Raw genomic sequence first — 112,382 nt, forward strand, 5'->3', positions numbered from 1 at the left:
CCGTGGCCGTTAACGGGGCGTGTTGTGTCATCGGCGGGCGGGTTGCGGCGTTACGCGGTGCCTCGTCCCGCGCGCTGCGGGTCCGGCGAGGGCGTGGCGGCTGGGGCGTGCGTCGGGGCGTTCCGCCGCGGGGGGTTGCCGTGCCGCGGCTGCGCGATCCGGCGAGGGCTTGGCCGCTCGGCCGCGCGGGTCCCGGCGCCCCGCCGCGGGTGGTTCCGCGCGGCTGCGCGGTCCGGCGAGGGCTTGGCCGCTCGGCCCCGGGTCCCGGCGCCCCGCCGCGGGTGGTTCCGCGTGGCGGCGCGATCCGGCGAGGGCCTGGCCGCTGCGCCCCGGGTCCCGGCGCCCCGCCGCCGCCTTCGTTTCGCGCGGCTGCGCGGTCCGGCGAGCGCCTGGCCGCTCGGCCGCGGGTCCCGGCGCCCCGCCGCGGGTGGTTCCGCGTGGCGGCGCGATCCGGCGAGGGCCTGGCCGCTCGGCCCCGGGTCCCGGCGCCCGCCGCGCCTTCGTTCCGCCCGGCTGCGCGATCCGGCGAGGGCCTGGCCGCTCGGCCGCGGGTCCTGTCCTCGCGGGTCCCGGGTCGGCGCTGAACTGACACCCGCGCTTGAGCGCCCTGCCACGGGAGCTCGACATCGCGCGTCGGCGCTGCTGCCACGTCAGCCCGGCTTCGCGCGCCAGGCGCCCTGCCACGCCATTCAGCCGCCGACCCCCAAACGCCCACGAGGCCACCCGCGGGTGGAGCGGTTACGGCGCAGCGACGAGGCCGTCGCTCGCTCCGCCGGCGCTCGCGCGGCCCCGCAGGCACCCGGATCGAGCGTCTAGGTGCCATAACGATCATCGCGAAAGGGGGTGCGTCACCTTTGTAGGGCTATAGGTCGGCAAACCTGACACACCCCCGCGCGCCGAGCGCGTTCTTGATCGCATACGATCGTTTTCCCGCCTGACGCGCTCGAATACGGTCGCCAGCGCCGATCGCGCATGATCCGCGGGACCCTCCGCGCGCGACCCTGCGCCAGAGTCGACACGCACGCCCGTACCACGCGGTTCCGATCCCCGATCACCGCCGGCACGAGATCCGCGCACGACCCTGCACCAAAGACGACACGCACCCCTTACCAGCGCAGTTCCGATCCCCGATCACGGCCGGCACCAGATCCGCGCGCGTCCCTGCGCACGAGTCGACACGCATCCCTCGTCAAGTCCGCGATCACGGGCCGAGCGCGAGCGCGCGCGACCCTGCGCGGCAGCCGATACGCATCTCTCACCAGATCCGCGCTCGCGGGTAGCGAATCCCGCGCGACCCTGCACGCGCGCCACGCCCGAAGCACCGCCGGCACCTCTCCCGGCGCACACGTCGCGGCCGCGCGAACGACCGCACAAGCGCATCTCACGCCCGAGGCGTGACCAGGTGCGACAGCACGACCTGCGACCGCGTCCGCACCACGCTGCCGTCCTTCTGCAGCTCCATGATCAACCGCTCGAGGTCCTTGTTGTCGGTCGTGTGGACGCGCACGATCGCGTCGGCGTCGCCCGTGACGCTCCACGCCTCCACGATCTCGGGGTGGTGCGCGATGCGCTCGGCGACCTCGTCGAGCAGCGTGCCCGGCGCGTAGAAGAGCTCGATCAGCGCCTCCGTCGCCTGCCCCAGCGCGCCGTGGTCGAGCACCGCGGTGAAGCCCTCGATCGCGCCGCGCGCGCGCAATGCGTCGACCCGGCGCTTGACGGAGGGGGCGGAGAGCGAGACGTGCCGGCCGATGTCGCCATATGAACGCCGCGCATCCTCGACCAAGAGCGCAACGATCTGCTGGTCAACCGCGTCCATATGTTCGATCTTTGCACAGATTCGACACATTCCGGGGTGGAAACGTCACAACTCCCCGGGCAACCTGTATGCATGCCCGCTCGCCCGTCCTCCGCTCGCATCCTGTTCGACGAAGCGCACAGCCAGGCCTGGACCATCCGGCCCGACGTCGCGCGCGCCATCCAGCCTTCGCATCCTGAGGACTCCTCGTACGCGCTGGCGGCCGATGCCCTCCGGCGGCATGACCTCGAGGTCGCGGTGCACGAGGCCGGGGCCCTCGACGAGGGTGCACTGCAAGGCGCCGACGTCCTGGTGCTCGCGCATCCATCCGATCCCGCGTGGGAGCGCACCGTGCCCGGCGGGATACCGCGCCTCTCGGCTGATGAGCTGGACACGATCGAGGCCTTCGTCGCCGCGGGCGGGGGGCTGATCGTCCTCGGCGAGAGCGAGCAGGCGAAGTACGGCGACAACCTCAACGAGCTCGTCGGCCGGTTCGGCATCCGGATCGCCAACGACACGATCTCCGACTACGCGCGACACCGCTCCGCGCCGCATTGGATCCTCGCCGACCTGGAGCGTCCGGAGCGCGGCGTGGACCTGCTCGCACGCGTGCACGAGGCGTGCTTCTACCGCGCGGGCGCGCTGGAGCTCGGCGGAGACGATGACGTGCGCGTTCTCGCGCGTGCCTCGGCCACCGCGTCGACGCCGCACGCCGCGCTGCTGGCGGTGACCGAGCATGGCGCGGGCCGGGTCGTCGTCGCGGCCGACTCGGACGTGTTCGGCGACGACTGCGTGGGCGACCTGGATCACCAGGATCTGTGGCTGAGCCTCGTCCATTGGGCCGCCGGCGGCGCCTTCCGCCGGGCCGCGCCGCCCGTCGTCTCGCCCGCCAAGGACGATCCCCACTGGGCGACGCTCAAGGCCGAGGTCGACAGCCTTCGACTCAAGCAGCGCCCCGACGGCAGCGTGGACCTCGCCGAGCACGATGCGCTGGAGCTGCGCGTGCAGGTCGACACGATCATCGGCGCGGTCAACGGGCTCGCGCCGCACTTCCCGCACCAGGCCGACTACCTCGAGGCGGTCGCGGGCGACCTGCGCACGTGGGCCGATGGCGGCTACGAGAAGCCCGATTTCACCGCCGCGCTGGAGCGCTTCCGCCCCGACCGCCGGCGCGAGGACGGGATCCAGCACCTCGTCGTGTTCCCGATGTACAAGCAGAACGGCTCGCGCGACAAGGTCTTCGAGGCGCTGATCGTCAGCGTGCCGTGGCCGGAGTGGCTCGCGGAGCTCGAGCGCACGCGCTACGACAACCCCAAGTTCGTGCCGGTGACGCTGGTCGACTACACGGCCGGCTACGACAGCGAGTGCGCCGTGCTCTTCCCCGAGACGGTGAGCGTGGCCGGCAAGCCGGTGAACCACTTCGGCGGCATCTTCTGCGACCGCGAGGCCGCGCGCTTCCGCGCGACGTCCGCGCGCGCCGTGGAGACGCTGCGCCTCAATCTCCCGCCCGATGCCGCCGCGCTGCTCGAGAGCGAGCAGCTCTCGCGCGACGCGTACGAGCTGTGGGACCTCATCCACGACCGCGCGCACAGCCACGGCGACCTGCCGTTCGACCCGTTCATGATCCGCCAGCGGATGCCGTATTGGATGTACTCGCTGGAGGAGCTGCGCTGCGACCTGACCGCGTTCTCGGAGGCCGTGAAGCTCGAGGCGGAGGGCTTCGCGTTCGCCCGCCACGTCCAGTACGCGATCCTGTTCGACCGCCTGTTCCGGTTCCCGATCACCGGCCCGCGCGTGCGCAACTACGACGGCCTGGGCGGCCAGCTGCTGTTCGCCTACCTGCACGAGACGCGCCGGCTGCACTGGACCGACAACCGGCTCAGCATCGAATGGGAGGACGTCGCGGCGGGCGTGCTGGACCTGCGCGAGCGCGTCGAGGCGCTCTACCGCTCGGGCATCCAGCGCACCAAGCTGCAGCACTGGGCGGCAGCGCACGACCTGGTGGCGGAGTTCGTGCCGCCGGCGACGGGGTCGCGCTGGGTCAAGGGCGTCCGCGCCTTCGCGGACGTCGCCGAGCCGAAGCCGTACATTGACGAGGTGCTCGACGACGAGTTCCCGCTCTCGCTGTTCTACGTCTCGCTGCAGCAGAAGCTGTCCGCGGACGCCGCGCTGGTGAGCGCGTGAGTGGGGGCGCCGCGCAGGAGAGATCGCTGGACGGGCGCGTCGTGGTGATCGCGGGCGCGGGCGGCTCGCTCGGTCCGCACGTGGCCCGTGCGCTCGCCGCGGCCGGCGCGACGCTGGCGCTGGCGGACCGCGAGCCCGAGCGCCTGGAGGGGCTCGAGGCCGCGGACAGCCGTGCGGTCGACCTGCTCGACCCGGGCGCCGCCGAGGCATGGGCACGTGAGCTCGAGGAGAAGCTCGGGCGCGTCGACGCGGTCGTGCACCTCGTCGGCGGCTGGCGGGGCGGCACGCCGCTCGCCGAGGCGCCGCTCGAGGACTGGGACTTCCTCAACGACCTGCTCGTGCGCACGGTCCAGCACACGTCCTGCGCCTTCTTCGGCGCGCTGACGCGCTCCGGCCGCGGCCGCTTCGTGCTGATGTCGGCCAAGCAGGCCGTCGCGCCGTCGAACGACAACGCGGCGTACGCCGCCGCGAAGGCGGCCGCCGAGGCGTGGGTCTACGCGCTCGCCGACGGGTTCGCCAAGGACGGCGGAGGCGCGACCGCGAACGTGATCGCGATCAACGCGCTCGTCACACCCGAGATGCGCCAGGCCGAGCCGGACAAGGCGTTCAAGACGTTCACCGACGCGGCCGACATCGGGGAGGCGATCCGCTTCCTGATCTCCGACTCGGGCGCGAAGATGAATGGCCAGCGGCTCGCGCTCCACGGCTAGGACGCCGCGGCGCGCTGACGCGCCGTACGATGATCGCGTTCCCACCGACCATGTCGTGCCGCTGACGTGCTGACCGGCGCCGAGCCGCTCGAGCCGGTCCCGCCGGCGCGCCGCCGCACGCCCGCGGAGGAGGCGCGCACGCTCGTCGCGCAGGGCAGGGTCGCGACGCTCGCGACGCTGAGCGAGGACGGCTCGCCGTGGGGCTCGCTCGTGCTCTACGCCGCGCTGGATGACGGCACGCCCGTCGTCTGCGTCTCGACGCTGGCCGAGCACGGCCGCAACCTGCGCCGGGACAAGCGGGCGAGCCTGGTGATCGGCGAAGCCGAGCTGGACGGCGACCCGCTGGACTCCGGCCGCGTGACGCTCGCCGGCCGCGTCGAAGAGCCGGCGGGAGGGGAGCTCGAGGCCGCCGGCTCGGCGTACGGCGCTGCGTCGCCCGCCTCCAACCTCTACGGCGGCTTCGGGGACTTCACGTACTACGTGCTGCGCGTCGAGCGCGTCCGCTGGGTCGGCGGCTACGGCCGCATGGACTCCCCGGACGCGGCGGCCTACCACGCCGCCGAGCCGGACCCCGTCGCGCCGCAGGCCGCCTCCGCGGTCCGCCACCTCAACGAGGACCACGCCGACGCGCTGCTCGCGATGGCGCGGACGCTCGGTGGCTTCCCGGACGCGACCGAGGCGCGCTGCGACGGCGCGGACCGCTACGGGCTGGACCTCACCGTCGGGACGCCGCGCGGCACAGGCTCCACGCGGGTCGGTTTTGCGGAGACGGTCATCGCGCCGGGCGGGCTGCGAGCGGCGACCGTCGAGCTCGCCAGGCGCGCCCGCGGCTGACGACGAGCACCTGCGCGGGGGCGACGAGCGCTCGGGCCCGGCGCGCGCTCGGGAACGGCGAGCCCGTGACGGTCGCGCTCGCGCAGATGGTCCTCGGGTCGACGCGGCGGCTAGATTCGGCTCATGGACGTCCTCTCCGCTCGAGGGCTGAAGGTCGGCCGCGGACGGCGGATCGTGCTGACCGGCGGGGAGCGGCCGCCTCAGGCCGAGATGGCGACGACGGCGGCCGGCGGACCGGGCGGCCGGGCCGTCATCGAGCTCCTGCTCGTCCTGCTCGTGGCGCCCGCGCCGGCGGCGCCGTTCATCGCCTACCCGCCGGCGCTGCACGCGGCGGTCGCGTTCGCCGTCGCCGCGCCGTGGAGCCGCCGCGCCTGATGGACGGCTTCGCCGGCCTGCCCGCGCGGATCGAGGCGCTGACGCGCGCGCACGAGCGCATCGCCGTGATCCTGATCGACGCGTTCGGCTGGGCGTTCGTGCAGCGGCACGCGTCCCACCCGCTGCTCGAGCGGATGCAGATCGAGCCGCTCGCCTCGCAGTTCCCCTCGACCACGACGGCGCACCTGACGACGCTCTACAGCGGCCTGCCCGTGGAGGAGCACGGCCTCTACGAGTGGCGCGTGTACGAGCCGCGGGCGGACGACGTGATCCTCCCACTGCCGTTCGTGCGCGCCGACGGCACGCCGCTGGAGCTCGACCCGCGCGACGTCGTGCCGCGCCCGAGCTTCTTCGAGAAGCTGGATGTCCCCAGCACCGTCCTGCAGCCCGCCCACATCTGGCCGTCCACGTTCAGCTCGGCCGCGCTCGCCGGCGCGACCGTGGTGCCGTTCAAGGACCTCGCCGCCGGCGTCGGCCGGCTCGGCACGCCGGGATTGAGCTACCTGTACTGGGACGCGGTCGACGCCATCGGGCACCAGCACGGCCCGTCGAGCGCCCAGTTCGACGCCGCCGCGCTCGCCGCGCTGGACGCGATCGAGGCCGCGCTGCCGGCCCGCACGCTCGTGCTGATCACCGCCGACCACGGCCAGGTCGACGTCCATCCCGCCCGCCTCGACCACCTCGACGCCCTCTGGCCGGAGCTCTCGCAGCACCTCCTCCATCCCCCCGCCGGCTCCGCGCGCGACTGCTTCCTGCACGTCGACGAGCCCGAGCACGTGATCGCCCAGTTGCAGGACCGGCTCGGGGAACGCGCCAACGTGCACCACGCGAGCGAGTTGTTCGGACCCGCCGGCCCGCGCCTGCAGGCCCGGCTCGCCGACGTGTGCGTCCTCCCCGCGCCCGGCCGGATGGCGTGGCTGGACGCCTTCCCCAGCGTCGAGCGCCGCTTCCGCGGCCACCACGGCGGCCGCACGCCGGCCGAGGCCGAGACCTGGCTCGGCCTGCTCGAGACCTAGCTGCGTCAGGCCCTGCAGCAGCGCGCCCGAGCACGTCATGGCGCGCCACCGCAGGGCCGGCGAGTCCCGCCTACGCCTGGACGCCGGAGCGCAACGGCCCGTCACCGTTCGCCCCGCACATCGAGAGTGGCATCGGCATCCCCGCGGGGGCGCCCGGGCGGGTGGACGCATGTACGTCGATACGCCGGCGACGGTTCAGGGATCGCGCATGCCCGGCCGGCGGTCGCTGAGCCGAACGCCACGCCGTAGGATCGGGCCGATGGAGACCGGATTCGCCCTCGCCTCGCTCGACCCTGACGCCGAGGATCGCTTCGTGTCGCTGCGCCGCCGGCTCGGCGTGACGAGCTTCGGGATCAACCAGGTGCTGCTGCGCCCGGGCCAGCGCGGCCGCATCCACCGCCACGAGCACCAGGAGGAGGTCTACCTCGTCATCTCCGGGACGCTGACGCTCTGGATCGAGGGCGAGCCGCACGAGCTCAACGAGGGCGACCTCGCCCGCGTGGCGCCGGACCTGCGCCGCCAGCTCGCCAACCCGCACCGCGAGGACGTGATCCTGCTCGCGCTCGGCGGCGCCCACGTGCACGTCGGCCGCGACGGCGAGGCGTTCACGAGCTGGAGCGACTCGGACGGCGCGCCGCCGCAGGAGGTCCCGCTGCCGGACGACGAGCCGGTGTGATGGAGCTGATCGAGCTGCCGGGCATGACGGCCGCGGGCCGTGCTGAGCTGGCGGCCGGCGAGGCCCATCCGTTCGGCGTCAACGACCTCCAATGGCGTGAGTCCGAGCGCTACCTCGCGCTGCGCGACGACGGCCGGCTCGTCGCCGCCGCCGGGCTCGTCGTCGCCGGGGTCGAGGCCGGCGGCGACGTCTTCGAGGTCGTCGGCGTCGGCGGCGTCATCGTCGCCCGCCCGCGCCGCGGCGAGGGGCTGATGCGGCGAGTGATGGACGCGGCGCTGACGCGCGCGGAGGAGCTCGGCCCGGCGTTCGCGATGCTCTTCTGCTCGGTCGGCAACTCGGCCCGCTACGCGCGCTTCGGCTTCCGCCGGATCGAGGCGCGCGTGACCGCCGAGCAGCCGGACCGGATCGTCGAGATGGGCGACGCCAGCATGTGGCGCCCGCTGCGCGAAGGCGCCACGTGGCCCGCCGGGCCGGTCAGGGTGCTGGGACTTCCGTTCTGACGGCCTCGAACGCGGCGATCGCGCGCTCGATGTCCGCGCGCGAGTGCGCCGCCGACATCTGCGTGCGGATCCGCGCCTGCCCCTGCGGCACCACCGGATAGGAGAACGCGATCACGTACACGCCGCGCTGCAGCATCGCGTCGGCGGTGCGCGCGGCCAGCCCCGCGTCGCCGTACATCACGGGCACGATCGGGTGGTCGCCGGGCAGCACGTCGAAGCCGAGCTCGGTCATGCGCCCGCGGAACAGGCTCGTGTTGTCCTGCAGCTGCGAGCGCAGCCCGGCGCCGCCCTGCAGCAGCTCGAGCGCCTTCAGCGAGGCGGCCACGATCGGCGGCGCGAGCGTGTTGGAGAACAGGTACGGGCGCGAGCGCTGGCGCAGCAGGTCCACGACCTCCTTGCGTGCGCTCGTGTAGCCGCCCGACGCGCCGCCCAGCGCCTTGCCGAGCGTGCCGGTGAGGATGTCGACGCGGCCCATGACGCCCTTGAGCTCCGGCGTCCCGCGGCCGTGGTCGCCGACGAACCCGACGGCGTGCGAGTCGTCGACCATCACCATCGCGTCGTAGCGCTCCGCGAGGTCGCAGATCTCGTCCAGCTTGGCGACATAGCCGTCCATCGAGAACACGCCGTCGGTCGCGATCAGCCGGCGGCGGGCGCCGCCGGCCTGCTTCAGGCACGCCTCGAGCTCGTCCATGTCGCTGTTCGCGTAGCGGTGGCGCGCGGCCTTGCAGAGCCGGATGCCGTCGATGATCGAGGCGTGGTTGAGCGCGTCGGAGATGACCGCGTCATCCGGGCCCAGCAGCGTCTCGAACAACCCGCCGTTGGCGTCGAAGCAGGAGCCGTAGAGGATCGTGTCCTCCATTCCGAGGAACCGGCTCAGCCGCTCCTCGAGCTCCTTGTGGATCTCCTGCGTGCCGCAGATGAAGCGCACCGAGGCCATGCCGAAGCCCCAGCGCTCGAGCGCCTCGCGCGCCGCCTCGACGAGCGCCGGGTGATCGGCGAGGCCGAGGTAGTTGTTGGCGCAGAGGTTGAGCACCTCGTCGCCACCGACCTTCACCAGCGCGTCCTGTGGCGAGCCGATGACGCGCTCGGACTTGTACAGGCCCGCGGCGCGGATGTCGCCGAGCTCGGCGGCCAGCTGGTCCTTGACGGCGTCGTACACGTTCAGCTCCAGTGCAGGATCACTTTGCCCGCTGCTCCGGAGGCGGCCGTGGCGAACGCCTCCTCATGCTCCTCGTGGGAGAAATGGTGGGTGATGACGGGCGACACGTCGAGTCCTGATTGGACCATGACGGTCATCGCGTACCAGGTCTCGTACATCTCGCGGCCGTAGATCCCGCGGATCGTGAGCATGTTGAAGACGACGCGGTTCCAGTCGATCGCGAACTCCTCGGGCGGGATGCCGAGCAGCGCGATCCGGCCGCCGTGCGCCATGTTCACGAGCACGTCGCGGAGGGCCGCCGCACTTCCGGACATCTCGAGCGCGACGTCGAAGCCCTCCTCCATCGCGAGCTCGGCCTGCACCGAGGCGATGCTCTCTCGGCCGACGTCGACGGCGCGGGTCACGCCCATCGCCTGCGCCAGCTCGAGCCGATGCGGGTTGACGTCGGTGATGACGACGTGGCGCGCGCCGGCGTGGCGCACGACGGCGGCGGCCATGATGCCGATCGGCCCGGCGCCCGTGATCAGCACGTCCTCGCCGAGCACGGGGAACGCGAGCGCGGTGTGGACCGCGTTGCCGAACGGGTCGAAGATCGCCGCCACGTCGCGGTCGATGCCCTTGCCGTGGTGCCAGACGTTGGTCATCGGCAGCGCGAGGTACTCCGCGAACGCGCCCGGGCGGTTGACGCCGACGCCCTGCGTGTGCGCGCACAGGTGGCGGCGGCCGGCCATGCAGTTGCGGCAGCGGCCGCAGACGAGATGGCCCTCGCCGCTGACGACGTCGCCGGGGGCGAAGCCGCTGACGTTGGAGCCGACGGCGACCACGTCGCCGACGAACTCGTGCCCGACCACCATCGGCACGGGGATGGTCTGCTGGGCCCACCTGTCCCATGACCGGATGTGCAGGTCGGTGCCGCAGATGCCGGTGCGATCGACCTTGATCAGCACGTCGTTGATGCCGAGCTCGGGCTCGGGGACGTCCTGGAGCCACAGGCCGGGCTCCGCGTGTGCCTTCACGAGTGCTCGCATGGCGGGGGCGAGCACGATATCCGGTTCGCTAGACGCGCTCTCCGAGATCCCGGAGGCGGCCGCGCTCGAGCACGACGATCCGGTCGGCGCGCTCCATGGTGGCCCGGCGGTGGCGTGCGGTCCTCTCACGTCCAAGCCGCCGGCGTTCTGCTTCGATTCCCGATCGGCATGGATCCGCAGCTGCGTCATGTGCGCTCGTTCGTAGCCGTCGCAGAGGAGCTCCACTTCGGCCGCGCGGCGGCGCGGCCCGGCGTCGCGTTCGTGCCGATCGACGGCTGGCGACTCCCGGTCGTCCTGATCCGCCGCCCGGAGCCGCCGCGCCCCGCCGTCGCGGCGGCGCTCGCCGGGCTGCGAGGCTTGTAGGCGTGCCGATCGATGTTGCGCTGCTGGGCTGCGCGCACCCGCACGTGGCCGACGTGCTGGCGGTGATCGCGTCCGAGCCGGATGTGCGGCTGGCGGCCGTCTGGGATGCCGACCCGTCGGCGATCCCAGGGCCGATCTCGGCCGCGGCGGTCACGACCGCGGACGGCGCGATCACGCGCGCGCATGCCGTCGTGATCTGCGCGCCGACCGACCAGCGGCCGGCGCTGTGCGTGCAGGCGGCGCGCGCCGGGCGGCCCCTGCTGGTGGAGAAGCCGCTGGCGCTGAGCGCGGCGGACGCGCGCGCCGTCGCGCGCGAGGTGGAGCGCAGCCGCACGCCGGGGCTGGCGGCGCTGTTCCTGCGCGAGCTGCCGGCGCTGCAGCGGCTGCGCTCGATCCTGCTCGAGCGCGTGCTCGGGCGGGTGGCGAGCGTGAGCGCCGCGTTCGCGCACTGCGGGGCGCTGGAGGGCTGGTTCGACGGGCCGCGGGCGTGGATGCGCGACCCGCGCCGGGCGGGCGTGGGCGGGTTCGGCGACCTCGCATTGCACCTCGTCGACGCGCTGGCGGTGCTCGCCCCGGACGAGCCGCCGGTGGTGGCGGCGGCGACGCTCGATCGCGACGGGCGCGGCGACGTCGGCGGCGCCGCGGTCGGCTCGCTGGGCGGGGTGCCGCTCACAGTCCGCGCGGGCTGGGCCTCACGGCCGGGCGGGCTGGAGGTCGTCGTGGCCGGGTCGGCGGGCACGGCGGTGCTGACCGAAGGCGTGCTCGAGCTCGGCGGCGAGCGCTGGATCGGCCCGCCGCCGGACGCCGGCGAGGCCGTCCGGGCGTTCGCGACGTGCCTGCGCACCCGCCGCTTCCCGCGCGACGGCCTGACCCGCGCGGTGCAGGCGCAGCAGGTGCTCGAGGCATCCCTGCGGCTATAGGCGCCTGTGACGAGCCCTCCGACGGCCTTGCCGGCGCACACGCGCCCGGAGGTCGGCGGCAGGGAGTTCGGGTTTGCCCCAGCGTGCACCGCCGCGCCTCCTGCCACCCTTCGCTCCATGCACGTTCCCGATGGAACCGTCTGGACCGGCCGCCACCCCGTCGCACCCGGCACCCCGCCGCGCGAGGTGGTCGTGCGGGTGCGCAACCAGGGCTGGACGACGGTGAGCTTCGAGATCGAGCACGCGTACGGCGACACCGTCGGCTACGGCGAGGGCGAGCTGCCGACGCCGGTGTTCTGCCGCCGCTTCAACCGGATCTACTGAGCCGCCTGCGATCATCCCGCCTCGATGCGGCGGGAACTGCCCAGGCGCGTCACGGCTGCTGTGCGCAGGCGGTCGCTGATGCTGCGCCACCGCGGCGACGCGGTCCGCTGCCCGATCTGCGGCCACGGCTTCGATGCCTTCGCGCCCGCGTGGAACCGCGGCGACGCGCTGTGCTGGCGGTGCGGCGCGCACGAGCGCCATCGTGCGCTGTGGCTGCTCCTCCAGGCCCGGCCCGCCATGCTCGCCCAGGCGCGCGCGCTGCTGCACTTCGCGCCGGAGTACTGCCTGCGCGGCGCGCTCGAGCGGGCCGCACGCCGCGAGGGCTTCCGCTACGACACCGCCGACCTCGATCCGGCGGGCGTGGACCTGCAGCTGGACATCACGCGCATGCCGCTGGCCGACGGCGCGTACGACGCCGTCCTCTGCTCGCACGTGCTCGAGCACGTCGCCGACGACGCCGCCGCGATGCGCGAGCTGCGCCGCGTGACCGCCCCCGGCGGCTGGTGCGTGGTGATGGTCCCCGCCGACGTCACACGCGCGACGACCTACGAGGACGCGTCGATCGTCGCCCCTGCGGCGCGCCGGGAGGCGTTCCTGCAGGACGACCACGTCCGCCTCTACGGCCGCGACGTCGAGGATCGCCTACGCGCGGCGGGCTTCACGGTCGAGGTCGTGCGCCCGCGCGAGGCGTTCGGCGAGGACGCGCTGCGCCGCGCCGGCCTGCTCGAGGGCGACTGGATCTATGTCTGCGGCACCCCGTGATCTCGCTCGAACGACCGAGGGCGCCCGGTCGGGCGCCCTCGGGCACTGCTACCACTTGCGACCGTTCATTGCACTACCCCCACTTCAGGCCGGCCCCGAGGCCCTCGAGGAAGACGGCGACGACGCCCGCCACCAGCGCCAGGCGATACATACGGGCCTTCATTGGATTTGACCTCCGTGTCGTTTCCCCGCTCCTCGTGGGAGCGTCGTAGAACCAGGTTTCGGCGCGACACGCACCCTCGATGAGCAATTCGACATTCGTTGGAGTCGCCGCCTGTGCGTCATCGTTGGGGTATGTGCCGGCTGTTCGGGATGACGGGCGGGCCGCAGCGCGTGAGCGCGACGTTCTGGCTGCTCGAGGCGCCGGACAGCCTCGCCCGCCAGAGCCGACGCGACCCTGACGGCACGGGCCTGGGCGTCTACGACGCCGCCGGCGCCCCCACGGTCATCCGCGACCCGATCGCCGCCTACCGCGACCGCCGCTTCGCCGAGCAGGCGCGCGAGGTGCGCTCGAGGACGTTCATCGCCCACGTCCGCTTCGCCTCGACCGGCGCCGTGTCGGTCGAGAACACGCATCCCTTCCTGCTCGAGCGCCGCCTGTTCGCGCACAACGGCGTGATCCAGGGCCTCGACGAGCTCGATGCGCACCTCGGCGACGCGTTGCGGATGGTTCACGGCGAGACGGACTCCGAGCGCTTCTTCGCCCTGGTGACCGCCGAGACCGCGCGCCGGCGCGGGGACGTGACGGCGGGACTGATCGCCGCGGCGCGCTGGGTCGCCGCCGAGCTGCCGCTGTTCGCGCTCAACGTCATCCTCGTCAGCGCGACCGAGCTGTGGGCGCTCCGCTACCCGGAGACGCATGACCTGCAGGTGCTCGAACGGCGGCCGCGCGGGCGCCATCTCGACCACGCGAGCGCCGCCGGCTCGATCCGCGTGCGGTCGGGCGACCTGGCCGACAGGCCCGCCGTGATCGTCGCCAGCGAGCCGATGGACGAGGACCCCGGCTGGTACTCGCTCGCGTCCGGTGAGCTGCTGCACGTCGGACCCGATCTGACCGTTCGGCGCGAGCTGATCCTGCCCGATCCGCCGGCGTATCCACTGACGATCGAGGACCTGCAGGGCCGGGCCGCGGCGTCGCAAACGGCCTGATCGGAATCCGGGAAAAGGTCACCCCGCAAACCAAAGTGCCGTAGGCTGCGGGCCTCTGGACGACTGGGCGTTCACCTCCGCCGCCGAGCAGGCCGCGCTGGTGCGCACCGGCGCCGCTTCCCCGGGCGAGCTCGTGGAAGCGGCGCTGCGGCGCATCGAAGCACTCGATCCGAAGCTGAATGCGTTCATCGAGCTCGACGCCGAGCGCGCGCTCGAGGCGGTCGCGGGGCTCCGGCCCGGCGACGCGCAGCCGTTCGCCGGCGTGCCGATCGCCATCAAGGGCAACGTGCCCGTGGCGGGGATGTGCATGAACTTCGCCTCGAAGTTCCTCGCCGGGCACCGCCCGAGCCACTCGGCCTACCTGGTGCGCCGGCTGCGCGCGGCGGGCTTCGTCGTCGTCGGCACGACGAACCTGCCGGAATTCGGGATCCTGCCGACCTGCGAGCCGCGCCACACGGGCGCCACGCGCAACCCGTGGGACCTCGAGCGCACGCCGGGCGGCTCCTCCGGCGGCGCGGCGGCCGCGGTGGCGAGCGGGATGCTGGCGCTCGCGCACGGCAACGACGGCGGCGGCTCCCTGCGCACGCCCGCGGCCTGTACCGGGCTCGTCGGGCTGAAGGCGAGCCGCGGACGCGTCTCGCGCGGGCCCGACCTCGGCGACTCGTGGTTGCCATCCGACGGCGTGCTGACCCGCACCGTGACCGACACGGCGCTCGCGCTCGACGTGCTCGGCGGCTACGAGGTCGGCGACGCGACGTGGGCGCCGCGCCCGATCGAGCCCTACGCGCTCGCGATGCGCCGCGACCCGGGGCGGCTGCGCGTCGCCGTCACCGCCGCCAACCCGCTCGGCGTCGACGTCGATCCGGAGAGCCTGCGCGGGCTGCGCTTCGCCGCCGAGCTGCTCGCCGCGCTCGGCCACGAGGTGGTCGAGGCGGCGCCGGCGTACCCCGACCCGTCCGTGCTCGAGATCTTCCTGCAGGCGTTCTGCCCGGCGGTCGCGCTCGGCGTCAATCACGGTGTGCTGCTCAACGGGCGCGAGCCGGAGGAGGACGACATCGAGCCGCTGTCGCGCGCGGTCTACGAGCGCGCCAAGGCCACGTCGTCGATCGGCTACCTGGGCGCCGTGGCCCAGCTGCAGGCGCTCGCGCGCGGCATCGTGGCGTTCTTCGCCGACTACGACGTGCTCGTGACGCCGGCGCTCGCGGAGCGCCCGCTGAAGCTCGGCGAGTGCACGGGGATGGGCGAGCGCCCGCTGGAGGACCTGGCCCGCTCGGGCCGCTTCACGCCGTTCACCTCGCTGTTCAACGTCACGGGCCAGCCGGCCGTCAGCCTCCCCGTCGGCTTCGGGCCCGACGGGCTGCCGACCAGCGTGCAGATCGTCGGCAAGCCGCTGGGCGAGGACACGCTGCTCCAGGTCGCCGCCCAGATCGAGGCCGCGCACCCGTGGGTGCACCAGCGGCCGGATCTCTAGCCGCTCCCGAGCACCGCGGCGAGGCGGCGAGGCCGGACGCCGAGCGCCTCGGCATCCGCCGTCCCGCGGGCGGACAGCATGTCGACCGACAGCAGCTGCGCCTCGTCCCAGGTCACGAGCGCGGTCGGGCCGGCGAGCGCCTCCTCACCGCGCAGGCCGGCGCGCAGGGCCGCCAGCGGGACGGGCACGGTGCGCCGGCGGCGGCCCGCCGCGCGCAGGACGAGGCGGACGAACTCGCGCTGCGTGACGATCTCCGGCCCGGCGAGCTCGACCCGGGCGTGCCCGTCCGGCGGCGCGTCGAGCAGCGCGAGCACGCAGTCGGCGGCGTCCTCGGCCCACAGCGGCTGCGTCCGCGCGCCGCCGCGGCCCACGAGCGGCACCGCCGGCAGCAGCCCGAGCCGCTCGAGCCAGCGCAGGTGCCGGTCGCCCGGCGAGTAGAGCAGCGAGTGGGCGACCGTGGTCGTCGGGATCGGCGCGGCCGCCACGGCGGCGCCCGCGAGCGCCTTCGCGCGGTGCAGCCGCATCGGGTGCGTGGGCGCGGCGCCGAGCGGCGTCAGCCAGAGGAAGTGGCGCGCGCCGACGCGCTCAGCGGCGCGCAGCAGCCGCCAGGCCGCGAGGCCGTTGAGCTCCTCGACCGTCGCCCGCGGCTGGTCGCGCGCTCCGCCGGCGAGGTGCACGACGGTGTCGACGCCGCGCAGCGCGTTGCGCCAGCCGGCCGGATCCGCGAGGTCGCCGATCGCGAGCTGGACGCGCACGCGATGGCTCCCCAGCCGCCGCGGATCGCGCACCAGGCAACGCACGGGCACGCCGCGCGCGAGCAGGCGCCGCAGCACCGCCTCGCCCAGCAATCCGCTCGCCCCGGTCAGCAAGAGCACGACGCCCCGCAGCCTATGTCACGATTCCCGACATGGCTTACGTCATTGCCGAGCCCTGCATCGGAACCAAGGACAACTCCTGCGTCGAGGTCTGCCCCGTCGACTGCATCCACCCGACTCCCGACGAGCCCGACTACGACAAGGTCGAGATGCTGTACATCGATCCCGAGGAGTGCATCGACTGCGACGCCTGCGTCGAGGCGTGCCCGGTCGACGCGTGCTTCGCCGAGGACCAGCTCCCGGAGGAGTGGGCGAGCTACGCGCAGCGCAACGCGGACTACTACGCGGGTCGCTAAGGCCCTCGCACTCGCCTGCACGATCGCGTCGCTGATCCAGGCGGCGCCGGCGGCGGCGCTGGACGGCGATCTCGGGTGAGATCGCCGCCGACGTGCCGCCGCACGGCACGGCGCCGTACCGCGTGAGCGGCTAGGCCATCGGGAGCGACATGCCGGCCGGCTTCGGCGGCCCGGCCGGGACCACGTCGAGCACGGGCAGCTCGAACGGCGCCGGCTTCTCGAGCGCGATCAGGCCGCGCGCGGCGTGGCCGATCGCCTGCGCGGCGGCGTCGTCGGGGTCGACCGCCACGAGCGGCACGCCGGCGTCGGCCTGCGCGCGCAGCGGCATCGTGAGCGGCACCTGGGCGAGCAGCGGCACCTCGAGCTCGTCGGCGAGGCGCCGGCCGCCGCCCTCGCCGAAGATCGGGTAGCGCTGGCCGTCGGGCGTCGTGAAGCCGGACATGTTCTCGATCACGCCGCAGATCTCCAGATTGACCTTGTCGGCCATCTGCGCCGAGCGCCGCGCGACCTTCTGCGCGGTGTCCTGCGGGGTCGTGACGATCAGGAACGTCGCCTGCGGCAGCAGCTGCGCGAGCGTCATCGAGACGTCGCCGGTGCCGGGCGGCAGGTCGATCAGCAGGTAGTCCAGGTCGCCCCACGCGACGTCCTCGAGGAACTGCGTGAGCGCCTTGTGCAGCATCGGGCCGCGCCACACGACCGCCTCGTCCTCCTTGAGGAAGAAGCCGATCGAGATCACCTTCAGGCCGTGCGACTCCAGCGGGAGGATCTTGCGCTCGGCCGAGACCTGCGGGCGCTGCCCGCCGAGGCTCAGCATGCGCGGGATCGAGTAGCCCCAGACGTCGGCGTCGAGCACGCCGACCTTCTTGCCCTCCGCCTGCAGCGCGGCGGCCATGTTGACGGTCAGCGAGGACTTGCCCACGCCGCCCTTGCCCGAGCCGATGCAGACGATGTTCTTGACCTGGGCGAGCGCGCCCTCGGGCAGGCCGGTCGGGCGGCCGAGCGTCTTCTTGAGCCCTTCCTTCTCCTGCGCCGACAGCACGTCGAAGCCGATGTTGACTCCCGTGACGCCTTCGACGCCGCGGACGGCGCTGCTCACGCCGGTCTGGAAGTGGCCTTTGATCGGGCAGCCGGGGGTCGTCAGGGAGACCGTGACGTCCACGACTCCCAGCTCGGAGATGTCGATGGAGCGGACCATCCCGAGCTCCACGATGTTGCGGTGCAGCTCCGGATCGATGACGACCTTCAGCGCCTCGAGGATCTGATCTCTCGTGGGCATGCGGTCATTGTCGCAGGCCGCTCACGCGAACACCGCCGCGCTCCGGCGCTCCGCGAGTCTGCTCAGCATCGCCCAGCGCCGCGCCCGCAACCACTCCGGCTCCAGCCCGAGCGTGGCGGCGACCTCCCCCTCCTCCACGCCGTGGGCCAGCATCCCCAGCACGGGGAGGTCATCCGGGTCGAGCGCGCGGCCGGCGTCGCGCAGCCCCCGCGGATCGAGCTCGAGCCGCGCGCGGCCGGCGCCGGCCTGTCTCAGCACCGACACCAGGCTGCGCGGCGCGGTCGCCTTCGCGACAACCGCGCTCGCTCCCGCGATCGCCGCGCGCACGGCCATCGCGTCGTCGGCGAACGCCGAGTAGAGGACCACGCGCGGCGGCACCTCCAGCGCCCGGGTTCGCAGGCACAGCGAGAGTCCGTCGTCGTCGGGCAGGTGGTGGTCGAGCAGAGCGAGCGCGGGGCACAGGTCGGCGATCGCCTCCAAGCCCTCGCGCGCGGTCGCCGCGGTGGCGACGATGCGGAGGTCCTCCTCATCCTCGAGCAGGCCGCGGAGGCCGGCGCGAACGGCGGGATGGTCGTCGACGAGCACGAGGTCCATGCCCGGATCCTCGCGGCTCGTGGCGCGCCGCACCATCCGGGGCGGCCCGCATCTGGCGCCGATGCGGACCCCTAGGAGCCTGTTGGACTTTGAACCGTCGATGCGAGGTGGTGCGCCCGTGGATGCCGGATGCCGGGCCCGTGCCTAGGCATACCGGTGCGTCTTCCTGGGCACGGGCCCGGCCAATCCGGCGCCGCGGGCGTGCCGCATCGCGCGGCGGGGAAAGTTCAACGGGCTCCTAGGGCTCCACGAGCCCGCGCCGGATCGCGTAGCGGACGAGCTCGACGCGGTCGCGCATCCCGAGCTTGGCGAGGATGTTCGTGCGATGGCGCTCGACGGTCTTCTCGCTGAGCACCAGCTCGGCGGCGATCTCGCGCGTCGTCCGCGACTCGGCGACCAGCTTCACGATCTCGGTCTCGCGCGGGGTCAGCGGGTCGTCCGGCGGCGACTCGCCCCGCCGGGCGCGCTCGACGAAGTCCCGCATCAGGGCGCGCACCGCGCCGGGGTAGAGGAACGGCTCGCCGCGCATCGTCGCCCGGCAGGCCTCCACGAGGTCGCGGTCGGCGACGCTCTTGAGCACGTAGCCCGAGGCGCCCGCCCGCAACGCCTCGAACAGGTACTGCTCGTTGTCGTGCATCGAGAGGATCAGCACGCGCAGGTCGCCGCGCCGGCTGGTCAGCTCGCGCGCGGCCTGCAGGCCGGTCATGCGCGGCATCGAGACGTCGAGCACCGCGAGCTCGACGTCGTCGCGCAGCCCGAGCCGGACGGCCTCTGCGCCGTCGCCCGCCTCGGCGACGACCTCCAGGTCGGGCTCGCCTTCGAGCACGAGGCGCAGCCCGCGGCGGACCACGGCGTGGTCGTCGGCGAGCAGGATGCGGGTCATGGCAGCTCCAGGGTGACGCGGGTTCCTCCCAACGGGCTCTGGTCGAGCCGGAGCGTCGCCCCGATCAGCACCGCGCGCTCGCGCATGCCGCGGATTCCGCCGCCCTCCTCGCCGCCGCCGCGCCCGCCGCCGTCGTCGTCGATCTCGAGCGCCCGCCGCGCGAGCCGCACCTGCGCGCGGGCGCCCCCGGCGTGGCGGGCGACGTTCGTCAGCGCCTCCTGGGCGACCCGGTAGATCACGAGCTCCGCCTGCTCGTCGAACTCGAGTCCCGGCTGGACGTGCACGTCGACGACGAGGCCGGACTGCTCGGCGAAGCGCTCGCCGAGCACGCGCAGGGCGCTCGCGAGCCCCAGGTCGTCGAGCGCCTCCGGGCGCAGCCGGCGGGCGATCCGGCGCACCTCCTCGAGGCTCTCGCGCGCGGTCTCCTGCGCCTCGAGGACGCCGTCGCGCGCATCCGCCGGCACGTGGCGGGCCGCGCGCCCCAGCTGCAGCACGACGCCCGTGAGGGTCTGTCCCACGCCGTCGTGCAGCTCCTGGGCCACGCGCAGCCGCTCCCCCTCCTGCGCGGCGAGCGCGCGGCCGACGCTGTCGCGCCGCTCGGCCTCCAGGCGGTCCAGCATCTCGTTGAAGGCGTCGGCGAGCTCGGCGGCCTCGGACGCGCCGCCGCCGACGCGCAGGCGCGGCCCGGGGCTCAGCGGGTCGATCCGGCGCGCTAACGCGGTCAGCTGGCGCAGCGGGGCGAAGGCGCGGCGCAGGAGGAGCAGGTTCAACGCGAGCATCAGCAGCAGCCCGCCGGCGAAGATCGCCAGCTCGCGGACCGCGACGTTCGAGACGCGCGGGGAGAAGATCAGCGCGGTGATGATGCAGGCGGCGGCGAGCACGGCGGCGTTGCCGATCGCGACCCGCCAGAACAGCGCGGGGCGCAGCGCGCGACGCGGAGTCATCACGAGATTGTGAAGCAGGTTCCCACCGGCACGCCGACCGCGAGCCTGCGCGTGGGGGTCTGGCCACGCGCACGCCGCCAGTGATGCGGTCCGCACGTGCCGGTGGGCCCTACGTCCATGTCGCATCGCAGATTATGAGGGCTCGCTGAGCCCGGGCGCAATGCGGGGCACCCCGTATCTGCCCGTGGGGAGACCCTCAATCGCGCGCCGCGGGGGCCCTTAAGCACCGACGCCGCGCCCCGAGGGGCACGGCGACGGTTGAGGGAGGAGAGGGTGCTGCGCCTGCCGGCCAGGTATGAGGGCTGACAGGCCCCGCCGACGGGATATGAGGTCGGCAGGCCTACCCGCGGTGCGCCGCCTCTCCGGCCGGCGCGCGGGGGAAGTCCGTTGTGGCTTACGCCAGCGCGGTGACGCGCTCCTTCGCGATGCTGCCCACTCGCTCGGCCGCCGCAACGCCCGTCTGGACGACGGTCTCGACGCGGCCGGACACGCCGGTCAGCTGCTCGGTCACGACGTTGCGGCGGCGCGACGCGTCACGCTCGACGCTCGTCACCTGGCGCTGCGCGGCGTTGCGCTGACGGCGGACGACGCGCTCCATGCGGGTGCGCGCCTTCTTGACGTCGCGCTCCAGCTGGTTGCGCGCGGTCGTGCCGCGGCGCTCGAAGCGGCCCTCGAGCTGCTTCAGGCGGCGCTCGGCGGCCTTGCGGGTGCCGTAGTTGTCGACCAGCGTCGAGGCGACGTCGAGGACGCGGTCGCGCGCCTCGAGCGTGGCGCCGACGTACACGAGCGCGGCGCGCTCGGCGAGCGACCTGCCCTCGCGCGCGGTCGCGCGGGCGGCGTTGGCGTTCGCGGCGGCGGCACTGCGGGTCTGGCGCTGCGCTGTCGTCCGGGCGCGACGAGCGGCCGTCTTCTTGGCGGCGGCCTTGGTGCTCGCCGGCTTGCGCGCCGTCGTACGACGGGCGGCGGGCTTGCTCCGGGTGGTGGTGGTGGTGGTGGTCTCGGCCATGTGGTTCGCCCCCTATGGAGAGTCTTCGGCTCGTCCGACGGACCGTACCCATCGAACATATGTACGTAAACCCGAGCCTGGACTTCGTTACAGCGGGCTGCAGACTTTGTAGCACGCCATCGCGGAAAACCTCGTGAACACGCGGTAAAGATCCCCGCGACTTTGTGACATTCCGAACGCAGGTTCGAATCAGGCGGACTTCTTGAGGCGCTTCGGCTCGACCCGTGCGAGCCACGCCGCGGGGTCGTCCAGCTCCGGCATCGTGGGCATCGACTCGGGGCTCTCCCAGACGCGGTTGAGGCCCTCGATCCCCACCCGCGCGACGACGCCGTCGCAGAACGCCTTGCCCTGCTCGTACTGACGCATCTTGAGGTCCATCCCGATCAGCCGCTCGAGCACCTTCAGCAGCCCCGACCGGTCGCGCCGGCGGCGCACCAGCGCCGTCCGCAGCGCCGGCAGGTCGTCGAGGATCTGCTCGCCGACAGCGTCCATCACATGCTCGGCGTACCCCTCCAGCACGGCCATGAACGCCTGGACGCGATCGAGCAGCGCGCGCCGCTGCGGGCCGACGACGATCGTCGCCAGGCCGTCCTCGCGCGCCTGCTCGAACAGGCGCCGCAGGTCGGAGATGTCGGGCAGGCGCAGGAGCGCGCGCGGATCCACCTGCAGCGCACCGAGCAGCTCGGTGACCGTCTCGGCGAGATAGGGACGCAGCCAGGGCACGCCCCCGAACTGCAGCGCGTGCGTGGTCTCGTGCAGCGCGACCCAGCGCAGCAGCTGCTCGTTGTCGGCGTCGAGCGCGTTGGCGGCCTGGGCGAGGTTCGGCGCGACGAACAGCAGCCGCGCCGGCGCCTCGGGGTCGAGCACCGGGAAGTCGTATTGCCCGAGCACGCGGCCCGCCAGGAAGCCCGAGACCGCGCCCGCCTCGATCGCCAGCAGGCCGCCGGCGACGACCCCGAGCGGCCCGAGCCCGCCGGAGAGCCGCTGCGCGGCCGGCTCCAGCACGGTCTCGAGCGACTTCAAGTTGGCGTCGATCCACCCTTGGCGGTGGAGCGCCTCAGGCGCGGGGACGGGGTCCGCCGCGGTCAGTCCGGTGTACTCCGAGACGAGCCGCTCGCTCTCCGCGGCCGGCGCTTCGACGGCCTGGAAGGGCTCAGGATCGCCCGCCGGCTGCAGCCCCGCGATGCCGCGGGCGACCGTGCCGGCCAGGTTCCAATCGATCACCCTTCAAGGATGGCAGGACCCCTACTCGGGCCATAAAGGCAGCGTCGCCGCGGCCACGAGCCCTTCCTCGGTGCGGGCGGCGATCACCGGCGAATGCGGCTCGAGGTCCAGCGGCGCCGCGAGCGGGTCGTCGTAGGCGATGAACGACACCAGGCCACCGGCCTCGCGCACGATCAGCTGCGCCGCGGCGGCGTCGACGGCGCGGCAGCGCCGCAGCGAGGCCATCGCGTCGAAGCGGGCGGCCGCGACCTGGCAGAGGGAGACCGCGATCGCGCCGATCGCGCGCATCCGGTGCGCCGTCTCGGCCATCGCGTCGGCCGAGCGCATCACCCAGCGCGGATCGGCGGACTCCACGCCGATCACCTCGAGCTTGCCGTCGCGCGTGCGCCGCTCGCCGAGCGAGGGATCGAGCCGGATTCCGTCCAGCTGCGCGCCGCGCCCGCGCCACGCGACCCACTCCTCGCGCGGCCCGAAGTCCTGCACGAAGCCGAACACGACGTCGGCCATCGTGCCGCCGTGCGCCACCGCGACCGACAGCGCGTAGTGCGGCAGCCCGCGCTTGGCGTTGGTCGAGCCGTCGATCGGATCGATGATCACCTGCACGTCGGTCGAGCCGAAGTCGACCACCCCGCGCTCCTCGCTGACGGCCGTGAAGCGCGCGCCGCCGGCGTAGAGCGCGTCCAGCTCGGCGAACACGACGTCTTCGGCCGCCTCGTCGATCAGCAGCGTGCGATCGCCGCCCTCGCCGCGCGTCCCGGTCTCGCGCACGCGCTCGGCGATCGTCGGGCGGTCGCCGAGCATCCCCCGGATCGCGGTGACCGACCGGCGGCAGGCCCCGAGCCAGTCGGCGGCGTCGGGGTCTGAAGCGGCGGCCATGCGCGGCTTATCTTATGGAGGTGCCTGTTGTGCTGACCTCCGCGCAGCGCGAGGCCGTCGAGCACGCCGGCGGCCCGTTGCTCGTCCTCGGCGGCGCGGGCACCGGGAAGACCACCGCGCTGGTGGAGCGCTTCGCGCACCTCGCGGCGCCGGGCGGGCCGGAGCCCGTGCTCGCGCTCACGTACGAAGGTGGCGCCGACGCGCTGCGCGAGCGCGTCGAGGACCGGCTCGCGGGGCCCTACGAGGAGCTGTCGGTGACGACGTTCAGCGGCCTCTGCGCGCGGCTGCTGCGCGACGAGGCGCTGGAGGCCGGGATCGATCCGTTCGCGACGCCGGTCGCGGCCGCCGACCGGCTGGCGATGCTGCTCGAGCACATCGACTCGCTCCCGCTGCGCCATCACGACCTGCGCGGGAATCCGAGCGCGACGCTCGGAGCGATCGTCCTGCGGATCGACCGCCTCAAGGACGAGCTGATCTCCGCCGCCGACTACGCCGCGTGGGCCGGGACGCTGCCGGAGGACGCCCGCGGCGCGCGCGAGCGCGAGTTCGCGGCGCTCTACGCGCGCCACGACGCGCTGCTCGAGGAGGCGGGCGCGCTCGACACCGGCGACCTCGTGCTGCACGCGTTCCGGCTGCTGCGCGAGAAGCCGCACGTGCGCGCCCGGCTGGCGCGGCGCTACCGGCACGTGCTCGTGGACGAGCTGCAGGACACGAGCTTCGCCCAGGGGCTGCTGCTGCGGTTGCTGGTCAGCGAGCACGGCGGCATCAGCGCGTTCGCCGACGACGACCAGACGATCCACCGCTTCCGCGGCGCGGCGACCAAGAACGTGCGCGACTTCCGCGCCGAGTGGCCGCTGGCGACGGTCGTGCGGCTGGGGATCTCCCTGCGCTCCGGCGCGCGCGTGCTGACCGCCGCCCGCGCCGTCGTCGAGCCGATCGAGGACCGGCTGGAGAAGGAGCTGGAGCCGCTCGACGGCGCTCCGGCGGGCGAGGTCGCGTTCTGGCGCTGTGCGTCCGACCGCGCCCAGGCCCAGGCGGTCGCGACCGACGTGGAGCGGCTGATCGCGCGCCAGGACGTCGCGCCGGAGGACGTCTGCGTGCTCGTGCACTCGGTGCGGGCCGAGGGACAGGCGGTCGCGGTGGCGTTCGAGGAGCGCGCCGTGCCGTACCACCTGTCGGGCGCCGCGGCGTTCTTCCAGCGCGCCGAGGTGCGCGACCTGCTGGCGTGGCTGCGGCTGCTGGTCGACCCGGGCGATGCGGGCGCGGTCGTGCGCGCGCTGGCGCGCCCGCCGGTGGAGCTGCGGGCGATCGACCTCGCGCGCGTGACGCAGATCGCGCGCCGGCGCAAGCTCGACATGGTCGCGGCGCTGTCGGCGGCTCTGGAGTCCCCGCAGATCCCGCCCGAGGCGCGCGAGCGCATCGTCGCGTTCCTGAAGCTCTACCGCGCGGCCGCGGCGGCGCTGGACTCCTCCCGGCCCGACCTCTACGTCCACCGGCTGGTCGAGCGCCTGGGCCTGCGCCGCCAGCTGCTGTTCGCGGCCTCGACCGAGGTCGTCGAGCGGCTGCGCAACCTGGCGCGCTTCGCCGAGCTGGCGGCCGCCTATGTGCGCCGCGCGCCGCAGGCGACGGCACGCGAGTTCGCGACCTCGATCGCCGCCGTCGCCGACGCGGGCCTGCGCGAGGACGAGGCCGAGCGCGCGGAGGGCGCGCGCGGCGTGCGCGTGATGTCGATGCACGACGCCAAGGGACACGAGTTCGACCACGTCTACGTGCTCGGGGCGATGTCGGCGCGGATGCCCGGGCCGCGGCGGCAGGTGCTCGAGCCGATCCCGGACGCGCTGATCAAGGAGACCGTGCCGCCGATGTCGCGCGCCGCGCACGCCGCCGACATGCGACGGCTGCTGCACGTCGCGATGACCCGCGCGCGGCGCCGGCTCGTGGTCGCCTACCCGGAGCGCACCGACCGCGGCGCGGTGCAGCAGCCGTCGCCGTTCGCCGAGGAGGCGCGCGCCGCCGTCGGCGGCGAGTGGGAGGAGCGCGAGGAGGAGCTGTTCGGGCCGGCCGAGACGCTGCAGTCGACGTTCCGGCTGCTGCGCGACGAGCTGCTCACGACCGTCTCGCAGGTCGGCGGCCGGCTCGGCGAGCTGCGCTTCGACACCGACCTCGACGTCTCGCACGCGGTCGTGCGCTACCTCGAGCTGCTCAAGCTCGCGGCCCTGCTGGAGCGCACGCGCGGCAACGAGCAGTCGGTCGCCGACGTGCTCCCGGAGGTCAACGCGCGGCTGCTGGCCAGCGCCACGTCCGAGCAGCGCGAGATCTTCGAGACGTCCGCGCTGGACGACTACCTGCTCGACGCCGAGCGCGACGAGCGGCTGCGCCAGAAGGCGGTCGCGGCGCGCACCGAGCCGTCGCTGGAGACGTTCCTGCCGCGGCGCGGGGACGGCCTGGTGCTGTCGGCCACCGACATCGAGACCTACCGCACGTGCCCGCTGAAGTACAAGTTCGCCCGCGTCTTCAGGATCCCGAGCGAGCCGACGATGAACCAGCGCTTCGGGATCCTCGTGCACCAGGTGCTGGAGCGGTACCACGCGGGTGTGACGTCGCACGGAGGTCAGCGAGGCGATCAGGGAGATGCCGCGGGCGCGGGGTCTCGACGACCGGAGGGCGAAACCTCTCTTCCCGAGCTGCTCGGGCTCCTAGAGGCCGGCTGGCGGCGCGGCGGGTTCGGCGACTCCGAGGAGGAGCGCCAGTTCCGCGCCAAGGCGACGCAGGCGCTCGTCAGGTACCACGACCGCTTCCGCGAGGACGACGGCGAGCCGGTCTGGTTCGAGAAGGGCTTCGCGTTCCGGATGGGCCCGCACCTGCTGCGCGGCCGCGTGGACCGCGTCGACCGGCTGCCAGACGGCGGCTACGAGCTGATCGACTACAAGACCGGGCGCCCGAAGAGCCGCGCCCAGCTGCGCGAGGACGTCCAGCTCTCGCTGTACGCGGTCGGCGCGCGCGAGTCGTGGCAGCTCGACGCCGCCAGCCAGGCCTACTACTACGTGCTCGACGACGAGAAGGTGCCCGTCGAGCGCTCCGACGACGACCGCGACTGGATCACCGAGACCGTCTTCACGGTCGCCGACGGCATCCTCGGCCAGGGCTTCGAGCCGACGCCCTCATGGTCGGCGTGCTCGATGTGCGACTACCGGATCGCCTGCCCCGCCGCTGAGCGGTAGACGTAACGTCGGGGCGCCCCCAGAGACGCGCCCTCGACGGCCATCGGCCCTATCCCTGGCCTCTTTGTCGCAGGAAGCGCTGGAACTCGCGCGCGAGCACGTCGCCCGAGGGCAGTGAGCCCGGGTCGGGCCGGGCGTTCTCCTCGTCGGCGGCGCGCTCGAGGCGCTCGACGAACGCCTGGACGTCGGGGTCGAGCTCCACGGCGCGGGAGACCTGGCGCTCGTAGTCGCCCGCGGCGTCCTCGAGCTCGGTGGCGTCGACGGTCACGCCGACGAGCGACTCGAGCCGCCGCAGCAGCGCCAGCGCGCCCTTCGGGTTCGGCGCGACGGCGACGTAGTGGGGCACCGCCGCCCACAGCGAGGCGGACGGAAGCCCGGCGTCGGCGCAGGCGGCGTGCAGGACGCCGATGATCCCCGTCGGGCCCTCGTAGGTCGGGGCCTGCAGCGAGAGCCGCTGCACGAGCGCGGGATCGGTCGCGTGCGCGGTGACGGAGACCGGGCGCGAGTGCGGCACGTCGGCGAGCAGCGCGCCGAGCAGGACGACCATCTGGACGCCCAGCGCCTCCGCGAGGTCGACGACCGTGCGGGAGAACGTGCGCCAGCGCATCGCCGGCTCGGGGCCGGACAGCAGGACGAGGTCGCGCGGGGCGCGCGGCACGCGCGCGGCGTGCACCTCGAATTCCGGCCACTCGATCATGCGCGAGACGCCGTCGACCAGCCGCACCATCGGCCGCGTCGACTGGAAGTCGACGAACTCCTCCGGGTCGATCACCGCGAACGGCTCCGCACCCAGCGAGCCGGCCACGAAGGTGAGCGCGGACGTCGCGGACTCACCGGCGTCGTTCCAGCCCTTGAAGGCGCAGATGAGCGCCGGGGCGCGAAGCCCGTCGGGACGGCTATCCCAGCGGAGCGGCTGCATGTCCTCCACCGTACCGCGTCCGCTCGGTGCCCCATATTGGACGGCGTGTCCGAGAGTGCACCGACGATCGCCACGCTGCGCGCCGGCGACGAGGTCGACGCCGTCTTCGCCTGCTCGCGCAAGGACCGCCTGCAGGCGCGCTCCGGCACGCCGTATCTGGCGCTCGAGCTGCGCGACCGCACGGGCGCGATGCCCGGCCGCGCGTTCCGCGACGCGGACCTCCTGGCGGGGCGCTTCGAGCGCGGCGACCTCGTGCGGGTGGTGGGCCGCGTCGAGCGCTTCCGCGACGAGTTGCAGATCGACGTCCGCGCCATCGCGCGCGCCCAGCAGGCGGATCCGGCGGCGTTCCTGCCCGTCGCCTACCGCGACGTCGACGAGCTCGAGGGCTTCCTCGAGCACTTGGCGCGCGAGGTGCACGATCCCGGCTACCGCGGGCTGTTGGAGCGCCTGCTGGCCGACGAGGCGCTGCGCGCAGAGTGGCGCCGTGCGCCGTGCACGCGGGCCGGCCACCACGCCTACCTCGGCGGGCTGCTCGAGCACACCGTCGCGGTCGGCACGCTCGCGCTCGAGGTCAAGCAGCTGCACCCCCGTCTGAATCCGGACCTGCTGCTGTGCGCGGCGTTGCTTCATGACATCGGCAAGACGCGCGAGTTCACCTACGGCGCCGAGATCGGCCTGAGCGAGGCCGGCCGGCTCGTCGGGCACGTCCAGCTCGGGATCCAGCTGCTGGCCGAGCACCCGCTGCCGGAGGACCGCCGCCTGCCGCTCGTGCACTGCATCCTCACGCACCACGGGCCCGAGAGCGCGCCGGGGCGGCGGTTCGGCTCACCCGAGGCGCTCGCGCTGTACCGGATCAACGCGCTGGACGCGAGCGTGAAGGGCGCGCTCGAGCACGGCCTGCCGTGACCGCGGGGTGGAGCCGTCAGCGCCGGCGGGCGGGACCGTAGCGGTCCACGACGCGCAACTGCTAGGTTGCGCTTCATGCGGATCCTGATCCTCGGCGGCACGATCTTCCTCGGCCGCCACACGGCCGTCGAGGCGCTCGCCCGCGGGCACGAGCTGACGCTCTACACGCGCGGCCTGCACGGCACGGACCTGTTCCCCGAAGCCGAGCACGTGCGCGGCGACCGCGCCGACCTCACCCCGCTCCAGGGCCGCGCATGGGACGCGATCGTCGACACCTCCGGCTACGAGAGCGCGCACGTCGCCGCGTCCGCGCGGCTCGACGCCGGCCACTACGTCTTCGTGTCCAGCTGCAACGTCTACCCGGAGTGGCCTGATGTGCCGGTCGACGAGGACTCGCCGACGTGGCTCCAGGGCGACGACTACGGCCAGCAGAAGGCGGCGAGCGAGCGAGCGGCAGAGGCGGCGAGGCCCGGGCGCTTCGCGACGGTCCGCGCCGGGCTGATCGTCGGCCCGCACGACAACGTCTTCCGGCTTCCGTGGTGGGTCGAGCGGATCGCCCGCGGCGGCGACGTCCCCGCGCCCACCTCCTGCGGGCTGCAGCTGATCGACGCCCGCGACCTCGCGAGCTTCCTGCTCGACCTCGCCGAGGGCGCCGTCGCGGGCGCGTTCAACGGCACCGCGCCGATCGGGCAGACGACGTTCGCCGAGGTGTTCCAGCTCGCCCGCGCGGCCACCGGCTCGGACGCGCGCCCGAGCTGGATCGAGGATGCGGCGCTCGAGCGCGCGGGCGTCGAGCCGTGGACCGAGCTCCCGCTGTGGCTGCCCGCGCGCTACGAGGGGACGTGGCGGGTCGGGACCGACCGCGCGCGGGCCGCCGGGCTGCGCACGCGTCCCGTGCAGGAGACGATCGCCGACGTCGCCGCCTGGCTGCGAGAGCGACCGGAGCTCCCCGAGTGGCGCGCCGAGCACCGTCCGAAGCCGATGAGCGCCGCGCGGGAGGCCGAGCTGCTGGCGCTGTGATTCTTAGGGCGCCCTAACGCGAGTCGTGCTATGAATTCGGGCACCCTAACTCCACTCATCACGGTCTCCTTAAGCCAGAGAGGTCTTCATGCGCGTCCTGATCACCGCGGCGGCCGCCGCCCTCGCCCTGACCGCGTGCGGCGGAAGCGACGAGCCGAGCAGCAAGCGGACCCCGCCCGCCGCCCAGGGGGCCGGCCTCGGGGCGATCAAGGCGTATCTGCTCGAGCACACCGAGCGCCTGAAGGCCGACACGGCGCGGCTGCGGACCGACGCCGAGGCCTACTACGAGCTCGCGAAGGGCGCCGGGTTCGACTACGCGGGGCTGCTGAAGGACAAGCGCGCCCAGGTCGCCGCCGCGGTCAAGCGGGTCCAGGACGACCACGTCAAGGCCAACCCGTCCTACGAGGAGATGGAGGGCGTCGTCGCCGGCGTGCCCGAGCTGGCCGACTTCGACGTGATCCTCGACGCGGGCGGCGACAAGTCCGACCCCCGGAACGCGGTCCCGTTCTCGCTCGAGACGCCGGCGGGCAGGAAGTTCGAGCAGCCCGGCAACTTCTTCGCGCTGATCGAGACGAGCGCGTTCGGGACCGAGCCGAGGTTCACCGCCAAGGGCGTCGAGCCCGATCTCGACGGCGATGGCAGGGTCACGTTCCCGGAGGCGCTCCCGGACGCCGACTTCCTCGTCGCCGCCGCGCGCGACTTCGCGGACAACGCCGCCGAGCTCGACGCCGCGGCGCGCACGTGGCAGCCGAGCCTGCAGGACGCGTTCACGGCCGTCGTCGTGATGACGCCGACGATGTCGGAGTACTTCGGGGCGTGGAAGAACTCGCGCTTCGTCGCGGGCGAGAACGCCGAGGAGAAGGGCTTCGTCGCGACCTCCCGGCTCGCCGACATCCGCGACATCCTCGGCGGGATCGTCCTGATCTACTCGAACATCGAGCCGAGCATCGCGAAGGCCGATGCGGCGCAGGCGGCCCAGACGGAGACCTCGCTCGAGGACCTGCACGCGTTCGCCGCCCGGCTCTTCGGCGAGGAGCAGGACGGCAAGCGGTTCAACGCGTCAGACGCCGACACGCTCGGCACCGAGGCGCAGCGCAATGCCGAGGCGATCGCCGGCCAGGTCTCGCAGGCCGCGGGCCGGCTCGGCATCGCGCTCGAAGACTGATGCGCGCGCTCCTGCTCGCCGTCGCCGTACTGCTCGCCGCGCCCGCGGCCGCGCGCGCGGCGACGCCGTGGCAGTCGGCCGACCGCGTCGCCGACCGGCTCTTCGACGCCCAGACCGAGCTCGTGCTGTCCGGCCCCCGTGAGGCGTCGGCGGACGTCGCGCGGGCGCGCGCCGCCTATGCGGGCGAGCTGCGTGCCGGAATGGGCGCCTCCGGCGCCGCGGTGCGGGCGGCGCTGGCCGCCGCCGCCCGCGCGGCCCGGACCGGCGACCAGCCGGGACTCGCCGCCGCCCGCGGAGCGGTCCGCGCGGCGCTGTTCCACGGCGCCTACGACAAGACGCTGGCGGCGACCGCCGCCGGCGACGCGGCGACCGCCCGCCGCTGGCTGCTGCTGCGCGAGTACCGCACGGCGACGCGCTTCACGCGCCCCGGGGCCGGCGCGACGCTGGCGCTCGATCAGCTCGCGCGCGGCACGCTCTCCGCCGCCGCGGCCCGCCAAGCGGTCGCCAAGGACCTGCTCGACGCCTACCAGGCGCGGCTGCGCGACCTGCTCGCCGACGCCCGCCGCGGGCTCGAGCAGGGCCTCGCCGTCCGCCGCGCCGAGGCGGGCGCGCAGGCGAACGGCTACTTCGCCATCCTCGCCCGCCGCTACCGCGAGGACCGCGGCGCGGCGGCGGAGCGCTCCGCCTCGGCCGCCTTCGCGGCGCTGCCCCAAGCGGGCGACGGCCTCCCCACCGCGCTCGATCGCGCGACCGCCGTGCTGGAGGGCTTCACCGCTGCGCCGTTCACGCCCGAGGAGGCGGCGCGGCGCGCGCAGCAGCTGCTCCAGTTCCTCGCGCTCGTCCCGGTCGAATACGGCCGCGGCGTGAAGGGCACGCGCGTGACGCGCGACTTCGAGATCCAGGAGGCGGTCGCGTTCCGCTCCGCCGCCGTCGCGGCACTCGGCGACCTGCGCGACCAGCTCGCCAAGCGCGACGATGCCCGCACGAAGGCCGCCGAGACGTCCCTGGCGCAGCTCGGCGCCCTGGTCGAGCACGCGCAGAAGTCCGAGGAGGGCGTCGCGCCGCATCCGCAGGTCGAGGCGGTGACCGCGAGGACCCAGCGGGCGCTGAAGGGCGCGATGCCCCCGGCGTGGACGAAGAAGACCGACGAGTCCGACTACGACCTGATCGCGCTCACGCTCGACCGCTTGGAGGCGGCCGCCGGCGCGGGCCGGTACCGCCAGGCCGAGCAGGCGCGCCTGGAGGCCTACGCGTTCTTCGAGTTCGGCCCGGAGCGCCGGCTGCGCTCGTTCGACCAGGGCCTCGCGCTCGACGTCGAGGGGCTGATCTGGTTCGGCGGTGCCGGCCAGGACGGGCTGGCGACGCAGATCGCCAACCGCGCGCCGCGGCGCGAGATCCGCGAGACGCGGCTCGCGCTCGACCGCAAGCTCGCCGACGCCGCCGCGACGCTGGGTGACTCCGCCGGCAAGGCGACCGTCGTCACCAACTCGGCGATCATCGTGTTCCGCGAGGGCCTCGAAGGCGTGCTGATCCTCGCCGCGATCACCGCGTCGATGGTCGGGGTGCGCGCGCGCCTGCGGCGACCGGTCTTCATCGGCGCGCTCGCCGGCCTGCTCGTGAGCGTGCTCACCTGGGTACTGGCGCAGACGATCCTGCGCTCGCTCGAGCAGTACGGGGAGAAGCTCGAGGCGGTCGTGGGACTGCTCGCGATCGGCGTCCTGCTGCTGATCACGAACTGGTTCTTCCACAAGGTCTACTGGTCGGAGTGGATCGGGAAGTTCCACCGCCGGCGCAAGCGCTTCGAGCGGCTCGGGTCGAGCGGCTTCCTCTCCGGCCAGGTGCTCGGGATGCTCGTCCTGGGCCTGACGTCGGTCTACCGCGAGGGCTTCGAGACCGTGCTGTTCCTGCAGTCGCTGCAGCTGAGCGCCGGCACCGCGACCGTGCTCGAGGGCGCCGGGCTCGGCCTCGCCATGACGCTGGCCGTCGCGGGAGTCACGTTCTACTTCCAGCGCAAGCTGCCCTACAAGAAGATGCTCGTCGTCACGGGCGTGCTGATCGGCTTCGTGCTGGTCGTGATGGTGGGCCAGACCGTGCGGACGATGCAGGGCACGGGCTGGGTCCCGATCACGCCCGTCGACGTCACGCTGCCGTACTGGAGCGGACTCTGGTTCGGCGTCTTCCCGACCCTCGAGACGCTCGGCGCCCAGGTCGCGGCGGCGGCGTTCGTGATCGGCTCCTACTTCCTCGCGCAGGAGCTCAAGGTCAACCGCCCGCGGCGCCGGGTGCGCCGGCGGACGGCGGCAGAGCCCGAGCTGGTCCGCCCTTAGGTCCGTTGCGCCGGCCCGCCTCGGCCGGCGACCTCGGCCGCGCGGCGCGCGAGGCCGCCCGCGCCCCGTAGCCTTCAGGCCGGAGCGGCCCGGGGCTGGTGCCCCAGCCGGTCTTCAAAACCGGTGAGCCGTCGCAGCCCGGCGGTGGGTAGGTTCGATTCCTGCGCCGCTCCGCTCGCTCTGCGAGGCCAATACACCATCCGAGGGTGGCGATGAGCGAGCGCGCCGGTAGGTCGGCGGCAAGCCGGTTCATCGCCTCGCGCCCATCACATCGAGGGCGTCGTGGCGACCGAAGTGCCCGGCGTCGAGCGCCACATCTATGCCGCGACCTACGGCGAGCCGCCCGACCTGCCCGCCACCACGGCCCTCCTGGCAGCCCTCGCCGAGGCCGCCACGACGGTGACCTCGTCTTCGCCAGGACGACTCGAGAAGGGTCTGGCCCCGGAGCACGCGGACGCGCTCCGGGGCTGGTTGGGACCCTACGGGGTGGTCGTTGACAGCGTGAACGTCAGCGTCTTCGCGTAGTTGCCGGTACGGAGGGCGTCCGTACGGCCCACGTGCTGCTTGAACGTGACGGTCACGACATCGTTCGAGACCGGCCTGTTCCACGTGGAGAGCGTGGTGGGAGCGGACGAGCCGCCCACCGCGCCGCCCGCGGCGGCCGTGGTGCCGGCGCTGGCCGCCGAGACGGTCAGCTTGCTCGGCAGCGCGAAGGTGCCGTTCACCAGTTGGCCGGTGTTGGTGGAGCTCGGGTCGGCGATGCTCAGCATCGCGTCACCGGCCGTCGAGACCACGGTGGCGGTCGACGAGGCGGTGTAGTCGTTGTCGATGCCCGCCGTGAACGAGCCGAACGAGGCCGGCCCGCCCAGCGTCAGGGCGAGCGTGGCGGGCACGGTGCCGGCGGTGGAGCCGTTGACGTTGGTGGCGTCCAGGACGCGGTAGTTGACGGTCTTGACGAACACGTTGCCGACGTTGTCGGTCGCGGTGATCGTCAGCACCTGCATGCCGGCAGTGCCGGTCGGCAGGTTGGAGCCGCTCGCGGTCGAGCCGACGCACGAGGCGACGCCCGAGCCACCCTGGTCGTCGGCGCACGAGAACATGAGCTGGACCGGACGGCCCTGCGTGTAGACCGCGCCCTCCGGGATGTTGACCGTGACGGTCGGAGCCGTCTGGTCGAGCAGGAAGGACTTGGACTGGACCGCCTCCTGGTTGCCCTTGATGTCGACCGCGAGCCACTTGACGGTGTTCGCGCCCGGCTTGGTGATCTTCAGGATCTCGCCGATGCTGCGCGCACGCTGGTTGTTGTACGTGGGCGACGCGAGGGTCGGGGTGGAGCCGTCCGTCGTGTAGTGGATGACCGCCGCCTCGTCGTTCCAGATGAAGCGGTAGGGGATCGGGTCCTTGGACTGCGTGACGTTGTCGGCGTCGAGCGAGGTGCTCGGCGCCGTCGTGTCCATCGCGTAGTCGTAGGCGGACTCGACGAGGCCGTAGTTGCCGGCCGCGAACTCCATCGACTCGTCGTGACCCTCGTTGACCAGCGAGCCATCGGCCGGGCATGCGCCCTGGCCGCCGCCGGTCCCGACCGCACCGAAGCACGGCTGGAAGCCGACCTGAGTCGGGACGATGCCCGTGGTCGTGTTCAGCATCCGGTCGGCGCCTGTCTCGAACGAGTAGGCGATGATGCCCTTGCGGTACCAGCCGTCGTCGGCCGAGTTGCCGGCGGCGGAGTAGAGCACGTCGGCGATCGGGCCGGTGCGCTCCGGGAGGATCACGGTGCCGCGGTAGTCCTTGATCCGCTTGAGGATCTTCTCACCGGCCTGGAAGAAGTAGTTCTCGACGCCGATGTTAGGGGCCGGGGACGTGGTGCGGGAGCCGTCGTTCTTGTACGAGCCCGGCGCCCACATGAAGTACCCACCGTAGGAGTGGATGTTGTTCATGAACTTGATGTTCGGGAACGTGTCCGCGACCCACTTCTCGTTGCGGGTCTCGGGCTCCGAGTACTCGAACGGACCCGCGAAGGTCTCGTTCGTGCACGAGGTCGACGCGCCGAAGTAGCCGTCGAACAGCGAGTACTCGCCGCTGTTGCGGTTCATGTCGACGCCCCACGTCGCACGCGCGGCGGGGTCGAAGTTGCCCGTGGTCGGGCAGTAGTTGACCATCGTCTTGCGCTGGACGGACGCGTCGTACATCGAGAAGTGCGCGCCGTCCGGGTTGGAGTTCGGCGAGATGAAGACCTCGACGTTGTCCAACAGCTGCTTGGTCTGCGGGTCGGTCGCGTAGTTCTCGACCAGCTCGTGCGCGGTCTCCTGGCAGGAGAGGCTGGTGGTCCACTCGCGAGCGTGCTGCTGGCAGAAGAGGAACACGCCCACCTTGGAGCCGTCACGGTGCGCGCCGATGCGGTACAGGTGCTGCTGGAACGGACCACGCGTGACGCTCGGGGGAGCGTTGAGGAAGTCCGACAGGTTGGTCTGCGCGCGGACGGGCACGATGCCGCCGCCGGCGCTGCCGCGGAAGGTGGTGGCCGTCAGCAGCGCGGCGGCCTCCGGCTTGGCGTTGATCGCGGCGACGACCTGGGCGGCCGTCGAGCTGAGAGCGCCCGCGGCGTCGGTGCCGATGGAGACCTCGACGAGCTTGCCGTTGACGGCGACGCTGAGCGGCTGGTTGGCGCCGGTCTGGCCGCGGAACTCGGCCGCGACCTGGTTGCCGCCCAACTGGCCCCAGTCCTTCGTGGTGAGCACGACCGCGCGGGTCGCCGCCGTCGCGGCGTTGACCAACACCGGCTGGAGCTTGAACGTGAAGTCGCCGAGATCGCCCTGGAAGCCCGAGATCTCGAAGGTATATGTGCCGGCCGTGGTCAGCACACGGCTGATGGACTCAGGGCTCGTGCCCGTGTCGACCGTCTGCAGGGTGGCGCCGGTGGGGCTCTTCAGGGTCAGGATGAAGTCGGTCTCGCCGGACGGGATCGCGTCCACGACCGCGATGATCTCCTGCCCCGCGGTAGCCGTGAACGGGATCCTGGCGACCGGCTGCGCGGCCGTGATCTCGCCCGTGGTGTCGATCAGCGGGGCGCCCACGGTGGGAGGCGGAGCCGAGCCGATGGCGCCCGTTCCGTACATGATCGCCTGCGACTTGCGCTGGTAGCCCGAGGTCTTCTCGGGCATGTTGATGACGTCCACCAGCTCCGGATACTTCGCGGCCAGCGCGTCGAGGTCGGCGCGGGTCTCGGTCGGATCCTGGTAGTGCGTGAAGAACTCGGTCTTGAAGCCCGCGACGTGCGGCGGGAGGTCATGGCCGAGCCACTCGCTGACCGGGAAGGTCTCCGTGCTCGCGGCGGCGCCGCCGCCGGTCGCCGCGGTGGCGACGCGGATCTGTATGTCCTTGGCCGACAGGTTCGCGTAGCTCCCGGTCAGGCGGACGAGCTGCCGGTGGTACATGTATTCGTCCGGCGTCGGGTCGGTGTCGATGAAGCGACCCATGTTGGTCGCCGTCGAGTAGACGCCGTCCGGGCCGGCGTAGGAGAGCGCCAGCGACGGGCCCGTGAACGCGTTGTTGGAGCCTGCGACGCGCTTGGTGGACTTGTTGTAGGCCTCGACGTAGAGGAAGCGTGCGGTCGTGCGGCCGGTGTTCGGGCCGACGGCGTCCGTGAAGACCACGGCGCGCTGGATGACGGTGTCGCCCTGACCGGGGACGACGGACTTGCCCTCGACCTTGCCGGCGCCCTTGAGGCCGTGCTCGGCGACGTCGGCGGCGACGGCCTCCTGGTCGATGATCTGCTGGCGCTCCTTCATGCGCTGCGGACCGGTGTCGGAGTCCTCGATGACCCGGCCGATCTTGTAGCCCTGGGCGGCCAGCACGGCCTTCTGCTCGGCCGTCACGAAGACGTTGAGCAGGATCGAACCATCGTCCTGCACGGACTTGTACTCGGCGGCGTCGTAGTCGGACACGACGCTGTCGACGGCATCCTGATCCGGCACATACACCTGGACCAGCTGCTCGAACGGGATGCCGTTGTCATCGGCGGCGAACGCCGGCGACTGGCTTGCGACCAACAGCAGCGCCGACGCGGCCAGCGCGACGAGCGGCTTTCTCCCAACCATGGGCAGACCCTCCGTTTGTATACCCTCTCCCCACCTGCGATGAGTGGGTGCTGAGTATCTGAACAGAATCCGGTGGGGCCTGCCGGATCCGGCCGTGGAGATCGCTCCACGACGGGACCTTCGGCTAGGGCTCAGGGCGACTGGGTCGCGCGGCTCAGTTCTCCGCCGTCTCGACCGTCGGAAGCGGCTCCTCGGCACGCTTCAGCAGATTGGTGCGGATGTAGCTCCGGTTCCGCGCCAGGGCCCTGGAGATCCTCACCTTGTGGATCCCATGGAGGTAGCCGATGCACCAGTCGAGTTGTTGAAGCGCATCCTCGGCAGCTCGGCGGAACCTCTCGTCGTCTCGTCGCGATCGATTGGCGTTCTGATCGGCCATCCCGGTGCTCCTTCCCACTTCGCGTCCGCCGCCGTTCGCGCGCGGGCGCACGTCCCTCTGAGGCCGTTTGTCACGCGTGGTACCCCCGGAGCGGGCGCCGCGAACGAGATCTATCGTCGCCCCGAGGCTCTTCCGAGCCGATGGGACGTCAAGCAAGCGTGATCAGCCCGCGGACCGTGAGCAGGACTCCCACGGTCGTTGCGCCGATCACCGCTCCCTTGAGGCCGTTGCGCGCAAACCAATCCTTCAGCCGCTGCACCGCCGTCGGCGTCCAATCGGGGGCGACGGCGAAGCTGATCAGCGGAAGCTCGAGCAGTGCCAGCATGATGATGTTCACCATCACGATCAGCAGCACCGACTGGGCGGCGCCTGCGTCCAGCTTGACGATGCCGATCAGCGCCGCGAGGTAGGAGGCGCCGGGAAGCGTGAGGAGCATCCCGACGACGAAGGCGGCCCACGGCGAGCCCGTGCCGATCGCGCGCCTCCAGCGCGGCGGCTTGGAGTCCCGCTTGGCGGCCGCACGCGCGTGCCGCCATTCGACGACGCGCTCATGACGCCGGGTTCGGAGTACGAAGGCGATCAGGAGCAGCAGCGCTCCGATCACGAGATCGGCCAGCGGGCTGACCGTGTGTCTCACCGTGCTCACCGCCCCCGAATCCTCCAGTTCGAACACGATGAGCGTGCCCAGCGTGAGGCTTGTGATGAGCGCGCCGCACAGGAAGCCCAGCATCAGCTTCTTGGGATCGGGCAGCAGCAGCATCACGGTCGTGGCCGCCAGCAGCGATGGGTTGGCCATCGCCGTGAGCGAGAAGAACAGCACCTGTTTCATCGGCCCGGGCCGACCATCTCAGGTTTCAGACCGCATGGACGCCTTGCGTGGCGCTCTCGAGCAGAGCCGCCGCCGCTCGCGGGGGCCGACCGCGAGCGGCTGCTGCCCCTGCCGGCTTAGCCTTGGCCGACCGGCACGGGCGCGAAGCGCCGGACGAAGTCGAGCGCCGTATCGGCGACCTCGCGCCAGCCGGAGTCGATCGTCAGCGCGTGCCCGCGCCCGGGGATCGTGACGATCTCGGTCACGCCCTCGTTGCGCTCCTCGCGCTTGAACGACGCATTGGCGATCGCGAAGGGCACGGTGTGGTCCCGCTCGCCCGCGATGATCAGCAGCGGCCCGCGCTCCGGGTTCTCGCTGTCGACCTTCGCCTCCGTCCACGGGTTCAGGTTCGCCGTCGCGGCCTGGAACAGCGGCTCCCCGGGCGCCGGCACCGCGAACGCCTCGTAGAGCGCCTGCGCCTCGTCCTCGCGGACCGCGTTGGCGAACGCGTAGCGGAACTGGTCGTAGGTCAGGGGCACGGCGCGGTTGCGGTTGAGCGGGTTGCCGAGCACCGGGGCCGACGAGCGCAGCGCCGAGATCGGCAGCGGCAGCACGCCGCGGAACGGCGCGGGCGAGATCGCCACCGAGACCGCCGCGAGACCGCGGCCGGCGAGGATCTCCGTCAGCAGGCCGCCGAACGAGTGGCCGACGATCGCCGGCTTGGCGTCGAGGCCCTTGATGATCTCCTCGTAGTGGTCGGCGACGTCCTCGATCCCCTTGCCGGCGAACACCTCGGGATGCTCGTTGGCCGCGTCGACGGTCTCCGGGTCGTCGGGCCAGCCCGGCGAGAGCGCCGCGTAGCCCGCCGCCTCGAAGTGCTCCGACCAGCGGTCCCAGCTGCCGCCCAGCAGCCAGAGCCCGTGGATGAAGACGACCGGCGTCCTCCCGGACGCGTTCGCCTCGGCTACCTGCCGCGCCTCGTGCTCAGTGATCGTGCTCACGGGTGTGAGCATGTCACGCCCGTGACCTCCCGGGAGGGCGCCCGAGCGCCCGGGCGCCCATATGATCGATCGATGGACCGGCTGGACGAGCTACAACGCGTCACCGACGCGGCGCTCGCCTACCTGTCCCTCGAGGACCTGCTGAACGAGCTGCTGGACCGGATCGGCGCCGCCCTTGGCACCGACACGGCGGCCTTCCTGCTGCTCGACGAGAGCCGTGGCGAGCTGGTGGCACGCGCCGCCAAGGGCATCGAGGAGGAGGTCGAGCAAGGCGTCCGGATCCCGGTCGGCAAGGGCTTCGCCGGCCGCATCGCCGCCGAGCGCCGCGCCATCACGATCCCCGACGTCGACCACGCCGACATCCTCAACCCGATCCTGCGCCAGAAGGGCATCCGCTCGCTGCTCGGCGTCCCGCTGCTGATCGAAGGCCGAGTCAGCGGCGTGCTGCACGTCGGGACCCTGAGCCCCCGCGTGTTCACCTCGGAGGACACCGAGCTGCTCCAGCTCGCCGCCGACCGTGCCGCGCTGGCCATCGACCACGCGCGCCTGTATCTGCGCGAGCGGGAGGCGCGCGAGGACGCCGAGCGAACGGCGAAGCAGCTCGCCGCCCTGCAGGGGGTCGCCGACGCGGCGCTCGCCTACCTGCCGCTCGAGGAGCTGCTGACCACGCTGCTCGACCGCGTCGCCGTCAGCCTCTCGACCGACACGGCCGCCTTCCTGCTGCTCGACGAGACCCGCGGCGAGCTGGTGGCACGCGCCGCCAAGGGCATCGAGGAGGAGGTCGAGCAGGGCGTCCGGATCCCGGTCGGCAAGGGCTTCGCCGGCCGCATCGCCGCCGAGCGCCGCGCCATCACGATCCCCGACGTCGACCACGCCGACATCCTCAACCCGATCCTGCGCCAGAAGGGCATCCGCTCGCTGCTCGGCGTCCCGCTGCTGATCGAAGGCCGCGTGACCGGCGTGCTGCACGTCGGCTCGCTCACCCCGCGCGAGTTCACCGCGGAGGACACCGAGCTGCTCGGCCTCGCCGCCGACCGCGCCGCGCTCGCGATCGATCGCGCGCGGCTGTACGAGGAGCGCCGCGTCGTCGAGGCGCTCCAGCGCACGCTGCTGCCCGATCCGCTGCCGCAACTTCCCGGCCTGGACGTGGCGGCGAGCTACCAGCCGGCGCGCCACGGCGCCGCCATCGGCGGCGACTGGTACGACGTCTTTCCGCTCACGGGCTCCAAGGTGGGGGTCGTGATCGGCGACGTCATGGGCCACGGCGTCACGGCTGCCGCCCTGATGGCGCAGCTGCGCACCGCCCTGCGCGCGTATGCGCTGGAAGGCCACGAGCCCGCCGCGGTCGCGGAGCGCCTCAACCACCTGCTCGTGCCGCTGCGGCCGACCAGCATGACCACCCTCGCCTACGTGGTGGTCGACCCGGAGCAGGAGACGCTGCGGATGATCAGCGCGGGTCACCTGCCCCCGCTGCTGATCCCGCCGTCCGGGCCCGGGCGCTTCCTGCCGGTCGAGGGCGACCCGCCGCTCGGCGTGACCGCCGGCGCGCGCTACAGCGAGCACGAGTTCGCGCTCCCGGCCGAGAGCATGCTCGTGCTCGTCACCGACGGCGCCGTCGAGGTGCGCGGCGAGCCGCTCGACGCCGGGCTCGAGCGGCTGCGCGAGATCGTCGAGCGGGAGGCGGACGCCGCCGCGGTGTGCCGCGCGGTCGGGGACCGGCCCTCGCACGAGGACGACCTCGCCGCCGTGGCGGTGCGCGTCACCGTGCTGCCGGAGCGCTTCCGCAGCGCCTGGCCCGCAGACGCGAGCGCGCTGCGCGTGCTGCGCCAGCTCTTGCGCCGCTGGCTCGGCAAGTGGGGCGCCGACGACGACGAGATCTACGACATCACCGTGGCGGTCCAGGAGGCGTCCGCCAACGCGGTCGAGCACGCGTACGCGCCCGGCACGGCGGCCTTCGAGGTCGACGCGCGCCACGAGGACGGGATGATCACGGTCGTCATCCAGGACCGCGGTCACTGGCGCGCCGCGCGCGGCGGGGACAAGCGCGGGCGCGGGTTGCCGATCATGCACAGCCTGATGGAGACCGTCGACGTGCACCACGGCGAAGAGGGCACGACCGTCATGCTGCAACGCCGGCTGCGCGGGGCGGAGGGATGAGCCGGCCGCTGGCCGAGGTGCGCGAGGAGTGGCCCGGCGACACACCGGTCGCGCGCGTGGAGGGGGAGATCGACTCGTCCAACGTGGACGAGATCGCCGACCGGCTGCGCGGGCTGCTCGCCAATCGGTCGTTCGGGCTGATCGTCGACCTGACGCCGACCACCTACCTCGACAGCGCCGGCATCAACATGCTGTTCGTGCTCGGCGACGAGTTGCGCGCCCGCCAGCAGCGGCTGCGCCTGGTCGTCGGGCCCGCCACGCCGATCGCCCGCATGGTCGCACTGACCGGCCTCGATCGCACGTATCCGACGTTCGCGACGGTCGACGAGGCGCTGGCGCTGCGGCACCCGTAGGTGGAGCCGCGCTCATCCCTGTGGGTGAGGAGCCGGTGAGGCGCCGCCGGATAGCGTCCGCGCATGAACCGCGCCATCCCGCTCCTGACCTGCCTCGCCGGCCTCCTGCTCGCGGCTCCCGCGCGCGCCGCGCCGAAGAGCTGCATGCGCGGGGGCGGCGCGCTGCTCGCCGCCTCCGGCACCGTCCGCGTCGTGTCCGTGAAGGAGAAGGCGCGCAACGCCGAGACGCGCCGCAGCCGCATCTACGGCTGCCGCATGACCGACGGCCGCCGCTTCACGATGTTCCTCTCGCGCGACTTCGGGCTGGACCTCATCCAGCGCGAAGGCTTCACGATCGTCGACGGGCGCTACGTCGGCGTCATCAGCGACTTCGAGGGCGGCGTGAGCGAGTCGCGCACCGCCGCCGTCTACGACGCGAGGACGCGGAGGCGGATCCATGCGAGCACCGCGTGCGACAGCGTCGACTTCGGCGACTTCTCGGGCGTCCAGGACGCGGTCTTCTTCTCCGGCGGCGGCATGGCCTACGGCTGCGGGTGGCCGACGGCAAGGGCGACCACGAGATCGAACCGGCCGGGACCGTCGTGATGCACCTCGCCGTCTCCGAGAACACGATCGGGTTCCGCACGCGGCTCTACTGGAGCGTCGGCAACCCGGGCGCCGACGTGCTGAAGTCGCTCGACCTCTAGCAACGTACTAAGTTGGCCCGGCGATGCTTCGCGTCGCCGACCCTCAAGGGCGCTACTCCGCCGTCCGCCTCGCCACCGACCTCCCGCTCTCGGAGGCCGAGCGCACCTTCACGCGCGTAAACGGCGCCTGGGTGCTCGACCTGCACCCGTCCGAGGTCCGGCGGCTCGAGTACGAGCTCGAGCTCGTCGGCGCCGACGGCGCCGTCGAGTACGCACTGGACCCGGGCAACCCGCATCGGGCGCCCGGCGCGTTCGGGGAGAAGTCCGTCCTGCTGCTGCCCGGCTACGAGCCGCCCGCATGGCTCGGCGCGCCCGCGGCCGAGGGCCGCTTCGACGAGCTGTCGGTGCGCGGGCGCGGGCTCGGCGCCGAGGTGGCGATGCGCGTGTGGTCGCCGGCCGGCGTGGAGCCCGAGCGCCCCCTGCGCCTGCTGCTCGCGCACGACGGGCCCGAGTACGACGAGCTGGCCTCGCTCACGCGCTTCTGCGCGACGCAGATCGCCGCGGAGGCGCTGCCGCCGTTCCGCGTGGCGCTGCTCGCACCCGGCGACCGCGACCAGTGGTACTCAGCCTCGCAGGTGTACGGGCGCGTGCTGGCCAACGACCTGATCCCCGCGCTGCGCGACGCCTTCCCGACCGTCGGCGCGCCGGCCGGGATGGGCTGCAGCCTCGGCGCACTCGCGATGCTGCACGCGCACCGCAGCTTCCCGCGCAGCCTCGGCGCGCTGTTCCTGCAGTCCGGCAGCTTCTTCACCCCGCAGCTGGACCCGCAGGAGTCGGAGTTCGGCCGCTTCGCCCGGATCGCCCGCTTCGTCCGCGGGATGGACCGCAACGCGCAGTACGCGATCCCGGTGCCGGTGACGATCACCGTCGGCACGGCGGAGGAGAACGCGGCCAACAACCGGCAGATGGCGCATGTCCTGTCGGGACAGGGGTACGAGGTGGACCTGGTGGAGGTCCCCGACATGCACAACTACACCGGCTGGCGGGACGCGCTGGACCCGCACCTCACGCGCCTGCTGCGGCGGGCGTGGCTGCGATGACCCATCACGAGCTCTACTCGCCCGCGATCGGCGCCGCGGGGACGGTGGTCGCCTACGGGCACTACGGCCGTGCCGTGCTGGCGTTCCCGGCCGAGCGGGGCCGGGCGTGGGACTGGCACGACCACGGCATGGTCGACGCCCTCGGCGGCCTGCTGGAGGCGGGCCGGCTGAAGCTCTACTGCGTGGACTCCTTCGACGCCGCGTCGTGGTCGAACGACGAGCTGCCGGTCGAGGAGCGTGCGCGCCGGCACGGGCGCTACGAATCCTGGATCCTCGAGCAGGTCGTGCCGTTCATCCACGCGGACACGGGCGGCGAGATCATCCTCACCGGCATCAGCCTCGGCGCCTACCACGCCGCCAACTTCGCGCTCAAGCGCGCGGACCTGTTCCCGCTCGCGATCTGCATGTCCGGCAACTACGACCCGGCGGCGTGGAACGGCTGGGGCGAGCGCGGCGAGGCCGCGTACTTCAACAACCCGATGGACTACGTCGAGCACCTCGGCGGCGACCACCTGGACTGGCTGCGTGGCCGCCTGAGCCTGCTGATCGTGTGCGGGCAGGGGATGTGGGAGGACTCGACCGGCGCGCTCGAGTCCTCGCGCGCGCTCGCGGGCAAGCTCGCCGTCAAGGGCATCCGCCATGAGCTCGACCTGTGGGGCCACGACGTCCCGCACGACTGGCCGTCGTGGCGCGCCCAGATCGCCCACCATCTCCCGAGGTTCTGCTGATGAAGAATCATCTGATCGGCCTGCTGCTGGGGACCGAGGAGGACTGGCCGCGGGCGTTCGAGACCCTGCTGGAGCGCGTCGGGCCGATCAAGGACGGCTCCGGCGCGACCCACCGGGTGACTTCCGAGCGCATCACGATCGAGCCGTTCGACCTGCGCGACAAGCCGCGCTACGAGCTCGTCGTCGACCGCCTGGCGTGGTGGTACTTCGTCCCGCGCGAGTGGCTGAAGAAGGTCGCGCTGATGGACGACGTGTACCTGCTCAACTCGCCGTTCACGTTCCAGGCGATGGAGAAGCACGCGGCCTACTGCGCGATGCTGCGGCTGGGGCTGAAGGTGCCGGAGACGGTGCTGATCCCGCACAAGAACCCGCCCGACAACGAGCGCTTCGCCTACATGGCGGCCAAGTACAACCAGCCGTTCGACCTCGGCGCGATCGCGGCGAAGATCGGCTACCCGCTGTTCATGAAGCCCTACGACGGCGGCCAGTGGGTGGGCGTGAACCGGGTGCGCGACGAGGCCGAGCTCAAGCGCGCGTACGACGAGTCCGGCCGCCGGCTGATGCACCTGCAGGAGTCGATCGAGGGCTTCGACGTCTTCGCGCGGTCGCTGTCCATCGGCGCCGAGACGATGGTCATGAACTTCCGTCCCGACCGCCCGATGCACGAGCGCTACGCGGTCACGCACGACTTCCTGACGCCCGAGACCGGCGACGAGGTGCTGACGATCTCTCGCCTGATCAACGCGTTCTTCCGCTGGGAGTTCAACTCCTGCGAGACGCTGGTCCGGGGGACCGAGGCGCATCCGATCGACTACGCCAACGCCTCCCCTGACGTCGCCGTGACGAGCCTGCACTACTACTTCCCGTGGGCGATCTCGGCGCTCGTGAAGTGGTGCGTCTTCTGCGTCGTGACCGGACGGCCGCCGCGCGACGTGGACCTCGACACGCGTCGCTACTTCGAGATCGGCGACCGTGAGGATCTCTCCTACCGGGAGAAGCTCGGGGAGTATCGGAAGCTCGCCGACGCCTACTTCGAGGTCGACCGCTACCAGGACTTCTGCGCCTCGCGGCTGGCGCACGTCGACGAGCTCGTGTTCGACTGGATCGGCTCCGCCGAGTTCGACGCGCTGCTGATGGAGACGGTCCGCTCGACCTATCCCGCCCATGAGCGGGAGCGGTTCGCGGCGCACTTCCGCGGGCTGCTCGGACAGTGGCTGAGCGAGCACGGCGGCGTCGCCCCTCTCGGATGAGGCTGGGGCTGTCCGCGCCGGCCCGACGGGGGTCAGCCCCAATGTCCGATCGGCGCGCCGCGCGGTATCTTCGGAGCATGAGCGCGGTGGCCGGACTGCCGGAGTCCAAGCCGAGCCGGCGCAAGCGCGCCGCCAAGACGGTGGACCGCGCGCTGCGCGGGGGGATCCTCGGCGCCGCGGTCGCGACCGTCGGCTGGCTGGTCGCCTCCGCGGTCTTCGGCACCGCGATCGTCGTGCTCGTCGTCGCCACCATCGGAGGCGCCGTCTACACCGTCGCGCGCGGCGACAAGGCGCGCTACGGGATCTGGGGCCTGATCGCGATCGGCTGGGCGATCGTCATGGTGGAGCACTGGGCGGTCAGCGGGCACGGCGGCTTCTGGGTCGGCCTCGCGACGTGGATCGGCGTGATCGTCGGGGCCCGCCGGGCCGGCATCTCGAAGTGGTCGCTGCCGGTCCTCGGCTTCCCGATCGCGTTCGGCGTGATCGTCGCGCTCGCCGGCGAGAGCATCATGAAGCCGTGGGGCGTCTCGTGGCTGTGGGTCGCCGCCGTGCTCGGGCCGGTGATCGGCGTCCGCACGCTGCTGAACCCCTCGCCGCGCGATCATCAGCCCGCGCAGCCGACCAAGCGCGACCCGCTCGCCGGCCTGTAGGTCCTTCAACAGACCCTAGACTCGGCCACTTGGCCCTCGCGGAAGACACGGCGCCCGCCGCGGCGCCCGCTGCCGCGCGCGACCGGCTCCGCCACGCGCCCGCGGCCGCGCTCGCGCTGATCCTGCTCGTCTCGGCGGGGCTGCGGCTGTGGGGGATCCGGCAGGGCCTGCCGTACGCATACAACCTCGACGAGCGCGCGCACTTCGTCCCGCACGCCGTGGCGATGACCAGCGGGGACCTGAACCCCGGCTACTTCATCAACCCGCCCGCGTTCACGTACATGATCGCGGCGTGGCTGAGCGTGCTCCATCTCGGTGGGGACGTCCAGCAGCTGTTCGCCGACGACCCGGCACGCGTGTTCCTCGACGCGCGCGTGCTGACGCTGCTGCTGAGCGTCGGCGCCGTCGCCGCGACCTACGCCGCCGGGCGCGCGTTCTTCGGCCGCGGCGCGGGGCTGCTCGCCGCCGCGGTGCTCGCGCTCGCGTTCCTGCCGGTCTTCTACTCGCGCCAGGCGCTCAACGACGGGCCGGCGGTGCTGCCGTGCGCGCTCGGTCTGTGGGCCGCCGCGGCGATCCTGCACGGCGGCGGGAGGAAGGCCTATGCCGCGGCGGGCGCATGCGTCGGCTTCGCCGCGTCGATGAAGTACTCCGACGGCGTGATCGTGATCGCGCCGGTCGTCGCCGCGCTGGTGGCGCCGGGGCGCGATCTGCGGCGGATCCTGACCGGGCTGGCCGTGGCGGCCGGCGCGGCGATCGCGGTGGTGATCGTCACCAACCCGTACATGTTCACCGACTGGGCGACGTTCACGAACGACCTCGATCGCCAGCGCAAGTTCGCGAGCGGCGACGCGCTGCTCGGCCAGCCGGAGCGCAACGGCTGGGTCTACTACGCGCGCAGCATCGGCTGGGCGCTGGGCGTCGTGCCGGCGCTGGCCGCGGTCGCGGGCGGCGCGATCCTGCTGCTCCGGCGCCGCCGGGAGGCATGGATCTTCGGCGCGCTCGTGATCCTCTTCTGGCTCTACATGGGCAGCCAGCACCGCTTCTACGCGCGCTGGATGCTCCCGCTCTACCCCGCGCTGGCGATCCTCGCCGGCTACGCCGCGATGCAGCTCCGGCGCGTCCCGCTGATCGCGCTCGCCTCCATCGTCCTGCTGGTCCCGATGGCGATCCCGACGATCCGCAACGCCGCCGTCATGAGCCGCGAGGACACGCGCACGCAGACCCGCGACTGGCTCGTCGCCCACGTCCCCGCCGGGACGAAGGTCGTGTTCGAGCCGATCGCGCCCACCGAGTGGTACGGCGTCACGCCGGGCGGCGGGACGAAGGCGGACCCCGCGCGCCAGTGGCAGCGCTACAACCGCAGCCAGGCGGAGATCGCCGAGCTGGCCAAGAGCTACCGCGGCGCGAGACGTACGGCGAACTTCCAGAACTACGAGCGGACGCTGACGCCGAAGCTGATCGACGTCTACCGCCGCGACGGCTTCTGCTGGGTCGTCTCCGGCTCGACGCAGTACGGGCGCGCGGACGCCGAGCCGCAGCGCGCGCCCGAGGCGCTGAAGTACTACCGCGCGCTGAAGCGGCAGGCCGACGTCGTCTTCACCGCGAGCCCACTCCGCGAGGGCCGCTCGCTCCCGCGCTATCAGGTCGACAGGTCATTCAACTTCGCCGATCCGGCGTACGAGCGTCCCGGACCTGTCATGAAGGTGTACCGCCTGCGCAACTGCGGGGCCTAGGCGCTGTTCGGTACCGACGTGCGCCTCCTTCTCACCGCCGCCCTGTTGTTGCTCACCGCCTCGACCGCCGAGGCACGCGTCGTCGTGGTGGCCACGGGAGGCTCGGAGGCCTCGCTGATCGACACCCGCACCAACGCCGTCGTCGCCCAGGTGACCGTGCCCGGCAACACGCGCGCGGTCGCGGCCTCGCCGGACGGGACGCACGCGTTCGTCGCGGCGGGCGCGACCGTCACCTGGCTGGACCTCGGCACCGGGAAGACGGCCGGCTCCGCGGTCCTGACCGGCGTGCCGCTGGCGCTCGCCGCCTCGCCCGACGGCAGCCGCGTGTATGCCGCGCGCAGGAACGCGGTCGACGTGATCGACGGCGCTACGGCGCGCGTACTCGGGCGGCGCAGGATCTCCGGCACGCCGCTGGACATCGCCACCGACGCCGCGCACGCGGTCGTCGTCCTCAAGGGCGGCCGCGTCGCCGTGGTCACGCTGTCGAGCGGGCGCGTGCGCACGCTCAAGCTGCCGAACGCCGGCGGCGTCGCGTTCGACCGCCACGGCCGCGCCTGGGTGAGCGTCGTCGACACGCCCAAGCGGCGCAAGCCCGTGGCGCGCCTGGTCTCGATCGATCCCGTGCGCTCGTCGGTCACGCGGTCGATCCGGCTCGGCGACGGGGGCGGCGGCGGCGTCGCCGTCTCACCCGACGCGACCCGCGCGCTCGTCGCGCCCGGACCGCGGCTCGCGCGCGGGCGCAGCCGGGCGGTGTTCGTGGACCTCGGCCGCCGCAAGGTGCTCAAGCGCATGCCGACCGGGCCAGGCCCCGGCCGCGCCGCCTACTCGCAGGACAACGTGCGCATGTACGTGTCCAGCCCGCCGCGCAAGACCGTCTACGTGCTCTCGGCGCTGTCCGGCGGCATCCTGCACGCGACCAAGCTCGCGGGCGCCGGCTCGCTCGTCGTGCAGCCGGGGCTCGCGCTCGTGACGGGCACCGAGGGCGACGACCTCCTCAGCGGCACGCGCGGAGCCGACCAGCTCGTCGGCCTGGGCGGCAACGACACGCTGCGCGGCGGCCGCGGCGACGACATCCTCGACGGCGGCCCCGGCAACGACACGCTGTCGGCGTCGACGGGCAACGACAAGGTCCTCGGCGGCGACGGCGACGACCGCGCCTTCGGCTCCTCCGGCAACGACGCGATCGACCTGGGCGCGGGCGACGACTACGCCGACGGCGGGCTCAGCAACGACACGATCGACGGCGGGCCGGGCAACGACAGCATCGACGGCGGCGACGCCGACGACACGCTGCGCGGCGGCGATGGCGACGACCGGATCATCGAGCACGGGCTCGGGAACGACGTCCTGCTCGAGGGCGGTCCGGGTAACGACACGCTCGACGGCGGGCGCGGGAACGACCGCCTGATCGACGGCGGCGACGGCGACGACACGCTCTACGGCCAGAGCGGCGCCGACAAGCTCGACGGCGGCGCGGGCAACGACACGATGTTCGGCGGCCGCGCGGGCGACCGGATGCTCGGGCACGACGGCGACGACTTCATCCACGGCGACGCCGGCCGCGACACGATCTACGGGCACGCGGGTGACGACGTGATCGACGGCGGCTCCGACGACGACTACCTCTCCGGCTCCGACGGCGACGACTCGATCACCGGCGGCGGCGGCGCGGACGAGGTCCAGGCCGGCCGCGGCGACGACACGATCCGCGTGGCCGACGACTCGCGCGACTTCGTGTTCTGCGGCCCCGGCGACGACACCGTGTACGTCGAGAGCACGGCGCCGACGCGCGACGAGCTGGACTCGTGCGAGACCGTGATCATGATCCCGCCGGAGGCGTCGGTCGACGACGAGGCGCCGAGCGTGGTGCGCGGCGGCTTCGGCAACGACACGCTGTTCGGCACGCCGGGCGACGACTCGGTCTTCGGCTCCGACGGCAACGACGACCTCTACGGCAACGAGGGCAACGACTACGTCGACGGCGAGAACGGCGACGACACGCTCCACGGCGGTCCGGGAAACGACAAGCTCTACGGCCGCTTCGGCAACGACACGGTGCTCGGCAACGAAGGCGACGACCAGATCGAGGGCGGCTACGGCGACGACCTCGTCGACGGCGGACCCGGGAACGACACGATCGCGGGCACCCAGGGGTCCGACCGCGTGTCCGGCGGCGACGGCGACGACCGCATCGACGCGATCGACGGCGCCGTCGACCGGATCGACTGCGGCCCGGGCAACGACGTCGCGTTCGTCGACCCGCAGGACGTCATCGTCGACGGTTGCGAGGACGTGCGGCGGTGAGGTCGTCCGGCCGCGGGAGCGGCCGCTAGCCTTTCGCCCTTGACCGCCGTCCGCACCTCGCCGCCGGTGGGCGGCTCGCGCGTACGCGGCGCGCTGGGGGGGCTCGTCTCGATCGCCTCGCTCGGCGCGGTCGTCTGGTGGGCCTCCAAGCAGGGCACGCCGAAGCTGCCGTCGGGCGCCGGCGGGCTGGCGATCGTCGCCGGCGCGGTGCTCGTCTACGCCGTCGCGACCGTCGCGCGCGGCTGGCGCTGGCACCGCATCCTGCGCAAGGCCGAGATCCCGCACACGCGCGCCGACGCGTACGCGCTGCTGCCGGTCGGCTACATGGGCAACACCGTGCTGCCCGCGCGCGGCGGCGAGCTGCTGCGTGTCTTCCTGATGGCGGGCCGCGGCGAAGCCAAGCGGCGCGAGGTGCTCGGCTCGATCGTGTGCGAGCGGCTGATCGACGCCGCCACGCTCGTCGTGCTCTTCGCCGCGCTGACCTGGGCCGGCGTGGCCGGGACGCCGCTCGGCGAGCGGCCCGCGCTGCTGGCGGTGATCCTGCTCGCCGCCGGCCTGGCCGGCGTGCGCGTCTATCTCGCGCTGCGCCGCCGCGGCCGCTTGCAGGGCTTCGCCGAGCGCGTGGCGCCGCTCGTGCGCGCGGGGCGGCCGCTGCTCGGCCGCGGCGGCGTCGTGCTCGCCGCCGCGACGATCGGCATCTGGGTGCTCGAGGCGCTCGTGCTGTGGCTGCTCGGGCGCTCGCTCTCGCTCGAAGTGTCGCCCCTCGGCGCATGCTTCGTGCTCGTGCTGAGCGCGTTCCTCTCGCTCGTCCCGGCCGCGCCGGGCTACATCGGCACCTACGACGCGGCGATCGTCTTCGGCCTCAAAGGGCTGGGGATCACCGGCTCGCAGGCGGTCGGCTTCGCACTGCTGACGCGCTTCGTCATCTTCGCCCCGATCACCGTCGCCGGGCTGGCGCTGCTCATGTGGCGCTACGGCGGCCTGCGCCGCATCGCGGCCTCCCGCTAGTGCCCCGGCGCTAGTCCAGCCAGTCGGTCTGGAAGCTCGGGCTCACGTGGATGTCGACCTGCTTGAGCGGGCCGTCGCCCGTGTTCTTGAAGCCGTGCGGGACGCCGGCGGGCACGACCACGAGCTCACCCGCGCCGACCTCGCGCGTTTCGTCGCCGAGCGTGAACGTCCCCGTCCCCTCCTGCACGAGCAGGAGCTCAGGGTACGGGTGGGTGTGCAGCGACGGCCCGCGCCCGGGCGGCGCGTCGACGATGATCACGCAGACGCCGACGTCGCCGTGATCGGCGCCGACGAACTCGTGCGCGATGTTGGAGAGCGGGAGGTCCTCAACCTTCAGAACCGGCATGGCGTGCCACCTCGTAGTGCTCGGACTTCAGGTCGCGCTCGACGAGGTAGCGGTCGTCCTCCGGGTAGAAGACCGCCGTCTCGTAGTCCTCGCCGGCGAACGCCTTGACGGCGTCGAGCGAGTCCCAGAGCGTGAACATCACGAACTCGGTCAGCTCGTCGCGGTCGCGGCGCAGCATCCAGGCCCCGCGGTTGCCCGGGGTCGAGGTGTAGCCCGCCATGCCGGTCTCGACCAGGTAGGCCTCGTACGCGTCGCCGTCCTCGCGCCTGACGGCACCCTTCCACGTGCGTGCGATCATGCGGCCCGCACCGTATCGGCATTGGCGGACCAGCCGCCTTCGAACGCATGCACCTCGCCGTCGGCGACGAGCACGATGCGGTCGGCGATGCGGTCGAGGAAGTAGCGGTCGTGGGAGACGGCGACGACGGTGCCGTCGTAGCGCTCCAGCGCGTCCTCGAGCGCCTCGATCGAGTCGATGTCGAGGTGGTTGGTCGGCTCGTCGAGCACGAGGCAGTTCGGCGCGTCGTGCATCAGGGCGAGGAACGCGAGCCGCGTGCGCTCGCCGCCGGACAGGGTCGCCACAGGCCGGCGGCACTGCTCGTAGTCGAACAGGAAGCCCATCAGCGCGCGCACCGCCGCGTCCTCGGACAGCGACCGGCCGGCGCGCAGCGCGTCGATCACGCTCAGATCGTCGGGCAGCCCGCCGGCCGCCTGCGAGAGGTAGCCGAGCGTGATGCCGTCGCCGGCCCAGCGCGTGCCGGCGGCCGGCTCGAGCTCGCCGGTCAGCACGCGCAGAAGCGTCGTCTTGCCGCCGCCGTTGGGGCCGACCACGCCGACGCGCTCGCCGCGGCCGACGACGAGCTCGACGTCGAGCAGGATCGGCTCCTCACCGAGCGACGCGTCGACGCCCTCGAGCGCGAGCACGCGCTGCCCGCCGCGCGTGCCACTGCGCAGCGCCAGCGCCATGCGGCGCCGCTCCAGCACCGGGCGCTCGACCTTCTCCATGCGGTCGATCTGCATCTGCTTCACGCGCGCCTGGCGCGCCGCGCGCTCATTGACGCGGATGTGAGCCCAGTGGCGGAAGCGCCGCACCGCCTCCTCCAGCCGCGCGATCTCCTTCTGCTGCGTCGCCCAGCGCTGCTGCCGGCGCTCGAGCTCGAGCTGCCGCGCCAGCGCGTAGGCGGAGTAGGCGCCGGGCCAGACGCGGATCACGCCGCCGTCGAGCTCGGCGATCTCCGAGACCGTCTCGTCGAGCAGGTGGCGGTCGTGCGAGATCATCACGACGGCGCCGTCGAAGTCGTTGAGCAGCGCGCCCAGGCGCTCGCGGCGCGTCATGTCCAGATGCGCCTCCGGCTCGTCGAGCAGCAGCACGTCGGGCCGGCGCGCGAGGCAGGCCGCCAGCGCGACGAGCTTGCGCTGACCGCCCGACAGCGCCCGGGTCGGGAGCTCCAGCGCCGCGCCGTCGATGCCGAGCGCGCGCAGGTGCCCGAGCGCCTCGCCCTCCGCACGGTCGCCGCCGGCCTCGCTCCAGCGCGCCAGCACCCGCTCGTGATGGGCGATCGCGCGCGCCATCGCGTCCAGGTCCTCCGTCGCGATCCGCGCCTCCGCGGCGCCCAGCTCGGCCTCCAGCTCGGCGAGCTCCGGCCGGGCTGCGCGCACGGTGGCGAGCGCGTCGCGGTCGTCGCCATCGACGATCTGCGGCAGGTGGGCGAGCACGAGCCCGCGCCGCCGCGTCACCTCGCCGGCGTCGGGTGTCTCGAGCCCGGCGACGATCCGCAGCAGCGTCGACTTGCCGCCGCCGTTGGGGCCGAGCACGCCGATCCGCGAGCCGGCGGCGACGTCGAGCGCGGCGCCGCGCAGGACCGAGCGACCGCCGAAGGACTTCCCGATGCCGCGCGCGGCGAGCTGCGGAATCGCCTCAGAGGCCCGGATGTTCGCGCGGTCGGTCGGCATGCAGGTTCGATACCAATAGATAACGGTCTCTGAGGCAACCCACATTCCGGTGAGGTTCGAATCCTGTATCCAACCGGGTAGGTCATCGCGTTGATGTCTCCCTCGATCCACGTCGGCCCCGGAGAGCAGCCGGAGCTTGCGCACGCCGTCGAGACGGCGGGCGGAACCGTCGTCTCGCTCGCGCAGGCCGACGGCGTGGTCTGGGCCGGCACCAAGCCGGATTCGCTCCCGGAGCTGCCGCGCTCCGTGCGCTGGGTCCAGCTCCCCTCGGCAGGCGTCGAGCCGTGGATGTCGCGCATCGCCGCGACGCCGAACGTCACGTTCACCTCCGCCGCGGGCGCGTACGCGCCGCAGGTGGCCGAGCACGCGCTCGCGCTGCTGCTGGCCGGCCTGCGCGGGATCGCCGCCTCCGCGCGCGAGCGCGCGTGGCGGATCCCGCCGCACCGGACGCTGTCGGGCGCGACCGTCGCGATCGTCGGCGCGGGCGGCATCGGCCGCGCGCTGATCGAGCAGCTCGCGCCGTTCAACGTCGAGGTGATCGCCGTCACGCGTCGCGGCCACGACGTCCCCGGCGCGGCGCGCACGCTCGCCGCCGATGCGATCGGCGACGTCTGGGCCCAGGCCGACCACTTCGTGATCGCCGCGCCCGCGACCGGCGCCACGCGCCACCTCGTCGGCGCGCACGAGCTCGCCGCCATGCGCGAGCACTCCTGGATCGTGAACATCGCCCGCGGCTCGCTGATCGACACCGACGCGCTCGTGGATGCGCTGCGCGAGCGCCGCATCGGCGGCGCGGCACTCGACGTGACCGACCCCGAGCCGCTTCCCGACGGCCACCCGCTGTGGACGCTCCCGAACGCGCTGATCACGCCGCACATCGCGAATCCGGAGGCTGCGCTCACGCGCCAGCTCGCGCGGCGCGTGCGCGAGAACGTCGAGCGGCTGGCCTCCGGCGAGGCGCTGATCGCGCAGGTCGACGCCGAGCGCGGCTACTAGACGCAGGCCTTCCGGGCGACGGCCGACGCCTTCAGGCGCCTGGCTCGCACCTGGTGGTAGCGCTTGGATGCGCTCGCGACCCGCTTGCGGCTCGCGTGCCGCCTGCGCAGCGACCGCAGGCGCTCGCGCGACGCCTTCTCGCTCCGCCTGGCGTTCGCGAGCTTTGCGCGCGCCGCCAGGCAGGCCGCCGACGGCGCGACCGGCGCCGGCGGGACCGGGCCGGAAGGCGCCGGAGCCGGCGCGGCCAGGGGCGTCCCGGCCGGGATCGAAGCGACGGTCGCCTCGATGAAGTCGGTGAACGCCGGCACCCAGGTGAACACGACCGGCGCCTGCAGCGAGCATGGATCCTGACGCAGCGCGGCCTGCGGGCCGTAACTGGTGATGCCCCACAGCACCGGCTCGCGCGTCGCGGCGTCGAACGCGACGAGCGGCCCGCCGCTGTCGCCGTGGCACGCGCCCGCCTTGCCCTCGGTGCCGGCGCACACCTGCGTGGCGGCATCGAAGCCGGCGATCGGCACGCCGCGGCACTCCGCGGCCGTCCACACGCGCAGGTAGGCCTGCTGGAGCGCCGTCGTCGAGAGCGTGCTCCTGGTGTCCGTCCGGCCCCAGCCGGCCGCGTCGGGCTCGTCGACGTAGCTGATGTAGCGGCCCGCGGCGTTCTCGGCGCGCGTGGCGAGCCGGATCGCCGGCGCCGTAGTGGGCCGGCTGAGGTGGAACATCGCGATGTCGCCGACGTCGCTGGCGGGGTCATAGCCGGGATTCACGACGAGCCGATCGACGCCGATCACCTCGCGCGCCGTCGCGTCCGTGTAGTCCTTGGCGCCGAGGATCGCCGTCATCGTGCCGGCGAACCGGCCGGGCTCGCCGTAGGCGCAGTGCGCGGCGGTGACGACCCACTGCGGCGCGACCACCGAGCCCGTGCAGCCGTAGGGCAGGCCGCCGTAGGAGCCGTAGAGGAACACGGTCGACGGCCATGAGCCGGGCGGCGCCGGCGTGCCGCCGACGATCCGCGGGCGCGCGGACGCGAGGCTCGCCGCCGCCAAGCACGCCAGGAGGATCGCGCACGCGCCGAAGGTCCGCCTGCCGGGCACGGCTCGACCCTAATGGAGGCCGCCGAGGCAGGCAACGGCGCGCGCGCGCCGAACGTGCAGGCATGCTCGAGGAGCTCCGCGAGTCCATCCTGCGCGGCGACGTCGTCGATCTCGCGATCGCCGTCGCGTCCCGCGTAGCGGTCTGCGGCGGGCGGGCATACTAGGAGCGTGTCGCCGGATGCCGCCACCCTCGAGCAGCTCCTGGAGCCGCTGCGGGCCGCGCCGAAGCGCTCCGCCGTCCTGCTCGACGTCGACGGCGTGCTGGCGCCGATCGTGCAACAACCCGACGACGCGCACATGCCCGAGACGACGCGCCGGCCGCTGATCGAGGTCGCCAAGCGCTACGGCGTCGTCGCGTGCGTGTCCGGCCGCCGGGCGTCGGATGCGCGCCGGATCGTCGCGCTCGGCTCGATCGCCTATCTCGGCTCCCACGGCTCGGAGGTGCTGCGGCCGGGCGCGATCGCGCCCGAGCTCGACCGCGAGCTGCAGGCCTGGACGCGCCGCGTCCAGGCGTTCGCCCACGAGGCGTTCGGCGAGAAGCTGCGCCGCCTGCGCGTGCGGCTCGAGGACAAGGAGGCGATCGCCGCGTTCCACTGGCGCGGGACGCCTGACGAGGACGACGCGCTGGCCGCGGTCGAGGACGTCGCCGAGGCGGCCGAGAAGGCCGGCTTCGTCCCGCACTGGGGTCGCAAGGTGCTGGAGATCCGGCCGCCCGTCCGGATCGACAAGGGCGCCGGGATCGTGGCCCTCCTGCGCGAGATCGACCTCGCGGCGGCGGTCTACGTCGGCGATGACGTCACCGACCTGGACGCGTTCCGCGGGCTCACGGAGCTGAAGGAGATGGGACAGCTGGATTACGCGCTGCGCGTCGGCGTGCGTTCGGACGAGGGCCCCGCGGCACTGCAGCAGGAGGCGGACGCGATGGTGGACGGCACCGACGGCGTCCGCGACCTGCTGACCGCGCTGCTGCGCTGAGCGTTGCGGTTCGGCGACTTCCTCAGGGCCACCGTCCTGCTCAGCGCCGCGTCGGCGACGCTGCTCGCCGCGCTGACGGTGGTCGGGCTCTCGGGCGACGTGGGCAACCAGACGGCGACGTACGTCTGCGCCGCCTGGTGGGCGCTGTCGGCGCTGATCGGGACCTGGCTCGGCCGGCGCGCGCAGACCTCGCCGCCGATCGCGCGGCTGCTCGCCGAGGCGCGCTCGCAGACGCTGCTGCCCGAGCAGCATCCGGGGCGCACGCTCGTCAATCGCCTGTGGCCGCTGCTGCTCTCGACGATCGCGGCGGCCGTGGCGTCGGTCTTCTGGGCGCAGGTCGCGGGGATCGCGGCCGGGTTCGCCGTCATCTGGGCGCTCGCGTGGCGCCGCCAGGAGCAGGCGGTAGCGGCGATCGAGGAGCGCGACGGCGTCCGCTTCTACGTGGAGCGGACCTCGCCGCTGCGGCCGATCAAGCTGATCCGCACCCCCGGGTTCGGGGGCGACTTCCTGCCCGTGTGACGTCGCACGCAGGCCCTATGCCTGCGCCTCGGCCTCCACCTCGACCGTCCAGCGCGCGTCGAGCAGGGAGTGGACCCGCAGCATCGTCGACGCCGGGCGGATGTCGGCGAAGAGCTCGCCGTGCGCCGTCATCGCCTGCTCGGCGTCGGCTTCCGGCGTGAGCAGCGTCCGGGTGCGGACCACCTGGGCGGCCGACGCGCCGGCCTGCGCGAGCGCGTCGACGACGATCTCCCAGCAGCGCCGCGCCTGCTCGAGCGTCGACTCCGGACAGCTTCCGTCGGGCATCACGGGACCGGTGCCGGAGACGAGCACGCGGTCGCCGGCGCGGACGGCGCGCGAGAAGCCGATACGCGACTCGAACGGGCTGCCCGAGGAGACGCGCCGCCGGCGCGGCGGCGACTCGAGCGCCTCGAGCGCCTGCTCGACGTGCTCGGCCTTCACGAGCACGTAGTCGGTGTCGTAGGTCGAGATCGCGAAGATCGAGATGCCCGCCTGCGCGAGCGGGCCGGCGATCGACTCCAGCACCCCGGTCTGGCCGAACGGGATCGGCCCGGGCACCTTCAGCGCGCGCCAGCCGCCCTCGGCCTGCGTGTCCGGCGGCACCGCCTCCTCCGGGCAGACGATCGACAGCTCGTCCGGCGTGCGGGTGATCGAGCTCAGCGATCCATGCTCCTCCAGCGCCCACGACGGGATGCGCTCGACAGGGCGAAGGCGGCAGATCGCGAGCGGCTCGGGCAGCACGGTCAGCTTCATGGGCGGCAGGATGCCAGGCGGCGGCCCGCCAAGATGTCGGCCGATGACCGACGTCCTGATCGTGTCGCTGGGCGGCACCGCGGGCCTGCGTGAGGCGGACGCCGAGCTGGCGAGCTCGCTGCAGCGCGCGGGCGCGCGCGTCGTGGTCGCGCCGGCGGCGAGGCCGCGCGAGTGGCGCACGCTGGCGGGGATCGAGCTCGCGTGGGCGCTCAACGCCCGCCGGGCGGCGCGCGCCGCGATCGCCGCGCACCGCCCGCGCGCGATCCTGTACTCGTCGACGACGGCGGCGCTGCTGGGCCCGCGCACCGGCGCGATCCGCTTCGACGCCCCCGCCGCCGGCAACCGCCCGGGCCGCCACGGGATCTGGCAGCGGCGCGTCGAGCGCGCCCGCTTCGAGGACGCGACGCTGCTCGTACCGTGGAGCGAGGGCGGGCTCGCGGAGGCGCCGGAGCCGCACGCGGACGCGCTCGTCGTCCCGGTCCCCGTGTCGCCGTCGGGGCTCGTGGCCGAGCGCGACATCGCCGCGATCACCTACGGCGCCCACCCGGAGAAGAAGGGCCTCGACCGCGTGCTCGCGGCGTGGCTGCGCGACGGGCGCACGGGCGAGGAGCTGGTGGTCGCGGGCCTGGACGAGGCGCGCGGCGCGGCGTGGCTGGCGCGCGCGGCGGCGGCCCAGCCGTCCGGTGACGGGAAGCCCGGCCCTGACGGGACGCCCGCTCGCGCCGGATCGCCGGCCGTGCGCTTCACCGGCATGATCGCGCGCGCCGAATACCGCGCGCTCCTGCGGCGCGCCCGCGTCTTCGTCACCGCGCCGCGGCGGGAGGACTACGGCATCGCCCAGCTCGAGGCGCTCGCCGACGGCTGCGTCCTGGTCACGACGCCCTCGCCGGGCCCGTACGCGGCGCTCCCGATCGCGCACGCGCTCGACGCGCGGCTCGTCTCGGACGCCCTCCCCGTCCGGGCCGCGCTCGACGACCCGGCCGACGGCTACGCGGAGCGCGCCGCCGCCGCGCTCGCCGCGTTCAGCCCCGAGGCCGTCGACCTCGTCGTCGCCCGCGACCTGCTGCCGCTACTGCGCGCCCTTTGAGCGCTTCCTCAGCGCGGCGAACTCCGGCCACGGGCGCGTGTTGGCGACCTGCTCCGGCGTCAGCCACGCCCGCCGCGCCGTCGCGATCCCGTAGCGCAGCAGCTCGAAGTTGCGCGCCGAGTGGGCGTCGGAGTCGATCAGCACCTTCACGCCCGCCGCGGCGGCCGCGCGCGCATGGATCTCGTTCATGTCGCGCCGGTCCGGGGCGGCGTTGATCTCGATCATCGTGCCGGTCCGCGCCGCGGCCGCGATCACGCGGGTCATGTCGATCGCGTACGGCGGCCGCGTCTCGATCTTGCGCCCCGTCGGGTGGCCGATCGCGTCGACGTACGGGTGCTCGATCGCGCGGATCATGCGGTCGGTCATCGTCGCCTCGTCCATCCCGAACGACGTGTGGACCGACGCGATCACCCAGTCCAGCCGCGCGAGCAGCTCGTCCGGGTAGTCGAGCGAGCCGTCCGGGAGGATGTTGACCTCGGTCCCGGCGAGCAGCTGGATCGCGTCCAGCGAGGCGTTCAGCGCCGCGATCTCCTCGATCCGCTGCTCGAGCGCCTCGGCCGTCACGTGGTCGCCGAACCCGTGGCTGGCCGAGTGGTCGGTGATCGCGAGGTACTCGTAGCCGCGCGCGAGCGCCGCCTCGGCCATCTGCTCGGCCGTCTGGCGCCCGTCGCTCAGCGTCGTGTGGCAATGCAGGTCGCCGCGGATGTCCGACAGCTCGACCAGCCGCGGGAGCTCACCCTTGAGCGCCGCCTCGAGCTCGCCGCGCCCCTCGCGCAGCTCCGGCGCGATCCACGGCAGCCCGAGCCGCTCGTAGACGCCCTCCTCGGTCGCGCAGCGCGTCGTCTCGCCGGTCTCGTCGTCGAGCACGCCGTACTCGGAGATGTGCAGCCCGCGCCGGACCGCCCACTCGCGCAGCTGCACGTTGTGCGCCTTGCCGCCGGTGAAGTGCTGGAGCACGTTGCCGAACTGGTCCGGCGCGACCACCTTCAGATCGACCTTCATGCCCGAGTGCGTCACCACGCGAGCGCCCGCGTCGCCCGACGCGTGCACCGACTCGACCAGCTCGAGCTCGCGCAGCCGGTCGATCAGCGCCGCCGGGTCGCTCGCGGTGGCGATGATGTCGATGTCCTTGGCGGTGTCGCCGAGCCGCCGCAGCGAGCCGGCGATCTCGACGCGGTCCGCCGCGGGGTGATCGCGCAGCGCGCCCGCGATCTGCTCGGCCACCGGCAGCGCGCGCGAGAGCAGGATGCGCGGCGCCGGGCTGCCGCCCTCGTCGTGGTCGGCGAGCACGCGCAGCAGGTTCTCCTCGACCTTCGCGCCGAAGCCGCGCAGCGTGCGGATCTGCCCCGCCTCGGCCGCCTCGCGCAGCTTCTCGAGCGAGTCGACCTGGAGTTCGTCGTAGAGCAGCCGCGCGCGCTTGGGCCCGAAGCCCGGCAGGTGCATGACGGCGATCAGCCCGGCCGGGAACTTCGCGCGCAGCTTCTGCGCGGCGGGGATGTCGCCGGTCTCGTCGAGCGCGTGCAGCTTCTCCTCGAGCGTCTTGCCGATGCCCGGCAGCTCGGTCACGCGGCCGTCGCGCGTGAGCGCCATCACGGACACGGAGGCGTCGCGCACGGCCTTGGCGGCGGTGCGGTAGGCGATGACGCGGTAGGAGACCGCGCCGTCGAGCTCATACAGGTCGCCCAGCTCATCGAAGGCGGCGGCGATCTCGGCGTTCGTCTTGGTGCTCACGGCTCAAATAGGCTACGCGGCCTTAATGGCCGTCTGGGTGATCCTCCCGACCTACAACGAGGCGCAGAACCTCGAGGCGGTCGTACAGGGCGTGCGGGAAGCGCTCCCGCACGCGCGCGTCCTCGTCGTCGACGACGCGTCGACCGACGGGACGGGAGCGCTCGCGGAGTCGCTCGGGGCCGACGTGCTGCACCGGCCGTGCAAGGCCGGCCTCGGGCGCGCCTACGCGGCGGGCTTCGCGACCGCGCTCGCCGCCGGCGCGGAGCTCGTGATCGAGATGGACGCCGACCTCTCGCACGACCCGGCCGACCTGCCGCGGCTCGTCGCCGCGGCCGAGGCGGGCGCCGACCTGGTGCTCGGCTCGCGCTACGTCGCCGGCGGCGGCGTCGAGGACTGGGACGTCAAGCGGCGTGTGCTGTCGCGCTGGGGCTGCGGCTACGCGCGCCGCGTGCTGGGCGTGCAGGTGCGCGACCTGACCGGCGGCTTCAAGTGCTTCCGCGCCGCGACGCTGCAGGAGATCGACGCCACCGGCGCCGGGGCGCAGGGCTACGCGTTCCAGGTCGAGCTGACCTGGCGCGCCCTCTCGCTCGGCCTGGTCGTCGTCGAGGTGCCGATCCGGTTCCGCGAGCGCCGGCTCGGCGATTCGAAGATGTCCGCCCGCATCGCGCTCGAGGCGGCGTGGCGGGTTCCCGCGTTGCGCTTCGGACCGCGCCGCTGGCGGCCGCTCGGGGATCCGCCCCCGGCTGCCGATGCAGTGATGCATGAAGGCTGAGGAGCTCGCCCTCGTCCAGGGCTGGGACGACACGCGCGCCGCGCTGCGGCGCTGGAGCGGAGCCCCGTGGCCTGTGCTGGGGGGCTGGGCGCGCGGAGCGGCGGCGGTCACCGCGCTGCTGCTGCTTGCGACCTGGGCCGTCGCGTCGCTGAGCACGCCCGACCCGACGTTCTACGTCTATCCCGGCGTCACGGCCCCGGCCCGCGCGAGCGACTTCGGCTTCGTGCTGTTCCGCAACGGCCTCGTGCTCGCCCTGCACGCGCTGGCCTGCGTGGCGGGCTTCATGGCCGGGTCCTCGATGCCGCGGGTCGCGGCGGGCTACTCCGGCGTCTGGCGGCGGATCCACGAGCGCGCGGGACCGCTGGCGATCGGCTTCGTCGCCTGCGCGACGCTGTTCTCGCTCGGCACGCAGGCGTACACGCTCGGGCACTCCGCCGCCGATCTCTCACACCAGCTGGGGATCGACCCCGCGCTGCTGCTGATCGGGCTGCTCCCGCACGCGCTGCCGGAGCTGTTCGGGCTCTTCCTGCCGCTCGCGGCGTGGACGCTCGCGAGCCGCCGCGGCGCGTGGAAGGACCTGCTGGCGGCGACGTTCGTGACCACCGCGATCGCGATTCCGCTGATCGTGCTCGCCGCCGGCCTTGAGGTGTGGGTGTCGCCGCGGCTCGTCCTCGCGCTCGCCGGCTAGGCCGCTATACTTTTTGAAGCGATACGACCCTTCGAGAGGAATCAATGGCTGAGCACATCACCGATGTAACCGACAACAGCTTCCAGGCTGAGGTGCTCGAGTCCGACACGCCCGTGCTCGTCGACTTCTGGGCTCCCTGGTGCGGGCCGTGCCGCGTCGTCGCGCCGGCGCTCGAGGAGATCGCCAGCCAGCGCGAGGATCTTCGCATCGTCAAGCTCAACGTCGACGACAACCAGCAGACGGCTGCCAACTACCAGGTGCTCGCGATCCCGACGATGATCCTGTTCCGCAACGGCCAGGAGGCCAAGCGGATCCAGGGCGCCATGCCCAAGAAGCGCATCGAGTCCGAGCTCGAGCCCGCCCTCGCCTAACGGAGAGCCTTCGAGCGGGCGCCCTCCGGCTGCGGAGGGTGCCCGTTTTCGCGTTTGAGGGGGCCTACGCGCGGCGGACGGCGATCTGCAGCGCGCGGCCTTCGATCATGACCGGCTCAGCGCCGTCGGCGCCGTCGTAGTCGACGGTCAGCGCCAGCGTCTCGCCGGTGAGGTAGTCCTCGTACGCGCGTGCCGCCTCGAGCAGCTCGGCATCGCCGCCGAGGTCGAGCTCGATGCGGTCCTCGACGTCGAGCCCGGCGTTCTTGCGCGCGTTCTGCACCGCGTGCACGATCTCGCGCGCGAGCATCTCGCGGTGCAGCTCGGCGTCGAGCCCGAGCTCCAGGGCGACGGCGTGCGAGCCCTCGCGCTCGAGCTGGTAGCCCTCCAGCGGGCGCATCGCGAGCAGCAGGTCGTCGGCGCCGAGCTCGTGGTCGTGGCCGTCGACGGCGATCCCGACGCGGCCGCCGTTGCGCAGCGCGCCCGCCACATGGCCCGGGTCGAGCGCCGCGACCGCCGCCGCGACCTGCGGCATCTGCTTGCCGAAGCGCGGCCCGAGCGCGCGGTAGTTCGGCTTGACCTCGTAGGAGCCGAGCTCGTCGGCCTGCGTGACGTAGCGCAGCTCCTTCACGTTGAGCTCTTCGAGCACGAGGCTGCTGAGGCGCTCGATCGCCTCGCGCTCGGCACCCGCCGCCACGACCACGGCGGCCCGCAGCGGCTGGCGCACCTTCAGCTTCGACTGGCCGCGCGCCGCCAGGCCGAGGCGGACGGTCTCGCGCACGGTCGCCATGGCGAACTCCAGCGCCTCGTCGCGATCCCCGGCCTGCGGCCAGTCGGTGAGGTGGACGCTCGGCTCGGCGCCGTCGAGGTTGTCGTAGATCTCGTCGGCCATGAACGGGGTGAACGGCGCGAGCAGCTTCGCCACCTTCACGAGCGCCGTGCGCAGCGTGGAGAACGCGGCCGGGTCGCCGTCCCAGAAGCGGCGGCGCGAGCGCCGGATGTACCAGTTCGAGAGGTCGTCGACGAACGCCGCGATCGCGTGGCCGGCGCGCGTGGCGTCGTAGGCCTCCATCCGCTCGGTGACCTCCTCCACCGTGCCCGCGAGCCGCGAGAGCGCCCAGCGGTCGAGGTCGGTCGCCGGCGGCACGTCGCCGCGCCCGACGTCGTTGACGTTCGCATAGAGCACGTAGAAGCCGTACGTGTTCCAGAGCTGCAGCAGGAACTGGCGCAGCGACTCGCCGACGGTCTCGACGCTGAACAGGTAGCCGTCCCAGGGCTGCTTGGACGTCAGGTAGTACCAGCGGAAGGCGTCGGCGCCGTGGCGGTCCAGCACGTCCCACGGCTCCACCGTGTTGCCGAGCGACTTCGACATCTTCTTGCCCTCGGCGTCGGCGATGTGGCCGAGGCAGAGGACCGTCCTGAACGACGACTGGTCGAACAGCAGCGTCGAGATCGCGAGCAGGCTGTAGAACCAGCCGCGCGTCTGGTCGATCGCCTCGCAGATGTAGTCGGCGGGGAACTGCGTCTCGAGCTTGTCCTGGTTCTCGAACGGCGCATGCCACTGCGCGAACGGCATCGAGCCGGAGTCGAACCAGACGTCGATCACCTCGGGGACGCGGCGCAGCGGCTCGCCGCCGGTCGGCGAGGGGATCTCGACGTCGTCGACGTAGGGGCGGTGCGGGTCCTCGAGCGTCACGCCCGAGCGCTCGCGCAGCTCCTCGAAGGAGCCGATGCAGACGCTCTCGCCGGCGTCGTTGCGCCAGACGGGGAGCGGCGTGCCCCAGTAGCGCTCGCGCCCGAGCGCCCAGTCGACGTTGTTCTCCAGCCAGCGCCCGAAGCGCCCGTGCTTGATGTGCTCGGGGTGCCAATCGACCGTCTCGTTGGCCGCGAGCAGGCGGTCGCGCAGCTTCGAGGTGCGGATGTACCAGGTCGGCTTGGAGTAGTAGAGCAGCGGCGTGCCGCAGCGCCAGCAGTGCGGGTAGGCGTGGACGAAGCGCTCGGCGCGGTAGATGCGCCCGCGCGCGCGCAGGTCCTCGATCAGGTCGTCGTCGGCGTCCTTGACCCAGCGTCCCGCATACGGGCCGATCCGCTCGTCGTAGGTGCCGTCGGGCCGCACGGGGTTGATGACCGCGAGGCCGTTCTCCGCGCCGAGGCGGAAGTCGTCCTCGCCGAACGCGATCGCGGTGTGCACGATGCCCGTGCCGTCCTCGGCGGACACGAAGTCGCCGGCGAGGACCGTGTGGCCCTTCGCGCCGTACTCCTCGGCGGTGATGAAGCCGAACGGCGGCTCGTAGCCGGCGCCGAGCATGTCGCGGCCGTGGAAGCGGTCGGTGATCACCGCGCCCTCGCCGAGCACGCGCGCGGCGAGCGCCTCGGCGAGCACCTCGCCGGTCGAGGAGCGGACGTAGGTGAGCTCCGGGTCGACGGCGACCGCGGCGTTGGTGACCAGCGTCCACGGCGTCGTCGTCCACACGAGCAGCGTGTCGGTGTCGCGCAGGACGCCGGCCGGCTTGGTGATCGGGAACCGCACGTAGATGCTCGGGTCCTCGACGTCGCGGTAGCCCTGCGAGACCTCGTGGCTGGACAGGCTCGTGCCGTCGCGCGGGCAGTACGGGACGACCTTGAAGCCCTCGTAGAGCAGGTCCTTCTCCCACAGCTGCTTGAGCGCCCACCACACCGACTCGATGTAGTCGGTGTCGAGCGTGCGGTAGGGATGCTCGAGGTCGACCCAGTAGCCGATCCGCTCGGTCAGCCGGTCCCACTCCTCGAGGAACTCGAACACCGACTCGCGGCAGAGGCGGTTGAACTCGGCGACGCCGAGCTCCTCGATCTGCTGCTTGGACTCGATGCCCAGCTTCTCCTGCACCGCGATCTCGACCGGCAGGCCGTGGCAGTCCCAGCCGCCCTTGCGCTCGACGTAGTAGCCGCGCATCGTGCGGTAGCGGGGGAAGACGTCCTTGAACACCCGCGCGAGGACGTGATGAGAGCCGGGGCGGCCGTTGGCGGTCGGCGGGCCCTCGTAGAACACGAACGGCTCGGCGCCCTCCCGGCGGCGCATCGACTCGCGGAACACGTCGCGCTCGCGCCAGCGCTCGAGCACCTGCTCCTCGAGGCCGGAGAAGGAGACGTCCTTGGGCAGCGGGCGGTGGGGCGGCACGAATCCTGAGTCTAGGTGGGTACGTTCCAGGGATGCGGATGGGACGCGTGCTGGCGCTCGTGGCCACAGCGCTCGCGCTGTTGATCGGCGGGCTCGTGCTCGCCGTCTACCTGACCCGCGACGAGGACAACATCCAGGTCGACAACATCCTGTCGGAGAACTTCTCCAAGGCGGTCGCGCTGGCGGAGGACCCGCAGGAGGGGACCAAGGGGGTCGTCGACCTGCGGCAGGTGGCGAGCTTCTTCGACTGGGACTCGGTCCTCGCCGTGGCGCCGGGCGTCTCGCGCGACAGCATCTCGAACGCGCTCGGGCGCAAGTGGACCGGAATCGTCGGGGTCGACGCCGGCGAGCTGCTGATCTTCCTGCGCGGCGGAGACGTGGTGCGGTTCGCGAACTACCGCGGCACCGGGCATTTCGCGGGGTTGCGGCCGATCCAGGAGATCCAGCGCAACGACGCGGTGTTCCGCGTGCGCTCGCTGGTGGTCACATTGCGCTAGCGCGGCCGGTTGGCCTTGCGGGCGTTGCGCTGCGAGCGCCCCTTGGCGCGCGCCTTGGCCTTCGCCTGGCGCTTGTGCGCGTGCGGACCCTGCTCGCGCAGGCGCCCGAGCGCGGCGACCTCGTCCTCCGGCAGCGAGCGGCGCGCGTCGCGGAGGATGAACCAGCCGATGATCCCGAACCCGATCACGAGCGCGGCGCCGATGATGAACAGCGTCACCCGCCCCGTGTTGCTGTCGCCGGAGCTCGACACGGGCGTCGGTGTGGGCGTCTCCGTCGGCGCGGCCTGCGGCAGCGGGCCGAACGGGCTCTGCTGCGCGGCCGCCGGTGAGACAAGGGCGAGGGCGAGCACGGTGGTGAGGAGGGCGATCCGACGCGTCATGGGCGCGCAAAGGGTAGTGGTTTCGGCCCGCCCTCCGGAACCAGGATCATGCAGGCGCTCCGGTCAACGCCCAGCGCGAGCCGAGGAAGCGTGCGCCGCATGTGACCAATCTGACGGCGATCAGCGCGAGCAGGCCCCACCACACGCCCAGGATGCCCCAGTCCTCCCACAGCGCGAGCAGCGCGATCGGCACGTAGACGGCCGCCGCGGCGAGCATCCCCCACATCAGGTACCGGGTGTCGCCGGCGCCGATGAGGATGCCGTCGAGCGCGAAGACGGCGCCGTTGGCGGGCATCATGAGCGCGAACAGCGGCCAGATCTCATGCGCCTGGTGGATCACGGCGGGGTCGCCGGTGAAGAGCTTGGGGACGATGTCGCCGAGGGCGAGGAAGATCACCGCGAAGAGCGCGCCCACGGCGACCGACCAGCCGATCATCCGCGATGCGGCCGCCCTCGCACCCTGCGCGTCGCCGGCGCCGAGCATCCGGCCGACCATCACCTGCCCGGCGATCGCGATCGCGTCGAGGACGAGCGCGAGGAAGACCCAGAGCTGGAACGCGATCTGGTGCGCTCCGAGGCTGGCGGACCCGACGCGCGCGAGCACCGCCGAGCCCACGAGGAAGGAGCCGGTGAGCGCGGTCGTCCGGACCGCGATCTCCGAGCCGATGCGCGCGAGCGGGCGCATCTTGGCGAGGTGCGGGCGCTCGAAGCCCTTGCGCCGCTGGACCGCGACGAACGCGAGGGCCATGCCGAGCTGCGCGATCACCGTGCCCCACGCGGAGCCCTTCAGGCCCCAGTCGAAGCCGTAGACGAAGATCAGCTCGAGGCCCGCGTTGGTCACGTGCGCCGCGACGAGGATGAGCAGCGGCGTCTTCAGGTCAGACATCCCGCGCAGGAAGCCCTGGCCTGCCGAGGCGAGCATGAACAGCGGCCCGCCGAGCGCGGCGATCCGCAGGTACGTGACCGCGCCGTCATGGACCGCGCCCTCGCCGCCCATCAGGGTGACGGCGAGCGGGGCGGCCGCCTCGATCAGGATCAGCAGGGCGACGCCGATCGCGAGCGCGAGCCAGAGGGCCTGGCTGCCCAGCGCGGCGGCGTCGCGGTCGCGCCCGGCGCCGTGCAGCCGCGCGACCTGGGCGGTGGTCCCATAGGTGAGGAAGTTGAAGATCGTGAACGCCGTCGACATGACCGTCGCCGCGATCGCGAGCGCGGCGAGCTGGGTCGTGCCGAGGTGCCCCACGATCGCGGTGTCGACGAGCACGTACAGCGGCTCCGCCGCGAGCGCGCCGAGCGCCGGCAGCGCCAGGACCAGGATCTCGCGGTCGTAGCGGGAGCGCACGCCGCTAGACGTTAGGACGACGGGACTTCGCTACCGCCCGAACCATCCCCTCGTAGCCCGTGCAGCGGCACAGGTTGCCCGACAGCGCCTCGCGGATCTGCTCGCCGGTCGGGTCGGGCGTGTCGCGCAGGAACGCGTCGAGCGTCATCAGGATGCCCGCGGTGCAGAACCCGCACTGCAGCGCGTGCTCCTCGTGGAAGGTCCGCTGGAGCGGGTGGAGCTCCTCGCCGCCGGCCGCGAGTCCCTCCACGGTCCGCACGGAGGTCCCGTCGGCCTGGACCGCCAGCATCAGGCACGCGCGCACCGGCTCGCCGTCGACCTGCACGGTGCACGCCCCGCACGCGCCCTGCTCGCAGCCGACCTTCGTCCCGGTCAGCCCGCGCTCGCGGATGAAGTCGGCGAGCGAGGTCCGCGGCTCCGCGTCGCCCGCGTGGGGGACGCCGTTGAGGTGGAGCGAGATCCTCACGCGCCGGGCTCCGGGCGGGCGGGGCGCGGGGACGCGCCGGGCGCTCCGTCGGCGGGCCGCGAATCGCCGGAGGCCGGCGCCGCCGCGGCGAGCACTTCGCGGGCGAGCGCGGCGACGAGGGCGCGGCGGTGCGGGTGCTCGAGCGCCGCGGCGGCGAGCTCGGCCGCCTCGCGCTCGTCCGCGCCGTCGCGCAGCGCGGCCTCCGCCGCCGTGGCGCGCAGCGGGTGCGAGCCCGTGCCGAGGATCGCGATCGCCGCGTGACCCCGCGCGCGGACGACGGCGACGCCCGCGTCGGCGAAGCTGCCGTGGGTGCGCGCGTACTCGGCGAACGCGGTGCAGGCGCCGGCCGGAAGCGGCGGGACCTCGATCGCCGTCAGCAGCTCGTCCTCGGCGATCGCCGTCGTGAGCGGGCCGAGGAGCAGCTCGCGGACGACGCGCCCGCCGCGCGCCGAGCGCAGGTGGTAGCGGGCGCCGAGGGCGGTCAGCGCGACCGGGAGCTCTGCCCTCGGGTCGGCGTGCGCGACCGACCCCGCGACCGTCCCGCGCGAGCGCACGGCGGCGTGCCCGACGTGCCGGACCGCCTGCGCGAGCAGCGGCCAGTGGCGAGCGACCACCGGCGAGCGCTCGAGCGCGGCCTGCCGCACCGTCGCGCCGATCCACAGCGAGCCGCCGTCGCGCCGCAGGCGCCCGAGCTCGCGGACCCGGTTGACGTCGACCACCCGCGCGGGGCGCGCGATCCGCAGGTTGAGCATCGGCACGAGGCTCTGCCCGCCGGCGAGCACGCGCGACTCCTCGCCGAGCAGCCCGAGCACCTCCTCGACCGAGTCCGGCGCGGCGTACTCGAAGCGGGCCGGCTTCACCGGCGGCCCCGGATGATGCCGAGCACGGCGAGCCCCGCGGCGGCCGCGACCCCGACCCGCCGCACCCAGCGGCTCCGGTCGTCCTCGGGTCCCGGCGGCGCCTGGCCGGGCTGGAGGACATCCCGCGGCCGCGGCGTGATGACCTCCGAGGGGCCGGCGGGAACGAGCGCGGGCGCCGGCTGCGAGGCGACGGCCGGCGCGGGGATCGCGCTGCGGGCGCCGCCGGCGGTCGCCAGCGCGTAGGCGAGCGTGGTCGCGAGGTGGCCGAGCGCGTCCTCGGCCGTCGCCTCGTCGATCGCCGCGCCGCCGAGCCCGCTCCGGACCACGGCGGTGATCGCGAGCCGCTCCTCGAGCACCGTCACCGCGGCGGTGGCGGCGACCGTCGCCGCGCCCAGCGCGCCGTGCACCCGCAGCGTCGCCGTCCGCGCCTCGTCGTCGGCGTCCTCGAGCACCGCCGTGCCCTCGTACCCCGCCGCGCTCCCGCGCGCCGGAGGCAGGACCGCGAGCGCGCGCCACGCCTGGTCCGCGGGCGCGACCAGCGGCACCTCCCGCTCGAGCCTCACGACCCGCCTCCGGTGGACGGCGGAGCGCCGGCGGCGCGCCAGACCTTCTCCGCCGTGAACGGGGGATCGAGGTGGACGCCGAGGGCGTCGGCGATCGCGTTGGCGATCGCCGGTGGGACGCCGATCGCGCCGCTCTCGCCGATCCCCTTCGCCCCGAGCGGGTTCAGCGGCGACGGGGTCTCCACGTAGGCCGTCTCGATCGGCGGCACGTCGGCGGCCGTCAGCAGCGCGTAGTCGAGCAGCGACGACGAGGTGGGCTGGCCGTCCTCGTCGTGCACGACCTGCTCGGACAGGCTCGCGCCCAACCCCTGGACGGCGCCCCCGAGCACCTGGCCCTCGGCGAGCAGCGGGTTGATGATCCGGCCAGCGTCGTCGACGCCGACGAGCCGCCGGACCTCGACGGCGCCGGTCGCCCGCGAGACCGCGACCACCGCCGCGTACGCGCCCGAGGAGAACGCCTGCTCGGACGCGAAGCGCACCGACGCCGTCAACTCGCCGAGATCGCCCCAGCCGAGCGAGCGGTCCGACGTGAAGAAGCGCCCGTCGCGGAACTCGGCCCGGGCGCCCAGCCGCTCCGACGCGAGCGCGCGCCCCTGCGCCACCAGCTCGTCCACCGCCGACGCGACCGCCGAGCCGCCCATGGCGGTCGAACGGCTCGCGAACGAGCCGACGCCGTCCGGCAGCGCCGCGCTGTCCCCCGTAAGGATGTCGACGGCGTCCAGCTCGACCCCGAGCCGCTCCGCCGCGATCTGGGCGAACAGCGTGTGATGGCCCTGGCCGCTCGGCACCGACCCGGCGCGCACCTCGAAGCGCCCGTCCGCCGCGCGGATCTCCGCGCGCTCCCACAGCCCGCCCGAGCGCTCGACCGCCAGCGCCACCCCGGTCCCGACCGCCACCTCGCCCGCGCGCGACCGCTCCGGCCGCACGAGCGAGACCGCCGTGTCCAGGCAGCGCTCGAAGTCGCCCGAGTCGTACGTCCAGCCCAGCGGCGTGACGTACGGGAACTCTCGCACGAGGTTGCGCCGGCGCAGCTCGACGGGGTCGAAGCCCAGCTCGCGCGCCGCCGCGTCGAGCGCCGTCTCGATCAGGTAGTTGCCCTCCGGCCGGCCCGCGCCGCGGTAGGGCGCCGTCGGCACCTTGTTCGTCCGCGTGCCCGTGAGCATGACGTCGAACGCCGGGATCGCGTAGCAGCCGCTGAGCAGCATCGCCATCGTGTGCGGCGGCATCGGCGTGCTCGGAAGCAGGTACGCGCCGAGGTCGGAGAGCAGCCGCGCGCGCAGCGCCAGCACGCGCCCGTCCGCGTCCAGCGCCAGCTCGACGGAGCCGCGCGCGCCGCGCCCCTGCGGCGCCGAGAGGAAGTTCTCCAGCCGGTCCTCGGCCCACTTCACCGGCCGCGCGAGCTGCAGCGCCGCCAGCGCCACGAGCGGCGTCTCGACCGGGAGCGTCCCCTTGGAGCCGAACCCGCCGCCGACGTCCGGCACCACGACGCGGATCGTCTCCTCGGGGCGGGCGAGGATCTCCGCCAGCTGCGCCCGCGGCCGGTGCGCGCTCTGCGACGAGGAGTAGACGGTGAGCAGCTGCGGATGCGGGTCCACGATCGCGCCGCGCGGCTCCATCGGGACCGCCGCCACGCGCGGGATCACACGATCGGCGCGCGTGACGTGGGCGGCCGCGGCGAACGCGGCCGCGGCATCGCCGGCGACGCGGGAGAAGCGCAGCAGCGGCTCCCCCGCGCGCGGGTCCACGACGGCCTCGAGCGGCTCGTACTCGACCTCGACGCGCTCGGCCGCATCCTCGGCGGCGGCGCGCGACTCGGCCACGACCGCCGCGACCGGCTGGCCGACATAGCGCACGATGCCGTCGGCCAGCAGCGGATGCGGCGCGTCGGCGAGCTCGATGCCCGCCATGCCGTCCACCCGCGGCGGCCGGGCGCAGCCATGCAGATCCTCCGCCGTGATGACGGCGAGCACGCCGGCGGGCCGGCGCACCGCGAGCACCCGCGCGTGCGCATGGGGGCTGCGCACGAACGCCAGGTGGGCCAGCTCGGGCAGCACGATGTCGTCGAGGAACCGCGATCGCCCTCGCAGGATCCGCTCGTCCTCACGCCGGCGGATCGCCTGGCCCACGTACACGCGGGCGAGACTACCGACCGCGTTCGCCCCTCCGAGCCGTGGGAGTCTCGCCCTCTGGGCGATACTCCCTGCGAACCGAGCCCGCAGGGCGAGGATTCGCAAATGAAGCTGCGGCTCTACCACCACCCGGACGGCGCACGGATCGCGTATCGCGAGGCCGGGACCGGCCCGCCGCTCGCGCTGCTGCACTCGCGCGGGCTCTCGCACCGCGAGTGGGAGCCGGTGGTCGACGAGCTGTCGTACCGCTTCCGCGTCGTGCTCCCCGACCTGCCGCTGCACGGCGACTCCGAGGACCGCCCGCGCCACCCCTACACGCCTGAGTGGCTGACGAGCGTGCTCGTGGGCTTCCTGCTCGACGCCTGCGGGCCGCACCCGCTCGTCGCCGGCCATGACGCGGGAGCGCTGCTGGCCATGCGGGCGATCGCCGACGGCTCGCTGCGGCCGTCCAAGCTCGTGCTGATGCCGAGCGCGCTGCACCGGCGCCCGCAGCGCAGCACGTTCGAGCGCGTCGGCCGCGTGGCGGTGCAGGCCGCGGTCGTCCCGGGCTGCGACCGACTGCTCTCCTACGCGGGCGCCCTCGCGGTCCGGCCCAAGCGCGGCGATCGCATGAGCGTCACGGGCGCCCCGGGCGCGCGCGACCTCGTCCGCCACGCCGTCATGGACCTGGGCGGGAACGCCAACCGCGCGCGCTCGTGGGCGAAGGCCGCCAAGCGCTGGCCGCACGGCGCGCAGCGCGACCTGCTCGACGCCTACCCCGCGATGGACTTCCCCGTCCTGCTGCTGTGGGCCGACGACGACGCCGCGCATCCGCTCGCGATCGCCGAGGAGACGCTCGACCTGCTGCCCGACGGGCAGCTGCGCGTGCTGCCCCGCACCGGATTCCTGATCGCCTACGACGATCCGGTCGGGCTGGCACGCGAGCTGGTCGCGTTCTGCGGGTGAGCTACGCTCAACTGCGATGTACGAACTGGAGCGCCCTCCGGTCTGCTCGATCGCCCGCGCGATGGAGATCCTCGGCGAGCGCTGGACCTTCCTGATCCTGCGCGAGGCCTTCTACGGCGTGCGCCGCTTCTCGGACATGCAGCGCAACCTCGGGATCGCGCGCAACATCCTCTCCACGCGGCTGCAGACGCTGGTCAGCGCCGGCATCTTCGAGCGCCGCCTCTACCAGGAGGAGCCGGAGCGCTACGAATACCGGCTGACGCCCGCGGGGCGCGACCTGTATCCCTCGATCGTCACGCTGATGCGCTGGGGTGACGAGCACCTGACCGGCGAGCTCGGCCCGCCCGTCGTGCTGCGCCACAAGTGCGGCCACGAGGCCGACCCGGTGCTCGTCTGCTCGCACTGCCGCGAGGAGCTGCACCCGCACGACGTCACGCCCGAGCGCAGCCCGCTCGTCGACGCGGCCTAGGAGCCCGCTGAACTTTCCCCGCCGCGCGATGCGGCACAGTTCAACCGGCTCCTAGATGTGACGAGAGGCTCGCGGTCGCGAGCCGAAGGACCCCGCGGCGCTAGCGTAATGGCTCAAAGCAAGCCTTTGAACCGGAGGAACCGGATGAGCGTGCAGGAGACCCCGCAGGAGCTGTGGGGCGGGGAGACCACCAAGGCCGTCGCCAACTTCCCGGTGTCCGGCGAACGCGTGCCGCTGCCCGTCGTGCGCTGGCTCGGCCGCATCAAGGGCGCCGCCGCGCGCGCGAACGCGGAGCTCGGGCTGCTCGACGGCGCGCTGGCCGAACGCATCGCCGCTGCCGGCGACGAGATCGCCGAGGGCAAGCACGACGCCCAGTTCCCGATCGACGTCTTCCAGACCGGCTCGGGCACGTCCTCGAACATGAACGCCAACGAGGTCATCGCCAACCTCGCCGGCGGGGGCGCGCACCCCAACGACCACGTGAACATGGGCCAGTCGTCCAACGACGTGTTCCCGAGCGCGGTCCACCTCGCGGCGCTCGACGATGCCACCAATCAACTGCTCCCGGCACTCGAGCGGCTCGAGGCGTCCTTCGCCGCCAAGGCCGAGGAGTTCAAGGACCTCGTCAAGTCCGGCCGCACGCACCTGATGGACGCAGTCCCGGTCACGCTCGGGCAGGAGTTCTCCGGCTACGCCGCGCAGGTTCGCCTCGGGCGGCGGCGCGTCCGCAACGCGCTCCCGCAGGTCGCGCAGATCCCGCTCGGCGGCACGGCGACCGGCACCGGCCTGAACACGCATCCGGAGTTCGCGGCCAAGGTGCGCGAGCGGTTGTCGGCGGACACGGGCCTGACGATCTCCGCGCCCGAGGACCCGTTCGAGGCGCAGGGCAACCGCGACGCGCTGGTGGAGCTGTCCGGCGCGCTGAAGGTGATCGCCGTCTCGCTGACCAAGATCGCCGGCGACCTCGCGCTGATGGGCTCCGGCCCGCGCGCCGGGATCGGCGAGATCTTCCTGCCGGAGCTGCAGAAGGGCTCCTCGATCATGCCCGGCAAGGTCAACCCGGTGATCCCCGAGGTCGTGCTGCAGGTCGGCGCGCAGGTGATCGGCAACGACGCCGCGATCACGGTCGGCGGCCTCCAGGGCCAGTTCGAGCTCAACGTGCGGATCCCGCTGATCGCGCGCAACCTGCTGCAGTCGATCCACCTGCTCTCCAGCGCGAGCACGCTGCTGGCCCAGAAATGCGTCGACGGCATCGAGCCCAACCTCGCGGGCCTCGAGGCCTCGGCCGAGGGCACGCTCGCGGTCGCGACCGCGCTGAACCCGTACATCGGCTACGACCGCGCCGCCGAGATCGTCAAGGACGCGTCGAAGAGCGGCCGCACGCTGCGCGAGGTCGCGCGCGAGCACGGCGTGGACGAGGAGACGCTGGACAAGGCGCTCGATCTGCGGAAGATCGCCGCCGGGTCGGCCGGGTGACTTCGTCCTGCAACGGTCGCCACGCCATGACGCCCCTCGACAGCGACCGTTGCAGGACGCTGATCAATTCGTATTGCGATGCAGCGCCGCGCTCGGCGGCGCGGGCCGAGGAGCTCGGGCCCTTCACGCTGTTCGTCGGCGAGGGGCCGTGGCCGTACTACGCGCGGCCGCGGCTGGGCGGCGACGGCGGCTTCACCCCGGCGGCGCTGGAGGCCGTGCGGGCGCGCCAGCGCGAGCTCGGCGTGCCCGAGGCGTTCGAGTGGGTGCACGACACGACGCCGGAGCTGCTCGCGCTCGCGCGTGACGCCGGGCTCGACGTGCTCGAGGCCCCGCTGATGGTGCTCGACCGCGCGGCGTTCCGCGCGCCGGACGCGCCGCCCGGCGTCGATCTGCGCGTGCTCGGCGCCGACGACCCGCTGCTCGCGCAGGCCGTGGCCGTCGCGACGGTCGGCTTCGCCACGCCCGGCACCTCCGCCGGGCCGCAGGGCGGCATCGAGCGCGACGCCGCGGTCGTGGACGGAAACCTCGACTTCCGCCGCGACCGCCTGCGCCGCCGCATCACCGTGACCGCGATCGCGCAGGGCGAGAGCGGCCCGATCGCCGTCGGCTCGCACAATCCGGTGGGCGACATCACGGAGGTCGTCGGCGTCGCCACGCTGCCGGCCGTGCGCCGCCAGGGGCTGGGCGCGGCCGTGACCGGCGAGCTCGTGGCCGACGCCCTGCGCGGCGGCGCCGACCTCGTGTTCCTCTCCGCGGGCAGCGAGGAGATCGGCAGCGTCTACGCGCGGCTCGGCTTCCGCCGGATCGGCACGGCCTGCATCGTCGGCTGACCAGGCTGTCCGCGAACCCGTCGGCCGCGGGCGTGCTCGGCGCCCTGGTCATCGCGTTCTCGGCCATCCTCGTCGACCTCGCCGACGTCTCGCCCGCCGCCGCGGCGGTCTTCCGCTGCCTCTACGCCCTGCCCGTGCTGGGTGCGATCGCGCTGTGGGAGGACCGCCGCTACGGCCGGCGCACGTGGGCCGAGCGGCGGCTCGCGCTCCCGGCCGGGCTGTTCTTCGCCGTCGACCTGATCGCCTGGCATCACGCCATCCGGGACGTCGGCGCCGGCCTGGCGACCGTGCTCGGCAACCTCCAGGTGGTCGTCGTCCCGTTCCTCGCGCTCGCCGTGCTCGGCGAGCGCGTGCCGCGCCGGATCCTGCTCGCGCTGCCGCTCGTGTGCTTCGGCGTCGTGCTCGTCTCGGGCGCGCTGGAGTCCGGCGCCTACGGCGCCGACCCGTCGCGCGGCGTGCTCTACGGCATCGTCACCGGCCTCACCTACGCGGCGTTCCTGCTCGTCCAGCGCCAGGGCAGCCGCGACCTGCGCCGCCCGGCCGGGCCGCTGTTCGACATGTCGCTGGTCGCGACGGTCGCCGCGGCCGCCTACGCCGCGGCGCTCGGCGACGGCGACCTCGTCCCGGCCTGGCCGAGCGCCGGCTGGCTGCTCGTGCTGGCGCTGACGTCGCAGGTGCTCGGCTGGCTGCTGATCACGGTGTCGCTGCCGCGGCTGCCCGCCGCCATGACGTCGCTGACGCTGACGATCCAGCCGATCGGGTCCGTGCTGCTCGGGGCCATCCTGCTCGGCCAGGATCCGTCGCTGCTGCAATTGGCGGGAGTCGCCTGCATCCTCGCCGGCCTGCTCTCGGCGGCGTTGCGACGGCCGGCACGCTACGCCGCCGCCGCGGCGGAGTAGACGGCGAGCCGCGCGCGGCCGCGGGACAGGCGGCTCATCACGGTGCCGAGCGGGATCCGCAGCGAGGCCGCGGCCTCCTTGTAGCCGAAGCCGGCGACGTCGACGGCGGCGACCACGTTGCGCTGGTCGGCGGGGAGCGAGGCGATCGCGCCGATCACCTCGCGCGTCGCGACGACCGAGGACGGCTCGCGGCCCGGCGGCGCGACGAGCCGGAAGTCCTCACTCTCGAGCGGCGCGGTGCGCGGGCGGCGATCGCGCCGGCGCAGAGAGGAGACGTACTGGTTGCGCAGCGCCTGGTGCAGGTACGCGCCGGCGGCCTCGGCGTCGACGGCGCGCTCGCGGGCGAGCACGCGCAGGAAGGTGTCCTGGACGAGGTCGTCGGCGTCCTCGCGGGAGCCGGTCATGGCGCGGGCGGCGCGGGTCAGGGAGTCGATGTGGGCGGGGAGCGTCTCGGGAGTGAGCGTCTGGGGCACACGGCGAGACTCCTCGACGCCGCGCCGCCCTCATATCAGGGGGTTCCCCCCAATCGATGACTTCTCGGGGGTGGCGGAGTCCCTAGGGACATGCGATTCGACACGCGCTTCAGCGATCCGGCGGCCCGGCCGACGCCGTGGGAGGACGCGGCCGGCATCCTCGAGCGGGCCGAGCTGTACTGGCTGACGACCGTGCGCCGCGACGGCCGCCCGCACGTGACGCCGCTGATCGGCGTCTGGCACGACGGGGCGATGCACTTCTGCACCGGCCTCGGCGAGCAGAAGGCGCGCAACCTCCAGGCGAACGCGAACGTCGCGCTGACGACCGGCACCAACGCGTGGGCCGAGGGCACGGACGTCGTGGTCGAGGGGACCGCCGAGCGGGTCACCGGCCGTGACGCGCTACAGGCGCTGGCGGACGCGTTCGAGGCCAAGTACGGCAGCGCGTGGCGCTTCGACGTCGCTGACGAGGCGTTCGTCCACAGCGGCGGCGAGGCGGCGGTCTTCCGGATCGCCGCGAGCAAGGTGCTCGCGTTCGCGAAGGATCCGCACGGGCAGACGGCGTACTAGCTAGGGCGAGAGGCGGCGCGAGCGCCATGCCCCGTCCGCGCGGCGGAACTCCTCGCGGTCGTGGAGCCGGTCGGGCCGGCCCTCCCAGAACTCGATCACGTCCGGGCGCAGCATGAACCCGCCCCAGTACCCCGGCCGCGGCACATCGCCCGGGTAGCGCGCGCTCGCCTCCGCGAGCCGCTCGTCGAGCACCGAGCGATCGGGGATCTCGGTGCTCTGCGCGGACGCCCATGCGCCCAGCCGCGACCCGCGCCCGCGGGTCGAGAAGTACGCGTCGGACTCCTCCTGCGAGAGCCGCTCGACCGCGCCTTCGAGCCGCACCTGCAACTGCAGCGGCTTCCACAGCACCGCGACGGCCGCGCGCGGGTTGGCGTCCAGCTCGCGGCCCTTGCGGCTCTCGTAGTTGGTGTAGAAGGCGACGCCGCGCGCGTCGATCCCCTTGAGCAGCACGAAGCGCACCGACGGCGCGCCGTCCGGCGTGGACGTGGCGAGCGCCATGGCCTCGGGCTCCAGCACGCCTGAGGCCACGGCCCGCTCATACCACTCGCGGAATCGCTCGAGCGGATCCAAATCGGGGTGGGGAGAGGGGATGTCCCGCCTGATCTCACATCGCCATCGCGACGTACTTGATCGACAGGTACTCGTCGATGCCCTCGCGCCCGCCTTCGCGGCCGAAGCCGGAGTGCTTGACGCCGCCGAACGGCGCCGCCGCGTTGGAGACGAGTCCCTGGTTGAGCCCGACCATGCCGGTCTGAAGCTTCTCGCAAACGCGGAACGCGCGCTTGACGTCGGACGTGTAGACGTAGGCGACGAGCCCGAACTCGGTGTCGTTGGCGGCCGCGATCGCCGCGTCCTCGTCGTCGAAGCCGACGACCGGCGCGACCGGGCCGAAGATCTCCTCCTTCAGCAGCCGCGAGTCCGGCTTGACATCGGTCAAGACGGTCGGATCGAAGAAGTAGCCGGCGCCGTCGCGCTTGGTGCCGCCCAGCAGCACCTCGGCGCCGCGGCCCGCCGCGTCCTCGACCAGCTCGGCGACCTTGTCGCGCTGCGAGGCGTCGATCAGCGGCCCGACCTGCACGCCGTCCTCGGTCCCGCGCCCGACCTTCATGTCGGCGAGCTTCTTCGCGAGCTTCTCGGCGAACTCGTCCGCGACCTTCCCGGACACATGGAAGCGGTTGGCCGCCGTGCAGGCCTCGCCGATGTTGCGCATCTTGGCGATCACGGCGCCCTCGACCGCCGCGTCGACGTCGGCATCGGGGAAGACGAGGAACGGCGCGTTGCCGCCGAGCTCCATCGACGTCCGCAGCAGCCCGGGCGCCGACTGCTCGACGAGCAGCTGGCCGACCTCGGTGGAGCCGGTGAAGGTGAGCTTGCGCAGCCGCGGGTCGTTGATGATCGGCTTGGAGACCGAGCTGGACGAGCTCGAGGTCAGCACGTTCAGCACGCCGTCCGGCAGCCCCGCCTCCTGGAGGATCTTCGCCAGCGCGAGCATCGACAGCGGCGTCTGCTGCGCCGGCTTGATCACCATCGTGCAGCCGGCGGCGATCGCCGGGCCGATCTTGCGCGTGCCCATCGCGGCCGGGAAGTTCCACGGCGTGATCGCGTAGCAGGGCCCGACGGGCTGCTTCATCGTGATCAGCCGGCCCTGGCCGTTGGGCGCGGTGCCGAAGCGGCCTTCGATCCGCACCGCCTCCTCCGAGAACCAGCGCAGGAACTCCGCGGCGTAGGTGATCTCGGCCTTGGACTCCGCCACCGGCTTGCCCATCTCGAGCGTCATCACGAGCGCGAGCTCGTCCGCCCGCGCCGTCATCGCCTCGAACGCGCGGCGCAGGATCTCGCCGCGCTCGCGCGGCGGGTGCGTCGCCCACTCCTCCTGCACCGCGCAGCAGGCGTCGAGCGCCGCCTTCGCGTCGTCAGGGGTCGCGTCGGCGACCGACGCGACCGCCTCGCCGGTCGACGGATCCTCGACATCGAGGGTCTCGCCGCCCGAGGCGTCCCGCCACTCGCCGCCGATGAACAGCTGCGTGGGGACCGCATCGACCGCGGTCCGCTCCTGGGTTGCGCTCATGCCGCCACCGTCTCCGTTCCGAGCTCCTCAGATATGGATACATCGAGCGAGTAGTCGATCGGGACCACGATCAGGCTCGGGAGCTCGAGCGACAGCGCGTGTCGCAGATGCCTGCCGAGATCCTCGACCGCCTCGCAGCGCCAGGCCGGCATGCCGAAGGCGTCCGCCAGCTTGACGAAATCCGGGTTGGTGAAGTCCGTTCCGAAGTGGCGGCCGAACTTCTTGTCCTGCTTCCACACGATCGAGCCGAACTGGGCGTTCTCCCAGATCACGTTGACGACCGGCGTGCGCAGCCGCATCGCCGTCTCCAGCTCCTGGACGTTCATGAGAAAGCCGCCGTCGCCGTTGACCGTCACAACGTTGCAGTCCGGATGCACGAGCTTGGCCGCGATCGCGGTCGGCAGCGCGATGCCCATGCCGGCCAGCCCGTTGGCGATCAGCACCGTGTTCGGCTCGTGCGCGGGGAACATCCGCGCGATCCACAGCTTGTGCAGCCCGACGTCGGAGATCAGCATGTCCTCGCGCCCGAGCGCCTGGCGGATCTCCCACAGCGCGCGCGGCGGCTGCATCGGGAAGGAGTCGTCGTCCTTGGCGGCCTCGAAGCGGCCGAGCACGATGTCATCCAGGCGCGAGCTGCGGACCTTGTGCGGCGCGTGCCGCAGCTCCTCCGTGAGGCGGCTGAGGATGTGGTAGAGGTCGCCGACGAGGTCGACCTCGGTGATGAAGTGCTCGTCGACCTCCGACGCGACGCTGTCGATGCCGACGATCGTCTTGTCGCGGTTCGGGTTCCAGTTCGACGGCGCGTGCTCGACGAGGTCGTAGCCGACGGTGATCACGACGTCGGCCTCCTCGAACCCGGCCAGCGCGTAGTCGCGCGACTGCAGCCCGACGGTCCCGAGCGCGTGCGGGTCGCGGTAGTCGAGCGAGCCCTTGCCCATGAACGTCTCGGCGACGCCGATCCCGGTCGCGCGCGCGAACTCGCGCAGTGCTGGGGACGCGCCGGCGCGGGCGACGCCGTTGCCCGCGAGCACGATCGGATTGATCGCGCCGCGGATGATGTCGGCCGCGGCGAGCAGCTCGCCCGCGCTCGGCTCCAGCCGCCGCGACGTCGTGCGCGCGGGCAGCGGCTGCGCGTCGACCGGCGCGCTCATCACGTCCTCGGGCAGCTCGATGTGCGTCGGGCCGGGCTTGGGCTCCTGCGCGACCTTGAACGCCTTGCGCACCACCTCGGGGATGACCGCCGCGGCGTTGATCCGCGTGTTCCACTTCGTCACCGGCTTGAACATCGAGACGACGTCGATGTGCTGGTGGGACTCCTTGTGCATCCGGTGCAGGTCCGCCTGGCCGGTCAGCGCGACCAGCGGCGAGCGGTCCAGGAACGCGTCGGCGACGGCCGTGATCAGGTTCGTCGCGCCGGGGCCGAGGGTTCCCAGGCAGACACCTGCGCGCTGCGTGAGCCGGCCGTACATGTCGGCCATGTAGGCGCCGCCCTGTTCGTGGCGCACCGGGATGAAGGAGATCGAGGAGTCCTGCAGCGACTCGTTCAGATCGAGGGTCTCTTCGCCGGGGATGCCGAATACATACCTGACGCCCTCTGCCTCGAGGCATTCGACGAAAAGGTCCGATGCCTTGCGGGAACTCAAGGTGCGCAACTCCTCCCCGGCCGGTGTGTCGGGCTAACGTAGACCCGCTCAGTCCTCCCCTGATCCTATGACCCGCACACTTCCCACATTGGTGGCGGCACTCCTTGCCGGCGTGCTCGCGACCGCGCCGTGCGCCTCGGCGGCCAAGCCGAAGTCGACGTTCACGATCAAGGGCGCCGGCTTCGGCCATGGCGTCGGCATGAGCCAGTATGGCGCGCTCGGCTACGCCGAGCACGGCGCGACCGCGTCGCAGATCCTCTCGCACTACTACACGGACACCTCGCTCGGGATGACCGATCCCGGCAGGACCGTGCGGGTACAGCTGATCGAGAAGACCAACTCGGCGCGCATCAGCGGCGCGCGCCAGGCCGGCGGCCGCGACCTCGATCCGACCGTGACGTACACGGTCAAGCGGCACGCGATCTCGGAGATCGACCTCGTCGCGCACGGAAAGCGGCTCGCGAGGTTCACGGCGCCGCTGCAGATCGCCGGCGAGGGCGGCATCACGGCGCTCAACGGCAAGGGCTACCGCGGCGTGCTCGAGCTCTCGCCCGGGCTGTTCGGTGGGCTGCGGGTGATCGACGCCGTTGCGCTCGACGACTACGTGCAGGGGGTCGTCCCCGCCGAGTCGCCGGCCTCGTGGCCGGCGGCGGCGCTGCAGGCGCAGGCGATCGCCGCGCGCACCTACGCGATCACGACCAGCCGCGGCGGCGACTTCGACCAGTACCCCGACACGCGCTCGCAGGTCTACGGCGGCGTCTCGGTGGAGACGACGGCGACCAACCAGGCGGTCGCGTCGACGCGCGGGCAGATCGTGACCTACCAGGACCAGCCGGTCACCACCTACTTCTTCTCGACCTCCGGCGGACGGACCGAGAACGTCGAGAACACCTCGCTCGGGACCGAGCCGAAGCCGTGGCTGAAGTCGGTCGACGATCCCTACGACGACGTCTCGCCGCGTCACCGCTGGACGCCCGCGACCACGACGCTGGCCAAGGCCGGCAAGAAGCTGCGCGGCCTCTACAAGGGCTCGTTCCGCGGCATCAAGGTGCTCCAGCGCGGCGCCTCGCCGCGGATCATGAGCGCCCAGGTGCTCGGGACCAAGGGGTCGACGACCGCCGACGGCGCGACGCTGCGCGCCAAGCTCGGCCTGTTCGACACGTGGGCGTACTTCACGACCGTGACGACCAAGCGCTCGGGCGATCCGCCGCCCGACACGCAGGCCGCCGACGCCTCGGGCGGAGCCCCGGCGCGGCTCTCGCGCTCCGCCCGCCCGGCGCTGTCGGGCACGATCGTCCCTGGCCGCCGCGGCGCGACGGCCACCGTGCAGGCACTGCACGGCGGGCGCTGGGTGGACGCCGGAGCCGTCACGCTCGGGCGCGGCGGCGGCTACCGCTGGACGGTCTCGCGCGCGGGGACCTATCGCGTCGTGTTCGACGGCGCGCCCGGGCCCGCCGTCCGCGCGGGCTAGTGCCCCGACGCTAGCGAATCCCGGTCAGCAGCCCGGACGGGCTCATGATCCAGAGCCGGGCGTGCGTGGTGGCCATGCCCGCCACGCCGAAGTCGGGCAGCGCCAGCGCGGCGAGCAGGCGGCCCGTGCGCGGGTCGAGCTTCCACAGCTGGTCGCGGCCGCTGACGGGCGTGCCCTGGACCCAGAGCGCCCCGTCGCCGGCGATGGCGCCGTTGATGCGGCTGGTACCGAGGTTCGTGCGCCAGCGCAGCGCCCCCGTGCTCGCGTCGACGGCCGCCAGCCCGGCGCCGTCCTGCAGGAGGACGGTGCCGCTCGCGGCGGCCACCGGCAGGCCTTCCGACGCCGGGCGGGCGAGCCCGAGCCGGCGGCCCGTGCGGGCGTCGAGCGTCTCGAGCAGGCCGTCGCGGCGCAGCATGTACCAGAGGCCCGGCTCGCCGCTGAAGCCGCGCGGGTCCTGCCCGTTGCGCTCGAAGCTGATCCGGCGGGCGAGCCGGTTCGTGCGCAGGTCGACCTGGATCGCCGAGCCCGGGTTGCCGACCCACACGGCGCTGTCGTAGGGGTCCACCGTCGTGTGCGAGCGCGACGGCGGCGGGAGCGGGATGCGCGCGACGATGCGGTTGGTCTTCGGGTCGATGCGGTACAGGCGTTCCTCGGTCAGCGCCCACATGCCGCCGGTGCCCGCCGCGCCGTCGAGGATCTCCCGGCCGATCGGGATCCGCGCAGCGATGTCGCCGTCCGGGCTCAGCCGCAGCACGTCGCCGGACGGGTCGTAGGTCCAGATCGAGCCGTAGGCGACGGACAGCGCCCCGCCCTGGCTCGCGATCGCCAGCCGCGCGACGACGTGCGGCGCGGTCGTGGCCGGGGGCGGGCTGGACGTGCTGAGCGCGCCGACGGCGATCACGACCGCGACCGCGGCGACCGCCAGCGCGCCGGCGAGCGCGAGCGGGCGAGGCTGCGGCAGCGCGCGCCGCAGCGGGCCGCGGCGTGCCTCGCGCTCCGCCGCCTCGCGCAGCTGCAGCCGCAGCGTGGTCACGAAGTCGTCGGTCATCGGCGGGCTCCCATCCGCTGGCGTACGGTGGCGAGGCCGCGGCTGACGCGCTTGCGCACCACGGCCTCGGAGACGTGCTCGTCGGCGGCGATCTCGGCGTACGAGCGCTCGTCGAGCACGTGCGCGCGGATCGCCTCGCGCTGATCCGGCCGCAGTGCCTCCAGCAGCGCACCGGCGTTCGTGCTCTCCCCGAGCGCGTCGATGCGCGCGATGTCGGCGTCGGTCAGCTCGATGCGCTCCATCCTCAGCCGCCGGCGGGCGCGCTGCTCGGCGTACCCGCGGCGCTGGGCGTCGGCGAGCTTCTTCATCGCGATCCCGAACAGCCACGCGATCGCCGCCCCGGCCTCGGGCCGGTAGCGCCGGCGCGCCGACAGGGCGGCGGCGAACGTCTCGGCCGTCAGGTCGGCGGCGAGATCCGCGTTGCGCGTGCGGCGAGCGAAGAACCCCAACAGGGTGTCGACGTGGCGGCCGTAGAACTCCTCGAACGCGGCGGCATCGCTGCCCGCGAGGAGCACTTCGTCGCTGACGTCGGCGGGGCGCATTCACTGCCCCCATTCGGAGATGGGGCCGGTTTGTGACCGACCCTAACCGACATCAGGAGCCCGCGGGACCCCCCGCGTAGGCGCGCACGACGGTCTCCGCGACGCAGACCGGCTTGTCGCCCCCTTCGCGCTCGACGGTCATCTCCATCGTCGTCTGCGCGCCGCCCGGGATGGACTCGACCTTGGCGACCTTGGCGGTGAGGCGGACCTTGCTCCCAACCGGCAGCGGCGCCGGGAAGCGGACCTTGTTGAGCCCATAGTTGAGGGCGAACGTGAAGCCCTCCCACGCGAAGACCTCACGCGAGAGCTTGGGGACGATCGAGAGCGTGTAGTACCCGTGGGCGATCGTCCCACCGAACGGCGTCTCCTTCGCGCGCTCGACGTCGACGTGGATCCACTGACGATCGCCGGTCACGTCGGCGAACGTGTCGATGTCCTTCTGCGTGACCTCGTGCCAGGCGCTGGTGCCGAGGATCTCACCTTCTGACCGCTTGAGGTCTTCGAGACCGGAGATCGTCTTCATGATGCCGGGCACCATACTTCGCGACGTGCCGGCTCCGCTCCTGCTCGTCGACGCTCCCGCGTGCCTCTACCGCGCGTTCTTCGCGCTGCCCGACTCGATCACCGATGCCGAGGGCAATCCCGTCAATGCCCTGCTCGGCTCCGTCAACCAGGTGCTGTGGTGCGTGGACAAGTACGCGCCGCGCGCCGTGGTGCTCTGCTTCGGCGCCGAGGCGGCCGTCTACCGCAAGCAGGCGTATCCCGCCTACCACGCGCAGCGGCCCGACATGCCGGGCGCGCTGGAATGGCAGTGGGCGCGGGCGCCCGGCTTCTACGAGGCGCTGGGCTGGAGCGTCGTGTCGCATGACACGCTCGAGGCGGACGACCTGCTCGGCTCGTTCGCGGACGCCGAGACGGCGGCGGGCGGGACGACGCTGATCCTCACCGGCGACCGCGACATGTTCCAGTGCGCGTCCGAGAGCGTGACCGTGCTGCTGCAGCGCGCTCGCCAGGAGGGACCGGACGAGGTGGGGCCGGAGCAGGTGCGCGAGATCTACGGGATCACGCCCGCCCAGGTGCCGGACTTCATCGCGCTGCGCGGGGACCCGTCGGACGGGCTGCCTGGCGCGAAGGGGATCGGCGCCAAGACGGCGGCGGACCTGCTGCAGCGCAAGGGCGATCTCGAGCACGTGATCCTCGGCGCGATCCGCGAGAAGCCGTCGGTGCGCAAGGCGCTGATCGAGCAGGCCGCGGAGCTGCGGACGTTCCGCGACATCGCGACGCTGCGGACGGCCGACGTCGCGCGGCCGCAGGACCGCGAGACCGACCGCGCGGGCGGCGCCGCGGCGGCCGAGTCCTTCGGGATGGGGCGGTTGGCGAGAAGGCTTCGTGAGTAGCGTCGCCCGAGGTACGAGCTATCTGCGTGGTAGCGCGCGGCCGATCAGGTCGTGCGCGGTGTCGCCGACCCAGTGCGCGGCACCGACGCTGATCGGCACCTCGGTCGACGCCTCGCGCAGGCGCTCCGCGGCGCGCTCGGCCCCGGCGCGGTCTGTCGCCGGCAGCAGCGCGAGCAGCTCGTCGGCCTCCCAGCGCACGAGCACGTCGGCGTCGCGCAGCACCGCGGACAGCTGCGGCGCGAGCGTCTCGACGGTGCCCAGCGGCGCCATGATCCGGACGACCGCGAAGTCGCGCCCGTACCGCACGCCTTCCGCGACGAGGCGGTCGAGCAACAGCCGGCCCACGTCAGGGCCGGGGAGTACGAACCGACGCTGCACACGATGACACTAGCCGCGCATCACATCGGCGGCGCAGGTTTCTCGGCCGTCGATGTCGTGGATCCGCTCGACGCCGTCAGCGCGCGACGGAGGAGATCACATCGACCGCGCGGGCGTAATGCTCCGCAGACAGGCGGATGTGCGACTGCTGGCTGGTCGAGCGGGCGGGCACGCCGATCGCCTCGACGGGCGGCGCGTGATCGAGGTTCGGGATCACCAGCAGCGGATCCACCGCGACCGTCCACGGCCAGCGCTCGCCGGGATTGGTCTCCTCCGGCTCGCTGACGACCTCGACGATCGCGAAGATGCGCTTCCAGACCGACGCGTAGTAGACGAACCTGTCGCCCTCGCGGACCCTCGGACGGCGCGGGAAGCCGGACCGGCGCAGCACCCGCGGCCGGGTCTCGAACCAGTCCGCGGGCAGCGGCCCGCGTGCGTGACCGATCGGCTTCAGCCAGTACGTCGCCGGATCGCCCGGAGGGCGATCCTTCGGAGAGTCCGGCTTGCCGGGCACGGGCGGCGCGGGGCCTGTCAGGGGGTGAACTTGACGGTGATCACGTCCCCGTCGGTCATCAGGTAGTCGCGGCCCTCCAGCCGCAGGACGCCCCTGTCGCGTGCGCCCGCGTATCCGCCGGACTCGACCAGCTGCTTCCAGCCGATCACCTCGGCGCGCACGAAGCCCTTCTGGATGTCGGTGTGGATCTGTCCCGCGGCGTGCCAGGCGGAGAGCCCGCTGCGCAGGTGCCACGACTGCGCCGGCTTCGCCTCGCCGGCCGTGAAGAACGCGATCAGGTCGAGCAGGCCGAACGCGCTGCGGACGACGCGGTCGAGGCCGGACTCCGACCCTCCGAGGTCCGCGCGCATCGCCGCGGCGTCCTCGTCGTCGAGCTCGGACAGCTCGGCCTCCAGCCGCGAGGAGACCGCGACGGCGGCCGCTCCCTCCGCCGCGGCGTGGTCGGCGACGACCGACGGGACGGCGTCGTCGCCTTCGTCCACGTTGGCCACGAACAGCACCGGCTTGCCGGTCAGCGGCGAGAGGTTGCGCGCCGCGTCGGGCGCGTCCTGCGGAACCGGGATCGAGCGCACCGGCCGGCCGGACTGCAGCGCCTCGATCACCTCGCGCAGCCACGCCTCCTCGGCGACGGCGGCGCGATCTCCGGAGCGCGCGTCGCGGACCACGCGGGCGTGGCGGCGCTCGGCGCTCTCGAGGTCGGCGTAGATGAGCTCGGTCTCGATCGTCTCCATGTCCGACGCCGGGTCGACCTTCCCCTCGGGGTGGATGACGTTGTCGTCGTGGTGGGCGCGCACGACGTGCAGCAGCGCGTCGGTCTCGCGGATGTTGGCGAGGAACTTGTTGCCCAGGCCCTCGCCCTGGTGCGCGCCGGCGACGAGGCCCGCGATGTCGTGGAACTCGATCGTGTCCCAGACGATGTTCGAGGCGCCGACCGTCTGCGCAACGTCCTCGAGCCGATCGTCGCGCACCGGCACGACGGCCACGTTGGGCTCGATCGTCGTGAACGGGTAGTTCGCCGCCTCGGCGCCCGCCTGGCTGAGCGCGTTGAACAGCGACGACTTGCCCGCGTTGGGCATGCCGACGATCCCGACCTTCATCATCGGCCGAAGCTCCCCAGGAAGGTGCCGAGCGCGGCGCCGGCCGCGACGTCGGACGGGTAGTGGACACCGAGATACAGGCGCGAGACGCCCATCGCGGCGGCGGCGACCTGCAGCGGCGCGCCGGGCACGAGCGCGCCGAACGCGCGCGCGGCGGCGAACGAGGACGTCGCGTGCGAGGACGGGAACGAGAGTCCGGTGGGCGTCTCCATCAGGTGTGGCAGGTCCTCGATCGCGGGGCGCTTGCGCCCGACCGCGAGCTTGATCGACGTGGACACCAGATAGGCGGCGCCGACGGTCGCCGTCGCGCGCAGCCAGCGGCGCCGGTTGGGCCGGTCGACGAGCGCCGCCGCGGCGCCGCCTGCGAGCCAGACCGCGCCGTGCTCGCCGAGGCGCGAGTAGCGCCGCACCCAGCGGACGCTGTCCGCGCGATCGGTACCAAGGGAGCGCACGCGCTTGTAGAGCGCGAGGTCGGCGGCATTGAAGGCGACGCGGAGGCTAGAAACCGACGCGGTGCTCGTCGGACTCAACTCGGAGATAGACGACCTGGCCGATGTCGATCAGCACGGCGCCGTCGGCGGCTTCGACCTCCTGCCAGCGCTCATGCCCCTCGCGGAGCGTCTGACGCAGCGAGGTCAGCTGCTCCTCGGACAGGCGAAGGGACAGGACCTGCCCGCCCTGGAAGCCGATGGCGGCGCGGCGGGCGGCGTTGGCGGGACTCAAGGGTGAACCTCCACTGGCGTAACGAGCTCGGTCAGGACGCCACCCGCGGTGGCCGGGTGCAGGAACGCGACCTGCGATCCGCGGATGCCGGTGCGGGGCGTCTCGTCGATCAGCCGCAGGCCGGCTTCGCGCAGCTCGCGCAGCGCTTCGCCGACATCCGCCACCCGGTAGGCGACGTGGTGCAGGCCCGGGCCCCGCGTGGCGAGGAAGCGCCCCACGGGCGTGTCGTCGCCGAGCGGCGCGAGCAGCTCCACATGGCTCTCGCCGACGTCGAGCAGCACGGCCTCGACGCCCTGCTCGGTCACCGTCTCGCGGTGTACGAGCGGCATGCCGTAGGCGGACGTGTGGAGCTCGATCGCCGCGTCCAGGTCGGCGACCGCGAGCCCGATGTGGTCGATGCGGCCGAACACGAGCGCCGAGTCTACGACGACGGCTCGCCCTGAAGGCTCGCTTCGCCGGGAGTGTTCGCCCAGGGGGCGAGACTCCGGCCGGTCCGGACTCCCTTCAGTCGGCGGCGACGGCGTTGCCGCCGAGGCGTTTGGCCTCGTTGAGCGCGGCGCCCGCGCGCAGCACGACCGCCTCGCCGCTCTCGCCCGGCCTGCCGACCGCGACGCCGACCGACAGCGTCGTCCCCAGCCGCGCCGGCGCGAGGCTGCGCAGCTCCCATCCGAGCCGCTCGGCCGACACGGCCTGCGGCGCGTCGAGCGTGACCACGAACGCGTCGTCGCCGATCCGGAACGCGCGCCCGCCGGCCGGCGTGAGCTCGCGCACCAGCCCGGCGAGCGAGCGCAGGACGTCGTCGCCGGCCGCCTGACCGCGTGCGTCGTTGATCGCGCCGAGACCGTCCACGTCGGCGATCACGACGCCGGCGCGGGCCGGCAGCACGGGCAGCGAGGCGTGCAGCCCGGTAAGCGGGTCGCGCGACGCGCGCTCGCGCAGCTGCGCCACCGCGCTGGCCATCCGCAGCGAGCCCGCGGCCTGGCCGGCGAGCAGCTCGAGCAGCTCGACGTCCTCGAAGACGGGACGGCGGTTCGCGCGGTCGGCCAGCAGGATGACGCCGAGGCGCTCGCCCGCCGCCGTCACGGGCAGCACGATCAGCGAGCCGGCGCCGAGCCGGCGCAGCACCTCGTGGCCGGGGAAGCCGCGGCCGGCGACGTCGCCCACCGTGTAGCTCGACGTCCCGTCGTCGACCCAGCGCGCGACCGCCGCGAGCTCGTCGGCGGCGAACTGGCTGAACGCGACCGCGAACGGGCCCTCCGCGAGGTGGACATAGAGGGCGCCGTGGCCGTCGGCCAGCGCGAGCAGGCCGGACTCGTAGCCCGAGAGGTCCAGCGAGGCCGCGAGCGCCTCGCGCACCACGTCCTCGGGGTCGCGCAGCACGGCCAGCCGCGCGGCGGCGCGCGCGAGCCGCTGCGCCGGCGAGGCGGGCGGCAGCGCGCCGACCTCCTCCAGGCGCGCCGCGAGCAGCGCCGCGCAGCGCTGGACCTCGGCGGCGGTCGAGTCGTCGTGCGTCGTCACCGACTCCGCGTCGAGCACGCCCACGACGGCGCCGGCGACGCGCAGCGGGATGCAGATCTCCGAGCGCACGCCCGCGATCGCGGGGAGGTACTCGGGCGCCTCGCCGACGTCGTCGATGAACGCCGGCTCGCCGGTGCGGTAGACGCGGCCGAGGATCCCGGTGGTCGGCGGCACGCCGTCGAAGACCTGCCAGAAGCCGCGCACCGCCTGGCAGCGCAGGCGCCCGGACTGCGCGAGCCACACGCTCGGCAGCAGGCCGCGGCGTGCAAGGTGGTCGACGACCGCCTCGCAGGCGTCGCGGGGGCTCTCCGCCCGCTCGAGGTCGCGCTCCAGGCGGTCCCCGGCGCCCACCCGCAGCGGCGCGGCGGGAACCGGCGCGGCGTCCTGCGGCCACGGCGGGGACGGGCGGCCGAACAGCCAGCCCTGGCCGTAGTCGATCTCCATCGCCCGCAGCGCCTCCAGCTCCTCGACGCGCTCGACGCCCTCGGCCACGACGCGCGCGCCGACCTCGCGCGCGAACGCGGCGGTCGCGCGCAGGACCGCCTCGCGGCCGGCGTCGGCGTCGATCCCGGCGACCATCCCGCGCGAGAGCTTGAGGAAGTCGGGACGGATGTCGGCGACGTACTCGAGCGAGGTGAAGCCGGCGCCGGCGTCGTCGACCGCCACGAGCGCGCCGCGCTCGATCCACGGCTGCAGGCGGCGGCGCAGCAGCGCGTGGTTGAGCACGGCGTCCTGCTCGGTGAGCTCGATCACGAGGCGGCTGGTGAGCCGGCCGGCGACCTCGAGCAGCCCGGGATGCCCGAGCGCCTCCGGCGACAGGTTGACCCAGAGCGCGCGGCCGTGCGGCGGGACGCCGGCGGCGGCGATCGCCGCCAAGCACGCGACCTCGAGCTCGTCGCGCAGGCCGGCGCTCTCGGCCGCGGCGAGCGTCACGTCCGGCGGCAGGGCGACGAGGCCCGGCGGCGGCGGGAAGCGCGACAGCCCTTCGTAGCCGATCACGTCGAGCCCGGCGAGGCGCACGATCGGCTGGAACACCGCCCGGATCGCGCCGGGCTCGAGCAGCGCGCGGAAGTCGTCAGCCCCCATGAAATGGAAGATCGGCCGCCGCGGCCGCGACTTGAGCGCTCAGGATTCCGTGCCGGTGCGCTCCGCCGCGACCACACGCAGGCCGTGCGCGCCGCTCTGGCGCCGCGGCGCGGCGCCCTCCATCACGCGGTCGATGTCCTGGCGCTCGAGCACCTCGTTGCGCAGCAGGCCGGCCGCCAGGCCGTCGAGCTGCTCGCGGTGCTCGGAGATCAGCCGCATCGCACGCCGCATCGCCTCGTCGGCGAGATGCTGCTGCTCGGAGTCGCGCAGCTCGCGCGTGCGGTCGGACACCGCGCCGCCCTCGGCCGCGAGCTTGAGCGAGCTGATCGAGGTGCCCATCGCGTACTCGTGGACCATCGTGCGGGAGATGTCGGCGACGCGCTCGAGGTCGTTCGAGGCGCCGGTCGTGCAGGCGCCGAAGACGATCTCTTCCGCCGCGCGGCCGCCGAGCAGCATGACCATCTGATCGATCAGCTCGTCGCGCGTCTTGAGGTAGCGGTCCTCCTCCGGGAGGTTGAGCGTGTAGCCGAGCGCCCGGCCGCGCGGGACGATCGAGATGCGGTGCGCGCGGTCCACGCCCGGGAGCAGCTCGGCGCACAGCGCGTGGCCGGCCTCGTGGAACGCGACCACGCGGCGCTCGTGCTCGTTGAGCGCCTTGCGCGACTGCATGCCGGCGATCACGCGCTCCAGCGCCGCCTCGAAGTGCTCCTGGCCGATCGTCGAGCGGTGCTCGCGGGCGGCGAAGATCGCGGCCTCGTTGCAGATGTTCGCCAGATCGGCACCGGCGAGGCCGGACGTCTGGCGGGCGATGATCGGCAGGTCGACCTCGGGCCCCAGCGGCTTGCCGTGCGTGTGCACGCGGAGGATCGCCTCGCGGCCGCCGACGTCGGGCGGGGAGACGAAGATCTGCCGGTCGAAGCGGCCCGGCCGCAGCAGCGCCGCATCGAGCTTCTCCAGCCGGTTGGACGCCGCGATCACGACCAGGTCGCCGGTCGAGCCGAAGCCGTCCATCTCGACGAGCAGCTGGTTGAGCGTCTGCTCGCGCTCGGAGTTGTTGTCGGAGCCTCGCGCCCCGCCCACGGCGTCGATCTCGTCGATGAAGACGATCGCGGGGCGGTGCTCGCGCGCCTCGTTGAACAGGCGCCGGATGCGGGCGGCGCCGAGCCCGGCGAACATCTCGACGAACGAGGCCGCCGACTGCGAGTAGAACGAGGCGCCGGACTCGTGCGCGACGGCCTTGGCCAGCAGCGTCTTGCCGGTGCCGGGCGGGCCGTGCAGCAGGATCCCCTTCGGCACGCTGGCGCCGAGGTCGCGGAAGCGCTTCGGGTCGCGCAGGAAGTCGACGACCTCCTGCAGCTCCGCCTTCGCCTCGTCGGCGCCGGCGACCTCCTTCCAGCCGACCGATGCCTTGGAGTCGGGCTTGATCTCCTGCGGCTTCGTCTTCGGCATCAGCTTCATCGTCCGCCAGATGAAGAACACCAGGAGCGCCATGAAGACGATCGGCGCCCAGGTGATGATGTCGTTCTCGATCTGGTACCAATGCACGGCTGGGAGTATCGCCGCGATGTGGCGCGTCTAGCCTAGGGTCTGGACCCCATCCTCGACCTTCAGGATCTCCGCCAGCGCCGCGCGCCCGACCTCCAGCTGGCGCTCGTCGGGCTCGCGCGTGCCCAGCGCGCGCTGGAGCTCGAAGCCCGGCCGCTTGAGCGCCCGGGCGACCGTCGTGTCCGCGTGGCGCTCGCTCCAGGCGAAGACCTCGACGGCGGCGGCGGTCGAGGCGAGCGCCACCACCCCGCCGGCCAGCGCGCTCGGCCGTTCCAGGGCCTTTCGCAGCAGCACGGTGCCCGCGACGTTGGCGGCGAGCATCGGCGCGACGAGGTGCGAGCCGCAGCGCTCGTGCTCCTTGGAGGCGTCGGCGGCGTCCGCGTCGTCGGCCTCGTAGGCGGCGATCGCCTTGTGCTCGACGCCGTGGTACGCGGCCAGCTCGCCGCCGCGCAGGGCGAACAGCGCGGGCGCCACCGAGAGCAGCGCGGAGGCCGCGTCGCCGGTCACCCCGCGGACATGCCGGCGCGCGAGGGTCCCCGCGAGCGAGGCGCCGGCGGCCACGCCGATCACGCTCGGCGACTCCATCGGGAGCTTGGCCTCCGGCAGCCCCTGCTTGACGAGCGGGATCACCGCGAACGCCTCGCCGAGCCGCGCGAGCCCGCGCAGCCCCGGGATCCCGTCGAACGCGCTGAAGCGCGGCTTGGGGCCGGAGGCGACCTTCACGGCGCCGTCGCGGGTGCGGACGGCGGCGGCCCAGTGCGTCGGGCCGTGGACGAGCAGCCCGTTGCGCAGGGCCATGCCGCCCAGCCGGAGCTTGCCTTCAGGTACGGGCATCAGAGGAGCCTCCCGGGGAGGTCGTGGAAGAACCCGGCCGCGAACCCGAGGTCGCGAACGTCGATGCGCTCGTCCTTGGCGTGCATCAGCGGCCAGGTCTCGTACAGCGTCTGGTGGCGCTGGGGGAAGAAGCCGTAGGCGACGCAGTCCGGGAAGGCGGCGCGGAACCAGCGGCAGTCGGTGAAGGCGGGCAGGACGGTCGGGACCGCCTCGGCGCCGGGGTCGTGCTCGCCGACCCACGCCCTGATGGCGTCCATCAGCGGCGAGGCGACCGGCGAGCGATTGCCCTCGACCTCCTCGGTGAACTCGACGTCGACGTCGCCGTCGAGCACCTCGCCGAGGCGCCTGCGCGCCGTCTCGATGCCCATCCCGGGCGGGACGCGGCAGTCGACGCGCAGCTCGGCGCGTGCGGGGATGACGTTGATCTTCTCGCCCGCCGAGACGATCGTGGGCGCGAACGTGACACGCAGGGCGGCGTCGAGGATCGGCGCGAGCCGCGGCTCGATGCGGGCGACGCTGTCGAGCGCGCCCTGCGGGTCGCGCGGATCCTCGCCGAGACCCTCGAGCAGCGCGTGCGTGGCCTCGGTCAGGTCGAAGCCCGGCTTGGCGCCGCCGAGGGCGGTGATCGCGGGCGCGAGCTTGAGCAGCGCGTTCTCGGCCAGCCCGGGGACCGACGCGTGGGCGGCGGTGCCGGTCGTGCGCACGCGGAAGCGGAACGTGCCCTTCTCGGCGACGCAGACCCCGTAGAGGCGGCGGTCGCCGTAGGGCATGACGGCGCCGGCGCCCTCGTTGAGCAGGTAGTCGACGCGCGCGGCGTCGGGCAGCGTCTCGGTCAGCCACTGCGCGCCGAGCGTGCCGCCGGTCTCCTCGTCGACGACGCTGATCAGCTTGACCTCGCCGTTGAGCTTGACGTTCCTGCGCGCGAGCGTCGCCAGCGCGACCGCCTCGGCCGCGGTCTGGTCCTTCATGTCGACCGCGCCGCGGCCGTAGAGGAACCCGTCGCGGACCTCCGCGCTCCACGGGTCCGCGGACCAGTCCTGCGGGTCGGCGAGCACCGTGTCGACGTGCGAGAGGTACCCGAGCGTCGGCCCGTCGCCGCCGGGCAGGCGGGCGACGAGGTTCGGCCGCTCCGGCTCCGCGGCGTGCAGCTCGCACGTCAGGCCGGCGTCCTCGAGATAGCCCGCGAGCCATTCCTGGCAGGCGCGCTCGTCGCCCGGGGGATTGACGGTGCGGAAGCGGATCAGCCTGGCGAGGACCTCCGCGGTCTCCTCCTGCAGCTCCTCGGCGAGTCCCATGGTCAGACTGTACGCATGGGACGGCTGTTCGATCCGCCGGAGGAGGAGCCCGCCGGGCGCGAGGTCGCGGACGCGGAGGACCTTCCGCTCGCCGCCCGCATGCGCCCGCGCGCGCTCGAGGAGTTCGTCGGCCAGTCGCATCTGCTGGGGCCGTCGTCGGCCCTGCGGACGGCGATCCAGTCCGGCGAGCCGCATTCGATGATCCTGTACGGGCCGCCGGGGACCGGGAAGACCACGCTGGCGCGGATGCTGGCCGAGTACGCCGACGCGGCGTTCGAGGAGCTCTCGGCGGTGGAGGCGGGACGGGCCGAGGTCCGCCAGGTGATCGCGCGGGCCCGCGAGCGCCGCCGCGGCGGCCGCCAGACGATCTTCTTCCTCGACGAGATCCACCGCTTCAACAAGGCCCAGCAGGACGCGCTGCTGCCGGCCGTGGAGGAGGGGCTGGTCGTGCTCGTCGGCGCGACCACCGAGAACCCGTACTTCGAGGTCAACTCGGCGCTGATCTCGCGCACGCAGATCTACGAGCTGCAGGAGCTGACGCCGGAGGACATCGCCGGGCTGCTGCGGCGCGCCTTGTCACGTGTCGGCGGCTCGGTGGGCGACGACGTGATCGAGTTCCTCGCGACGCGCTCGGGCGGCGACGCGCGGTCGTCGCTGAACGCGCTCGAGCTCGCGCTCGACACCGCCGCGCGCACCGGCTCGCCGGTGACGCTGGAGGACGCCGAGGACGCGATGCAGCGCAAGGCGCTGCGCTACGACAAGGCTGGCGACCAGCACTACGACTACATCTCGGCCTGGATCAAGTCGACCCGCGGCTCGGACCCCGACGCGTCGCTGTACTACCTCGCGGCGATGCTCGAGGGCGGCGAGGACGCGCGCTTCATCGCGCGCCGGATGGTGGTCCTCGCCTCCGAGGACGTCGGCAACGCCGACCCGCAGGCGCTGCTGGTGGCGGTCGCGGCGGCGCACGCCGTGGAGCACGTGGGGCTGCCGGAGGCGACGTTCGCGCTGGCGCAGGCGGCGATCTACCTGTCCTTGGCCCCGAAGTCCAACGCGGCGGGCACGGCGCTGGGCGCCGCGCGGGCGCACATCCGCGAGCACGGGGCGGCCCTGCCGCCGGCGGTGCTGCGCTCCGCCGCGTACCCGGCGGCGAAGGCCTTGGGGCGCGGGCGCGGCTACGACTATCCGCACGACCACCCGGGCCACGTCAACGACCAGGAGCACCTGCCCGACGGGTTCTCCGGGATGCGGTTCTACCGGCCCGGCGACGGCGAGCCCGGGATGCGCGAGCGGCTGGCGGCGATCCGGGCCGCGCGCGGGCGTGACGCCTGAGCCGGGCGAGCTGCGCGCGCCCGCGACGGGCGCGGTGCTCGGGGTCCTCGCGCCCGTGGACTTGGCTGCGGCCGCCGCGGCGGCGCGCGTCGCGCAGCCGCTGTGGGCGCTGCTGCCGCCCGCGGCTCGCGCGCGCTACCTGCGGCGGGCGGCGGTCGCGCTGCTGGACGAGCTGGACGAGCTCGCCGACCGCCTCGCCGGCGAGACCGGCTGGCCGCGCTCGCACCTGATCGTCTCCGAGCTGCTGCCCGCGGTCCGCGGCCTGCACGCGCTCGCGCGCGACGGGCCCGCCGCGCTCGCCGACCGCCGCCTGCACGCGCGGATGGCGGCGCTCGCGCGGCGCCGGAGCCTGCTGCTGCAGGCGCCGGCGGGCCTCGTCGGGCTTCGCGGCCCCTCCGCCTCGCCCTGGTTCGGTCCGGCGGTCGAGACCGCGGCGGCGCTGCTGGCCGGAAACGGCGTGCTGCTCGCGGCCGGCGACCCGCTCGCGGCCCGGCGGCTGCGGGCCGTGTTCCTGCGGGCGGGCGTGCCAGGAGAGCTGCTGGTGCCGGTGACCGAAGGCGCGCGTCTCCTCGACTCCGTGTGCGACCGCGTCGTCGACCTCCCGCGCCCCACGCGGATGGGGACGCTGCTCGTCCTCCGTGGCGCTCCCCGTGCCGCGGTCGTGGAGGCAGCGGTGTGGGCCGCGTTCGCGGGATCGGGGCGGCACCCCGCGGCCGCGGGGCGGCTCGTCGTGGCCGGGAGCGCCGCGCCAGGCCTGGCCGGCGCGATCGCGCAGGCGGCGGCGCGGCTGCGCGTCGGCGACCCGCGCGATCCCGCGACCGACGTCGGCCCGCTCGCGTCGCCGGCGGACCTGCGCGCCGTCGAGGACGCGCTGGCCGGCGCCCGTGCCGTGCGCGGCGGCGGCCGCGTCGCCGTCCCGGGGCTCGAGGGCGTGTACTGCGCGCCGGCGGTGCTCGACTCCGCCGCCGCGTTCGCCGCGCCGCCGCCGGGCCCGGTCCTGACCGTGGTCGAGGCGCCCGACCAGCCGTCCGCGATCGCGCTTGCCGCGTCGGGCGGCCGCGAGGGCGTGGTGTCGATCTGGACCGGCGACCGCGAGCAGGGCGAGCGGATCGCCCGCGGGCTCCCGGCCGCCGCGGTCTGCGTCGGCCGCCACGCGCTGCCGGCCCCGGCGGTCGGCGTCCGGCTCGCCCGCCACGTCGCCCCGCGCCGCGTCGAGACGCGGGCCGCCCGCACGCCCGCGGCGATGCGGCTGCCCGCGCCGGCGGGCGCCGTCGACGCGCGAGCGGCGTTCCACGAGGCGCTGCACGGCCGCGAGGCCCGCCGCTGGCCAGCGCTGCGGCGCGGCGCGGTGGCGCTGTTGCGCGCGGCGACGGACCGCGCCTGAGCGGGGCGCACCACCCCGCCGGGCGGATTCGCGCCCCGAATCGCGACAAGCCGGAGCCGAGCGCGTAGTCTGCCTTCACCCGCGCCTACCCCTCCCGCGGGTGAACTGCTCGGCCGGCGCCGTGGATTGGGCGCCGGCCGAGTGCCGGAGAAGCGCCCGGACGTGGTGGCCACGTCCGGGCGCTCCCTCCTGCCCTGTGGGAGTCTTTCGGCCTCGCTCGGCGGCCTCGAGTCCCATCCCCCCTTCTGCTGCCGCGAGTATCCGGGCTGAGGGCGATCTGCCGCAATGGCGAGATGTAGGAGTCGCGGCGCGCCCTGTGCGCCACTTGTCGGAAGGCCGTTCGATCGCGGACCCGTACTGTGTGATCGTGGCCGGCAGTCCGGATGTGGTGGTGGTGGGAGCGGGGGTCGTCGGCGCGGCGTGCGCCTACTTCCTCGCGACCTCGGGCGCGCGCGTGCAGCTGATCGATCGCTCGTTCGTCGCGTCGGGCAGCTCCGGCGCCTGCGAGGGCAACGTGCTCGCGTGGGACAAGGAGCTCGAGCGCGAGCTGCCGCTGGCGCTGCGCTCGGCCGATCTGTGGGCCGACCTCGCCCGGACGCTCCCGGACGGCTTCGAGTACGACCGCAAGGGCAGCATCGTCGTCGCCGAGACCGAGGCCGAGCTGTGCGCCTCCGCCGAGCGCGCCCGGCTGCTCGCGACGCTCGGCGTCCGCGGCGAGGTGCTCGACGCCGAGGCGCTGCGGCGCGAGGAGCCTCACGCCGCGCACGACCTCCCCGGCGGCGTCCTGTACCCGGGCGACGCGCAGCTCGAGCCGCGCCTGGCGACGATCGCGCTGACCCGCGCCGCCGTCGCGCGCGGCGCGACGCTCACGACCGACCGCACGGTGGAGCGCATCATGCGACGGCGCGACGGCGCGGTGACCGGCATCGGCACGAGCGCGGGCGCGATCGCCGCCGGGGCCGTCGTGGTCGCCGCCGGCGTGTGGACGCCCGCCCTGGTCGAGACCGCGGGCCTGAGCGTCCCCGTGACACCGCGCAAGGGCCAGATCGTCGTTCTCGAGCGCTCGCCGGTCCGCTTCCGCCGCAAGCTCAGCGAGGCCGGCTACGTCGCCGCCGTCGAGGCCGGCGACGATGCCGCGCTGCAGATCGCGATGGTCGTCGAGTCGACGGAGAGCGGGACGGCGCTGCTCGGCTCCAGCCGCCAGCACGTGGGCTTCGACCGCGAGGTCGACATCGACGTCGCGGGCGCCATCGCGCGTCGCGCGGCGCGCTTCTTCCCCGTCCTCGACGGCGCCCGCGCGCTGCGCGTGTACGCGGGCCTGCGGCCGCTCTCGCCCGACCATGTGCCGATCGTCGGCCCGTTCGCCGAGGCGCCGAACCTGTGCGTCGCGACGGGCCACGAGGGCGCCGGCATCGGCCTCGCGCCCGCGACCGGCGAGCTCGTCGCGGCCTGGCACGCGCACGCGCCCACGCCCGTCCCGATCGAGTGGTTCTCGCCCGACCGCTTCGCGCCCGCCGCGCTGGCCGTCTCATGATCGAGCTGACCGTCGACGGGGAGCCGCTGCGCGCGCCGGCGGGGCAGAGCATCGCCGCCGCGCTGCTGGCCTGCGGCCGCGCCGCGCTGCGCCCTAGCCCGTCCGGCGAGCCGCGCGGGCTCTACTGCGGCATCGGCATCTGCCAGGAGTGCCGCGTGCAGGCCGACGGCCGGATCGTCCGCGCGTGCGTGACGCCGGTCGCCGCCGGCATGACCGTCACAACCGGCGTGCCCTGATTTCCGGCATCTGCCGGTACCGCGCCGCCACCGCCCGCGCATAGCTTCCCGGCTGCCGTCCTGGGCAACGTCGGAGAGCGGGAAGGGATGCGCCTTAGACTCGGCCACCTCGCGAACGGCGCGTTCGCGCTGCCCGCGCCGCTGCAGGTCAGCGGGCTGCCGAAGCGCTACACCGCGCCCGCGTCCAACGACCCGGTCGCGATCGGCACAAGCAGGCGATCGCCGCGACCGACGCGCTGCTGACCGGGACCTACGCGAAGACGCTGACGTTCACTCTGTCGACGACGAGTCCGTAGCGTCCATCAGGACGCCGAGCGCAATCGGCTTCACGGGCGCCCGCGTGCTGAACCGCGCGGGCGTCCCGAGCCGCTCGGCGATCATCCGCTCGCACACGCGGCCCTGGCACGGTCCCTGCCCGCAGCGGGTCATGATCTTCAGCGCGGACGGCGACGCGGTCCCGGCCGCGTCGACCATGCCGGCCGTGACGTCCTCGCAGCGGCACAGGATCGTCTCAGCGTCGGCGAGACGGGCGAGGCCGGGGCGGCGGCCGAAGAGGTCCTCGAGGATCGCCGCGAACCCGGCGGCGGTCGCGCGGCGGGAGCGCAGCTGCCCCAGATCGCCGGCGCCGCCCGCGGCGCACGCCCCGGCCAGCTCGCCCTCGACCTGGGCCATGCCGGCGCCGCCGACGCCCGCGGCCTCGCCGGCGACGAACACCCCAGCGACCGTCGTGCGCATGTCGCCGTCGTGGGCGACGGCGTCGCCGTCGAGCGCGCAGCCGAACGCGCGGGCGAGCTCCGTGGACGGCAGGAAGCCGTAGGCGGTGCAGACGGCGTCGACCGCGTACGAGCGCTCGCTGCCGGCGATCGGCGACCAGTCCGGCGCGGCCGCGGCGATCGTCGCCGACTCGACGGCGCCTTCGCCGTCGGCGCGGGTGAGCACGTGGCCCCAGACGTACGTCGTGTCGAGCGTGCGGGCGCGGTAGGCGACGTAGTCGGCGAGCCGGCCGGAGTGCCGGGCCATCCGCGGCGCCGCCGCCAGCCACTCGCGCCGGCGCGTGGCCTCGACCACGGCGACGACGATCGCGCCCTGCTTTCGCAGCTGCGTCGCGACCGGGAGCAGAAAGGGGCCGGCTCCGGCGAGCAGGACGCGGCGGCCCGGCAGCACCCCCTGGCCCTTGGCGAGCGCCTGGGCGCCGCCGGCGGTCAGCACGCCCGGGAGCGTCCAGCCGGGGAACGCCACCGGGCGGTCATAGGCGCCGGTCGCGAGCACGACCGCGCGGGCGTGGATCCGGCCCGGCTCGCCGCCGGGACCGTGCACGCGCAGGGTGTGCCGCGCGCCGCCGGGCTCCCCGGCCCAGACGGTCGTGCCGGCGAGGACCGTGGCGCCGGAGGACGCCAGCGCGCGGCAGAGCGCGCGGCCGTCGCGCGGCAGCGAGGCCGGCGCGACGTCGCCGATCTCGGTGAACGAGCGCCGCCAGATCTGCCCGCCGGGCGCGGCGTACTCGTCGACCAGCACGACCGTGGCGCCCGCGCGGCGCGCGGCCACGGCGGCGGCCATGCCGGCGGGGCCGCCGCCGGCGACGGCGACGTCGACGTGCGCTTCGGTGCTCATCGGTCCTACGCTAGGCGGCGCGCCGGAGCGCGTCGACCGCCAGCTGTCGAAGAATCGGTGCGATGCGCTGCACCGCCCGGTGATACCCGCCCGGAGGCGGCAGCCTTCGCGCTCAAACGGCCGCCAGGCCCGCGCGGGCGTCACGCACGAGCCGCGCCAGGCGCTCGCGCTCGGCCGCGGGCAGCGGGAGCCGCGGCGCGCGCGCCGTCTCGCCGCCGAGCCCGGCGAGCTGCTGCGCGAGCTTGACGGCCTGGACCGCCTTGGGGCCTGCGAGCGCGCGCCGCAGCGGCTCCAGCCGGCGATGGAGTGCGGCGGCCTCCTCGAAGCGGCGCGCCGCCGCGAGCCGCCAGCGCTCGATCGTCTCGTCCGGGCAGACGGTGGCCAGCGCCGAGAGGTGGCCGCGGGCGCCGAGCAGCGCCGACTGCAGCGCGTGCTCGTCGCCGTCGCCGAGGTCCTCGCCGAGCACGGCGGCGGCCGTGTCGACCGGGGCGCCGGCTCCGGCCAGCACCGGCAACTCGACGGCCGCGGCGACGCTGCGGCAGTGCATCCGCGTCTCGCGCTCGTCGGAGGCGTAGAGCGGGCTCGGCAGCACCAGCAGCCCATCGGCGCCGGTCCGCTCGCACTCGACGGCGAACCGGCAGGCGGCGCGCGTGGTCGTCTCGCTCACGGCCACGAGCAACGGCGCGCGGCCGTCCACCGCCCGCACCGAACAGCGGACGACCGCGCCCCGCTCACGCGCCGTCAGGCTCTCGCCCTCGCCGAGCGTCCCGAGCACGACGATGCCGCCGATGCCGCGGTCCACCAGCCGCGACAGCTGGGACTCCAGGGCGGCGAGGTCGAGCCCCTCGTCCTCCGCGAACGGCGTCGTGACCGTCGCGAAGACCCCCTCCCATTGCGTGCTCACGGCCGCGAGCCTACGACCGGCCGCGCGCGCCGGGTATCGGCGTTTGTCGGACGTCGGCCCGCGACCTTGCGAGAACGGTCGAGAGTGGGCGGTCTTTGCGTGCCAGGCGCCGTTACTGCCGAGGCCGGTACAGCAGGCAGGCCGCGCGCGAGTCGGCCGCGTCGTAGAGCGGCGGATCGGTGCCGGGCGCGAACGTCACGCGCACGCCGTGCGTCTCGGCGCGCATGTCGCGCACGCCGCGCCACAGCGGCTCGTCCGGCTGCTCGGCGCGGATCCGCTCCAGCAGCGCCAGCAGCTCGCCGGGATCCTTCCCGGCGCCCGCGGGCACGACGGCCGCGTCGCCATCGCCCTCGTCGAGCGCGTCGAGGTTGCCGACGAGCGGCCGCTCGGCCGCGTAGCTCTCCTCGCCGCCCGCGATCCAGCGCTCCTCCAGCAGGGTGCGCAGGTCGCGGCTCTCCCAGCCGCAGGACTCGAACGCGACCGGGCAGCGCGGGTGGAACGAGCAGCCGAGCGGCGGGCGCGCGGCGTCGGGGATCTCGCCCCGCGGCAGGTCGCGCGGGAGCGCCTTGTCCGGATCGGGCTCGGGGATCGCCTTGATCAGCGCCTGCGTGTACGGATGCTTGGGGTCGGCGAAGATCGCCTCCACCGGCCCGATCTCCACGATCCGGCCGAGGTACATGATCGCCACGCGGTCGCAGAAGAACTTCGCGCTCGCGAGGTCGTGCGTGACGTACACGTACGTCAGGCCGAGCCGCTTGCGCAGCTCGAGCATCAGCTCGAGGATCTTCGCCCGCACGCTCATGTCGAGCATCGAGACGGGCTCGTCGGCGACCAGGAGCTCCGGCCCGAGGATGATCGCGCGCGCGATCGCGGCGCGCTGCTTCTGCCCGCCCGAGAGGTCGGCCGGGTAGCGCGCCGCGAAGTCCTCCGCCGGAGCGAGCCCGACGAGCTCGAGCGTCTCGAGGACCTTCGCGCGCGTCTCGGCCGCGGACTTCGTCAGCCCGTGGATCTGCAGCGGGTGCGCGAGCGCGGTCTCCAGCGTCATCGCCGGGTTCAGCGAGGCATGCGGATCCTGGAAGACCATCTGCAGGTGGCGCCGGAGCGGGCGCAGCTGGCTCTCCGGCAGGCCGGCGAGCTCGCGGCCGCGCAGCTTGACGCTGCCGCCCGTCGGGCGCACGAGCCCGAGCAGCGCGCGCCCGAGCGTGGTCTTGCCCGACCCGGACTCGCCGACGAGTCCGAGGACCTCGCCCTCGCGCAGCTCGAACGAGACCCCGTCGACGGCCTTCACCGCGCCGCCGCCGTGGCCGGTGAGGCGCGAGCGGAACGTGCCGTGGAGCGCGTAGTGGACCTCGAGGTCGCGGACCTCGATCAGCGTGCCGGTGGCCTTCTCGGCCGCGCGCTCCGGGGCGAGCGCGGTCACGCTTCCTCCGCCACGGCCAGCGCCTCGCGCTCCAGCGGCGCCTCGAGCCCCGCGGGGATGCGGTCGCGCGCGCTCTGCCAGCACTCCGAGCGGCGCCCGGCGCCGAGATCGACCGACGGCGGCCAGTCCTTCGCGCACACCCTCATCGCGTCGGGACAGCGCGGGTGGAAGCGGCACGCCGGCGGGGGATCGACGAGGTTCGGCGGCGCCCCGGGGATCGAGTGCAGCGACGTCGTCGACAGCGAGATCGTCGAGCGCAGCAGCTCGCGCGAGTACGGATGGGCCGGCTTGCTCGTGACGTCGTAGGCCGGCCCCTTCTCGACGATGCGGCCCGCGTACATCACGGCGACGCGGTCGCACGCCTCGGCGACGATGCCGAGGTTGTGCGTGATCAGCAGCAGCGCCGTGTCGAAGTTCGCGCGCAGGTCGGCGAGGATGCGGATGATCTGCGCCTCGACGAGCACGTCGAGCGCCGTCGTCGGCTCGTCGGCCACGATCACCGCCGGGCGCAGCACGAGCGCGAGCGCGATCATGATCCGCTGCCGCATGCCGCCGGAGAACTCGTGCGGATACTGGCCGTAGCGCGTCGGCGGGATGCCCATGCCGCGCAGCGCCTCCAGCGCGCGCGCCCGGGCCGCCTTCTTGCCGAGGCTCGGCTCGTGCGTCTTGAGCGTCTCCTCGAAGTGCTGGGAGACCTTCATCAGCGGGTTCAGCCGCGTCATCGGCTCCTGGAAGATCATCCCCAGGTCCGGGCCGCGCAGCTTGCGCAGCTCGCGCGGCTTGAGCGCGAGCAGGTTGCGCCCCTTGTAGTTGACCTCGCCGACCGCCGAGGAGCCCTCGGGCAGCAGACCGAGCACGCCGCGCCCCAGCGTCGACTTGCCGCAGCCCGACTCCCCCACGAGCCCGACGGTCTCGCCCGGCCGCAGGTCGAGGTTCACGCCGTCGACGGCGCGCACGGCTCCGCGGTCGGTGCCGTACCAGATGCGCAGCCCGCGCACCGACAGGACCGGTTCACTCATGGTCACTTGCCCACATCCTCTTCCACGACCGGCGCGGAGGCCGGGCCGACCGCCGACGACTGGATCTGCGGAGCGCGCGAGCGGCGGCGGCGCAGCGTCGGGTTCAACACGTCATTGAGGCCTTCGCCGACGAGCGTCAGCGCGGTCACCGCCAGCACGATGCCCAGGCCCGGATACAGCGCCGTCCACCAGATGCCGGCGCCTGCGTCGGAGATCGCGCGCTGGAGGTCATAGCCCCACTCCGCCGCCTCGGTCGGCTGGATGCCGAGGCCGAGGAAGCCGAGTCCCGCCAGCGTGAGGATCGCGTCCGCGGCGTTGAGCGTCGCGATCACCGGGACGCTCTGCACGACGTTGGCGAACAGGTAGCGGCGGATGATCGTGGCCGGCCTGGCGCCCATCGCGCGCGCCGCCTCCACGTAGGTGGCCTCGCGCGCCGAGAGCGTCGAGGCTCTCACCACCCTGAAGTACTGCGGCACGTACACGACCGTGATCGCGATCGCCGCGACGATGATGCCGTTGCCGATCGTGTTCTTGAGCAGGAACGACGCCACGATCGCGAGCAGCAGGTACGGGAACGCGAACAGCGCGTCCATCACGAGCACGAGCATGCGGTCCACCCAGCCGCCGACGTAGCCCGAGATCAGCCCGAGCGGGACGCCGACGCAGAGCGCGAAGACGACCGCGAGGATCATGACCTCCAGCGCCGTGCGCGCGCCGAAGAGCGTGCGCGAGAGCACGTCGAAGCTGTTGACCGTCGTGCCCCAGTGATGCGCCGCCGACGGCTCCCCCTGCTGCGGGAAGCGCCCGGAGGCGTCCTGATAGGCGTCGAACCCGTACGGCGCGAGCAGCGGCGCGAAGATCGACACGAACACGAAGACGAGCGTCAGGCCGGTGCCGGTGAGCAGCATGAAGCGCTGCACGCCGCGCGCCTGCCGGAACGGCGAGACGATGCGCGCCAGGCGGCCGGCGCGGCGCGGCTGCGCGACCGTCGGCGGGGTCTCGGGAACCGTCGTTGTGGCAGACATCTCAGTACCGGACCCGGGGATCGATCATCGCGTTGACGACGTCGATGATCAGGCTGACGAAGACCACGACGAGCGCGAACACGGTGATCAGGCCCTGGACCCCGATGTAGTCGCGGTTGTTCAAGTACGTGAGCAGGCGACTGCCGAGGCCCGGCCAGCTGAACGTCTGCTCGGTCAGCACGGCGCCGCCGAGCAGCAGCGCCGCCTGCAGGCCCATGACGGTGACCACCGGCACGAGCGCGTTGCGGAAGGCGTGGAAGGAGACGACGCGGTGCTCGGGGATCCCGCGTGCGCGCGCCGCCTCGACGTAGTCGCCGCCGAGCGCCTGCCCCACGTTCACGCGCACGAGGCGGATGAACACGCCCGCCACGAGCAGCCCGAGCGTCGTCGCGGGGAGGATCAGGTGCTTGAGCGCGTCGCCCACGCCCGACCAGTCCCCGGCCAATGTCAGGTCCAGGAGCAGGATGTGCGTGTGGTCGGGCGCCGTCGCCTGCACGATCGCCGACGCCTGTCTGGATGCCGGTAGGAGATCCAGGTTCTTGGCGAAGACGATCTGGCACATCAGGCCGACGAAGAACACCGGCGCGGCGTAGGACAGGATCCCGAACAGGCGGATGAGCGCGTCCGGGACCGTCTCGCGGTAGCGACCGGCGATCAGGCCGAGCGGCAGCCCGACGATCAGCGCCACGAGCAGCGCCGCGAGCGTCAGCGTGAGCGTCGCGCCGCCGTTCTCCAGCACGATCGAGCCGATCGACTGGCCGTCCGTGATCGTCGTGCCGAACCTCAGCCGCACGACGTCCCACAGGTACTCGAAGTACTGCGTGAAGATCGACTTGTCGAAGCCGAGCTCATGCTGCCGGCGGGCAAGCTCTACAGGTGAGAGCTTGCCCCCCAGCGTCGCCGAGATGGGATCGCCAGGGGCGACGCGCATCATCAGGAACACCACGGTCAACAGCACCCAGACCATGGGCACCATCAGCGCGAGGCGTACGAGGATGTATCCCCGCAGCGATCCCGCTCTCGACATCCGTTCCTTCCTAGCCCTTCTTCGTGACCAGCCAGAAGCGCAGCTGGAAGGCGGAGTCGAACGTCTTCTCCATGCCCTCCACGCCGTCCTTGACGGCGGCGACCTGCTTGCCCTCCCAGATCGGGATCAGCGGCACGTCCTTGGCCTCGATGTCCTGCACGGTGCCGAAGGCGGCGGCGCGCTTCGCCTCGTCGTCGGTCTTGAGCTCGGAGTCGAGCGCGTCATCGACCTCCTTCGACGAGTAGCCGTTCTGGAAGAAGCCGCCGTCGCGCATGAACGGCGCGAGGTAGTTGTCGCCGTCCGGGTAGTCCGGGAACCAGCCCAGGCCGTAGAAGTAGTACTGGTGCTTGGCGAAGGCCGCGTCCTTGTACTGCGTCCACTCCGTCGAGTCCAGCTTGACCTTGAACAGGCCGCTGGCCTCGAGCTGGCGCTTGATCTCGTTCCAGAGATCGACCTCGGCCGGCCCGTAGTGGGTCGGCGTGTACCAGCCGTCGAGCGACAGCGGCGTCTTGATGCCGGCATCGGCCAGGGTCTGCTTGGCCTTTTCCACGTCGGGCGTAGCGCCGAACGCGTCAGAGAACGAGGCCTTTGCGCCCGGAAGCGCGGCCGGGACCGTCGAGTACAGCGGCTTGACGGTGTCCTTGTAGACGTTCTTGGAGATCGCCTCACGGTCGATCAGCTGCGCGACCGCCTTGCGGACGGCGATGTTGCTCGCCGGCGCCTTCTTGACGTTGAAGACGATGTAGCGGATCTCCGTGCCGTCGCCGTCGACGACCTTGATGCCCTTGTCGGTCTCGCCGCGCAGCGCCTCGATGTCGGTCGGGGCGAGCGAGCGGTAGGCGACGTCGATGTCGCCCTGCTCGATCGCGAGCTTGAGCGCCGAGGGCTGCTCGTAGTACTGCATGAGGATGTTCTGCGTCTGGCCCTTGTTGGCGCCGCCGTAGTTCTCGTTGACGGCGAAGACGGCCTGCTGGTTCGGGACGTACTTGGTGAGCTTGTACGGGCCCGAGCCGACGACCTTGTCGTCGGCCAGCTTCTTGTCGGCCGGGAAGACCTTGGAGTCGACGATGGCGGCGACCGTGTGGGTGAGGATGAAGGGCCACGTGCCATCGGCCTTCTTCAGGTTCATCGTCACGGTCTTGGGATCCGGCGCCTCGACGTCCTTGAGCGACGCGAGCAGCGAAGAGGCGCCGCTCGGATCCGCGATCTTGAGCTCGCGGTCGAGCGAGAACTTGACGTCGGCCGACGTCAGCGGATCGCCGTTGGAGAACTTCAGCCCGTCCTTGAGCGTGCAGGTGTACGTCTTCGGATCGGAGAACTCGCAGGACTCCGCGGCGTCCGGCTCGGGCTTGTTCCCGCCCGCCGGAACCGACATGAGGTTCTGGTAGATGTTGCCGATCAGCTGCTGGGAGCCGAGGTCATAGGCCCCGGCCGGATCGAGCGCGACCACCTTGTCGGTGGTGCCGATCACCAGCGTGTCGGAGATCCCCTTCGTGGCGGGCGTCCCGCCCGAAGCGCTGCTGCTGCTGCTGTTGCTGCCGTCGTCGCTCGAGCTGCCGCACGCGGCGACACCGATCGCCAACAGCGCAGAGCAGCTCAACATCGCGAGACGATGCGTTCGCGTAATCAAATGACCCCTCCCCCTCCTATGGGTATGGGTTGCCCTCCAGTCCGCCCAACGCTACGGGCGGTCGACCCGCGGCTCCTCGGTCAAACGTCGAAACCGCGGCGTGGGAGCGTAGACCAACGTCGAAACAGGCGCTAGGGGCTGTTGAGCCTTCTCCGCGCGGGATGCATCCCCAGCAGCCGGGCGAGCTTCAGCGACGCGTGGAGCGCGAGGCGATCGGCCCCGCTCTTGAGGCTCGTGCCGGTCAGTTGCTCGATCCGCTGGAGCCGGTAGTAGAGGCTCGCGCGGTGCAGGAACAGCGCCTCGGCGGTGAGCTTGGTGTCGCACCCGTTGTCGAGGTAGGCCTCGAGCGTCGCGACGAGCGACTCCTTGCTCTGGAGCTCGAACAGCTGCGGCAGGCCCGGGTGCAGCAGCTCCTCGGCATTCGGCGCGTCGGCCAGGCGCGCGAGCATGCGGAACGCTCCGAGGTCGGCCCAGCCGGCGGGCGAGCCGTGCTCGGGCGCGCTGATCGCCACGCGCAGCGCCAGGCGCGCGTGCCCGTAGGCGCGGTGCGCTTCGCTGAGGTGCTCGGCCTGCTCGCTGTAGCCGAGCGCGACGCGCGCGGGGCCCGCGCCCGCGACCGTCTGCTCGAGCGCCTCCTGCAGCCGGCGCGCGAGCTCCTTCAAGCCGCCGGCGCGCTGCACGTGCGAGTCGACGGCGACGAGCACCACGCCGTGCTCGGCCCGGACGACGCTGAGCGACTGGCGCACTCCAAGCGCGCGCCGGAACTGGTCCAGCGCCAGGCCGAGCCGCGCCTTCTCCGCCGGCCCCAGCTCGCCGTCGCTCCCGGGCCGCATACAAAGCGCGCCGATCGGCGTGCCGCCGACGATCAGGTCGGCGGCCAGCAGCTCGTGCGAGGCCTCGTCGCGGGCGGCGGGGTCGGGCCCGAGCAGCGCCTCGAGCAGCCGCCGCTCCTGCTCGCGGCGCGGGCGCTCGAGCTCCTGGCGGCGGTACATCGCGGTGCCGATCTCGCTCGCGCAGCGCTCGGCCAGCTCGCAGTCCTCGTCCGTCAGCGACTGGTCGCCGTCGATCAGCCACAGGTAGCCGAACAGCGTGCCCTGGCAGCGGATCGGCACGCACACGCGCGACTCGAGGCCGAAGTCCGAACGGGAGGCGGTGCGGACCGCCTTGGTCGCCGTCGCGATCCCCTGGGAGAAGTGCAGGTCGCGGATCACGCGCGGCGTCTCGCGCGTGAGGATCGCCGTACGGCGCACCTCGTCATCCGACCCCAGGGTCGGGCTGTATGCGAGCAGCCGGAGGCTCGCATCGTCGACCAGCACCGACCGTTCGAGCTCCGCGCTCAGCTGCTCGACGAGGGTCTGGACCTCGTCCTCGCGCGGCGGCATCGCCGGCACACGGTACCTGAGGCCCCGCTCGCGGACCTCAGGCACTCGTCGCAGATTCAGCGCTCGCCTTCCCTCGCTCGCATGGGGAGCAGGACGACATCACAGGGCGAACCCGGCCGGGAACGGATCGTCCCGGTCGAGCAGGTACTGCCCCATCCCGGTGATCCAGGCGCGGCCGGTGATCTCGGGGATGATCGCGGGGCGCCCGCCGACCGTGGTCTCGGCGACGACGCGCCCGGTGAACCGCGTCCCGATCACGCTCTGGTTCACGAACGGGGCGCCGACGGCCAGCTCGCCGCGCGCGTGCAGCTGCGCGAGACGGGCCGAGGTGCCGGTCCCGCACGGCGAGCGGTCCAGCCAGCCGGGGTGGATCGACGTCGCGGCGATCGCGTCGGCGCCGTCGCGGCCGGGCTCGTGGAAGACGACGTGATGGCAGCCGGCGATGCGCGGGTCCTCCGGGTGCACCGGGCGGTCGGCCTCGTTGATCGCGGCCATCACCGCCAGGCCGGCGTGGACCAGCTCGCCGGAGCGCGCGGGGTCGACCGCGAGGCCCGCGGCGGCCGCCGGCGTGAGCGCGTAGAAGTTCCCGCCGTAGGCCATGTCGTAGCGCATCTCGCCGTAGCCGGGCACGTCCACGACGCGGTCGGTCTGGTGCAGGAAGGAGGCGACGTTGCGGATCGTGACCGCCGTCGCGCGCCCGTTCTCGACCGCCACGCGCGCCTCGACCAGGCCCGCGGGGACGTCGAGCCGGATCACCGTCTCGGGCTCGGTGACCTCGACCATCCCGGTCTCGACCAGGACCGTCGCCACGCCGATCGTCCCGTGCCCGCACATCGGCAGCAGGCCCGACACCTCGATGAACAGCACGCCCCAGTCGGCGTCCTCGCGCAGCGGCGGCTGCAGGATCGCCCCCGACATCGCCGAATGCCCCCGCGGCTCCTGCATCAGCAAAAGCCGCAGATCGTCCATGTGGCGCTCGAAGTACAGCTTGCGCTCGAGCATCGTGGCGCCCGGGACAGGGCCGACGCCGCCGGTGACGACGCGCGTCGGCATCCCCTCCGTGTGGGAGTCGACGGCCGCGAAATACCGTCGTGCCCTCACCGGGAGAATCGCCCCCTGGGCGATTGCTCCCAGCGATGCGAGCCCCGAGCGAAGCGGTGACGAGACCTCCGGCCGAGGCAGCGGCGAGTCATCGCTGCCCGCACTACGCGTGCGCGTGCTCGCGCAGGATCTCCAGCGCGGCCTCCAGCGCCTCGCGCTCGGCGGCGGTCAGCGGCATCCTGGGCGGGCGCGTCGGGCCGCCGTTGAGGCCGACGGCGTCCTGCGCCGCCTTGAAGTACTGGACGAGCTTGGGGGTCATGTCGAAGCGCGCGACCGGCAGCAGCCGGCGATAGAGCGCGCGCGCCTTCGGCAGGTCGCCGGCGTTGAGGAGGTCATACAGCTCGACCACCTCGGCCGGCGCGACGACGCCGACGCCCGTGACCCAGCCGGTCGCACCCGCCGCAAAGCCCTCGAGCGCCCAGTCGTCGCCGCCGACGAGGACCTCGAGGTCGCTCGTGGCGTTGGCGATCGCCGGGATCCGGCGCACGTCGCCCGAGCACTCCTTGATCGCGACGACCCCGTCGACCGCCTCGTAGATGCGCACGATCAGCTCCGGCGGCATGTCCACGCCCGAGGCCTCGGGGTTGTTGTAGGCCATCACGGGCAGGCCGGCGCCGCTCGCGAGCTCGGTGAAGAACGCGACGACCTCGTCCTCGTCGGCGCGGTAGCCGAGCGGCGGCAGCGACATGATCGCGGTCGCGCCGAGCGCCTTGGCGTCGAGCGCGTAGGCCAGCGAGGCGAGCGCCGAGCCCGACGAGACGCCGACGGTGACCGGCACGCGCCCGGCGGAGGCCTCGACAACCGCCTTGACGACCGTGCGCCGCTCCTCGGAGGAGAGGCTGCCTGCCTCGCCCATCGTGCCGGTGGCGACGAAGCCGTGCACGCCGGCCTCGATCATCGCCTCGACGTTGGCCTTCAGCGCGGGGACGTCGACCTGGTCGGTCGCGTCGAACGGGGTGGTGACGGCGGGGATGATGCCTTCGAAGAGGGCCATTAGGACAGCTCCATGTAGGTGCGGACGCGGTTGATGTGCTGGGCGGAGTAGAACGCCGCGGCTTCGCCGTCCCCCTCCACGATCGCCTCGTAGATCATGCGGTGCTCGGCCACGTGGATCCGCGTGCGGCCGGGCGTGGCGATCGAGTCGTCGCGCAGCCGCTGCCACAGCGGCTCGTCCATCAGCGCGGCGACGTGATCGGCGAACGCGAGCAGGACCGGATTGCCGGTCATGGCCGCGAGCTGGCGGTGGAACAGGCGGTCGGAGGCGTTCCAGGTGGCGCGGGCGGCCGGATCCTCCGGATCGGTCGCCGCCTCCATCGCCGCCAGCAGGTTCTCGACCGCCGCGTCGGGCTGCGCGCGGCCGGCCGCGAGGCGCGCCACCGCGGGCTCCAGCTGGGCGCGCGCCTCGAGCACGGCCGAGGGCGAGGCGTCGTGCGGGAAGTCCCGCGGCTTGCCGGGGGCGTCCGCGGTCACGAACGTGCCGGCGCCTGGGCGCGTCTCCACCACGCCCTGCAACTGCAGCGCGGCCAGCGCCTCGCGCACCGATGCGCGGCTGACCTCGAGCGAGCGCGCGAGCTCGCGCTCGGCCGGCAGGCGCTCGCCCGGCGGATGCAGGCCGGAGCGGATGTCGGCGGCGAGCCGCTCGGCGATCTGCTCGTAGCGCTGGAGTGGCCGGAAAGTGGACAGGCTGGAGTCCATCTGGTCCGCTCAGCGTACCAGATACTCCTCGCCGAGCCGCGGATCGCTCAGCGCCTGCTCGCGCGGCGCGTCGAGGGCGGGCTCGCCCTGGTCGAGCACGACGATGCGATCGGCGCGGCGGCGCGCGAGCGCGAGGCCCGCCTCGGCGAACAGGACGGCCCCGGTCAGCGCCTCCGCGACCGCGGCGACCGCGGGCGGCCCGAGTCCGGCCGTCGGCTCGTCGAGCACGAGCAGCGCCGGGTCGGACATCAGCGCCCGCGCGATCACGAGCAGCTGCCGCTCGCCGCCGGACAGCGTGCCCGCGCGCTGGCGGGCGCGCTCGGCGAGGCGCGGGAAGCGGGCGTGCACGCGCTCCAGGCGCGCGGCGACGAGCGCGCGGTCGCGGCGGTCCCGGTACGCCCCGAGCGCCAGGTTCTCGGCGACGGTCAGGCTGGGGAACACACGCCGGCCGGCGGGGACGTAGGCGGCGCCGGGGGTCGCGGCGACCACGCGCTCGAGCAGCGCTGTCTTGCCGGAGCCCGGCGGCCCGACGACGGCGACCGCCTCGCCCGGCGCGACGAGGAGCGGAGCGGTGAGGCCGCGCGAGGGGGCCGCGTCGCGGA

Annotated in this window: 109 protein-coding genes, 1 tRNA gene and 1 pseudogene (1 of these 111 running past the window's edge); 53 read left to right on the plus strand and 58 right to left on the minus strand. The window is 73.4% G+C overall.

The annotated features are described in order from the left end of the window. Positions 1 to 1,381: 1,381 nt before the first annotated feature. Positions 1,382 to 1,816: an Lrp/AsnC family transcriptional regulator gene (locus H958_RS0100290; protein ID WP_028057194.1), complete on the minus strand. Its 435-nt coding sequence runs from the start codon at positions 1,814 to 1,816 to the stop codon at positions 1,382 to 1,384. Between the two features lie 72 nt (positions 1,817 to 1,888). On the opposite strand from H958_RS0100290, the gene H958_RS0100295 reads away from it, so the two are divergent. The 7 genes from H958_RS0100295 (at position 1,889) to H958_RS0100325 (ending at position 8,090) form a co-directional block, all read left to right on the plus strand. After that, positions 1,889 to 3,979 carry a DUF6421 family protein gene (locus H958_RS0100295; protein ID WP_028057195.1) on the plus strand — a complete coding sequence of 697 codons (2,091 nt, stop codon included), beginning with the start codon at positions 1,889 to 1,891 and terminating at the stop codon, positions 3,977 to 3,979. After that, the gene (locus H958_RS0100300) at positions 3,976 to 4,689 is read left to right on the plus strand and encodes an SDR family oxidoreductase (protein ID WP_028057196.1); all 714 of its coding nucleotides are present in this window, start codon (positions 3,976 to 3,978) and stop codon (positions 4,687 to 4,689) included. Before H958_RS0100295 ends, H958_RS0100300 begins: the two co-directional genes overlap by 4 nt. A 66-nt stretch (positions 4,690 to 4,755) precedes the next feature. Beyond that, positions 4,756 to 5,523: a HugZ family pyridoxamine 5'-phosphate oxidase gene (locus H958_RS0100305; RefSeq protein WP_028057197.1), complete on the plus strand. Its 768-nt coding sequence runs from the start codon at positions 4,756 to 4,758 to the stop codon at positions 5,521 to 5,523. A gap of 123 nt (positions 5,524 to 5,646) precedes the next feature. After that, entirely contained in the window at positions 5,647 to 5,898 is a 252-nt protein-coding gene (locus tag H958_RS47215; protein WP_028057198.1) for a hypothetical protein, read from the plus strand. Then, complete coding sequence (locus H958_RS33870; RefSeq protein ID WP_037408761.1) at positions 5,880 to 6,914, plus strand: alkaline phosphatase family protein; 1,035 nt, start codon at positions 5,880 to 5,882, stop codon at positions 6,912 to 6,914. The genes H958_RS47215 and H958_RS33870 overlap by 19 nt, the downstream gene beginning before the upstream one ends. 259 nt (positions 6,915 to 7,173) lie before the next feature. Then, positions 7,174 to 7,590: a cupin domain-containing protein gene (locus H958_RS0100320; protein WP_028057199.1), complete on the plus strand. Its 417-nt coding sequence runs from the start codon at positions 7,174 to 7,176 to the stop codon at positions 7,588 to 7,590. Then, positions 7,590 to 8,090, plus strand: a complete 501-nt coding sequence (locus H958_RS0100325; protein WP_051323631.1) for a GNAT family N-acetyltransferase — start codon at positions 7,590 to 7,592, stop codon at positions 8,088 to 8,090. Before H958_RS0100320 ends, H958_RS0100325 begins: the two co-directional genes overlap by 1 nt. On the opposite strand, the gene H958_RS0100330 is transcribed toward H958_RS0100325, so the two are convergent. Beyond that, positions 8,065 to 9,249, minus strand: a complete 1,185-nt coding sequence (locus H958_RS0100330) for a glycine C-acetyltransferase (RefSeq protein WP_028057201.1) — start codon at positions 9,247 to 9,249, stop codon at positions 8,065 to 8,067. The genes H958_RS0100325 and H958_RS0100330 overlap by 26 nt on opposite strands. Positions 9,250 to 9,251: 2 nt before the next feature. Continuing rightward, a complete protein-coding gene (tdh, locus tag H958_RS0100335) occupies positions 9,252 to 10,277 on the minus strand; it encodes an L-threonine 3-dehydrogenase (RefSeq protein WP_028057202.1) in 1,026 nt (341 codons plus the stop codon). Between the two features lie 168 nt (positions 10,278 to 10,445). On the opposite strand from tdh, the pseudogene H958_RS48980 reads away from it, so the two are divergent. The 6 genes and pseudogenes from H958_RS48980 to H958_RS0100370 all read left to right on the plus strand — a co-directional run. Continuing rightward, positions 10,446 to 10,547 (plus strand): annotated as a pseudogene (locus H958_RS48980) (LysR family transcriptional regulator); the annotation flags it as partial. Positions 10,548 to 10,642: 95 nt separating this feature from the next. Next, on the plus strand, positions 10,643 to 11,560 hold the full coding sequence (locus tag H958_RS0100345; RefSeq protein ID WP_028057203.1) for a Gfo/Idh/MocA family protein: 918 nt from the start codon (positions 10,643 to 10,645) through the stop codon (positions 11,558 to 11,560). Positions 11,561 to 11,677: 117 nt separating this feature from the next. Then, complete coding sequence (locus tag H958_RS0100350) at positions 11,678 to 11,884, plus strand: hypothetical protein (protein WP_028057204.1); 207 nt, start codon at positions 11,678 to 11,680, stop codon at positions 11,882 to 11,884. A gap of 78 nt (positions 11,885 to 11,962) precedes the next feature. Continuing rightward, positions 11,963 to 12,646: a class I SAM-dependent methyltransferase gene (locus tag H958_RS33880; RefSeq protein WP_051323632.1), complete on the plus strand. Its 684-nt coding sequence runs from the start codon at positions 11,963 to 11,965 to the stop codon at positions 12,644 to 12,646. A gap of 294 nt (positions 12,647 to 12,940) precedes the next feature. Continuing rightward, positions 12,941 to 13,795, plus strand: coding sequence for a class II glutamine amidotransferase (locus H958_RS0100365; RefSeq protein WP_028057205.1), 855 nt, complete (start codon positions 12,941 to 12,943; stop codon positions 13,793 to 13,795). Between the two features lie 100 nt (positions 13,796 to 13,895). Continuing rightward, positions 13,896 to 15,266, plus strand: a complete 1,371-nt coding sequence (locus H958_RS0100370; protein WP_231379143.1) for an amidase — start codon at positions 13,896 to 13,898, stop codon at positions 15,264 to 15,266. Here the strand turns inward: H958_RS0100370 and H958_RS0100375 are convergent. Beyond that, complete coding sequence (locus tag H958_RS0100375) at positions 15,263 to 16,141, minus strand: NAD(P)H-binding protein (RefSeq protein ID WP_028057207.1); 879 nt, start codon at positions 16,139 to 16,141, stop codon at positions 15,263 to 15,265. The two genes, H958_RS0100370 and H958_RS0100375, sit on opposite strands and share 4 nt — an antisense overlap. A gap of 32 nt (positions 16,142 to 16,173) precedes the next feature. Between H958_RS0100375 and H958_RS0100380 the strand changes: the two genes are divergently transcribed. After that, the gene (locus tag H958_RS0100380; protein WP_028057208.1) at positions 16,174 to 16,437 is read left to right on the plus strand and encodes a 4Fe-4S dicluster domain-containing protein; all 264 of its coding nucleotides are present in this window, start codon (positions 16,174 to 16,176) and stop codon (positions 16,435 to 16,437) included. A 130-nt stretch (positions 16,438 to 16,567) separates the two neighbouring features. Here H958_RS0100380 and H958_RS0100385 read toward each other — a convergent pair whose 3' ends face one another. The 7 genes from H958_RS0100385 to H958_RS0100415 all read right to left on the minus strand — a co-directional run bounded on the left by H958_RS0100385 (position 16,568) and on the right by H958_RS0100415 (position 23,240). Continuing rightward, on the minus strand, positions 16,568 to 17,713 hold the full coding sequence (locus H958_RS0100385; RefSeq protein WP_028057209.1) for an Mrp/NBP35 family ATP-binding protein: 1,146 nt from the start codon (positions 17,711 to 17,713) through the stop codon (positions 16,568 to 16,570). A gap of 21 nt (positions 17,714 to 17,734) precedes the next feature. Further along, complete coding sequence (locus H958_RS42470; protein ID WP_196807137.1) at positions 17,735 to 18,307, minus strand: response regulator; 573 nt, start codon at positions 18,305 to 18,307, stop codon at positions 17,735 to 17,737. A 238-nt stretch (positions 18,308 to 18,545) separates the two neighbouring features. Next, on the minus strand, positions 18,546 to 19,190 hold the full coding sequence (locus H958_RS0100395) for a response regulator transcription factor (RefSeq protein WP_028057210.1): 645 nt from the start codon (positions 19,188 to 19,190) through the stop codon (positions 18,546 to 18,548). Next, positions 19,187 to 20,134, minus strand: coding sequence for a HAMP domain-containing sensor histidine kinase (locus H958_RS0100400; protein WP_037408765.1), 948 nt, complete (start codon positions 20,132 to 20,134; stop codon positions 19,187 to 19,189). The genes H958_RS0100395 and H958_RS0100400 overlap by 4 nt, the downstream gene beginning before the upstream one ends. Positions 20,135 to 20,528: 394 nt before the next feature. Then, positions 20,529 to 21,140, minus strand: coding sequence for a hypothetical protein (locus tag H958_RS0100405; RefSeq protein WP_028057212.1), 612 nt, complete (start codon positions 21,138 to 21,140; stop codon positions 20,529 to 20,531). A 189-nt stretch (positions 21,141 to 21,329) separates the two neighbouring features. Then, positions 21,330 to 22,364, minus strand: coding sequence for a zinc-dependent metalloprotease (locus H958_RS0100410; protein ID WP_028057213.1), 1,035 nt, complete (start codon positions 22,362 to 22,364; stop codon positions 21,330 to 21,332). 21 nt (positions 22,365 to 22,385) lie between these two features. Continuing rightward, complete coding sequence (locus tag H958_RS0100415; protein ID WP_028057214.1) at positions 22,386 to 23,240, minus strand: inositol monophosphatase family protein; 855 nt, start codon at positions 23,238 to 23,240, stop codon at positions 22,386 to 22,388. A gap of 20 nt (positions 23,241 to 23,260) precedes the next feature. Here H958_RS0100415 and H958_RS0100420 point away from each other — a divergent pair, with 20 nt between their 5' ends. Further along, positions 23,261 to 26,461 (plus strand): ATP-dependent helicase, encoded by a 3,201-nt coding sequence (locus H958_RS0100420; RefSeq protein WP_196807138.1) that lies wholly within the window; start codon positions 23,261 to 23,263, stop codon positions 26,459 to 26,461. A 49-nt stretch (positions 26,462 to 26,510) separates the two neighbouring features. Here the strand turns inward: H958_RS0100420 and H958_RS0100425 are convergent, their stop codons facing one another. Further along, entirely contained in the window at positions 26,511 to 27,380 is an 870-nt protein-coding gene (locus H958_RS0100425) for a PAC2 family protein (RefSeq protein WP_037408911.1), read from the minus strand. 45 nt (positions 27,381 to 27,425) lie between these two features. On the opposite strand from H958_RS0100425, the gene H958_RS0100430 reads away from it, so the two are divergent. The 6 genes from H958_RS0100430 (at position 27,426) to H958_RS44700 (ending at position 33,323) form a co-directional block, all read left to right on the plus strand. Beyond that, the gene (locus H958_RS0100430; RefSeq protein WP_037408914.1) at positions 27,426 to 28,286 is read left to right on the plus strand and encodes a 3'-5' exoribonuclease YhaM family protein; all 861 of its coding nucleotides are present in this window, start codon (positions 27,426 to 27,428) and stop codon (positions 28,284 to 28,286) included. Positions 28,287 to 28,361: 75 nt separating this feature from the next. Then, the gene (locus tag H958_RS0100435; protein ID WP_028057217.1) at positions 28,362 to 29,306 is read left to right on the plus strand and encodes an NAD-dependent epimerase/dehydratase family protein; all 945 of its coding nucleotides are present in this window, start codon (positions 28,362 to 28,364) and stop codon (positions 29,304 to 29,306) included. 88 nt (positions 29,307 to 29,394) lie between these two features. Continuing rightward, the gene (locus H958_RS0100440) at positions 29,395 to 30,471 is read left to right on the plus strand and encodes a hypothetical protein (RefSeq protein ID WP_028057218.1); all 1,077 of its coding nucleotides are present in this window, start codon (positions 29,395 to 29,397) and stop codon (positions 30,469 to 30,471) included. Continuing rightward, positions 30,471 to 32,798, plus strand: coding sequence for an FTR1 family iron permease (locus H958_RS33890; RefSeq protein WP_037408766.1), 2,328 nt, complete (start codon positions 30,471 to 30,473; stop codon positions 32,796 to 32,798). Before H958_RS0100440 ends, H958_RS33890 begins: the two co-directional genes overlap by 1 nt. Before the next feature lie 81 nt (positions 32,799 to 32,879). Next, positions 32,880 to 32,972, plus strand: a tRNA-Sec gene (locus H958_RS45775). Between the two features lie 108 nt (positions 32,973 to 33,080). Then, positions 33,081 to 33,323, plus strand: coding sequence for a hypothetical protein (locus tag H958_RS44700; RefSeq protein ID WP_037408768.1), 243 nt, complete (start codon positions 33,081 to 33,083; stop codon positions 33,321 to 33,323). On the opposite strand, the gene H958_RS42475 is transcribed toward H958_RS44700, so the two are convergent. From H958_RS42475 to H958_RS0100465, 4 genes are all read right to left on the minus strand, one after another. Then, positions 33,278 to 36,895: a M14 family metallopeptidase gene (locus H958_RS42475; protein WP_028057219.1), complete on the minus strand. Its 3,618-nt coding sequence runs from the start codon at positions 36,893 to 36,895 to the stop codon at positions 33,278 to 33,280. The genes H958_RS44700 and H958_RS42475 overlap by 46 nt on opposite strands. A gap of 154 nt (positions 36,896 to 37,049) precedes the next feature. After that, positions 37,050 to 37,271, minus strand: a complete 222-nt coding sequence (locus H958_RS45780; protein ID WP_156027564.1) for a hypothetical protein — start codon at positions 37,269 to 37,271, stop codon at positions 37,050 to 37,052. Between the two features lie 148 nt (positions 37,272 to 37,419). After that, a complete protein-coding gene (locus H958_RS0100460) occupies positions 37,420 to 38,100 on the minus strand; it encodes a GAP family protein (protein ID WP_081685466.1) in 681 nt (226 codons plus the stop codon). Between the two features lie 116 nt (positions 38,101 to 38,216). After that, entirely contained in the window at positions 38,217 to 39,080 is an 864-nt protein-coding gene (locus H958_RS0100465; protein WP_196807139.1) for an alpha/beta hydrolase, read from the minus strand. Positions 39,081 to 39,152: 72 nt separating this feature from the next. Here H958_RS0100465 and H958_RS0100470 point away from each other — a divergent pair, with 72 nt between their 5' ends. The 10 genes from H958_RS0100470 (at position 39,153) to H958_RS0100520 (ending at position 50,989) form a co-directional block, all read left to right on the plus strand. After that, positions 39,153 to 41,237, plus strand: coding sequence for a SpoIIE family protein phosphatase (locus tag H958_RS0100470; RefSeq protein ID WP_051323634.1), 2,085 nt, complete (start codon positions 39,153 to 39,155; stop codon positions 41,235 to 41,237). Next, positions 41,234 to 41,590 (plus strand): STAS domain-containing protein, encoded by a 357-nt coding sequence (locus tag H958_RS42480; protein ID WP_051323635.1) that lies wholly within the window; start codon positions 41,234 to 41,236, stop codon positions 41,588 to 41,590. The genes H958_RS0100470 and H958_RS42480 overlap by 4 nt, the downstream gene beginning before the upstream one ends. Before the next feature lie 63 nt (positions 41,591 to 41,653). After that, positions 41,654 to 42,175: a hypothetical protein gene (locus H958_RS0100480; protein ID WP_028057223.1), complete on the plus strand. Its 522-nt coding sequence runs from the start codon at positions 41,654 to 41,656 to the stop codon at positions 42,173 to 42,175. Positions 42,176 to 42,299: 124 nt separating this feature from the next. After that, a complete protein-coding gene (locus tag H958_RS33910; RefSeq protein ID WP_037408770.1) occupies positions 42,300 to 43,316 on the plus strand; it encodes an alpha/beta hydrolase in 1,017 nt (338 codons plus the stop codon). Beyond that, positions 43,313 to 44,044 carry an esterase family protein gene (locus H958_RS0100495; protein ID WP_028057224.1) on the plus strand — a complete coding sequence of 244 codons (732 nt, stop codon included), beginning with the start codon at positions 43,313 to 43,315 and terminating at the stop codon, positions 44,042 to 44,044. Before H958_RS33910 ends, H958_RS0100495 begins: the two co-directional genes overlap by 4 nt. Continuing rightward, positions 44,044 to 45,294: an ATP-grasp domain-containing protein gene (locus H958_RS0100500; RefSeq protein ID WP_028057225.1), complete on the plus strand. Its 1,251-nt coding sequence runs from the start codon at positions 44,044 to 44,046 to the stop codon at positions 45,292 to 45,294. The genes H958_RS0100495 and H958_RS0100500 overlap by 1 nt, the downstream gene beginning before the upstream one ends. A 77-nt stretch (positions 45,295 to 45,371) precedes the next feature. Beyond that, on the plus strand, positions 45,372 to 45,944 hold the full coding sequence (locus tag H958_RS0100505; RefSeq protein WP_028057226.1) for a hypothetical protein: 573 nt from the start codon (positions 45,372 to 45,374) through the stop codon (positions 45,942 to 45,944). A gap of 29 nt (positions 45,945 to 45,973) precedes the next feature. Further along, positions 45,974 to 47,677, plus strand: coding sequence for an ArnT family glycosyltransferase (locus H958_RS0100510; RefSeq protein ID WP_028057227.1), 1,704 nt, complete (start codon positions 45,974 to 45,976; stop codon positions 47,675 to 47,677). An 18-nt stretch (positions 47,678 to 47,695) separates the two neighbouring features. Beyond that, complete coding sequence (locus H958_RS42485) at positions 47,696 to 49,981, plus strand: hypothetical protein (RefSeq protein WP_051323636.1); 2,286 nt, start codon at positions 47,696 to 47,698, stop codon at positions 49,979 to 49,981. 39 nt (positions 49,982 to 50,020) lie between these two features. Next, positions 50,021 to 50,989: a lysylphosphatidylglycerol synthase transmembrane domain-containing protein gene (locus H958_RS0100520; protein ID WP_028057228.1), complete on the plus strand. Its 969-nt coding sequence runs from the start codon at positions 50,021 to 50,023 to the stop codon at positions 50,987 to 50,989. 10 nt (positions 50,990 to 50,999) lie between these two features. Here the strand turns inward: H958_RS0100520 and H958_RS0100525 are convergent, their stop codons facing one another. Genes H958_RS0100525 through H958_RS33920 form a run of 3 tightly spaced genes read right to left on the minus strand, consistent with a single transcriptional unit; the run spans position 51,000 to position 53,288 of the window. Then, on the minus strand, positions 51,000 to 51,335 hold the full coding sequence (locus H958_RS0100525; protein WP_028057229.1) for a cupin domain-containing protein: 336 nt from the start codon (positions 51,333 to 51,335) through the stop codon (positions 51,000 to 51,002). Beyond that, positions 51,316 to 51,633: an antibiotic biosynthesis monooxygenase gene (locus H958_RS0100530; RefSeq protein WP_028057230.1), complete on the minus strand. Its 318-nt coding sequence runs from the start codon at positions 51,631 to 51,633 to the stop codon at positions 51,316 to 51,318. Before H958_RS0100530 ends, H958_RS0100525 begins: the two co-directional genes overlap by 20 nt. After that, positions 51,630 to 53,288: an ABC-F family ATP-binding cassette domain-containing protein gene (locus tag H958_RS33920; RefSeq protein WP_051323637.1), complete on the minus strand. Its 1,659-nt coding sequence runs from the start codon at positions 53,286 to 53,288 to the stop codon at positions 51,630 to 51,632. The genes H958_RS0100530 and H958_RS33920 overlap by 4 nt, the downstream gene beginning before the upstream one ends. Before the next feature lie 93 nt (positions 53,289 to 53,381). Between H958_RS33920 and H958_RS0100540 the strand changes: the two genes are divergently transcribed. Next, a complete protein-coding gene (locus tag H958_RS0100540) occupies positions 53,382 to 54,284 on the plus strand; it encodes a D-isomer specific 2-hydroxyacid dehydrogenase family protein (RefSeq protein WP_028057231.1) in 903 nt (300 codons plus the stop codon). Here H958_RS0100540 and H958_RS0100545 read toward each other — a convergent pair. Next, positions 54,281 to 55,375, minus strand: a complete 1,095-nt coding sequence (locus H958_RS0100545) for a S1 family peptidase (RefSeq protein ID WP_028057232.1) — start codon at positions 55,373 to 55,375, stop codon at positions 54,281 to 54,283. The genes H958_RS0100540 and H958_RS0100545 overlap by 4 nt on opposite strands. Before the next feature lie 168 nt (positions 55,376 to 55,543). On the opposite strand from H958_RS0100545, the gene otsB reads away from it, so the two are divergent. Both otsB and H958_RS0100560 read left to right on the plus strand, forming a co-directional pair. Then, positions 55,544 to 56,350: a trehalose-phosphatase gene (gene otsB / locus H958_RS0100555; RefSeq protein ID WP_028057233.1), complete on the plus strand. Its 807-nt coding sequence runs from the start codon at positions 55,544 to 55,546 to the stop codon at positions 56,348 to 56,350. Positions 56,351 to 56,353: 3 nt separating this feature from the next. Beyond that, positions 56,354 to 56,869: a hypothetical protein gene (locus tag H958_RS0100560; protein WP_028057234.1), complete on the plus strand. Its 516-nt coding sequence runs from the start codon at positions 56,354 to 56,356 to the stop codon at positions 56,867 to 56,869. A gap of 15 nt (positions 56,870 to 56,884) precedes the next feature. Here H958_RS0100560 and H958_RS47225 read toward each other — a convergent pair whose 3' ends face one another. After that, on the minus strand, positions 56,885 to 57,622 hold the full coding sequence (locus H958_RS47225; protein WP_196807141.1) for an ACT domain-containing protein: 738 nt from the start codon (positions 57,620 to 57,622) through the stop codon (positions 56,885 to 56,887). 43 nt (positions 57,623 to 57,665) lie between these two features. Here H958_RS47225 and H958_RS0100575 point away from each other — a divergent pair, with 43 nt between their 5' ends. Next, positions 57,666 to 58,709, plus strand: a complete 1,044-nt coding sequence (locus H958_RS0100575) for a glycosyltransferase (protein ID WP_028057235.1) — start codon at positions 57,666 to 57,668, stop codon at positions 58,707 to 58,709. On the opposite strand, the gene polX is transcribed toward H958_RS0100575, so the two are convergent. Beyond that, complete coding sequence (gene polX / locus H958_RS0100580; RefSeq protein ID WP_028057236.1) at positions 58,692 to 60,440, minus strand: DNA polymerase/3'-5' exonuclease PolX; 1,749 nt, start codon at positions 60,438 to 60,440, stop codon at positions 58,692 to 58,694. The genes H958_RS0100575 and polX overlap by 18 nt on opposite strands. A 25-nt stretch (positions 60,441 to 60,465) precedes the next feature. Here polX and H958_RS33935 point away from each other — a divergent pair, with 25 nt between their 5' ends. The 3 genes from H958_RS33935 to trxA are packed head-to-tail and all read left to right on the plus strand — an operon-like array spanning position 60,466 to position 62,271. Next, entirely contained in the window at positions 60,466 to 61,212 is a 747-nt protein-coding gene (locus tag H958_RS33935) for a polyprenol monophosphomannose synthase (RefSeq protein ID WP_081685469.1), read from the plus strand. Next, entirely contained in the window at positions 61,202 to 61,900 is a 699-nt protein-coding gene (locus tag H958_RS0100590; protein ID WP_028057237.1) for a stage II sporulation protein M, read from the plus strand. Before H958_RS33935 ends, H958_RS0100590 begins: the two co-directional genes overlap by 11 nt. 44 nt (positions 61,901 to 61,944) lie before the next feature. Further along, entirely contained in the window at positions 61,945 to 62,271 is a 327-nt protein-coding gene (gene trxA / locus H958_RS0100595; protein WP_028057238.1) for a thioredoxin, read from the plus strand. 64 nt (positions 62,272 to 62,335) lie between these two features. On the opposite strand, the gene ileS is transcribed toward trxA, so the two are convergent. Continuing rightward, positions 62,336 to 65,425 carry an isoleucine--tRNA ligase gene (gene ileS, locus H958_RS0100600; protein ID WP_028057239.1) on the minus strand — a complete coding sequence of 1,030 codons (3,090 nt, stop codon included), beginning with the start codon at positions 65,423 to 65,425 and terminating at the stop codon, positions 62,336 to 62,338. A gap of 32 nt (positions 65,426 to 65,457) precedes the next feature. Between ileS and H958_RS0100605 the strand changes: the two genes are divergently transcribed. Then, positions 65,458 to 65,922 (plus strand): hypothetical protein, encoded by a 465-nt coding sequence (locus H958_RS0100605; RefSeq protein WP_156027568.1) that lies wholly within the window; start codon positions 65,458 to 65,460, stop codon positions 65,920 to 65,922. Here the strand turns inward: H958_RS0100605 and H958_RS0100610 are convergent. The 6 genes from H958_RS0100610 to H958_RS0100635 are packed head-to-tail and all read right to left on the minus strand — an operon-like array spanning position 65,919 to position 71,662. Next, complete coding sequence (locus tag H958_RS0100610; RefSeq protein ID WP_028057241.1) at positions 65,919 to 66,302, minus strand: hypothetical protein; 384 nt, start codon at positions 66,300 to 66,302, stop codon at positions 65,919 to 65,921. The two genes, H958_RS0100605 and H958_RS0100610, sit on opposite strands and share 4 nt — an antisense overlap. Positions 66,303 to 66,348: 46 nt before the next feature. Continuing rightward, positions 66,349 to 67,641, minus strand: a complete 1,293-nt coding sequence (locus H958_RS0100615) for an MATE family efflux transporter (RefSeq protein ID WP_028057242.1) — start codon at positions 67,639 to 67,641, stop codon at positions 66,349 to 66,351. 4 nt (positions 67,642 to 67,645) lie between these two features. Then, positions 67,646 to 68,107 carry a (2Fe-2S)-binding protein gene (locus H958_RS0100620; RefSeq protein WP_196807142.1) on the minus strand — a complete coding sequence of 154 codons (462 nt, stop codon included), beginning with the start codon at positions 68,105 to 68,107 and terminating at the stop codon, positions 67,646 to 67,648. Then, complete coding sequence (locus H958_RS47230; protein WP_051323638.1) at positions 68,104 to 68,967, minus strand: FAD binding domain-containing protein; 864 nt, start codon at positions 68,965 to 68,967, stop codon at positions 68,104 to 68,106. The genes H958_RS0100620 and H958_RS47230 overlap by 4 nt, the downstream gene beginning before the upstream one ends. Continuing rightward, entirely contained in the window at positions 68,964 to 69,530 is a 567-nt protein-coding gene (locus H958_RS47235; protein ID WP_028057244.1) for a hypothetical protein, read from the minus strand. Before H958_RS47235 ends, H958_RS47230 begins: the two co-directional genes overlap by 4 nt. Further along, entirely contained in the window at positions 69,527 to 71,662 is a 2,136-nt protein-coding gene (locus H958_RS0100635) for a xanthine dehydrogenase family protein molybdopterin-binding subunit (protein WP_028057245.1), read from the minus strand. The genes H958_RS47235 and H958_RS0100635 overlap by 4 nt, the downstream gene beginning before the upstream one ends. A 102-nt stretch (positions 71,663 to 71,764) precedes the next feature. Between H958_RS0100635 and H958_RS47240 the strand changes: the two genes are divergently transcribed. The 5 genes from H958_RS47240 (at position 71,765) to H958_RS33945 (ending at position 76,278) form a co-directional block, all read left to right on the plus strand. Beyond that, a complete protein-coding gene (locus H958_RS47240) occupies positions 71,765 to 72,604 on the plus strand; it encodes an alpha/beta fold hydrolase (protein ID WP_028057246.1) in 840 nt (279 codons plus the stop codon). A gap of 16 nt (positions 72,605 to 72,620) precedes the next feature. After that, positions 72,621 to 73,073, plus strand: coding sequence for a winged helix-turn-helix transcriptional regulator (locus H958_RS0100645; protein WP_028057247.1), 453 nt, complete (start codon positions 72,621 to 72,623; stop codon positions 73,071 to 73,073). Positions 73,074 to 73,217: 144 nt separating this feature from the next. Then, the gene (locus H958_RS0100650; RefSeq protein WP_028057248.1) at positions 73,218 to 74,549 is read left to right on the plus strand and encodes a class II fumarate hydratase; all 1,332 of its coding nucleotides are present in this window, start codon (positions 73,218 to 73,220) and stop codon (positions 74,547 to 74,549) included. A gap of 26 nt (positions 74,550 to 74,575) precedes the next feature. Then, positions 74,576 to 75,379, plus strand: a complete 804-nt coding sequence (locus tag H958_RS0100655; protein WP_051323639.1) for a GNAT family N-acetyltransferase — start codon at positions 74,576 to 74,578, stop codon at positions 75,377 to 75,379. 32 nt (positions 75,380 to 75,411) lie between these two features. Next, positions 75,412 to 76,278, plus strand: a complete 867-nt coding sequence (locus tag H958_RS33945; RefSeq protein ID WP_051323640.1) for a DMT family transporter — start codon at positions 75,412 to 75,414, stop codon at positions 76,276 to 76,278. Here H958_RS33945 and H958_RS0100665 read toward each other — a convergent pair. Then, a complete protein-coding gene (locus H958_RS0100665; protein ID WP_051323641.1) occupies positions 76,254 to 76,751 on the minus strand; it encodes an RNA polymerase sigma factor in 498 nt (165 codons plus the stop codon). The genes H958_RS33945 and H958_RS0100665 overlap by 25 nt on opposite strands. A gap of 90 nt (positions 76,752 to 76,841) precedes the next feature. Here H958_RS0100665 and H958_RS0100670 point away from each other — a divergent pair, with 90 nt between their 5' ends. After that, positions 76,842 to 77,321, plus strand: coding sequence for a pyridoxamine 5'-phosphate oxidase family protein (locus tag H958_RS0100670; RefSeq protein ID WP_028057251.1), 480 nt, complete (start codon positions 76,842 to 76,844; stop codon positions 77,319 to 77,321). On the opposite strand, the gene pdxH is transcribed toward H958_RS0100670, so the two are convergent. From pdxH to H958_RS0100685, 3 genes are read right to left on the minus strand one after another with little or no spacing between them, the layout of a single operon-like run. Further along, positions 77,322 to 77,924 (minus strand): pyridoxamine 5'-phosphate oxidase, encoded by a 603-nt coding sequence (gene pdxH, locus H958_RS0100675; protein ID WP_028057252.1) that lies wholly within the window; start codon positions 77,922 to 77,924, stop codon positions 77,322 to 77,324. A 1-nt stretch (position 77,925) separates the two neighbouring features. Continuing rightward, positions 77,926 to 79,389, minus strand: coding sequence for an NAD-dependent succinate-semialdehyde dehydrogenase (locus tag H958_RS0100680; protein ID WP_028057253.1), 1,464 nt, complete (start codon positions 79,387 to 79,389; stop codon positions 77,926 to 77,928). Next, on the minus strand, positions 79,386 to 81,032 hold the full coding sequence (locus tag H958_RS0100685; protein ID WP_028057254.1) for an acetolactate synthase large subunit: 1,647 nt from the start codon (positions 81,030 to 81,032) through the stop codon (positions 79,386 to 79,388). The genes H958_RS0100680 and H958_RS0100685 overlap by 4 nt, the downstream gene beginning before the upstream one ends. Before the next feature lie 67 nt (positions 81,033 to 81,099). Here H958_RS0100685 and H958_RS33950 point away from each other — a divergent pair, with 67 nt between their 5' ends. Continuing rightward, positions 81,100 to 82,503: a SpoIID/LytB domain-containing protein gene (locus tag H958_RS33950; protein WP_081685472.1), complete on the plus strand. Its 1,404-nt coding sequence runs from the start codon at positions 81,100 to 81,102 to the stop codon at positions 82,501 to 82,503. Positions 82,504 to 82,513: 10 nt separating this feature from the next. Here H958_RS33950 and H958_RS0100695 read toward each other — a convergent pair whose 3' ends face one another. The 3 genes from H958_RS0100695 to H958_RS0100705 are packed head-to-tail and all read right to left on the minus strand — an operon-like array spanning position 82,514 to position 84,616. After that, a complete protein-coding gene (locus H958_RS0100695; protein WP_028057255.1) occupies positions 82,514 to 83,551 on the minus strand; it encodes an outer membrane protein assembly factor BamB family protein in 1,038 nt (345 codons plus the stop codon). Then, positions 83,548 to 84,093 (minus strand): RNA polymerase sigma factor, encoded by a 546-nt coding sequence (locus tag H958_RS0100700; RefSeq protein WP_037408778.1) that lies wholly within the window; start codon positions 84,091 to 84,093, stop codon positions 83,548 to 83,550. The genes H958_RS0100695 and H958_RS0100700 overlap by 4 nt, the downstream gene beginning before the upstream one ends. Before the next feature lie 52 nt (positions 84,094 to 84,145). After that, positions 84,146 to 84,616, minus strand: coding sequence for a MaoC family dehydratase (locus H958_RS0100705; protein ID WP_028057257.1), 471 nt, complete (start codon positions 84,614 to 84,616; stop codon positions 84,146 to 84,148). A 25-nt stretch (positions 84,617 to 84,641) separates the two neighbouring features. Between H958_RS0100705 and H958_RS0100710 the strand changes: the two genes are divergently transcribed. Beyond that, positions 84,642 to 85,490 carry a 5'-3' exonuclease gene (locus H958_RS0100710; protein ID WP_028057258.1) on the plus strand — a complete coding sequence of 283 codons (849 nt, stop codon included), beginning with the start codon at positions 84,642 to 84,644 and terminating at the stop codon, positions 85,488 to 85,490. A gap of 18 nt (positions 85,491 to 85,508) precedes the next feature. On the opposite strand, the gene H958_RS0100715 is transcribed toward H958_RS0100710, so the two are convergent. The 10 genes from H958_RS0100715 to H958_RS0100760 all read right to left on the minus strand — a co-directional run bounded on the left by H958_RS0100715 (position 85,509) and on the right by H958_RS0100760 (position 94,480). Further along, a complete protein-coding gene (locus H958_RS0100715) occupies positions 85,509 to 85,868 on the minus strand; it encodes a diguanylate cyclase domain-containing protein (RefSeq protein WP_231379145.1) in 360 nt (119 codons plus the stop codon). Between the two features lie 76 nt (positions 85,869 to 85,944). Further along, complete coding sequence (locus tag H958_RS0100720) at positions 85,945 to 86,382, minus strand: hypothetical protein (RefSeq protein ID WP_028057260.1); 438 nt, start codon at positions 86,380 to 86,382, stop codon at positions 85,945 to 85,947. Between the two features lie 17 nt (positions 86,383 to 86,399). Continuing rightward, entirely contained in the window at positions 86,400 to 87,479 is a 1,080-nt protein-coding gene (gene ychF / locus H958_RS0100725) for a redox-regulated ATPase YchF (protein ID WP_028057261.1), read from the minus strand. Next, positions 87,479 to 87,889 (minus strand): phosphatase PAP2 family protein, encoded by a 411-nt coding sequence (locus H958_RS33955; protein WP_037408936.1) that lies wholly within the window; start codon positions 87,887 to 87,889, stop codon positions 87,479 to 87,481. Before H958_RS33955 ends, ychF begins: the two co-directional genes overlap by 1 nt. An 88-nt stretch (positions 87,890 to 87,977) precedes the next feature. Then, positions 87,978 to 88,202 carry a hypothetical protein gene (locus H958_RS0100735; protein WP_028057262.1) on the minus strand — a complete coding sequence of 75 codons (225 nt, stop codon included), beginning with the start codon at positions 88,200 to 88,202 and terminating at the stop codon, positions 87,978 to 87,980. Then, positions 88,199 to 88,612, minus strand: a complete 414-nt coding sequence (gene mce, locus H958_RS0100740; RefSeq protein ID WP_028057263.1) for a methylmalonyl-CoA epimerase — start codon at positions 88,610 to 88,612, stop codon at positions 88,199 to 88,201. The genes H958_RS0100735 and mce overlap by 4 nt, the downstream gene beginning before the upstream one ends. A gap of 94 nt (positions 88,613 to 88,706) precedes the next feature. After that, positions 88,707 to 90,806: an EAL domain-containing protein gene (locus H958_RS0100745; protein ID WP_028057264.1), complete on the minus strand. Its 2,100-nt coding sequence runs from the start codon at positions 90,804 to 90,806 to the stop codon at positions 88,707 to 88,709. Positions 90,807 to 90,845: 39 nt separating this feature from the next. After that, positions 90,846 to 92,351, minus strand: a complete 1,506-nt coding sequence (ftsH, locus tag H958_RS33960) for an ATP-dependent zinc metalloprotease FtsH (RefSeq protein WP_051323642.1) — start codon at positions 92,349 to 92,351, stop codon at positions 90,846 to 90,848. Positions 92,352 to 92,381: 30 nt separating this feature from the next. Beyond that, complete coding sequence (locus H958_RS0100755; protein WP_028057265.1) at positions 92,382 to 93,185, minus strand: DUF1385 domain-containing protein; 804 nt, start codon at positions 93,183 to 93,185, stop codon at positions 92,382 to 92,384. After that, a complete protein-coding gene (locus tag H958_RS0100760) occupies positions 93,185 to 94,480 on the minus strand; it encodes a M20/M25/M40 family metallo-hydrolase (protein ID WP_037408781.1) in 1,296 nt (431 codons plus the stop codon). The genes H958_RS0100755 and H958_RS0100760 overlap by 1 nt, the downstream gene beginning before the upstream one ends. A 15-nt stretch (positions 94,481 to 94,495) precedes the next feature. On the opposite strand from H958_RS0100760, the gene H958_RS0100765 reads away from it, so the two are divergent. The 5 genes from H958_RS0100765 (at position 94,496) to H958_RS45790 (ending at position 99,209) form a co-directional block, all read left to right on the plus strand. Continuing rightward, a complete protein-coding gene (locus H958_RS0100765) occupies positions 94,496 to 95,812 on the plus strand; it encodes a replication-associated recombination protein A (protein WP_028057267.1) in 1,317 nt (438 codons plus the stop codon). After that, positions 95,802 to 97,196: an aldehyde dehydrogenase family protein gene (locus H958_RS0100770; RefSeq protein WP_028057268.1), complete on the plus strand. Its 1,395-nt coding sequence runs from the start codon at positions 95,802 to 95,804 to the stop codon at positions 97,194 to 97,196. Before H958_RS0100765 ends, H958_RS0100770 begins: the two co-directional genes overlap by 11 nt. A gap of 367 nt (positions 97,197 to 97,563) precedes the next feature. Then, the gene (locus H958_RS47245; protein ID WP_196807143.1) at positions 97,564 to 98,730 is read left to right on the plus strand and encodes an NAD(P)/FAD-dependent oxidoreductase; all 1,167 of its coding nucleotides are present in this window, start codon (positions 97,564 to 97,566) and stop codon (positions 98,728 to 98,730) included. Next, positions 98,727 to 98,966 (plus strand): (2Fe-2S)-binding protein, encoded by a 240-nt coding sequence (locus H958_RS0100780; RefSeq protein ID WP_028057270.1) that lies wholly within the window; start codon positions 98,727 to 98,729, stop codon positions 98,964 to 98,966. Before H958_RS47245 ends, H958_RS0100780 begins: the two co-directional genes overlap by 4 nt. A gap of 87 nt (positions 98,967 to 99,053) precedes the next feature. Then, a complete protein-coding gene (locus tag H958_RS45790; protein ID WP_156027576.1) occupies positions 99,054 to 99,209 on the plus strand; it encodes a hypothetical protein in 156 nt (51 codons plus the stop codon). A gap of 27 nt (positions 99,210 to 99,236) precedes the next feature. On the opposite strand, the gene H958_RS0100790 is transcribed toward H958_RS45790, so the two are convergent. The 7 genes from H958_RS0100790 to H958_RS0100820 form a co-directional block, all read right to left on the minus strand. After that, the gene (locus H958_RS0100790; RefSeq protein WP_028057271.1) at positions 99,237 to 100,577 is read right to left on the minus strand and encodes an FAD-dependent oxidoreductase; all 1,341 of its coding nucleotides are present in this window, start codon (positions 100,575 to 100,577) and stop codon (positions 99,237 to 99,239) included. Between the two features lie 112 nt (positions 100,578 to 100,689). Beyond that, complete coding sequence (locus H958_RS0100795; protein WP_028057272.1) at positions 100,690 to 101,481, minus strand: dihydrodipicolinate synthase family protein; 792 nt, start codon at positions 101,479 to 101,481, stop codon at positions 100,690 to 100,692. A 112-nt stretch (positions 101,482 to 101,593) separates the two neighbouring features. Next, a complete protein-coding gene (locus tag H958_RS33965) occupies positions 101,594 to 102,901 on the minus strand; it encodes an ABC transporter ATP-binding protein (protein ID WP_051323643.1) in 1,308 nt (435 codons plus the stop codon). Then, positions 102,898 to 103,920, minus strand: a complete 1,023-nt coding sequence (locus tag H958_RS0100805; protein ID WP_028057273.1) for an ABC transporter ATP-binding protein — start codon at positions 103,918 to 103,920, stop codon at positions 102,898 to 102,900. The genes H958_RS33965 and H958_RS0100805 overlap by 4 nt, the downstream gene beginning before the upstream one ends. A gap of 2 nt (positions 103,921 to 103,922) precedes the next feature. Next, positions 103,923 to 104,945: an ABC transporter permease gene (locus H958_RS33970; protein ID WP_081685477.1), complete on the minus strand. Its 1,023-nt coding sequence runs from the start codon at positions 104,943 to 104,945 to the stop codon at positions 103,923 to 103,925. 1 nt (position 104,946) lies between these two features. Beyond that, positions 104,947 to 105,972, minus strand: coding sequence for an ABC transporter permease (locus tag H958_RS0100815; RefSeq protein WP_028057274.1), 1,026 nt, complete (start codon positions 105,970 to 105,972; stop codon positions 104,947 to 104,949). Between the two features lie 10 nt (positions 105,973 to 105,982). Continuing rightward, the gene (locus H958_RS0100820; protein ID WP_051323644.1) at positions 105,983 to 107,443 is read right to left on the minus strand and encodes an ABC transporter substrate-binding protein; all 1,461 of its coding nucleotides are present in this window, start codon (positions 107,441 to 107,443) and stop codon (positions 105,983 to 105,985) included. On the opposite strand from H958_RS0100820, the gene H958_RS47250 reads away from it, so the two are divergent. Next, entirely contained in the window at positions 107,433 to 107,606 is a 174-nt protein-coding gene (locus tag H958_RS47250) for a hypothetical protein (protein ID WP_196807145.1), read from the plus strand. The two genes, H958_RS0100820 and H958_RS47250, sit on opposite strands and share 11 nt — an antisense overlap. A gap of 127 nt (positions 107,607 to 107,733) precedes the next feature. On the opposite strand, the gene H958_RS0100825 is transcribed toward H958_RS47250, so the two are convergent. The 5 genes from H958_RS0100825 to H958_RS33975 form a co-directional block, all read right to left on the minus strand. Further along, a complete protein-coding gene (locus H958_RS0100825; RefSeq protein ID WP_156027578.1) occupies positions 107,734 to 108,984 on the minus strand; it encodes a helix-turn-helix domain-containing protein in 1,251 nt (416 codons plus the stop codon). A 99-nt stretch (positions 108,985 to 109,083) separates the two neighbouring features. Next, complete coding sequence (locus tag H958_RS0100830) at positions 109,084 to 110,085, minus strand: proline racemase family protein (RefSeq protein WP_028057277.1); 1,002 nt, start codon at positions 110,083 to 110,085, stop codon at positions 109,084 to 109,086. 103 nt (positions 110,086 to 110,188) lie between these two features. Beyond that, positions 110,189 to 111,079: a dihydrodipicolinate synthase family protein gene (locus H958_RS0100835; protein ID WP_028057278.1), complete on the minus strand. Its 891-nt coding sequence runs from the start codon at positions 111,077 to 111,079 to the stop codon at positions 110,189 to 110,191. Continuing rightward, on the minus strand, positions 111,079 to 111,780 hold the full coding sequence (locus H958_RS0100840) for a FadR/GntR family transcriptional regulator (RefSeq protein WP_028057279.1): 702 nt from the start codon (positions 111,778 to 111,780) through the stop codon (positions 111,079 to 111,081). The genes H958_RS0100835 and H958_RS0100840 overlap by 1 nt, the downstream gene beginning before the upstream one ends. Before the next feature lie 9 nt (positions 111,781 to 111,789). Further along, positions 111,790 to 112,382, minus strand: partial view of an ATP-binding cassette domain-containing protein gene (locus tag H958_RS33975; protein ID WP_037408783.1) — the 3' portion only. Its footprint extends 7 nt past the window's final position; only the last 593 of its 600 coding nucleotides appear in the window; its start codon lies beyond the right edge, outside the window — the gene reads right to left on this strand; it ends in the stop codon at positions 111,790 to 111,792.

Source organism: Candidatus Solirubrobacter pratensis, from assembly GCF_000425945.1.
GTDB classification, from domain to species: domain Bacteria; phylum Actinomycetota; class Thermoleophilia; order Solirubrobacterales; family Solirubrobacteraceae; genus Solirubrobacter; species Solirubrobacter pratensis.

What these genes read in the sequence shown, in the direction of transcription:
- H958_RS0100290 (WP_028057194.1), bottom strand. Translation starts at nt 1,816, where the DNA reads ATGGACGCGGTTGACCAGCAGATCGTTGCGCTCTTGGTCGAGGATGCG.
- H958_RS0100295 (WP_028057195.1), top strand. Translation starts at nt 1,889, where the DNA reads ATGCCCGCTCGCCCGTCCTCCGCTCGCATCCTGTTCGACGAAGCGCAC.
- H958_RS47215 (WP_028057198.1), top strand. Translation starts at nt 5,647, where the DNA reads ATGGACGTCCTCTCCGCTCGAGGGCTGAAGGTCGGCCGCGGACGGCGG.
- H958_RS0100320 (WP_028057199.1), top strand. Translation starts at nt 7,174, where the DNA reads ATGGAGACCGGATTCGCCCTCGCCTCGCTCGACCCTGACGCCGAGGAT.
- H958_RS0100325 (WP_051323631.1), top strand. Translation starts at nt 7,590, where the DNA reads ATGGAGCTGATCGAGCTGCCGGGCATGACGGCCGCGGGCCGTGCTGAG.
- tdh (WP_028057202.1), bottom strand. Translation starts at nt 10,277, where the DNA reads ATGCGAGCACTCGTGAAGGCACACGCGGAGCCCGGCCTGTGGCTCCAG.
- H958_RS0100350 (WP_028057204.1), top strand. Translation starts at nt 11,678, where the DNA reads ATGCACGTTCCCGATGGAACCGTCTGGACCGGCCGCCACCCCGTCGCA.
- H958_RS33880 (WP_051323632.1), top strand. Translation starts at nt 11,963, where the DNA reads ATGCTGCGCCACCGCGGCGACGCGGTCCGCTGCCCGATCTGCGGCCAC.
- H958_RS0100365 (WP_028057205.1), top strand. Translation starts at nt 12,941, where the DNA reads ATGTGCCGGCTGTTCGGGATGACGGGCGGGCCGCAGCGCGTGAGCGCG.
- H958_RS0100380 (WP_028057208.1), top strand. Translation starts at nt 16,174, where the DNA reads ATGGCTTACGTCATTGCCGAGCCCTGCATCGGAACCAAGGACAACTCC.
- H958_RS0100385 (WP_028057209.1), bottom strand. Translation starts at nt 17,713, where the DNA reads ATGCCCACGAGAGATCAGATCCTCGAGGCGCTGAAGGTCGTCATCGAT.
- H958_RS42470 (WP_196807137.1), bottom strand. Translation starts at nt 18,307, where the DNA reads ATGGACCTCGTGCTCGTCGACGACCATCCCGCCGTTCGCGCCGGCCTC.
- H958_RS0100395 (WP_028057210.1), bottom strand. Translation starts at nt 19,190, where the DNA reads ATGACCCGCATCCTGCTCGCCGACGACCACGCCGTGGTCCGCCGCGGG.
- H958_RS0100400 (WP_037408765.1), bottom strand. Translation starts at nt 20,134, where the DNA reads ATGACTCCGCGTCGCGCGCTGCGCCCCGCGCTGTTCTGGCGGGTCGCG.
- H958_RS0100405 (WP_028057212.1), bottom strand. Translation starts at nt 21,140, where the DNA reads ATGGCCGAGACCACCACCACCACCACCACCCGGAGCAAGCCCGCCGCC.
- H958_RS0100415 (WP_028057214.1), bottom strand. Translation starts at nt 23,240, where the DNA reads ATGGCCGCCGCTTCAGACCCCGACGCCGCCGACTGGCTCGGGGCCTGC.
- H958_RS0100425 (WP_037408911.1), bottom strand. Translation starts at nt 27,380, where the DNA reads ATGCAGCCGCTCCGCTGGGATAGCCGTCCCGACGGGCTTCGCGCCCCG.
- H958_RS0100435 (WP_028057217.1), top strand. Translation starts at nt 28,362, where the DNA reads ATGCGGATCCTGATCCTCGGCGGCACGATCTTCCTCGGCCGCCACACG.
- H958_RS0100440 (WP_028057218.1), top strand. Translation starts at nt 29,395, where the DNA reads ATGCGCGTCCTGATCACCGCGGCGGCCGCCGCCCTCGCCCTGACCGCG.
- H958_RS33890 (WP_037408766.1), top strand. Translation starts at nt 30,471, where the DNA reads ATGCGCGCGCTCCTGCTCGCCGTCGCCGTACTGCTCGCCGCGCCCGCG.
- H958_RS42475 (WP_028057219.1), bottom strand. Translation starts at nt 36,895, where the DNA reads ATGGTTGGGAGAAAGCCGCTCGTCGCGCTGGCCGCGTCGGCGCTGCTG.
- H958_RS45780 (WP_156027564.1), bottom strand. Translation starts at nt 37,271, where the DNA reads ATGGCCGATCAGAACGCCAATCGATCGCGACGAGACGACGAGAGGTTC.
- H958_RS0100460 (WP_081685466.1), bottom strand. Translation starts at nt 38,100, where the DNA reads ATGAAACAGGTGCTGTTCTTCTCGCTCACGGCGATGGCCAACCCATCG.
- H958_RS0100470 (WP_051323634.1), top strand. Translation starts at nt 39,153, where the DNA reads ATGGACCGGCTGGACGAGCTACAACGCGTCACCGACGCGGCGCTCGCC.
- H958_RS42480 (WP_051323635.1), top strand. Translation starts at nt 41,234, where the DNA reads ATGAGCCGGCCGCTGGCCGAGGTGCGCGAGGAGTGGCCCGGCGACACA.
- H958_RS0100480 (WP_028057223.1), top strand. Translation starts at nt 41,654, where the DNA reads ATGAACCGCGCCATCCCGCTCCTGACCTGCCTCGCCGGCCTCCTGCTC.
- H958_RS33910 (WP_037408770.1), top strand. Translation starts at nt 42,300, where the DNA reads ATGCTTCGCGTCGCCGACCCTCAAGGGCGCTACTCCGCCGTCCGCCTC.
- H958_RS0100495 (WP_028057224.1), top strand. Translation starts at nt 43,313, where the DNA reads ATGACCCATCACGAGCTCTACTCGCCCGCGATCGGCGCCGCGGGGACG.
- H958_RS0100500 (WP_028057225.1), top strand. Translation starts at nt 44,044, where the DNA reads ATGAAGAATCATCTGATCGGCCTGCTGCTGGGGACCGAGGAGGACTGG.
- H958_RS0100505 (WP_028057226.1), top strand. Translation starts at nt 45,372, where the DNA reads ATGAGCGCGGTGGCCGGACTGCCGGAGTCCAAGCCGAGCCGGCGCAAG.
- H958_RS0100525 (WP_028057229.1), bottom strand. Translation starts at nt 51,335, where the DNA reads ATGCCGGTTCTGAAGGTTGAGGACCTCCCGCTCTCCAACATCGCGCAC.
- H958_RS0100530 (WP_028057230.1), bottom strand. Translation starts at nt 51,633, where the DNA reads ATGATCGCACGCACGTGGAAGGGTGCCGTCAGGCGCGAGGACGGCGAC.
- H958_RS33920 (WP_051323637.1), bottom strand. Translation starts at nt 53,288, where the DNA reads ATGCCGACCGACCGCGCGAACATCCGGGCCTCTGAGGCGATTCCGCAG.
- H958_RS0100540 (WP_028057231.1), top strand. Translation starts at nt 53,382, where the DNA reads ATGTCTCCCTCGATCCACGTCGGCCCCGGAGAGCAGCCGGAGCTTGCG.
- H958_RS47225 (WP_196807141.1), bottom strand. Translation starts at nt 57,622, where the DNA reads ATGAAGCTGACCGTGCTGCCCGAGCCGCTCGCGATCTGCCGCCTTCGC.
- H958_RS0100575 (WP_028057235.1), top strand. Translation starts at nt 57,666, where the DNA reads ATGACCGACGTCCTGATCGTGTCGCTGGGCGGCACCGCGGGCCTGCGT.
- H958_RS33935 (WP_081685469.1), top strand. Translation starts at nt 60,466, where the DNA reads ATGGCCGTCTGGGTGATCCTCCCGACCTACAACGAGGCGCAGAACCTC.
- H958_RS0100590 (WP_028057237.1), top strand. Translation starts at nt 61,202, where the DNA reads ATGAAGGCTGAGGAGCTCGCCCTCGTCCAGGGCTGGGACGACACGCGC.
- trxA (WP_028057238.1), top strand. Translation starts at nt 61,945, where the DNA reads ATGGCTGAGCACATCACCGATGTAACCGACAACAGCTTCCAGGCTGAG.
- H958_RS0100605 (WP_156027568.1), top strand. Translation starts at nt 65,458, where the DNA reads ATGCGGATGGGACGCGTGCTGGCGCTCGTGGCCACAGCGCTCGCGCTG.
- H958_RS0100610 (WP_028057241.1), bottom strand. Translation starts at nt 66,302, where the DNA reads ATGACGCGTCGGATCGCCCTCCTCACCACCGTGCTCGCCCTCGCCCTT.
- H958_RS47240 (WP_028057246.1), top strand. Translation starts at nt 71,765, where the DNA reads ATGAAGCTGCGGCTCTACCACCACCCGGACGGCGCACGGATCGCGTAT.
- H958_RS0100645 (WP_028057247.1), top strand. Translation starts at nt 72,621, where the DNA reads ATGTACGAACTGGAGCGCCCTCCGGTCTGCTCGATCGCCCGCGCGATG.
- H958_RS0100650 (WP_028057248.1), top strand. Translation starts at nt 73,218, where the DNA reads ATGAGCGTGCAGGAGACCCCGCAGGAGCTGTGGGGCGGGGAGACCACC.
- H958_RS0100655 (WP_051323639.1), top strand. Translation starts at nt 74,576, where the DNA reads ATGACGCCCCTCGACAGCGACCGTTGCAGGACGCTGATCAATTCGTAT.
- H958_RS0100670 (WP_028057251.1), top strand. Translation starts at nt 76,842, where the DNA reads ATGCGATTCGACACGCGCTTCAGCGATCCGGCGGCCCGGCCGACGCCG.
- H958_RS0100680 (WP_028057253.1), bottom strand. Translation starts at nt 79,389, where the DNA reads ATGAGCGCAACCCAGGAGCGGACCGCGGTCGATGCGGTCCCCACGCAG.
- H958_RS33950 (WP_081685472.1), top strand. Translation starts at nt 81,100, where the DNA reads ATGACCCGCACACTTCCCACATTGGTGGCGGCACTCCTTGCCGGCGTG.
- H958_RS0100695 (WP_028057255.1), bottom strand. Translation starts at nt 83,551, where the DNA reads ATGACCGACGACTTCGTGACCACGCTGCGGCTGCAGCTGCGCGAGGCG.
- H958_RS0100700 (WP_037408778.1), bottom strand. Translation starts at nt 84,093, where the DNA reads ATGCGCCCCGCCGACGTCAGCGACGAAGTGCTCCTCGCGGGCAGCGAT.
- H958_RS0100705 (WP_028057257.1), bottom strand. Translation starts at nt 84,616, where the DNA reads ATGAAGACGATCTCCGGTCTCGAAGACCTCAAGCGGTCAGAAGGTGAG.
- ychF (WP_028057261.1), bottom strand. Translation starts at nt 87,479, where the DNA reads ATGAAGGTCGGGATCGTCGGCATGCCCAACGCGGGCAAGTCGTCGCTG.
- H958_RS0100745 (WP_028057264.1), bottom strand. Translation starts at nt 90,806, where the DNA reads ATGGGGGCTGACGACTTCCGCGCGCTGCTCGAGCCCGGCGCGATCCGG.
- H958_RS0100755 (WP_028057265.1), bottom strand. Translation starts at nt 93,185, where the DNA reads ATGCCCGTACCTGAAGGCAAGCTCCGGCTGGGCGGCATGGCCCTGCGC.
- H958_RS0100760 (WP_037408781.1), bottom strand. Translation starts at nt 94,480, where the DNA reads ATGGGACTCGCCGAGGAGCTGCAGGAGGAGACCGCGGAGGTCCTCGCC.
- H958_RS0100765 (WP_028057267.1), top strand. Translation starts at nt 94,496, where the DNA reads ATGGGACGGCTGTTCGATCCGCCGGAGGAGGAGCCCGCCGGGCGCGAG.
- H958_RS0100780 (WP_028057270.1), top strand. Translation starts at nt 98,727, where the DNA reads ATGATCGAGCTGACCGTCGACGGGGAGCCGCTGCGCGCGCCGGCGGGG.
- H958_RS45790 (WP_156027576.1), top strand. Translation starts at nt 99,054, where the DNA reads ATGCGCCTTAGACTCGGCCACCTCGCGAACGGCGCGTTCGCGCTGCCC.
- H958_RS0100790 (WP_028057271.1), bottom strand. Translation starts at nt 100,577, where the DNA reads ATGAGCACCGAAGCGCACGTCGACGTCGCCGTCGCCGGCGGCGGCCCC.
- H958_RS0100805 (WP_028057273.1), bottom strand. Translation starts at nt 103,920, where the DNA reads ATGAGTGAACCGGTCCTGTCGGTGCGCGGGCTGCGCATCTGGTACGGC.
- H958_RS33970 (WP_081685477.1), bottom strand. Translation starts at nt 104,945, where the DNA reads ATGTCTGCCACAACGACGGTTCCCGAGACCCCGCCGACGGTCGCGCAG.
- H958_RS0100815 (WP_028057274.1), bottom strand. Translation starts at nt 105,972, where the DNA reads ATGTCGAGAGCGGGATCGCTGCGGGGATACATCCTCGTACGCCTCGCG.
- H958_RS0100825 (WP_156027578.1), bottom strand. Translation starts at nt 108,984, where the DNA reads ATGCCGCCGCGCGAGGACGAGGTCCAGACCCTCGTCGAGCAGCTGAGC.
- H958_RS0100835 (WP_028057278.1), bottom strand. Translation starts at nt 111,079, where the DNA reads ATGGCCCTCTTCGAAGGCATCATCCCCGCCGTCACCACCCCGTTCGAC.
- H958_RS0100840 (WP_028057279.1), bottom strand. Translation starts at nt 111,780, where the DNA reads ATGGACTCCAGCCTGTCCACTTTCCGGCCACTCCAGCGCTACGAGCAG.